The 115,343-nt window shown below is 67.8% G+C and carries 92 protein-coding genes, 14 pseudogenes and 2 CRISPR repeat arrays; of the genes and pseudogenes, 38 read left to right on the top strand and 68 right to left on the bottom strand.

Features of this window, described 5'->3' with window-relative positions:
* The 4 genes and pseudogenes from SALPAC6_RS25475 to SALPAC6_RS0107155 all read left to right on the top strand — a co-directional run.
* Positions 1-632, top strand: a 632-nt coding sequence (locus SALPAC6_RS25475) for a transposase (protein WP_018252740.1), incomplete at its 5' end; no start/stop codon positions are given.
* 25 nt (positions 633-657) lie between these two features.
* Positions 658-899 (top strand): annotated as a pseudogene (locus SALPAC6_RS30945) (hypothetical protein); the annotation flags it as partial.
* The gene (locus SALPAC6_RS0107150) at positions 896-1,210 is read left to right on the top strand and encodes a hypothetical protein (RefSeq protein WP_018252741.1); all 315 of its coding nucleotides are present in this window, start codon (positions 896-898) and stop codon (positions 1,208-1,210) included. The pseudogene SALPAC6_RS30945 and the gene SALPAC6_RS0107150, both read left to right, overlap by 4 nt.
* Positions 1,207-1,608 carry a hypothetical protein gene (locus tag SALPAC6_RS0107155; protein WP_018252742.1) on the top strand — a complete coding sequence of 134 codons (402 nt, stop codon included), beginning with the start codon at positions 1,207-1,209 and terminating at the stop codon, positions 1,606-1,608. Before SALPAC6_RS0107150 ends, SALPAC6_RS0107155 begins: the two co-directional genes overlap by 4 nt.
* Before the next feature lie 133 nt (positions 1,609-1,741).
* On the opposite strand, the gene SALPAC6_RS0107160 is transcribed toward SALPAC6_RS0107155, so the two are convergent.
* From SALPAC6_RS0107160 to SALPAC6_RS0107170, 3 genes are read right to left on the bottom strand one after another with little or no spacing between them, the layout of a single operon-like run.
* Entirely contained in the window at positions 1,742-2,644 is a 903-nt protein-coding gene (locus tag SALPAC6_RS0107160) for a hypothetical protein (protein ID WP_018252743.1), read from the bottom strand.
* A gap of 13 nt (positions 2,645-2,657) precedes the next feature.
* A complete protein-coding gene (locus tag SALPAC6_RS0107165) occupies positions 2,658-4,169 on the bottom strand; it encodes a relaxase/mobilization nuclease domain-containing protein (RefSeq protein WP_018252744.1) in 1,512 nt (503 codons plus the stop codon).
* A complete protein-coding gene (locus SALPAC6_RS0107170; RefSeq protein ID WP_018252745.1) occupies positions 4,169-4,528 on the bottom strand; it encodes a plasmid mobilization protein in 360 nt (119 codons plus the stop codon). Before SALPAC6_RS0107170 ends, SALPAC6_RS0107165 begins: the two co-directional genes overlap by 1 nt.
* Here SALPAC6_RS0107170 and SALPAC6_RS28875 point away from each other — a divergent pair.
* Complete coding sequence (locus SALPAC6_RS28875; RefSeq protein WP_018252746.1) at positions 4,523-4,771, top strand: hypothetical protein; 249 nt, start codon at positions 4,523-4,525, stop codon at positions 4,769-4,771. The genes SALPAC6_RS0107170 and SALPAC6_RS28875 overlap by 6 nt on opposite strands.
* 21 nt (positions 4,772-4,792) lie before the next feature.
* On the opposite strand, the pseudogene SALPAC6_RS31175 reads toward SALPAC6_RS28875, so the two are convergent.
* Together SALPAC6_RS31175 and SALPAC6_RS0107180 are read right to left on the bottom strand one after the other, a co-directional pair.
* Positions 4,793-5,792, bottom strand: a pseudogene (locus SALPAC6_RS31175) (zeta toxin family protein).
* The gene (locus tag SALPAC6_RS0107180; RefSeq protein WP_018223861.1) at positions 5,789-6,082 is read right to left on the bottom strand and encodes a hypothetical protein; all 294 of its coding nucleotides are present in this window, start codon (positions 6,080-6,082) and stop codon (positions 5,789-5,791) included. Before SALPAC6_RS0107180 ends, SALPAC6_RS31175 begins: the two are co-directional and overlap by 4 nt.
* Positions 6,083-6,140: 58 nt before the next feature.
* Here SALPAC6_RS0107180 and SALPAC6_RS0107185 point away from each other — a divergent pair, with 58 nt between their 5' ends.
* The 6 genes and pseudogenes from SALPAC6_RS0107185 to SALPAC6_RS27375 all read left to right on the top strand — a co-directional run.
* Positions 6,141-6,350, top strand: coding sequence for a DUF397 domain-containing protein (locus tag SALPAC6_RS0107185; RefSeq protein ID WP_018252747.1), 210 nt, complete (start codon positions 6,141-6,143; stop codon positions 6,348-6,350).
* 268 nt (positions 6,351-6,618) lie between these two features.
* Complete coding sequence (locus SALPAC6_RS0107190) at positions 6,619-6,945, top strand: hypothetical protein (protein WP_018252748.1); 327 nt, start codon at positions 6,619-6,621, stop codon at positions 6,943-6,945.
* Between the two features lie 341 nt (positions 6,946-7,286).
* The gene (locus tag SALPAC6_RS29340; protein ID WP_162561533.1) at positions 7,287-7,748 is read left to right on the top strand and encodes a hypothetical protein; all 462 of its coding nucleotides are present in this window, start codon (positions 7,287-7,289) and stop codon (positions 7,746-7,748) included.
* A gap of 96 nt (positions 7,749-7,844) precedes the next feature.
* Positions 7,845-8,792 (top strand): bifunctional 5,10-methylenetetrahydrofolate dehydrogenase/5,10-methenyltetrahydrofolate cyclohydrolase, encoded by a 948-nt coding sequence (locus SALPAC6_RS31180; RefSeq protein ID WP_162562059.1) that lies wholly within the window; start codon positions 7,845-7,847, stop codon positions 8,790-8,792.
* Entirely contained in the window at positions 8,789-10,141 is a 1,353-nt protein-coding gene (locus tag SALPAC6_RS27370; protein ID WP_080636016.1) for an amidase, read from the top strand. The genes SALPAC6_RS31180 and SALPAC6_RS27370 overlap by 4 nt, the downstream gene beginning before the upstream one ends.
* Positions 10,142-10,309: 168 nt before the next feature.
* A pseudogene (locus SALPAC6_RS27375) lies at positions 10,310-10,633 on the top strand (metal-dependent hydrolase); the annotation flags it as partial.
* Between the two features lie 94 nt (positions 10,634-10,727).
* Here the strand turns inward: SALPAC6_RS27375 and SALPAC6_RS0107215 are convergent.
* Positions 10,728-12,116 carry an IS701 family transposase gene (locus tag SALPAC6_RS0107215; protein WP_018252752.1) on the bottom strand — a complete coding sequence of 463 codons (1,389 nt, stop codon included), beginning with the start codon at positions 12,114-12,116 and terminating at the stop codon, positions 10,728-10,730.
* 70 nt (positions 12,117-12,186) lie between these two features.
* On the opposite strand from SALPAC6_RS0107215, the pseudogene SALPAC6_RS27380 reads away from it, so the two are divergent.
* Together SALPAC6_RS27380 and SALPAC6_RS0107225 are read left to right on the top strand one after the other, a co-directional pair.
* A pseudogene (locus tag SALPAC6_RS27380) lies at positions 12,187-12,552 on the top strand (hypothetical protein); the annotation flags it as partial.
* A gap of 145 nt (positions 12,553-12,697) precedes the next feature.
* Positions 12,698-13,810: an ISAs1 family transposase gene (locus SALPAC6_RS0107225; protein WP_188115237.1), complete on the top strand. Its 1,113-nt coding sequence runs from the start codon at positions 12,698-12,700 to the stop codon at positions 13,808-13,810.
* On the opposite strand, the gene SALPAC6_RS0107230 is transcribed toward SALPAC6_RS0107225, so the two are convergent.
* Positions 13,793-13,984, bottom strand: a complete 192-nt coding sequence (locus SALPAC6_RS0107230; RefSeq protein WP_018252754.1) for a hypothetical protein — start codon at positions 13,982-13,984, stop codon at positions 13,793-13,795. The two genes, SALPAC6_RS0107225 and SALPAC6_RS0107230, sit on opposite strands and share 18 nt — an antisense overlap.
* A gap of 39 nt (positions 13,985-14,023) precedes the next feature.
* A pseudogene (locus SALPAC6_RS25495) lies at positions 14,024-14,939 on the bottom strand (IS982 family transposase).
* A gap of 372 nt (positions 14,940-15,311) precedes the next feature.
* Between SALPAC6_RS25495 and SALPAC6_RS25500 the strand changes: the two are divergent.
* Entirely contained in the window at positions 15,312-15,878 is a 567-nt protein-coding gene (locus SALPAC6_RS25500) for a hypothetical protein (RefSeq protein ID WP_018252756.1), read from the top strand.
* Between the two features lie 63 nt (positions 15,879-15,941).
* Here the strand turns inward: SALPAC6_RS25500 and SALPAC6_RS30005 are convergent, their stop codons facing one another.
* Entirely contained in the window at positions 15,942-16,922 is a 981-nt protein-coding gene (locus SALPAC6_RS30005) for a helix-turn-helix domain-containing protein (protein WP_033666921.1), read from the bottom strand.
* 365 nt (positions 16,923-17,287) lie between these two features.
* Here SALPAC6_RS30005 and SALPAC6_RS0107250 point away from each other — a divergent pair, with 365 nt between their 5' ends.
* The 3 genes from SALPAC6_RS0107250 (at position 17,288) to SALPAC6_RS0107260 (ending at position 20,056) form a co-directional block, all read left to right on the top strand.
* Positions 17,288-17,527 carry a hypothetical protein gene (locus SALPAC6_RS0107250; protein WP_223874357.1) on the top strand — a complete coding sequence of 80 codons (240 nt, stop codon included), beginning with the start codon at positions 17,288-17,290 and terminating at the stop codon, positions 17,525-17,527.
* 279 nt (positions 17,528-17,806) lie between these two features.
* The gene (locus tag SALPAC6_RS0107255) at positions 17,807-19,204 is read left to right on the top strand and encodes an FG-GAP repeat domain-containing protein (protein ID WP_018252759.1); all 1,398 of its coding nucleotides are present in this window, start codon (positions 17,807-17,809) and stop codon (positions 19,202-19,204) included.
* 291 nt (positions 19,205-19,495) lie between these two features.
* Complete coding sequence (locus tag SALPAC6_RS0107260) at positions 19,496-20,056, top strand: recombinase family protein (protein WP_018252760.1); 561 nt, start codon at positions 19,496-19,498, stop codon at positions 20,054-20,056.
* Here SALPAC6_RS0107260 and SALPAC6_RS29345 read toward each other — a convergent pair.
* Positions 20,026-20,673: a hypothetical protein gene (locus SALPAC6_RS29345; protein WP_162561546.1), complete on the bottom strand. Its 648-nt coding sequence runs from the start codon at positions 20,671-20,673 to the stop codon at positions 20,026-20,028. The genes SALPAC6_RS0107260 and SALPAC6_RS29345 overlap by 31 nt on opposite strands.
* A 345-nt stretch (positions 20,674-21,018) precedes the next feature.
* On the opposite strand from SALPAC6_RS29345, the gene istA (SALPAC6_RS0107270) reads away from it, so the two are divergent.
* Positions 21,019-22,299 carry an IS21 family transposase gene (gene istA / locus SALPAC6_RS0107270; RefSeq protein WP_018252762.1) on the top strand — a complete coding sequence of 427 codons (1,281 nt, stop codon included), beginning with the start codon at positions 21,019-21,021 and terminating at the stop codon, positions 22,297-22,299.
* Positions 22,300-23,094 (top strand): IS21-like element helper ATPase IstB, encoded by a 795-nt coding sequence (gene istB / locus SALPAC6_RS0107275; protein ID WP_018252763.1) that lies wholly within the window; start codon positions 22,300-22,302, stop codon positions 23,092-23,094.
* Between the two features lie 124 nt (positions 23,095-23,218).
* A CRISPR array of direct repeats spans positions 23,219-24,313; the repeat unit is 30 nt; unit sequence GTTGCGATCCCTGGTAGGGGCGATGAGGAC.
* A gap of 112 nt (positions 24,314-24,425) precedes the next feature.
* Here istB and cas2 read toward each other — a convergent pair.
* Genes cas2 through SALPAC6_RS0107315 form a run of 8 tightly spaced genes read right to left on the bottom strand, consistent with a single transcriptional unit; the run spans position 24,426 to position 32,563 of the window.
* A complete protein-coding gene (gene cas2, locus SALPAC6_RS0107280) occupies positions 24,426-24,683 on the bottom strand; it encodes a CRISPR-associated endonuclease Cas2 (RefSeq protein ID WP_223874336.1) in 258 nt (85 codons plus the stop codon).
* Positions 24,684-24,692: 9 nt separating this feature from the next.
* Positions 24,693-25,673, bottom strand: a complete 981-nt coding sequence (gene cas1b, locus SALPAC6_RS0107285) for a type I-B CRISPR-associated endonuclease Cas1b (RefSeq protein WP_018252765.1) — start codon at positions 25,671-25,673, stop codon at positions 24,693-24,695.
* Positions 25,673-26,167, bottom strand: coding sequence for a CRISPR-associated protein Cas4 (locus SALPAC6_RS0107290; RefSeq protein ID WP_018252766.1), 495 nt, complete (start codon positions 26,165-26,167; stop codon positions 25,673-25,675). Before SALPAC6_RS0107290 ends, cas1b begins: the two co-directional genes overlap by 1 nt.
* A complete protein-coding gene (locus SALPAC6_RS0107295; protein ID WP_018252767.1) occupies positions 26,167-28,599 on the bottom strand; it encodes a CRISPR-associated helicase/endonuclease Cas3 in 2,433 nt (810 codons plus the stop codon). Before SALPAC6_RS0107295 ends, SALPAC6_RS0107290 begins: the two co-directional genes overlap by 1 nt.
* A gap of 4 nt (positions 28,600-28,603) precedes the next feature.
* Positions 28,604-29,284: a CRISPR-associated protein Cas5 gene (gene cas5 / locus SALPAC6_RS0107300; RefSeq protein WP_018252768.1), complete on the bottom strand. Its 681-nt coding sequence runs from the start codon at positions 29,282-29,284 to the stop codon at positions 28,604-28,606.
* Positions 29,284-30,315: a type I-B CRISPR-associated protein Cas7/Cst2/DevR gene (gene cas7i / locus SALPAC6_RS0107305; RefSeq protein ID WP_018252769.1), complete on the bottom strand. Its 1,032-nt coding sequence runs from the start codon at positions 30,313-30,315 to the stop codon at positions 29,284-29,286. Before cas7i ends, cas5 begins: the two co-directional genes overlap by 1 nt.
* The gene (locus SALPAC6_RS0107310) at positions 30,312-31,775 is read right to left on the bottom strand and encodes a hypothetical protein (RefSeq protein ID WP_018252770.1); all 1,464 of its coding nucleotides are present in this window, start codon (positions 31,773-31,775) and stop codon (positions 30,312-30,314) included. The genes cas7i and SALPAC6_RS0107310 overlap by 4 nt, the downstream gene beginning before the upstream one ends.
* Positions 31,772-32,563 carry a CRISPR-associated endoribonuclease Cas6 gene (locus tag SALPAC6_RS0107315; protein ID WP_223874426.1) on the bottom strand — a complete coding sequence of 264 codons (792 nt, stop codon included), beginning with the start codon at positions 32,561-32,563 and terminating at the stop codon, positions 31,772-31,774. Before SALPAC6_RS0107315 ends, SALPAC6_RS0107310 begins: the two co-directional genes overlap by 4 nt.
* Before the next feature lie 246 nt (positions 32,564-32,809).
* Positions 32,810-33,577: direct repeats of the CRISPR family, unit length 30 nt; unit sequence GTCCTCATCGCCCCTACCAGGGATCGCAAC.
* 143 nt (positions 33,578-33,720) lie between these two features.
* Here SALPAC6_RS0107315 and SALPAC6_RS0107320 point away from each other — a divergent pair.
* A complete protein-coding gene (locus SALPAC6_RS0107320) occupies positions 33,721-34,893 on the top strand; it encodes an IS30 family transposase (protein ID WP_018252772.1) in 1,173 nt (390 codons plus the stop codon).
* A 72-nt stretch (positions 34,894-34,965) separates the two neighbouring features.
* Here SALPAC6_RS0107320 and SALPAC6_RS0107325 read toward each other — a convergent pair.
* The 3 genes and pseudogenes from SALPAC6_RS0107325 to SALPAC6_RS29350 all read right to left on the bottom strand — a co-directional run.
* Positions 34,966-35,241: pseudogene (locus SALPAC6_RS0107325) on the bottom strand (ATP-binding protein); the annotation flags it as partial.
* A pseudogene (gene istA / locus SALPAC6_RS27390) lies at positions 35,237-36,053 on the bottom strand (IS21 family transposase); the annotation flags it as partial. The pseudogenes istA (SALPAC6_RS27390) and SALPAC6_RS0107325, both read right to left, overlap by 5 nt.
* A gap of 377 nt (positions 36,054-36,430) precedes the next feature.
* Positions 36,431-36,625 (bottom strand): hypothetical protein, encoded by a 195-nt coding sequence (locus SALPAC6_RS29350; RefSeq protein ID WP_162561534.1) that lies wholly within the window; start codon positions 36,623-36,625, stop codon positions 36,431-36,433.
* A 7-nt stretch (positions 36,626-36,632) separates the two neighbouring features.
* Between SALPAC6_RS29350 and SALPAC6_RS27395 the strand changes: the two are divergent.
* Positions 36,633-36,859 (top strand): annotated as a pseudogene (locus SALPAC6_RS27395) (ABC transporter permease); the annotation flags it as partial.
* Positions 36,860-36,958: 99 nt separating this feature from the next.
* Here the strand turns inward: SALPAC6_RS27395 and SALPAC6_RS0107340 are convergent.
* From SALPAC6_RS0107340 to SALPAC6_RS0107410, 16 genes and pseudogenes are all read right to left on the bottom strand, one after another.
* A complete protein-coding gene (locus tag SALPAC6_RS0107340; protein WP_018252777.1) occupies positions 36,959-37,441 on the bottom strand; it encodes an iron chaperone in 483 nt (160 codons plus the stop codon).
* 228 nt (positions 37,442-37,669) lie between these two features.
* Positions 37,670-39,244: a DHA2 family efflux MFS transporter permease subunit gene (locus SALPAC6_RS0107345; protein ID WP_018252778.1), complete on the bottom strand. Its 1,575-nt coding sequence runs from the start codon at positions 39,242-39,244 to the stop codon at positions 37,670-37,672.
* Positions 39,245-39,403: 159 nt separating this feature from the next.
* Positions 39,404-40,906: pseudogene (gadC, locus tag SALPAC6_RS25515) on the bottom strand (putative glutamine/gamma-aminobutyrate antiporter GadC).
* Positions 40,907-41,308: 402 nt separating this feature from the next.
* Complete coding sequence (locus SALPAC6_RS0107355) at positions 41,309-42,421, bottom strand: ISAs1 family transposase (RefSeq protein WP_188115237.1); 1,113 nt, start codon at positions 42,419-42,421, stop codon at positions 41,309-41,311.
* A gap of 582 nt (positions 42,422-43,003) precedes the next feature.
* Positions 43,004-43,759 carry an SAM-dependent methyltransferase gene (locus tag SALPAC6_RS0107360; RefSeq protein WP_026189396.1) on the bottom strand — a complete coding sequence of 252 codons (756 nt, stop codon included), beginning with the start codon at positions 43,757-43,759 and terminating at the stop codon, positions 43,004-43,006.
* Positions 43,760-44,312: 553 nt separating this feature from the next.
* The gene (locus SALPAC6_RS0107365; protein ID WP_026189397.1) at positions 44,313-45,710 is read right to left on the bottom strand and encodes an NDP-hexose 2,3-dehydratase family protein; all 1,398 of its coding nucleotides are present in this window, start codon (positions 45,708-45,710) and stop codon (positions 44,313-44,315) included.
* Positions 45,711-45,780: 70 nt separating this feature from the next.
* Complete coding sequence (locus SALPAC6_RS0107370; RefSeq protein ID WP_026189398.1) at positions 45,781-46,785, bottom strand: NAD-dependent epimerase/dehydratase family protein; 1,005 nt, start codon at positions 46,783-46,785, stop codon at positions 45,781-45,783.
* A complete protein-coding gene (locus SALPAC6_RS0107375; protein WP_018252785.1) occupies positions 46,776-47,432 on the bottom strand; it encodes a dTDP-4-dehydrorhamnose 3,5-epimerase family protein in 657 nt (218 codons plus the stop codon). Before SALPAC6_RS0107375 ends, SALPAC6_RS0107370 begins: the two co-directional genes overlap by 10 nt.
* Positions 47,433-47,497: 65 nt before the next feature.
* Positions 47,498-48,619 (bottom strand): DegT/DnrJ/EryC1/StrS family aminotransferase, encoded by a 1,122-nt coding sequence (locus SALPAC6_RS0107380; RefSeq protein WP_018252786.1) that lies wholly within the window; start codon positions 48,617-48,619, stop codon positions 47,498-47,500.
* 26 nt (positions 48,620-48,645) lie between these two features.
* A pseudogene (locus SALPAC6_RS27400) lies at positions 48,646-48,804 on the bottom strand (NAD-dependent epimerase/dehydratase family protein); the annotation flags it as partial.
* 263 nt (positions 48,805-49,067) lie between these two features.
* A complete protein-coding gene (gene rfbA, locus SALPAC6_RS0107385; protein WP_018252787.1) occupies positions 49,068-49,964 on the bottom strand; it encodes a glucose-1-phosphate thymidylyltransferase RfbA in 897 nt (298 codons plus the stop codon).
* 67 nt (positions 49,965-50,031) lie between these two features.
* Positions 50,032-51,642 (bottom strand): FAD-dependent monooxygenase, encoded by a 1,611-nt coding sequence (locus tag SALPAC6_RS0107390; protein ID WP_018252788.1) that lies wholly within the window; start codon positions 51,640-51,642, stop codon positions 50,032-50,034.
* An 85-nt stretch (positions 51,643-51,727) separates the two neighbouring features.
* Positions 51,728-52,567, bottom strand: coding sequence for an SAM-dependent methyltransferase (locus tag SALPAC6_RS0107395; protein WP_018252789.1), 840 nt, complete (start codon positions 52,565-52,567; stop codon positions 51,728-51,730).
* Positions 52,564-53,820 (bottom strand): cytochrome P450, encoded by a 1,257-nt coding sequence (locus SALPAC6_RS0107400; protein ID WP_018252790.1) that lies wholly within the window; start codon positions 53,818-53,820, stop codon positions 52,564-52,566. Before SALPAC6_RS0107400 ends, SALPAC6_RS0107395 begins: the two co-directional genes overlap by 4 nt.
* 64 nt (positions 53,821-53,884) lie before the next feature.
* Positions 53,885-57,094 (bottom strand): ferritin-like domain-containing protein, encoded by a 3,210-nt coding sequence (locus tag SALPAC6_RS0107405; RefSeq protein WP_018252791.1) that lies wholly within the window; start codon positions 57,092-57,094, stop codon positions 53,885-53,887.
* Positions 57,091-58,605, bottom strand: a complete 1,515-nt coding sequence (locus tag SALPAC6_RS0107410; protein WP_026189400.1) for a flavin monoamine oxidase family protein — start codon at positions 58,603-58,605, stop codon at positions 57,091-57,093. The genes SALPAC6_RS0107405 and SALPAC6_RS0107410 overlap by 4 nt, the downstream gene beginning before the upstream one ends.
* Positions 58,606-58,853: 248 nt before the next feature.
* On the opposite strand from SALPAC6_RS0107410, the gene SALPAC6_RS0107415 reads away from it, so the two are divergent.
* Both SALPAC6_RS0107415 and SALPAC6_RS0107420 read left to right on the top strand, forming a co-directional pair.
* Positions 58,854-60,191 (top strand): glycosyltransferase, encoded by a 1,338-nt coding sequence (locus SALPAC6_RS0107415; protein ID WP_026189401.1) that lies wholly within the window; start codon positions 58,854-58,856, stop codon positions 60,189-60,191.
* Positions 60,188-61,414, top strand: a complete 1,227-nt coding sequence (locus tag SALPAC6_RS0107420) for a cytochrome P450 (protein ID WP_026189402.1) — start codon at positions 60,188-60,190, stop codon at positions 61,412-61,414. Before SALPAC6_RS0107415 ends, SALPAC6_RS0107420 begins: the two co-directional genes overlap by 4 nt.
* Positions 61,415-61,471: 57 nt before the next feature.
* On the opposite strand, the gene SALPAC6_RS0107425 is transcribed toward SALPAC6_RS0107420, so the two are convergent.
* Together SALPAC6_RS0107425 and metH are read right to left on the bottom strand one after the other, a co-directional pair.
* Positions 61,472-64,360: a helix-turn-helix transcriptional regulator gene (locus tag SALPAC6_RS0107425; RefSeq protein WP_026189403.1), complete on the bottom strand. Its 2,889-nt coding sequence runs from the start codon at positions 64,358-64,360 to the stop codon at positions 61,472-61,474.
* A gap of 1,330 nt (positions 64,361-65,690) precedes the next feature.
* A complete protein-coding gene (gene metH / locus SALPAC6_RS0107430; protein ID WP_026189404.1) occupies positions 65,691-69,206 on the bottom strand; it encodes a methionine synthase in 3,516 nt (1,171 codons plus the stop codon).
* Positions 69,207-69,466: 260 nt separating this feature from the next.
* Between metH and SALPAC6_RS0107435 the strand changes: the two genes are divergently transcribed.
* Positions 69,467-70,336: a PAC2 family protein gene (locus tag SALPAC6_RS0107435; protein WP_018252797.1), complete on the top strand. Its 870-nt coding sequence runs from the start codon at positions 69,467-69,469 to the stop codon at positions 70,334-70,336.
* Between the two features lie 203 nt (positions 70,337-70,539).
* Positions 70,540-71,337 (top strand): GntR family transcriptional regulator, encoded by a 798-nt coding sequence (locus SALPAC6_RS0107440; RefSeq protein ID WP_026189405.1) that lies wholly within the window; start codon positions 70,540-70,542, stop codon positions 71,335-71,337.
* A gap of 103 nt (positions 71,338-71,440) precedes the next feature.
* On the opposite strand, the gene mshC is transcribed toward SALPAC6_RS0107440, so the two are convergent.
* The 6 genes from mshC to SALPAC6_RS0107470 form a co-directional block, all read right to left on the bottom strand.
* Positions 71,441-72,679, bottom strand: coding sequence for a cysteine--1-D-myo-inosityl 2-amino-2-deoxy-alpha-D-glucopyranoside ligase (mshC, locus tag SALPAC6_RS0107445; protein ID WP_026189406.1), 1,239 nt, complete (start codon positions 72,677-72,679; stop codon positions 71,441-71,443).
* 67 nt (positions 72,680-72,746) lie between these two features.
* Positions 72,747-73,586 carry an SCO1664 family protein gene (locus SALPAC6_RS0107450; RefSeq protein ID WP_018252800.1) on the bottom strand — a complete coding sequence of 280 codons (840 nt, stop codon included), beginning with the start codon at positions 73,584-73,586 and terminating at the stop codon, positions 72,747-72,749.
* Complete coding sequence (locus SALPAC6_RS0107455; RefSeq protein ID WP_018252801.1) at positions 73,583-74,173, bottom strand: DUF3090 domain-containing protein; 591 nt, start codon at positions 74,171-74,173, stop codon at positions 73,583-73,585. Before SALPAC6_RS0107455 ends, SALPAC6_RS0107450 begins: the two co-directional genes overlap by 4 nt.
* A gap of 148 nt (positions 74,174-74,321) precedes the next feature.
* Complete coding sequence (locus SALPAC6_RS0107460) at positions 74,322-75,029, bottom strand: histidine phosphatase family protein (RefSeq protein WP_018252802.1); 708 nt, start codon at positions 75,027-75,029, stop codon at positions 74,322-74,324.
* Positions 75,030-75,103: 74 nt separating this feature from the next.
* Positions 75,104-75,940: an undecaprenyl-diphosphate phosphatase gene (locus tag SALPAC6_RS0107465; protein ID WP_018252803.1), complete on the bottom strand. Its 837-nt coding sequence runs from the start codon at positions 75,938-75,940 to the stop codon at positions 75,104-75,106.
* A complete protein-coding gene (locus tag SALPAC6_RS0107470; RefSeq protein ID WP_018252804.1) occupies positions 75,937-76,989 on the bottom strand; it encodes an LLM class F420-dependent oxidoreductase in 1,053 nt (350 codons plus the stop codon). Before SALPAC6_RS0107470 ends, SALPAC6_RS0107465 begins: the two co-directional genes overlap by 4 nt.
* Positions 76,990-77,122: 133 nt before the next feature.
* On the opposite strand from SALPAC6_RS0107470, the gene SALPAC6_RS0107475 reads away from it, so the two are divergent.
* Positions 77,123-78,094 carry an aldo/keto reductase gene (locus SALPAC6_RS0107475; RefSeq protein ID WP_018252805.1) on the top strand — a complete coding sequence of 324 codons (972 nt, stop codon included), beginning with the start codon at positions 77,123-77,125 and terminating at the stop codon, positions 78,092-78,094.
* Positions 78,095-78,193: 99 nt separating this feature from the next.
* A complete protein-coding gene (locus SALPAC6_RS0107480) occupies positions 78,194-78,385 on the top strand; it encodes a DUF5703 family protein (RefSeq protein WP_018252806.1) in 192 nt (63 codons plus the stop codon).
* Positions 78,386-78,449: 64 nt separating this feature from the next.
* Here SALPAC6_RS0107480 and SALPAC6_RS0107485 read toward each other — a convergent pair whose 3' ends face one another.
* Both SALPAC6_RS0107485 and SALPAC6_RS0107490 read right to left on the bottom strand, forming a co-directional pair.
* Positions 78,450-79,106 carry a hypothetical protein gene (locus SALPAC6_RS0107485; protein ID WP_018252807.1) on the bottom strand — a complete coding sequence of 219 codons (657 nt, stop codon included), beginning with the start codon at positions 79,104-79,106 and terminating at the stop codon, positions 78,450-78,452.
* Between the two features lie 53 nt (positions 79,107-79,159).
* Positions 79,160-80,488 (bottom strand): M20/M25/M40 family metallo-hydrolase, encoded by a 1,329-nt coding sequence (locus tag SALPAC6_RS0107490; RefSeq protein ID WP_026189407.1) that lies wholly within the window; start codon positions 80,486-80,488, stop codon positions 79,160-79,162.
* Between the two features lie 108 nt (positions 80,489-80,596).
* Here SALPAC6_RS0107490 and SALPAC6_RS0107495 point away from each other — a divergent pair, with 108 nt between their 5' ends.
* The gene (locus tag SALPAC6_RS0107495) at positions 80,597-80,839 is read left to right on the top strand and encodes a hypothetical protein (RefSeq protein ID WP_018252809.1); all 243 of its coding nucleotides are present in this window, start codon (positions 80,597-80,599) and stop codon (positions 80,837-80,839) included.
* 62 nt (positions 80,840-80,901) lie between these two features.
* Here SALPAC6_RS0107495 and SALPAC6_RS0107500 read toward each other — a convergent pair whose 3' ends face one another.
* From SALPAC6_RS0107500 to SALPAC6_RS0107510, 3 genes are read right to left on the bottom strand one after another with little or no spacing between them, the layout of a single operon-like run.
* Positions 80,902-81,252, bottom strand: a complete 351-nt coding sequence (locus SALPAC6_RS0107500; RefSeq protein WP_018252810.1) for a DUF3140 domain-containing protein — start codon at positions 81,250-81,252, stop codon at positions 80,902-80,904.
* Positions 81,252-81,419 (bottom strand): hypothetical protein, encoded by a 168-nt coding sequence (locus SALPAC6_RS29645; RefSeq protein WP_018252811.1) that lies wholly within the window; start codon positions 81,417-81,419, stop codon positions 81,252-81,254. Before SALPAC6_RS29645 ends, SALPAC6_RS0107500 begins: the two co-directional genes overlap by 1 nt.
* Before the next feature lie 14 nt (positions 81,420-81,433).
* Positions 81,434-83,977: an ATP-dependent Clp protease ATP-binding subunit gene (locus tag SALPAC6_RS0107510; protein ID WP_018252812.1), complete on the bottom strand. Its 2,544-nt coding sequence runs from the start codon at positions 83,975-83,977 to the stop codon at positions 81,434-81,436.
* A gap of 127 nt (positions 83,978-84,104) precedes the next feature.
* Here SALPAC6_RS0107510 and SALPAC6_RS0107515 point away from each other — a divergent pair, with 127 nt between their 5' ends.
* From SALPAC6_RS0107515 to SALPAC6_RS30010, 5 genes are all read left to right on the top strand, one after another.
* Positions 84,105-84,485 carry a PIN domain-containing protein gene (locus tag SALPAC6_RS0107515; protein WP_018252813.1) on the top strand — a complete coding sequence of 127 codons (381 nt, stop codon included), beginning with the start codon at positions 84,105-84,107 and terminating at the stop codon, positions 84,483-84,485.
* A 149-nt stretch (positions 84,486-84,634) separates the two neighbouring features.
* Positions 84,635-84,895 (top strand): hypothetical protein, encoded by a 261-nt coding sequence (locus SALPAC6_RS0107520; protein ID WP_018252814.1) that lies wholly within the window; start codon positions 84,635-84,637, stop codon positions 84,893-84,895.
* A gap of 8 nt (positions 84,896-84,903) precedes the next feature.
* Entirely contained in the window at positions 84,904-85,995 is a 1,092-nt protein-coding gene (locus SALPAC6_RS0107525) for a hypothetical protein (protein ID WP_018252815.1), read from the top strand.
* On the top strand, positions 85,988-88,660 hold the full coding sequence (locus SALPAC6_RS0107530; protein WP_018252816.1) for an FtsK/SpoIIIE domain-containing protein: 2,673 nt from the start codon (positions 85,988-85,990) through the stop codon (positions 88,658-88,660). Before SALPAC6_RS0107525 ends, SALPAC6_RS0107530 begins: the two co-directional genes overlap by 8 nt.
* Positions 88,657-89,322, top strand: coding sequence for a hypothetical protein (locus SALPAC6_RS30010; protein ID WP_223874240.1), 666 nt, complete (start codon positions 88,657-88,659; stop codon positions 89,320-89,322). Before SALPAC6_RS0107530 ends, SALPAC6_RS30010 begins: the two co-directional genes overlap by 4 nt.
* A gap of 69 nt (positions 89,323-89,391) precedes the next feature.
* Here SALPAC6_RS30010 and SALPAC6_RS0107540 read toward each other — a convergent pair.
* The 5 genes and pseudogenes from SALPAC6_RS0107540 to SALPAC6_RS0107560 all read right to left on the bottom strand — a co-directional run.
* Positions 89,392-90,678 (bottom strand): annotated as a pseudogene (locus SALPAC6_RS0107540) (cupin domain-containing protein); the annotation flags it as partial.
* An 8-nt stretch (positions 90,679-90,686) separates the two neighbouring features.
* Complete coding sequence (locus SALPAC6_RS0107545) at positions 90,687-90,929, bottom strand: hypothetical protein (protein ID WP_018252819.1); 243 nt, start codon at positions 90,927-90,929, stop codon at positions 90,687-90,689.
* A gap of 168 nt (positions 90,930-91,097) precedes the next feature.
* Positions 91,098-91,526 (bottom strand): DUF2267 domain-containing protein, encoded by a 429-nt coding sequence (locus SALPAC6_RS0107550; protein ID WP_026189408.1) that lies wholly within the window; start codon positions 91,524-91,526, stop codon positions 91,098-91,100.
* Positions 91,527-91,765: 239 nt separating this feature from the next.
* On the bottom strand, positions 91,766-92,164 hold the full coding sequence (locus SALPAC6_RS0107555) for a TraR/DksA family transcriptional regulator (RefSeq protein WP_018252821.1): 399 nt from the start codon (positions 92,162-92,164) through the stop codon (positions 91,766-91,768).
* Positions 92,165-92,333: 169 nt separating this feature from the next.
* The gene (locus SALPAC6_RS0107560; RefSeq protein WP_018252822.1) at positions 92,334-92,828 is read right to left on the bottom strand and encodes a winged helix-turn-helix domain-containing protein; all 495 of its coding nucleotides are present in this window, start codon (positions 92,826-92,828) and stop codon (positions 92,334-92,336) included.
* Positions 92,829-93,233: 405 nt separating this feature from the next.
* Between SALPAC6_RS0107560 and SALPAC6_RS0107565 the strand changes: the two genes are divergently transcribed.
* Positions 93,234-94,184, top strand: coding sequence for a DUF3500 domain-containing protein (locus SALPAC6_RS0107565; protein ID WP_018252823.1), 951 nt, complete (start codon positions 93,234-93,236; stop codon positions 94,182-94,184).
* A 65-nt stretch (positions 94,185-94,249) separates the two neighbouring features.
* Here SALPAC6_RS0107565 and SALPAC6_RS0107570 read toward each other — a convergent pair whose 3' ends face one another.
* The gene (locus tag SALPAC6_RS0107570; protein WP_026189410.1) at positions 94,250-94,990 is read right to left on the bottom strand and encodes a GAF and ANTAR domain-containing protein; all 741 of its coding nucleotides are present in this window, start codon (positions 94,988-94,990) and stop codon (positions 94,250-94,252) included.
* Positions 94,991-95,161: 171 nt separating this feature from the next.
* Positions 95,162-97,453, bottom strand: a complete 2,292-nt coding sequence (secA2, locus tag SALPAC6_RS0107575) for an accessory Sec system translocase SecA2 (RefSeq protein ID WP_026189411.1) — start codon at positions 97,451-97,453, stop codon at positions 95,162-95,164.
* Between the two features lie 244 nt (positions 97,454-97,697).
* On the opposite strand from secA2, the gene ctaD reads away from it, so the two are divergent.
* Complete coding sequence (gene ctaD, locus SALPAC6_RS0107580) at positions 97,698-99,695, top strand: aa3-type cytochrome oxidase subunit I (RefSeq protein ID WP_018252826.1); 1,998 nt, start codon at positions 97,698-97,700, stop codon at positions 99,693-99,695.
* Positions 99,696-99,833: 138 nt separating this feature from the next.
* On the opposite strand, the gene SALPAC6_RS0107585 is transcribed toward ctaD, so the two are convergent.
* From SALPAC6_RS0107585 to SALPAC6_RS0107595, 3 genes are all read right to left on the bottom strand, one after another.
* Positions 99,834-100,688 (bottom strand): SigB/SigF/SigG family RNA polymerase sigma factor, encoded by an 855-nt coding sequence (locus SALPAC6_RS0107585; protein ID WP_018252827.1) that lies wholly within the window; start codon positions 100,686-100,688, stop codon positions 99,834-99,836.
* 207 nt (positions 100,689-100,895) lie between these two features.
* Entirely contained in the window at positions 100,896-102,290 is a 1,395-nt protein-coding gene (locus SALPAC6_RS0107590; protein ID WP_018252828.1) for a hypothetical protein, read from the bottom strand.
* Positions 102,291-102,422: 132 nt separating this feature from the next.
* The gene (locus SALPAC6_RS0107595; RefSeq protein WP_018252829.1) at positions 102,423-103,547 is read right to left on the bottom strand and encodes a baeRF2 domain-containing protein; all 1,125 of its coding nucleotides are present in this window, start codon (positions 103,545-103,547) and stop codon (positions 102,423-102,425) included.
* Between the two features lie 138 nt (positions 103,548-103,685).
* Between SALPAC6_RS0107595 and SALPAC6_RS0107600 the strand changes: the two genes are divergently transcribed.
* From SALPAC6_RS0107600 to SALPAC6_RS25520, 3 genes and pseudogenes are all read left to right on the top strand, one after another.
* Positions 103,686-104,234, top strand: coding sequence for a hypothetical protein (locus SALPAC6_RS0107600; protein ID WP_026189412.1), 549 nt, complete (start codon positions 103,686-103,688; stop codon positions 104,232-104,234).
* A gap of 164 nt (positions 104,235-104,398) precedes the next feature.
* Positions 104,399-105,877, top strand: coding sequence for a glutamate--cysteine ligase family protein (locus tag SALPAC6_RS0107605; protein ID WP_026189413.1), 1,479 nt, complete (start codon positions 104,399-104,401; stop codon positions 105,875-105,877).
* 396 nt (positions 105,878-106,273) lie between these two features.
* A pseudogene (locus tag SALPAC6_RS25520) lies at positions 106,274-107,126 on the top strand (TrmH family RNA methyltransferase).
* A gap of 46 nt (positions 107,127-107,172) precedes the next feature.
* Here the strand turns inward: SALPAC6_RS25520 and SALPAC6_RS27415 are convergent.
* From SALPAC6_RS27415 to SALPAC6_RS0107650, 8 genes and pseudogenes are all read right to left on the bottom strand, one after another.
* Positions 107,173-107,364 (bottom strand): annotated as a pseudogene (locus SALPAC6_RS27415) (hydroxylase); the annotation flags it as partial.
* Positions 107,365-107,473: 109 nt separating this feature from the next.
* Positions 107,474-108,757, bottom strand: a complete 1,284-nt coding sequence (locus SALPAC6_RS0107620) for a citrate synthase (RefSeq protein ID WP_018252835.1) — start codon at positions 108,755-108,757, stop codon at positions 107,474-107,476.
* A gap of 324 nt (positions 108,758-109,081) precedes the next feature.
* Positions 109,082-111,166, bottom strand: coding sequence for a sulfatase-like hydrolase/transferase (locus tag SALPAC6_RS0107625; protein ID WP_018252836.1), 2,085 nt, complete (start codon positions 111,164-111,166; stop codon positions 109,082-109,084).
* Positions 111,159-112,571, bottom strand: coding sequence for a class I SAM-dependent methyltransferase (locus SALPAC6_RS0107630; RefSeq protein WP_018252837.1), 1,413 nt, complete (start codon positions 112,569-112,571; stop codon positions 111,159-111,161). The genes SALPAC6_RS0107625 and SALPAC6_RS0107630 overlap by 8 nt, the downstream gene beginning before the upstream one ends.
* Before the next feature lie 5 nt (positions 112,572-112,576).
* A complete protein-coding gene (locus tag SALPAC6_RS29650; RefSeq protein ID WP_018252838.1) occupies positions 112,577-112,726 on the bottom strand; it encodes a hypothetical protein in 150 nt (49 codons plus the stop codon).
* A 168-nt stretch (positions 112,727-112,894) separates the two neighbouring features.
* Positions 112,895-113,047 (bottom strand): annotated as a pseudogene (locus SALPAC6_RS30725) (glycosyltransferase family 2 protein); the annotation flags it as partial.
* 30 nt (positions 113,048-113,077) lie between these two features.
* Positions 113,078-114,556, bottom strand: coding sequence for a sensor histidine kinase (locus SALPAC6_RS0107645; RefSeq protein WP_050563430.1), 1,479 nt, complete (start codon positions 114,554-114,556; stop codon positions 113,078-113,080).
* Positions 114,534-115,280, bottom strand: a complete 747-nt coding sequence (locus SALPAC6_RS0107650; RefSeq protein WP_018252841.1) for a response regulator transcription factor — start codon at positions 115,278-115,280, stop codon at positions 114,534-114,536. Before SALPAC6_RS0107650 ends, SALPAC6_RS0107645 begins: the two co-directional genes overlap by 23 nt.
* Positions 115,281-115,343: the final 63 nt, after the last annotated feature.

Below are 115,343 nucleotides of genomic sequence, written 5' to 3' on the forward strand. Positions count from 1 at the left end.
CCCACCTGATCCGGGTTCTGGCCCTGGACACCGACCTGTGGCAGCACCCGGTGCGCATCGCCGACTCCACCCCGGTGGAGTGCGGACGCTCCCGCGAGACCGTCAAACGCTCTGATCTGGCCGGGTGGGCCACCTACGGCTACTGCGCCTCGCACTCACGTCGCTTCTGGGGCCTGCGTCTGCACCTGGTCACCACCGTGCACGGACTGCCCGTGGCATTCGCCCTGGCCACCGCCAAGACCGACGAACGCGAAGCACTCATGGACCTGTTCGACCTGGACACCGGCCTGTTGACCCATCCCGACGGGCTGACCCTGGCCGTGGACAAGGGCTACCGCGACGCTGCCACCGAACGACAGCTGACCGAACGCGGCGTCACCATGATCCGCCCCGCCTACCGGACCGAGCAGCCACGCCCCGGACGGACGCTACTACGCGCAGTACGACAAGGCATCGAGTCCGTCAACCAGACCCTCAAAGGTCAACTCGACCTCGAAAGACACGGCGGCCGTACCGCCACCGGCGTACTCGTACGCGTCGCACAACGCATCCTCGCGATGACCGCCGCGATCTGGCACAACTGGACCACCGGCCAACCCGTCATGCGCTCCCTCATCGCGTACGACCACTGATCCCTCGGAATAGATCGTCTAGTGCACCCACTACGAATTCTCCGCGCTCAACGACCTAACCACCTGCCTCGACGACCTGATCCGCCGGCTAACTGCACGCGGGCCCGCCCACCTGCGGCAGGCACGGCTGCTGGCACCGACCGGAAACATTCGTACACATGTTCTATCCACATGCTGTGGATAGGGAGCCGAGGTAGGGGGGCCGTCAACACCCGTTGGCGCGCTTGCCGACATCGCGGGTACTACCGAAGTAAGGTTTCGGTATGACTGAGTTCCGTAAGTTGTCGATCAGCGTGCCTCCGGATGTGGCCGAGACCCTGGAGAGCCAGGGCAAGGGGCGGGCGAGCGCCTATGTGACGGGGGCGGTGCGTGCGCAGCGGGCGTGGGAGCAGTTCCGCGCCGAGCAGGCTCGGCGGGGCGTCGCCATCACTGAGGAAGGGATGGCGGCAGCTCGTGCTCGCCGGTACGCGGTGCAGGCCGAGTGGACGCCCGAGCGGTACGCCGCGCTGCAGCAGCAGGTGCGTGAGCACATGGAGCGCGGGTTGTCCGACGGCGACCAGCAGGCACCGGCCGCGTGAGCGCCGAGGACCAGGGGGCTCCGATCACCCTGGTGTTGGACCGGTCGGCGGTGCTGGCGTACGTGGCCGGGTCGATCCACGCTGTCGAGCCGGTAGCGGAGGTGGTCACCGACCGGCAGCGGGTAGGCGTCACCAGCGTCACCGTCGCCGAGGCCCTGGCGCTGCTGGCCGATCCGAAAGGCCGCGAAGACCTGCACGCGCTGCTGGGTATGGATGCCTGCGTGGTACTGCCGACCTGGGGTGAAGACTGGCTGGAGCTGGCCTACTGGCGCCAGGTCACCAGCCGCGCCGACCTGGCCACGACGGTACGGGCAGCGCTGGAACATCAAGCGTCGATCCTGACCAGCGAGGGGCACCGCTACGGCGACGGCCTACCCGTAATCCACATGCCCGGATAGGTCCTGCGGATGGACAGCGGGGTACAGCGCATCACCCATCCTGCCGCGTGAGGGCAGCGTCGATCAGTTGGATGGATCGGGGCTGGGCGCGCTGGCAGGTGCGGCAGGTAATGGGGGTCGGTGGCGCTCGGCGCTATCGGCCCGGCGCCGCCATGGACACACTCGACGTGGCAGGGCGGACAGTAGGCTGCTGTTCCTCACTGGCTGAGGCGACCTCGGTGACCGCCGAAATCGTTGACTGCGGAAACGCGGACGCGGCCACCGCTGCCGGCTCGGTGCCGTGTCGGCTCTGCATCCGCACTGTGCCGAGATCAACGGTTTCGTCGAGCTGGTCTTGCACCACCCGGCACGCGTAGGCGGCTGGCCGCTGGGCCCGGTCCACGAACCTGGACACGCCGCGTAGAAGCTGCTGCACGTCGTGGCCAGTGTGCTGCGCCTGGTCCAGGGTGTATGCCAGGGCACCCCAGGCCTCGCACCCGATCACCGTGTCGGCTCGCTGCCCAGGCCATGCCTTGTGCACCTCAGCGGCCATCCGCTCGTGCCTGTCGCTCACCGCCTCGGCGGACATCGGCAGCCGCTGAGACTGTTCCGTGTCCTCGGACACCGCACGGTCGACGGCATCAGACAGCGCCTCGATGCCGTCCGGTTCCGCTGCGGGCTTGTGTGTCTCGGGCCCCACCCGGCCCGCCCGTTTGGCGAGTTGGTCGACGACCATCTGCCGCGCCTGCTGCGCCCGGGGGTCGACGTGGTGCCACGTGGATGCGGCACGCCACACCCGGGCGATGTCCTCCGTCCCCGCGGTGCGCCACCACCCCGTCCGCATCGCTGGCCGCCACACCGCCGCGTCGGCCTGCTGCGCGGCACGGGTTTGGGCGCGTATCCGGCGGGCCTGCTCGTCGCTGGCACGCGCCGCGCGCTGCAGCTGCATGATGCGGGCCTCGATGAGTACCTGCGCCACCTCGCCGGCGGCCTGGATCATGGCGGTGACCGCCGCGGTAGCCCGCTGGTGGATCTCGGCCATCTCGTTGTCGGGCACTACCTCGTCCTCCTCATCGCTGCGCTTCCCCGCCCCCGCTCAGATCTCGGGGTCGGACCGGGCCGGGCACGGTGTGGGGCTGCGCCTGCGGCGTGCTGCTCTGGGCCGGCACCTGCACCTGGTCGACGCGCGGGACGCCGGGCTGCAGCAGGGGCATCAGATGCGCCGCGGCGGCGGCAGCTGCGCCGGCGGCGTGGGCCTGCTGCTGGGCGGCCCGCAGCTCGGCCAGCGCCACAACCAGCCGCGCCGCCTGAACCACCACGGCCAGCAGGATGGCTGCCTCCCCGCCGTTGCGGGCGTGCCCAGCGACCAGCAACGCATCCGCCACCCGGCCCAACTCGGCGGCCACCGACGACGCTGCTGGCGCCGGTGCGCGACGCGGTGGTGCCGCCGCACGCGCCAGGGCATCGGCGGCGCGGGTCACCGGACCCCGCCCGGATGGTTCGGCGCCCGCCGCTACCCGGGCCAGCAGCTCGGCGCTGGCCCGGGTAGCGGCCGGCCACTGCGGCGAGTCGGGAGCGATCCGGGTCAGCCGGACGCTGATCGCCTCCAACGCGGTGGCCGAGGATCGCCACACCGCCATCCGGTCCTCACCGCTCAGCCGGATCCGCGGTGATTCCGTGGACCCCGCTGCTTTCCACTGGCTCGTCGTGGGTCGCTCGACATCGGGCCACCGTTTACGGACCTGGGGCAGACTGAGGTCCCCGTCCAAGCTGCCCCCCGCGTACCAGGTCGGTCGGCCAGAACTGGTCGGTTGCACCGCGACCACGTACCCGACCACCTGCTGCGAGTCCGTTGCCGCGGTGCGGGGTGCCACCAGTAGGCCCGCGGCCTTCATCCTCGCCACCCAGTCGGCTTCGCCCTCGGCTCCAGCGAGGGCTGCTCGGACCTGTCGGCGCAGCAACTCCCGCTCCGGTGTCTGGCCGCTGCGCCGGGCCCGGTCGACCTCCGGCCGGGTCAACTCCGGCCGCTTCGTCGTACCGGCCCGGCCGGGTGTCCACTTACCCAGGCCGAACTCGTCCTCCCGCAGGTCGGCGACCTGCTGGCTGCGCCGCTTGTCCTGCCGCAGCCACACCGGTGCCCCGTCCTCGGCAGCGAGGGTGACGACCACATGTATGTGGTCGTTGCCCTTTGCGGACAGGCCGTGGCGCACCGCGATCCATCGGCACCCGGCCCGCTCGGCGTCACCGGCGAAACCCATCCCGGTCACGAACCGGCCCGCGATACGCGACCAGGTGGCGTCGTCGAGCTGGCCCTCCTGCGCGGGCAGGCTCAACGAGCACTGCCACACGTACTGGCGCACTCCGCGCTCACCGGCGGCGATCTGCGGCGCGTCCAGCCGCGCCGCCAACTCCTCCAGCGACCAGCCGCCGTCGTTGTGCGCACGCTGCTGTGGGGCGAGCAGCGCGACGTCGTCGTACCCGGCAACCAAGTGCGGGTTGACATGTTCCTCAGCCTTTCCCGGCCCCCACAGGTACTCCAACAACCCGCGGACCCGACTGCCGTAGGTGACCTTCGGAATCATCAGCGGCGACCCGTCTGCGCGGCGGCGATCGCGGTGACGAGGTCGTCAACGCGCGCCGCGACCCGCGCCAGGTATGCCGCGGTCGCGGTCAGGTCCCCGGCCGGCTCACCGGTCGAGTGCAGCCGCGCCACCGCCTGGTTGAGGTTGTGCGCCGCGCCCCGTACCTGCCGGTGCACACCCATCAGCTCAACCAACAATGGCCCGGTCTCCGCGGCGCCATCCGGGCCGGCGGAAGCGGGCACGAGCGGCGCCGACCCGGCTTCCGCCAGATACGCCGAAGTGGCCAACCGGGCCGCCGCCGCATTCGCCTCGACCGCCGCCGCCTCCGCCTCGGACAACCGCACAGTCACCCGATGCACACGCGGATCATCATCGGTATGGGCACGCCGCCGGCGGTGGCTCGCACCGAACCGGACCACACCGACCTGCGCCGGATCAGCCACATCGACCACCCTTCCGACGAGCATCAACCGCCGCGTTGCGGCCGGCCGCTACGCGGCCCGTCTGACCAAAAGTCAGACTTTTACTCCAACTTCCTCCGTCAGGACGAGCGCGGTGGGCACGCCGAGGCTCCGAACGAAATCGACCTCCACCGGACGTAGTCGGACACCGTGTAGTGCCCATTACCGGGAGGCCGCCCGATCGCCACCTACACCCCTCACCGAGGATGTACCTGTAACGCTGCCCCGGTCACTTGTCGCCTGACTCAGAGTCGCCCTGGTCGGCGAGGGGAACGCCCGGACCGCGGTATCAGTGAACGTACGGTCGGCAGCAGAGTCGAGGTGAGCCACAGCCCTACGGACCGCCTCAGCGAGAGCCGGCTTGAGATGCTCACCAATGCGCTCTGCCGTAGAGCGTGCACGCTGCGAAAAGTCGTCGCGCTCCTCGGCCGTCCATGCCCGTGATCGCTCGCCTTCGATCGCCTCTCGCAAGCGGGCCGGCTCGCTCCAGCTGCCGCTCTCGTCCAGGGCGTTGCGGTAGAGAGTCTCGCCACCGCGGCGCACCACATACGCCGCGTCAACGAGACGCTCATCCTCCAGCCGATCAGCTGTGACAAGCACGGCCGGGTACGCCCTGTCATGGATCTCGGGCGACACGAAGCGGCCAACACCGTGTTCGTTTCTCTCCCGCTGATACCGGTCAAGGACCGCTAACAGACTGCGCGCTTTGCACCGCGACGAAGACATACTCCACCCGGTACCCGGCCTGGTGGAACTCGTCGAACCGAGCCGCTGCCCAGTCCGCCCCGGCCAACGGTGCGCTGATGACGGCATCACACTGTTGCCCCCGAATGTGCTCGGCGAGCATCGTCCACCACCGGCTAGCAGCATCAGCTAGCAGCGCACGCACGGTCTGATCGTTCTCGGCAGCCAGCCTGGCGTAGTCCGGGTGGTACTCAAAAAGGTCGTCCCCGTCAACCGCGACCGCTTCCTCACGCCCTAACTGAACAACAACCTGCGACTCGACGGTGGTCTTAGCCGCACCCGGCTGCCCGGCGATGAACACGACCACCGGGTGTTCCCGCGCGGCGCCGGTATACACCGGTCTGATCTGCTCTTCGAAGATGCGCCGCGACTCCTCCTCGGGAAGCCGGAACATCGACGGATCCGTGTTCGCGGTCATCGCGGCTCCGAGACCTCCCGCGCCAACGCAGGATAGTCACGCATGACTCGCTCGATCTGCTCCCGGTCATCCAGAGTCAACAGGCGTCTCTCCCGCGCATACCGCTGCTGCGCCGCCACCAACGCGGCACGCTCCTCAACATCCACCGTCTGACCCAAGCGACTGCTGTAGGCCGCGATCACCGCACCGATCGCCGCCCTGGCCGACTCGAAATCAGCGGCATCCTGCTCGCTCCACCTACCCAGATCGTTAAGCCGCCCTGCATACCGTCCCCGGTCACCCTCCACCATCCGCTCTCCTCTCAAATACGCTTTGCTCGATCGAGCCGCCCTGTGAAAGGACGACGACATGAACCCTGACTTCCCTGCTGACCATGCTCTGTGGCGCAAGAGCAGCCGCAGCCTGAACGAGAACGCCCAGTGCGTCGAGGTCGCCCTGACCCCGCACGCCATCGGCATCCGCGACTCCAAAGACCCCTCCGGACCAGCCCTACTGATTACCGCCACGGGGTGGAGCACATTCATCGACCTGATCAAGAGCAACAGGCTGCGTACCTGATCTACACGACGGCCCTGACGGCACACACCAGGAGCCCACCCCGTGAGGGCTGCAGACGATAGCCGGCCGCCGTCCAGCGTCAAGGGCGCTACGCGTCGCTGCGCGATGGGCCCATGGCCCACCCTTGACCCTGGCCACCGTCCTTGGCTAACAACCAGGACGCCCCCACGGGCCGGAAGCAAGGGTGGAAAGGCGGTAACACAAGGATCGATCTTGCCCACTATGCTCTGCCTCCACAGCACCCGGCCGTCGTATTGGGGAGGACTCCATGGCCGACCAGACCGCTAAAGCCGTCCGTAGCCAAACCGAGAAAGCCGCGCTCGCGCTGCTGCGGGAGCGCACCAATCTGGTCGGGGAGGCGGCTACGGCGCGGCACGAGCGAGACCAACTCGCCGAGGCCCTGCGCCAGGCAACCGACCACTACAACACCCGGTACGCCGCCGCGGTGGCCGGCGGTTGGACCGCCGACGACCTGGCCCGCCTCGGACTGGGCGCACCAGAGTCCAACTCGCCGCGACGCCGACGCCCACCCCGCCCAGCTACCGAACCGGAATCGGCCGGCGAGCAGGGCGTCCAGGCGGGAGTCGAGCTGTAGCGCGACAGCTCGCGTGGTGGCCTGCCCCGCCGTGGCAGGGCAGGCCACCCGGTTGGCTACCCGCATCACGTTGTAGGTTCTCGTTGATCTTGTCCCTGGTGGTGGCGGGTGACCTGGGCAATGCCGATGGCTTCTCAATGGTTTGTCATTGCTTTCCTCTCGCCGATCTGTCCCTTTCTTGATGACCTTGGTTCCGGTGTCGTGCGGGTGAGGCAGCCGGCGGGTTCCCGCTCGGTGGGGTCTTGTCACAGCACCGTGGTGCGCGGGACATCACCACTGGCGAGCCGCTTACTCTGCCCGTAGTCACGACAACCAGGTTGGCCTAACAGGAGGTGCTAGAAGTGACCAATGACTCGCCAGTCCTCAAATCTGACAGTCACCTGAGCGCAATCGTGCACTGGTCGCACCACCGCAACGGGCGGGCACATTGCCTGGTACGTCTATATCGTCTCAGCGATCAGGTTACCGCAGTAGCGTCTGAGATCCGCTCCAACAGCGACAGCTACGGCATTGCCGATGACATGGCCGGCGTTGCCATGCAGGCGCTAGAACTTGCACAGGAACACCTCAACGTCGAGCCCAGAAACATTACCTGGATCGCCCATCACGGGAATTTCTCCTATTACGACGCTTTTGATCCAGACACATTCACCGCCATCCCTTTAACCTGGGACGGCCACCGCTACCAGGACAAACTTGAGGATCACCGCCTGCTGACCGAGAATCAGGTACACGAATTACTCGGCGGTCGCATTCTGGAGCCGGTGCCCGCCACACTCGCGCACCTCGGCTGGCCCAACTGAACGGTGCCAAATATGGTCACTGGAACCGAAAACCAAATCTCAGGCCGAGAGATCCTACGAAACGTCCATAATCTCTACGTCGGCTACCGCGACTCCATGGCATCTCTCGACAAGAGAGCAACAATCATCCGAGTCGAGGCCGCAACTCACGACCCTGCGGATTGGAAAATACGCTCGGATGCCTCACGGATCTCAGCCGAACAGAAGGTCGCAAACTTTACCAAAATTGGCCTACATACCGACCATCTAGTTCTTCCGTCCCACGTCACCCCAGCGCAGTTCAGCGCCGCCATCGAAAGCGCTAACATCAGCCCCGCTGTAACCGCAATCATCGTGCAACAGCCAGTCCCGGCCCGGCTGCGTCAATTTGTGCAGGGTATCGCACCACACAAGGACATCGACGCCCTCACTGAGGCATCCAGCCGGCAGGTGTGTGCGACTGCCGAAGGGATCTGGCGAGTGGTACGACCCTTCGCCCAGGATGCGCCATCCATCGCTGTCGTGGGAGCCCACGGGTTTGTCGGGCGCGGTGTCGTCAGCCGACTCGCCGAGCACGGTCACAAACCGCGCCAACTCGATCTCGGCGACGACCTGGACGCAGTTCGAGAAGCCGATATCGTCGTCTCGGTAACCGGCAGCCCGGGCATCCTTGGCCCACAGCACATACGTCCACACCACCGGCTTGTGGTCGACTCCGGATTCGTGCCAGCACCCAACGGGAAAGTAGTTGGTGACATCTCCCCCGAGGCCACCAAGATCCCGCAAAACATTACCCCGGTACCTGGTGGTATCGGCCCCGTCGAGATGGCCGTCCTAGTCGAGCGGGCTATCCAAAAGGAGCTGCAACCTGAGCTGGAGTCGTGGCAGTACAAAGGACGTCCATATCAGGAACGCTTGAGTGAAGTCGACGCCTCCCGAGCTGCAGCCCTCGCCTTCCCCACCCCGACTCGCGTACCTCGCCAGGAGGGGCCGAGGACCACAAATCGGCCTCCCTACCAACAGGCTGGCCACGAACAAGGGACCGACCGAGACACACAGCGATGAGTTTGAACCCCGACACTGACCCGGCGCCCCTCAACGCCGTCGAGATCGCAAGGATGGTCAACAGCGGTCAACTCTGCCCCGTGGATGTCGTCGAGGCCGCCTTGAGACGTATCGCGGCCATCGACCACGAACTACGGGCCTTCCGAGAGGTCTGGCCGGACCAGGCACGTAGTGCCGCGTACGAGCTACAGCGCATTGTCAGCACCGGCGTCAACCTGCCTCTCGCCGGAGTCCCGATCGGCATCAAGGCCACCGAAGGCATCGCCTCGCTACACGCCAAACGCCTCATCGCCGCCGGGTGTATCCCGATCGGCACCACGGCCGTGCCTCGCGGCACCGATTGGCAGACCTGGGGGCATACGGACCGCGGGCCCACCACCAACCCATGGCGAGTCGACCGCACCCCCGGTGGGTCATCCGCCGGCTCCGCAGCTGCAGTCGCCGCGGGTCTCGTACCGCTGGCTACTGGCAACGACGGTGCCGGATCTCTCCGGATTCCGGCTGCCTGGTGCGGCGTGCTCGGCGTTAAGACCACCAATGGCCTGCTGTCCTCCGTGAACGCTCTCAACGCACCTGGTCCGCTGGCCCGCACTGTCGCTGACGCCACCAGCTACCTCGACGCCATCCTCGGCACACGACTTGCCGAACACCTCGCCACCCCGCCACGAGGGCGACCAATCCAAGCAGTGTGGTCAGTCGACCTCGGCTACGCCGAGGTCGACCAGCAGATAGCAAGAATCGCCCATGCTGCCGCAAACCGACTCGCCAAGGACGGATTCCTCCAATGGGTCGAACACGATCTAATCCTGAACGACCCTGAACCCGCATGGAAGGAACTCAGAACACAAACATCGACCGATAAAACTCACCCCAAAGAACTGCACATGCACAACACCCACCAACTAGCCAAACTGTTCTCTGCTGCCGATATCCTGGTCACCCCGACAACCCCCTACACCGCTCACGGCCATGCGGGACCAGGCAAGCGCCTGAATGTAGCTCTGACCTGGGCATTTAACGTCAGCGGCCATCCAGCAGCCAGCATCCCTGCCGGCTTCGCCCCTGACAACACGCCTGTGGGCTTCCAAATCGTCGCCCAACACAACCGCGAAGACCTACTTATACGAACGGCTGCAGCCTTACAACACACCCAACCGTGGCCGAGTGCATACGAAGAAGATGCCAAATGGGGCCCCCAAAGCCACCACGGCGGCCGGGCACGGAGGCATCAGGGGCAAGGTGACCCGGACCGCAGCGCCGGCCACGGCGCGAGGACCGGAAGCACCGCGGCAGCACTGCTCTCACCAACCCCGTGCTCGACTGAGACGTGTCGGCCTTCGCTTGAGTAGCTGTCCCAGCCCGCCAAGTATTTGATCTTTATATCGGGGTCGGGAACGTGAAACGGCACCCTCATCCACCGCCCCCGCACTCGACTGCGATACATCGATGCCATTGCTTTCTGCGATGCTTCTCTCGTCTGGTGTGGAGCGTGGGCGGATCGAGGTGGTGCCACGGTGATGGGGCGATCTCACGCGCTGTCCGGGGCGGTGATGTGGCTGTGTGGGTGCGCGGAGGTCGCGGTGTGGGGCGCCCAGCCCGCAGCGGGGACGGTTGTGGTGGGTGCGGCGGTCGCTGCGGGTGCCGCGTTGCTGCCAGATATTGATCATCCAGGATCGGTTGTTGCTCGGTCGTTGGGCCCGGTGACGCGTGTGATCGCTCGAGGGACGGCGGCGGGGGCTGCGGCACTACGGCGCTCATCTTGTGGTTGTTGCACGGGCCGGGGCGGACATCGGGCGGTGACTCACACGCTAGTGTTCGCGGTGGCCGCCGGCCTAGTAGTGCTTTGTTAGGTTGGGACGAGTTGGTGGCAGAGGGGGCAGAACCCGAGCCAGGTCGCGAGTAGGTATTGCAGTTCGCGCAGGACGGCGTAGAGGCTCAGGTCTGCCCCGCTGCTTTTGGGCGTGTCAGCCTCAGTTGGGTGAGGAACAGGTGGGCGGCTGCGGTGAGGGTGACGTGGCGGTGCCAGCCGGTCCAGGAGCGGCCCTCGAAGTGGTCGAGGCCGAGGGCGGTTTTGAGCTCGCGGTAGTCGTGTTCGATGCGCCAGCGGCTTTTGGCCAGGCGGACCAGTTCGGCAAGCGGTGTGCCGGCGGGGAGGTCGGACAGCCAGTAGTCGCTGGGTTCGTCCTGGCCGGGGGGCCATTGCACGAGTAGCCAGCATTCGGGCAGGACCCCGTCGTCGCCGCGGTGGGGTCCGCGTCGGACGGCCCGGCCGGCGGGACGCACCCGCAGGGCGAAGAAGTGCCCGGATAGTTCACCGGCGGGCTGGTCCGGGTCGCGGTCGGGTGTGGGTAGCCGGGCGCGCCAGCGCACCAGCGTCGTGGCGTCGGCGCCGTGGGTGAGGGCGAGGTGTTTCAGGCTGCGGGCCGGCTGGGGGTAGCGCGGTGTGGGGTGTGGGCCGACACCGGCGTAAGGCACCTCGACCGGTTGGGCGTCGCCGGGTTGCGCGGTGGTCGACGACGTGGTCGCGACAATGTAGCCGATGCCGCGTTCGGTCAATCCCTGACGGAACTCGGCGACCTGCCCGTAGCCGGCGTCGGCGGTCAGCAGCGGCGGACGTAGTCCCCACTGGGCCAGCTCGTCGAGCATGTCCAGGGCCATCAGCCGCTTCGGCCGGTACCGCTCGGCGTCCGGGACCTTCGACGCGGTGCGGCGCCGGCGGATCTGCGCGATCTGCTCAGCGGGCGGCAGCCGCACCCGGGTGTGTGGCTTCTTCGCCCCGGCCGCATCGAGGGTGACCGGCTGCTGACGCAGTCTGCGGGCGTGCACGTTGGCGGGCTTGCCGTCCGGGCCGGGCACGCAGCCCTCATCCCAGGACTCCGGCAGGAACAACCGCCAGTTCAGCACCGCCGACGCCGTGTCAGTCGCCGCGTGAACCGTGACGGCGATCTGGCAGTTGGCGACCTTTCCGAGAGTGCCGGAGTACTGCCGGGCCACACACGCCGAGGCCTTGCCGTCCTTCGGGAATCCAGTGTCGTCGACCACCCACACCTCAGGCGCCACCACCTCGACCGCGGCCGTGGCCAGCCGCCGCCGCACACCGCCGACATCCCAGGTGGACGAGGTCAGGAACTGCTGCAACTGCTGATGATCCACCCCGAGCCGCTGCGCCATCGGCTGCATCGACTTCCGCCGGCCATCCAGCATCAACCCCCGCAGATACCGCAGACCCGTCGCCCGCTGATCCGACCGCCGCAACCCCGCGAAGATCCCCGCCGCGAAGTCCTCCAACCGCCCCCGCACCCGGGCGAGTTCCCGCTCATCCACGCACCGCAGCCAACACCGCCACCATGCTCACACAAGCGACACGCCACAACGACCTAACAAAGCACTACTAGTGGTGTCGCTGGTCTGCTGGCTGGAGGGCGATGTGGCCGCAGCGGTGGTCGCCGGGTTGGCGGCGGCGTTGGCAGCGCGTGGATTGCTGCGCCGCCGTACGCGGGGGATGTTCGGTGCGGCGGGAGTGGGGCTGCTTGTCGGGGTGATGGCGGCGGCGCTGCCGGGTCCCGGGGGTGGTTGGTGGTGGCTGGGTGTGCCGTTGGGGCTGGGTTGCCTGACTCATTCCCTCGGCGACGCGTTGACGCACTCGCGGGTTCCGCTGTTGTGGCCGATCCGGGTACGGGGCTGCCGGTGGGCGGCGTTGGGTATGTGGGCAGGGCCCCGGCAAAGTCGTGGACGTGTCCGGGATGAGGCATTCGGCTGAGAAGCGCCGGAGTTGCGGGCAGTAAGGCGGGCATGGCCGGTTCAGATGATCATCAGGGTGTCGAAGCCTTGATCGTCCGAAGTGAGCCATGCCCTCGCTGCCATCATCGCTGATCTCGTCTGTGTCCTGCGCACCGGCTGTTACGGTGCCCGAAACCGCTGCTGGGCTGGCCGCAGCGCTGGCCGGCCTGCCGGATCCTCGCGCCCGTCGGGGCGTGCGGCACCGGTTGGCAGTCGTGGTGACTGCGGCGGTGTGCGCCGTGGTGGCCGGCTATCGCTCGTACACCTCGATCGCGGAGTGGGTCGCCGACGTCCCGGCCGCGACCGCGCTGGCGTTGGGTATCGCCCCGGACCGGCGTCCGTCGGAGGCAATGATCCGCAGACTCCTTCAGGCCCTAGACCCGGACCAGCTCACCAGGGCGATCGGTGTCTGGCTCACCGCACGGTCGGCGACTGCGCCGTCAACGGCGTGGCGGGCGATCGCCGTGGATGGCAAGACCCTGCGCGGCTCCCGCACCACCGATACCGCAGCCCGGCATGTTCTCGCGGCCTGCGACCAGGCCACCGGTGTGGTCCTGGCCAGCACCGATGTGGACGGCAAGACCAATGAGGTCACCCGGTTCGCACCGCTGCTCGACCAGATCGGCGACCTGCGCGACACCGTGATCACCGCCGACGCGTTGCACTGCCAACGCGATCACGTCGCCTACCTCGCCGAGCGCGGCGCGCACTGGATCCTGACCGTCAAGGCCAACCAGCCCAGCCTGCACGCCCAACTCGCCGGCCTGCCCTGGCAAGCGGTCCCGGACGCCGCACGCGACACCGACCGCGGACACGGCCGCCGCGAGATCCGCACCTGCAAGATCCTCACCGTCTCCACCGGCATCGACTTCCCACACGCCGCCCAGGCTCTACAGGTCCGCCGCCGCAGACGCCGCCTCGACCAGCCGAAACGCTTCACCACCGAGACCGTCTACGCCATCACCGACATCCGCGTCCACCAGGCCAAACCCACCCAACTAGCCGGCTGGATCCGCGACCACTGGTCGATCGAGAACAAGGTCCACTGGGTCCGCGATGTCACCTACGACGAAGACCGATCCCAGATCCGCACCGGCACCGGCCCCGAAGTCATGGCCGCCCTACGCAACGCCGCGATCGGCGCCCTACGCCTGGCCGGCGTCACCAACATCGCCGCCGCCAACCGACATCACGCCCGCGACAGCACCCGCCCACTGGCCCTACTCGGCATCACCTAACGACTTTGCCGGGGCCCTGGGGGGCTTGGCGGCTATGACGGTGAACTCGAGTTCGAGGGTGCCGGCGGCCGCCGCGGCGGCGAGCATGGCGGTGTACCCGGGGTCCGGGGAGTAGAGCGTCCATCGGCGGCCGCGGGCGTCGAGGACGAACAGCAGCCCCTGTGAGAGCTCCAAGCCCTCCGCCTAATCGCCTAGACGATCTATTCCGAGGGATCAGTGGTCGTACGCGATGAGGGAGCGCATGACGGGTTGGCCGGTGGTCCAGTTGTGCCAGATCGCGGCGGTCATCGCGAGGATGCGTTGTGCGACGCGTACGAGTACGCCGGTGGCGGTACGGCCGCCGTGTCTTTCGAGGTCGAGTTGACCTTTGAGGGTCTGGTTGACGGACTCGATGCCTTGTCGTACTGCGCGTAGTAGCGTCCGTCCGGGGCGTGGCTGCTCGGTCCGGTAGGCGGGGCGGATCATGGTGACGCCGCGTTCGGTCAGCTGTCGTTCGGTGGCAGCGTCGCGGTAGCCCTTGTCCACGGCCAGGGTCAGCCCGTCGGGATGGGTCAACAGGCCGGTGTCCAGGTCGAACAGGTCCATGAGTGCTTCGCGTTCGTCGGTCTTGGCGGTGGCCAGGGCGAATGCCACGGGCAGTCCGTGCACGGTGGTGACCAGGTGCAGACGCAGGCCCCAGAAGCGACGTGAGTGCGAGGCGCAGTAGCCGTAGGTGGCCCACCCCGGCCAGATCAGAGCGTTTGACGGTCTCGCGGGAGCGTCCGCACTCCACCGGGGTGGAGTCGGCGATGCGCACCGGGTGCTGCCACAGGTCGGTGTCCAGGGCCAGAACCCGGATCAGGTGGGTGATCTGCGTGCCGAGTGTCCGCAGCCGCTTGTTGTACCCGGGCTGTTTCGGGATGTAGGGGAACAGGTGGGTCAGGTTCATGCGGGCGTGACGGATCCAGCGGGCTTCCTTGTGGTAGCCGAGCAGGGCTTGCAACACCGACAGGGTGATCAGTTCGGCGTCGGTGATCTTCGGGGCGATCCCGATTGCGGGTCGCCAGCGGGTGAGCTGGGGCGACGACTTCAACACGTCGTCGATCTTCACGTACAGTGCGGTGGCGAGGGTGTCCCGATCGACGTGCACGTGGCCTCCATGGTCATCGTTGCTCAGCAACGTCGATCATGGACGCCCTCGCCTCTCTTCGCTGTCCCCGTACCCCTTGGAATAGATCGTCTAGTCGTAGCTTCCAGCCCGGAATCAACGGCAACGCTGGTCAAGCGGCGGCACGAGCGACACCCGTTGCCCTGCGGTAACGGGGCTCTGACCAGCGTTGCCGTTGGTTTTCGGCCGTTTACTACGGCTAGGCCATGGTGGCACCATGACCCACGCTCATCGGCAAAGCGCGTCGGGTCAGCACGTCAGCCCGGTCCAGCGGAGCCGTGATCCACTTCACCGCGACGGCGGAAAGCCCGAAATAGACGTGACGTTGACCGCCAGGTCGTAGATCTTGATGGCGTGAAGGCAGACGACATGAACGACGGCGAGAACTGGACCGGCGGTTTCTACGAGCTGTACCTGATTCTCGGTCCCGCCAATGATGACAACCTCGACCGAGCCGTACGGACGCTCTGGCGTGCCGCAGGCGTCGACGGCTGTCGTGTTGCCGGAGTCGACGTTTCTGGACTCGTGGACGTCGCCGCGTTGCTCGAGCACGGTCACCTACGAGGGACGCTGACGCTGCCGTCCGGCGACCGCGTCGTCTGCGGCGGGTATTCTTCTCGATACGAGGACATCGACAGCTTGGGCCTCTATCTGCCACTCGGCGCTCTGGTCCGAGTTGATCGCGGAATCGGCGGCTACCCCTTCGACGAGCACAGCGGTGTGGGGTCGCTCTCTTGGCGTTCCCCGCTCGACCGTTGGCTCGCCGACGTGGCAGCCGTCGTGCACGGTGGCGTGCCTTTGCAGCGTGCTCTGATCGGCTTCGAGGTAGACGAGGATGCCGACATAACCGCCGACCGGCGATATGCCGCCGTCCTCGTGCCGTCTCCCGAAGGCTTGGACTACCGTCCCGCTACCGCCTGACATGGGCGTGGGCGAGAAGTGAGTTGGTTGGGTCGGCTGGTGGTCATGGTGGTCCTTCTCTACCTATAGGTCGTTCCAGCCGCGTTGTGTGGCGCGTACGCCGGCTTGGAAGCGGCTACGGGCGTCGAGCCGTTCCATTAGGCTGGCGGTCATTCTTCGTATGGTGCGTAGAGAGAGGTTGAGTTTGCGGGCGGCGGCCTCGTCGGTGTGGCCGTCGGCGAGGATGCGCAGTAGTTCGCGTTCGGATGGTTCGATGCTGTGAATGTCGATGGGCTGTGCGAGGCCGATCGGCCGGGCGGTGCGCCAGATCTGCTCGAAGAGGGCGTAGATGACAGCAACTATGCTGGGGTCATCGACCTCAACGGCGCCCTTGCGGGTGTCGGTTGCATCGAGTGGCAGCAACGCCACTCGTCGGTCGATTACGACTGTCAGCATTGGCAGGGTGGGGCTGGTGCGGATCTGCCCACCGAGATCGGTGAGCCAGCGTGCGTAGCCGACGACTCCACGGTCGTTGCGGTAGCTGTCCTGGTACACGCATCGGATGATGACGCCTCGTTCGAGGGCGAGTTGGTTTAACGGCTTGCTCGACTCCCTACCATCTGGGGCCTGGGCGCCACCGGGGTTAAGCGAGACGCACTCGACCTCAGCGCTGGCCGCCAGTTCCTCTAGTCGGAAGCGGACGGCGTCCACACTTTCGTGTCGATGTACGCCCTCCTGGTCGCGGGAGGCAAGATGACTTGTTGCCATGGATTTGATGGCTGCGCGAGTGGCTTCGACCTGACGCTGACGATGTAGTACCTCCGCCTCGGCCTGAACTAGGAGCGCTGCCAGACCCGTTTGTGGAGATACTGGTCGCAGGTCGCCTGATTTGTCCGAGGACGGCCGGACAAGGGCTAAATCGGCAAGTTCATCGAGCGCCGTGCGGACGGTCGTCTCGTCGAGTCCCATATGGGTGGCGAGGCCAAGGACGCCCACGTTGGGTAGCGCCAGCATGGCTCGGTAGACCTGTTCGGCCTGGCTTGACACTCCCAGTGATTCCAGCATGGACAGCCCTCACCCTCCCCCATGGTGGGTTAATTATGCGTGCATGATCGGCGGCCTGCAAGCTCGAATCTTCTGTCGTAGACCGTGGGCAGCAAAGTGCCAGACACCTTGCTGCCAGTTTGGAAGTAGTGACATCGCAAGCCGCAGACGGAAGGCTTCCAGTCAACGGAACATCGATCCGTAGGGAAGAAGTTCAGCGAACCGTCGGAAGTAAGTTGCTTCCAATTCTTGCCACAAGAGGAGTATGTCATGAACGTATCGATTCAGGGCTACGGTTCCCCCGTTCCCACAGTTCTTTTCCTCGAGTTGACGGTCGCGAGTTCTGCGTCGGCTGGCGGCGGTTTTGAGTGGTCTTAACCATGCGGATGGTGACCTTCGAACTCGACCGCCCGGCGCCCCTGCGGCATATCGGCGACGAGGTGCTACGGGACCTGGTTTGGGCGCATGTTCGACGTGAGGAGCAAGTTGAACACATTCGGGTACGAGCCGGGCCCGACCACGTCTCGGTTGCGTTGCTCGTGCTGGCTGCTGACCACGCTTCCGCCGAGAAGGTGGCCCGGGATATCAGCAGCCGCGTACGCGCTCTACCCATATTCACGAATTGAAGGCAACGGCCTCCGGTCATTTCAGTAGCAGAGCGAGGGAATGGAATGGAGCTTCTAACAGGTTGTGGATTGACTAAATTGACGACGCGAACGGGTCCGAGGCACGGTAATCGCCGGGACGGACTAGAGAGCGCGCCCGCCAGTCCGTAGCGCTTGAACTCATCGCAGCGCCGAGCCTGAGCGCACAGTAGCCGACCTGCGCCCGTCAGCCGCGTTCCTCGACACCGCGGCCGGCGCAACATATCCCGAATCAAGAATGACGAAAAGAGCATGACTGCCATGTTGTTTCGACGGCTAACCAGCCTGACCCTCGGCGCCGCTCTGGCCGCCGGCATCGGCCTGACCGCCGGCGTTGCCACCACCGTCACCAGCGCCCCGCAGGCAGCCCACGCTGCCTCCAGCGTGGGTGGCCAGATCACCCGTGACGAGATCCTGAACCGCGCCAAGTACTGGTACGACAACCGGGCAAGCATCGGGTACAGCCAGACCGGGTGGTACCCGGACCAGAATGGTAGAAAATATCGGACGGACTGCTCGGGGTTCATCTCCATGGCCTGGCACCTCTCCGCTTCGGCATGGACCGGCAACCTCGACACCGTCGCAACCCAGATCAACAAGAACGACCTGCAACCGGGCGACGCCCTCAACTACAAGACCAAGCACGCCATCCTCTTCAAGCGCTGGATCAATCAGTCGACCGGCACCTTCGAGTACTACTCCTTCGGGAGCTATCCGGTGAAGATCGGGACGGAAACGCTTACGGGCGGCTCCGACGGCCGGATCGACTCGCACCTGGCGAGCAGTTACGTGGCGCTTCGCTATCGAAACGTCGTCGGCAACACCGAGCCGCCCGTACACAACCCTTTCCCAGCCGATGTGACGGGTGATGGTTTCCACGACCTGATCGGGAGGAAGTCCGACGGAACGCTGCTGATGTACGCCAACAACTTCGTCCGGGACGACGGCGTCCCCTACAACGCCTCCCAGCAGATCGGCAGCGGCTGGAGCAGTGCCGACCGGATCGTCCACGCCGATGCCACCGGTGATGGTTACGCTGACCTGCTTCTGGTGAAGGCCGACGGGAAGATGATCCTGTACCCGAACAACATCGAACGTGACAACGGAGTCCCGTTCAGCTCCCCGGACTCCCGCGAGATCGGCCACGGCTGGGACGGCTTCGACATGATCGTCGGTGCAGACGTGACCGGCGACGGGTTCACCGACCTCGTGGCCCGCAAGACGGACGGAACCCTGTGGTTGTACCCGAACAACTTCGTCCGGGACGACGGCATTCCGTACAGCACCCCCCAGCAGATCGGCCACGGCTGGGACGGCTTCGACATGATCGTCGGAGCGGACGTGACCGGCGACGGCTACACGGACCTCGTCGGCCGCAAGACGGACGGAACGCTGCTGCTGTACGCGAACAACATCGAACGTGACAACGGAGTCCCGTTCAGCGCCTCCCAGCAGATCGGCCACGGCTGGGACGGCTTCGACATGATCGTCGGAGCGGACGTGACCGGCGACGGCTACACCGACCTCGTCGGCCGCAAGACGGACGGAACCCTGTGGCTCTACCCGAACAACATCGAACGTGACAACGGAGTCCCGTTCAGCTCCCCGGACTCCCGCGAGATCGGCCACGGCTGGGACGGCTTCAACAGCATCATCTAGCAGCGCCACCTGACGGCGCGCCCGGCCTCGGTCGGGCGCGCCGCCGCAGCCCGAGGCCGGGGACAAGACCCTGCAAGGGATCGTCTTGGCGACCAAGCCCGCGGCATCGGTTGCGCAGTCACAGTCCGATGCCCACTGACAGTGGGTGTGGTGTTGGGGTGTACCCCAACACCACACCCATGGCCGGCACCGGAATACGTCAGACTAGGGTCCAGTGTGGCGTTTCTTGACGCTTGTCTGGTCGGCCCATAGAGTCCAACCTGACAGAACCGGGTCGGAGAGGGCGAAACGATGCGCGTCGGGTACGTCAGAGTGAGTACCGTCGACCAGAACACGGTCCGGCAGCTCGATGGGATCGAGGTGGAGCGGGTCTTCACCGACAGGGCGTCCGGCAAGGACACCGCCCGGCCGAAGCTCGACGAGCTGATCGCGTTCGTCCGCGACGGAGACACGGTCATCGTGCACTCGATGGACCGCCTCGCCCGCAACCTCGACGACCTGCGCCGGCTCGTACGCACCCTGACCGGCAAAGGCGTGCGGGTCGAGTTCGTCAAGGAGAGCCTCACGTTCACCGGCGAGGACTCACCGATGGCCACCCTGCTGCTGTCGGTGATGGGCGCCTTCGCCGAGTTCGAGCGCGCACTGATTCTGGAACGCCAACGCGAGGGCATCGCCGCGGCCAAGCAGCGCGGCGTGTACACCGGCCGCAAGCCCGCCCTCACCGCCGAGCAGGCGCAGCAGTTGCGTGAGCGCGTCGCCGCCGGTGAGCGCAAGTCCGCGCTGGCCAAGGAGTTCGGGATCAGTCGCGAGACGGTCTACAGCTACCTGCGCGCGGCGGCCGTCGCTGGCTGACTGGCGGGGAACTGCAGGTCCAACTCGGCGCCATCCGGCAGGAAGCCGGCCGCGACGCCGACGTCTTTCAGGAAGGTGATCTGCCGTTCCCATGTCTCCTGGCGGTGGCTGCACATCGTGAGTAGCCCCAGGAGTTGCCGGGCACCGTTGGATTCGGCGCGGGCCTGATCGAGCGCGGTTTCCGCCGCGGCGGTGAGGTCCGGCCAAGCGGTACCGAATGGCGAGGGCCGGTCACCGTCGTACACCCGAAACGGCGTGGTCGGCTGGATAGCGGCGCCGAGAACGCCGCGAGCGGTGATCCGACCGTCGGCGGCCAACTGCAACGCGACCGCCGCGGCGTGCAGCATCGTCTCCTGGGTGGGCCAGTCCATGTGCTCGTACGGCTTCCAGGTGCCCATGCCAGCTCGGACCGGTTGCCCAACGGTCTCCCAGATCAGCGTCAACACACGGCCTCCGATCTTGCCGGCGGCGCTCGGTGACAGGCCCACCTCGTGCAGCAACGTGCGCAGCAGCCGGAACCACACGCCGGCGGGCACGTCCCGGCCGAGCAGGCTGACCCGGCCGGTCATCAGCGCCTGGTGGGTGTAGCGGTCCAGGTCGGCAAGCGGCGCGGCCACCGGCACTGGATCCGACGGCCGGCCGTGCCGCCATCTCGATGTCGACGGTGGTGGCATCCTCCAGCCGGCAGCCGTGCTCGCCGCAACTGACCATCAGCGGTAGCCGACCCAACAGCGCGCGGCCCCTGCCCGGCAGGCCGGCGCTGACCGGGCACGTCCGGTTATGCCACTGCCGGGGCAGCCACGGTCCGCGCCACCGCCGGTATCGGGCGAGCCCGTTGCCGATGCCGGCGCGGGGTGCGTCTTTGATCCACGACCAGTTCGATCCCTGGTAGGGGTGTCGACGACGCGCTGAGACTGACCCTCTAGCGGCGGATTGGGACTGACCCCTCCGAGGCTGGAGGGGTGATCGCATTGGAAGACTGGGCTGAGGTCCGTCGGTTGCATCGGGCTGAGGGTGTTCCGATCAAGGAGATTGCGCGTCGGTTGGGTTTGGCGCGTAACACGGTCCGTTCGGCGCTTCGGGCCGAGGCGCCGCCGTCGCGTGAGCGCGGCCCTCGCGGTTCGTGTGTGGATGGGGTCGAGCCGCAGGTCCGGGCGTTGCTCGCGGAGTTCCCGCGGATGCCGGCGACGGTGATCGCTGAGCGGATCGGGTGGACGAAGTCGCTGACGATCCTCAAGGACCGGGTTCGGGAGCTGCGTCCGTTGTTCGTTCCGCCGGACCCGACCGACCGAGTGGAGTACGACCCGGGTGAGGTCGCCCAGTGTGATCTGTGGTTCCCACCTCAGCCGATCCCGGTTGGTGGCGGGGCTGAGCGGATCCTGCCGGTGCTCGCGATGACCTGCGGGTACTCGCGGGTCACGGACGCGGTCATGATTCCCAGTCGCAAGGCCGGAGACATCCTGGCGGGGATGTGGGAGATCGTGGCCGGGTGGGGTGCCTGTCCACGGACCTTGGTCTGGGATCGGGAGGCCGCGATCGGTGGCACCGGGAAGCTCACGACGGAGGCGGCGGCGTTCGCCGGGACGATCGGGGTGCGTATTCGCCTGGCCCCGCCCAGGGATCCGGAGTTCAAGGGGTTGGTCGAGCGGCGCAACGGGTTCTTCGAGACCTCGTTCCTGCCTGGGCGTGTGTTCACCTCGCCGTTCGACTTCAACGTCCAGATCAGCGACTGGCTCGTGCAACGCGCGAACACGCGCGTCCTGCGCGCGATCGGCTTGACGACGCCCACGGCTAGGTGGGCGGCGGACCGGGCCGCGATGGTGGCTCTGCCGCCGGTGGCGCCGGCGATCGGGCTCACGCATCGGGTGCGGCTGGGGCGGGACTACTACGTGCGTATCGACGGCAACGACTACTCCGTGGACCCTCGGTGCATCGGCAGGTTCATCGACGTGCTCGCCACCCCCGCCCGGATGGTCGCCTCGTGCGCCGGGCAGGTCGTGGCTGATCACGACCGTGACTGGGGCCATGCCCGCACGATCACCGATCCCGAACATCAGGCCACCGCCCGGCTGCTGCGCCAGGACTTGGCTGCCCGCCGGCGGCAGGCCTCGACTCGTTCGCACGCTGATGGACACGTCGTGGCGATCCGTGCCCTGCCGGACTACGACGCCCTGTTCGGCGTGGACTTCGACCCCCGCCCCGACGTCGAGGCGGTCCAGAAAAGCGCAGCTGAGGGGAAGTAGATGACCACGATAACGAAGACCAGACCGGCGCCGGACGGGCTGGGATCCAAGCTCGCCTACCTCACCAGAGTCCTCAAGACGCCCACGATCGGGCGGACCTGGGAGACCTTGGCCGACCAGGCCAGACAGGCGAACTGGTCGCACGAGGAGTACCTCGCCGCCGTGTTGGAACGGCAAGTCGCCGACCGCGAGTCCGCCGGCACGACGATGCGGATCCGCACCGCGCACTTCCCGGCGATCAAGACCCTGGAAGACTTCAACCTCGACCACCTGCCGAGCCTCCGCAAGGACGTGCTCGCGCACCTGGCCACGGCGACGTTCATCCCGAAGGCGGAGAACGTGATCCTGCTCGGCCCGCCCGGCCTGGGCAAGACCCACCTGGCCATCGGGCTCGGGATCAAGGCCACCCAGTCCGGCTACTCGGTCCTGTTCGACACCGCGACGAACTGGATCGACCGCCTCGCCCGCGCCCACCACCGCGGCGCCCTGGAAGCCGAGCTGAAGAAGATCCGCCGCTACAAGCTCATCATCGTCGACGAAGTCGGCTACATCCCCTTCGACACCGACGCAGCGAACCTGTTCTTCCAACTCGTCGCATCTCGCTACGAGGCCGGCTCCATCCTCGTCACCTCGAACCTGCCGTTCGGGCGGTGGGGCGAGGTCTTCGGCGACGAAGTCGTCGCCGCCGCGATGATCGACCGCCTCGTGCACCACGCCGAGGTCCTCACCCTCGCAGGCGAGTCCTACCGCACCAGAGCCCGCCGAGAACTCCTCGCGAAGGACCGCAACAAGTAGCACGAAACGACCTCCGGGGGGTCAATCCCAAAACGTCGATAGGGGGTCAGTTCCAATCCGCCGTTGACAGGTAGGGGCGATGAGGACGTGGTGCCCATCTCGGTACGCCCGGCCCGCTGGCTGGGTTGCGATCCCTGGTAGGGGCGATGAGGACCGCACATCCGCCGGGGTCCGCCGGCTGTCCTCCACGTATTGCGATCCCTGGTAGGGGCGATGAGGACCGCGCTGACGCCCCGTTTTTCCGGCCGATCACCTCAGGTTGCGATCCCTGGTAGGGGCGATGAGGACTGGCTGACACGTACCCCGTGCCGTACGTGGTGTCATGTTGCGATCCCTGGTAGGGGCGATGAGGACCGCACCATCCAGCACGTCAGCGAGCAGGTCCCGGTGGGGTTGCGATCCCTGGTAGGGGCGATGAGGACACGACGCGCAGCTGCTCCCGCACCTCCGCCGCCGTGGTTGCGATCCCTGGTAGGGGCGATGAGGACCGGATAAGGTGAGGTTCGCCGCTGTCCGGCAGGCTTTGTTGCGATCCCTGGTAGGGGCGATGAGGACACCCTCGGACGACGCAAAGTCGGAGCCGACCCCGTACCGTTGCGATCCCTGGTAGGGGCGATGAGGACGTCCGTTGCCGGCACTGCAGCACTCCTCGGCATGTCGTTGCGATCCCTGGTAGGGGCGATGAGGACACGGCGCGGCGTTGAACGAGGTCCGGATCCGGTTACAGTTGCGATCCCTGGTAGGGGCGATGAGGACCGCCGGCCCCGCCGACCGGCATCCGGTATGGCCGCAAGTTGCGATCCCTGGTAGGGGCGATGAGGACTACCTCAACCGGGCGGTGACGGTCAAGGACTACTCGTTGCGATCCCTGGTAGGGGCGATGAGGACGCGGTCCCGGCCACAGCAGGGGTCGTCTGCTCACGCAGTTGCGATCCCTGGTAGGGGCGATGAGGACCGCCCAGTCCGACCCCACCATCGCCGCCCATCTCAAGTTGCGATCCCTGGTAGGGGCGATGAGGACGAGGTCAGAGGTCACTCCGGCCAGTCCGGCGGAGGTTGTTGCGATCCCTGGTAGGGGCGATGAGGACATGAACTCCGCGCCGCCTACGAACGGTGGTGCCAGTTGCGATCCCTGGTAGGGGCGATGAGGACCGCCGAACCAGTCCAGGGCGAACCGCTGCGCCGACAAGTTGCGATCCCTGGTAGGGGCGATGAGGACCCCAACGTTAAGTCCCTGGTGATGGGCCCTCTGACTGGCCAGTTGCGTGCTCAATTTGCAGCGAACCTCCGGTAGTGCAATCTACCTCGGCATGTCGCTGAACCGGCCAAGATCACAAGATATCTGAAGGGCTGGGTTGAGACCGCCCCCACTCCTGCCGCTGACCCGTCGTGCCGGGAGGGAACGTATAGACGAGCACACTGTCGTACGACGCGTCGATCGCCCTGTCGACAGCGCTCCGAAACCGGCGCAGTTGAGCCTCGCTGAGCTCACCTTCGAACACGCTGCGTTGGACGTGATGCAGGTACTGGCGACAGGTACGCAGAATCTTAGGATTGCGGGTCGCGGCGGTGTCGTAGACGACGATCACGTACACGGGTCACCACCAGATCCGGAACGGCTTGTACGGCTCGCGTTCCAGGCAGTAGCGGGCCAGCCGCAGCGCCTCCAGGTACAGCAGTTCGTCGTAGGCGACCTTCCGGCCGAGGCTGCGGTGCTGGACCGTCTTCGCCAACTCATCGCGTACGGTCTGCACGACCAGCTTCCGGCCGTTTTCGCTGAGCATGGCTTGGTTGACGTCAGAGTCGAAGTGGTGAGGTTTGAGCTGGTCCCGGCCGGCCAGTCGCAGGAGCAGTCGTTCGGCGAACAGAGGTTTGAACACCTCGGCCAGGTCGAGGACTAGCGAGTGTCGCTGCCGCTCCATGGTGCTGTGCAGGAAGGCGATGCCGGTATGCAGTGGGGTCAGACGCAGCGCGGTCAGCACTCGGGCGTAGACGATGCCGTTGACGTATGAGATGAAGGCGTTGCCAGCGTTGCGCGGCGGTCTGCGGTGCCGGCCGCTGAGTTGCAGCCATCCGGGCAGGCGAGTGTCGAGCACCTGCCACGCGGAGCGGCGGAAGGTGCCTTCGGCGCCCATGAGTTGGCTGCTCGACTCCGCCACTCGCACCGATGTCTTCAGCGTGTCGTAGGGCTTGTCGAGCAGGTCACGGTCAACGACGCGGCGGACGTTGAACGCGGTGGCGATCACCAGGTCCCGGGCGATGGGGAGGCTGGCGTGCGGGTCGGTGGCGAGCTTGGCCTGGGCGATAACTGTCTCGCCGGAGGTGCTGGTGTCGCTGGTGAGCAGGGAGCCGGCGTAGTCGCCGTAGTGGCTGAGAAAGTGAAGGTTGACGCGATGCCGGTTGAACAGGGAGACGACGGCCGTGTTGATGTCAACGGTGGAGCAGGCAACGATGTCGCGCACGTCGGTGATGGGGATGTGAACCTTGTCGCCGGTTTCACGTTCGATGACGAGGGACTGGTCCTGCCGTCGAATGCGACAGGCGGTGGTGAGCCAGTAGGTGCGGCTCGCGGCTGGCATCAGTCACTCCAGCAGTAGTCGAGGAAGCTACATCCGCGGCAGGCGCTGCGGGTCAGTCGGGGCGGCGGGGTGTCGGCGGAGACGACGGCGAGGGCTCTGTGGATGTCGGCCCGAGCCTGTTCGACCTCGCTGGCGCCATAGACAATCTTCTTCGTACGCCGGGTCTTGGGGTAGTGCAGGACCGCCCCTTGTGCCGGGACGTCGACTTCGTGCAGCTGGTGGCAGTAGTGGATGGCCTGTGCCTCATCGGCTGGGGTGGGCCGGGTCGAGGACTTCACCTCGTGAACCCAGTGCTGGCCGTCCATGTGATCGAGTCGGGCTGCACCGAGGTCGACCGGTGCGTTGCGCTGGTAGGAGGTGTCGTGCACGGCTTCGCCCAACTGCACGGCGATGTTGAGGTGTTCGGGGCGGATGCCTCGGGCGTAGAGCCAAAGCTGCCGTTGGCAGTGGTAGAGGTACTTGATGTGCACGCCACCGATGTCTGCTTCGCGCATCAGATCACCTCGCCGGGCTGATACCGGTTAGCCCCGACGGTCCCCCGGATCGCGGTAAGGCCCCGGTCAGGGCGGTAGTCGCCATCGATGATTTCGACGCCGAGGGATCGATCCAGGCGGCTCAGGCCGACTGCCCAGCCGGGCAGCGGGATAAGCCAGTCTGCAGCGAGCAGGCGGCCTTCGGCGCGGCGGGTGGTCGAGGTCAGCGCGGCCTCATATTCGGGCAGGTCTTCGAGCAGGACCGCTTCCGTGCCGTCGAACATGCTGTCGAAGGCATCGGCGAGGTGGCTGCGATCGTCGTACGGTCGCTTGAAGGTGAGGAAAGCCTGTTGGAAGTCGACACGGGCGGTGTCGACCTGGTGCCGCCACTCCTGTCCCCAGGTGCTGGCGTAGATCTCGTCGAGCCACTTCGTGGCGTGTTCCTCGTCCACGGCGAGGTCGGCGTGCTGGTGGAGGATCCGCATCGCCGCGTGGGTGGGTTCGCTGTCGTAGACACCGTCGGCGTAGTCGACCTGCCGGCCCTCGCCGCGGCGGGGGCCGAAGGACGGCTCGTGCACGACGACGTCGGCGGGTTCCCGGGCACCGGCCCGGTTGACCCGCCCGAACCGTTGCAGCAACGCTTCCAGCGGCGCTCCGGAGGTGAACAGCAGGTCGAAGTCGACGTCGAGGGAGACCTCCACCACCTGTGTCGCCACGACGAGGCCGGGGAACCGACGCCCGGAATGGGTTCGGTGAGCGCCGTACCGGTCGATGATTTTCCGCTCGACGCGGGTGCGGTCCATTCGCCGGAACCGGGAGTGCAGCAGGATGGCACCGTCCGGGCCGTGGGCGGCGATGGCGTCGTCGGCTAGGGCGTCGAACGCTGTCTGGGCGTCGGCGACATTGTTCGCCACCATGAGTACGGAGCGGCCTGCGGTCAGGTGAGCTCGGGCTTCCCGCAGGGCCTCGTCGTCGGTGAGGTGGTGCGGGCGTAGCCGGAGCCGGTGGCGGGGCAGGGTCAGCCCAGCCGGAGCAGTGACCAACTCGACCGGATCTCCGATGGCGTCACGGACCAGGTCCGCCAGCACGGCCGGCAGGGTCGCCGACATCACCGCGACGCGACCACCGAGCCGCACCCAGATTCCCGCGCCGGCCAGGATGAAGCCCAACCGCTTTGGGTCGTACGCGTGCAGCTCGTCGAAGACGAACACCGAGTTGGCCGAATCGAGCAGGATCCCAGCGTGCGCCGGCCCCGCCAGTGCCGCGCGCAGCAGCTGGTACGGCGTACCGACCCGGACGGTTTCGCGGAAGAGTTCGGTGGCGGCGCGCCGAGCTACCGCCTTGCGGGCGGCGTACAGCGGCAGCGCTCCATCCGGGCCGGGGGTGTCCACGCTGGCGGCCTCGTCGATCGCGGTGGCGAGGTGGTACGACGCGGCGCGGGAATGCGCCACGCCGACGAGTTCCCGGTCGCCGAGTACACCGACGAGGCGGTCTGCCATCGCGTTGATCGACGCCAGGTAGGGCAGCACGAGAAAGACCCTCGGTGCTCCTGCACCGGCGGCGATGAGGTCAGTGACCTGCCGGGCTGCCCAGAACAGGCCGGCCTCAGTCTTGCCGCTGCCGGTCGGCGCCCGCAGCAACAGGTGCCCCCGCAACGCGCCGGACTGCTCTTGGTGCGGGTACGGCCGCCGGCCGTTCTCACTGAACCGCTGGCGTAGCCGTTTGGAAAAGCCCGGGCCGATGGGTTGCGTGACATGCAGAGTGCTGGGTGCCGACGACAGATGATCGGCAAGGGTGACGGCGCCCTGCAGCAGGATGGCGGTCAAGCCCTCATCGGCGGTTGCCCGGCGGCGACGCCACCGTCCCAGTACGTCGGTCAGCACCTGATGTGCTCGAGCCACGACGTCAGGGCCGGTCACCGTGTCGTCGGCACGGTCGGCGGCGAGGAGATGTCCCCCGGCGTGGATCAGCCAACGCTCGAGTGCCGCAGCCACTGCCGGGTCCACTGGGCCGAAACGCTCGCGGAAGTCGGTGAGGGTACAGCCGCCGTACAGGGTCATGATCGACCGGAGGCCGGCCCCGGTCGGGCTGGTCAGCGGGCGGTGGTGAGTGACAACCGCCTCCGCCACCCACAGCAGCAGCCCACCATCCGGCACCAACGGTGGCAGGAAGCCCAGAGACAGCACTTCGTGCCGCTCGCCCCACGGCCCGCCGCCGGTCACCATGGCCTGAAACCCGGCAGGGACCTTACCCGCGTCGTGAGTCAGCGCGGCAAGCAAGGACACCGGCCAGAACCGTTCACCCAAAATGGGTTCGATGACGGCGATCGGCCCGATCCGGCGCCGCAAGTCGACGGCCGCGCCCAGCGTGGCATCCAAGTGCTCGATGAGCAGCTCGGCCGGGCGTCCCAACCGGGCACTCTTGGCCAGGACACGGTCGAGAACCTGGTCCACCCCGCTACGCCTCCGCCAATCGCCCGGACGCTGCCGGCTCGGCGTGCGCGGGGTGAGTTGGCGGTAGCAGAACCACCACCTGACCGCCGGCGGCAGACCAGCCGGACGGCACCCGCTCGGCGGAGCCCGCCTCGTGGTAGCGGTAGTCGTCCCACCGGGTACGGGCCCGGTCGAGCGACACGGCGGTGGGCAGGCGCATCCGCGTGCCCGAACGCGTCGCCTCCCCCGGCAGCAGCGCATGGCCCTGCCGGCCGCCGCCCGGTTGCAGCTCCACCTCGCGGACCGCGACGGCGACCAGGTCCTGGCTGCGCCCCAACCGCAGCGGCCACACCGGCCGGCGTAGCCGACGCCGCCAATCGTCAAGGTCACCGACGAGCCAGACAGTGAGTTGCACCCCGGCAAGGAATTGCCGCCCCCGAGGGGTCGGATCCGGCTTACCGCCGGCCGCCGCCAGCGGATGGTACGTCTCCAGATCTTCTCCCCGCCCCCGCGCACGGAAGGCCATGGCGAAACGGGTGCCGGGGTCGACGCGCCCCCATCCGCCGGCGGCCGCCGCCAACAGTCCACCGACGGTGGCCGGTGGTGGACACGCGAGAGTCAGCTGAACGGTGGCATAGAGCGGGTTGCGGAACGAGGCGACCGGCGCGGTGACGGTCACCTCCAACGCGCTGACCGGCCCCGCCATCAGCGCTTTGGCTCCTCGAACCAGTCGTCGTGCCCACCCTGCTCGATCCGGTCGGCCAGGGCCTGCAGCATCGTCCGAGGGTGCCCGATCGTCACCTTCCCATCGGCGACCAGATCCGCCAGGTCGTTGCTCGCCTTGGCCCGCTGGTCACTCAGGAAGCCCGGGGCCCAGCCGAGGATCACCGGCGCTTCCAGCTCGTCTTCCCACGCGTGCAACTCATCCCGCAGGACGTCCGCGCGGAAGACAGTGCGCCCGTCCTGGGCGGCCAGAATGCGGGTGAACGGGTTGATCCCGCCCTTCATCGGGGCCAGCAGCAGCATTGCCGGGGTCCGGTCGCCGTAGTGCAGCGACTGCTTGGCGCCGCCCCGCAAGGCGGCAAGCGTACGCAGCAGCACCGCTGTCCGTCTGCGCCGCTCCGCGATTCCCAACCGTAGGCAGGCGGTGTCCCGGAACTGCACTTCGTCGGCTCCGGCTGCCTTGGCTTGCGCGGCTGCCGCAGCTGTCAACGCCACCTTGAGCCCGGAACCGCCGGTCTCGAACACCCCGACCCGTGGCAGATCAAGCAGCAGGTCCCCGGCCAACTCGGCGCTGTAAAACTCGTGCCAATGCAGCACCGGGTTCTCGCCCGCCGCGAGCCCCCGGCTCATCGTGCCGAAGTCTTCCTTCGGCTGCCGGGGCGTGACCGCGACCATCGTGCCGGTCGCCAGCACGGTGTCCCGCTGGCAGGTGCCCTTACCACCCTTGATCGCCACCATGTACCCGAACAGGTCATCGTCGAGATACCGATCCGGGCGGCCTTCCGTGTACGCCTGCTGCTTCTTACCGGAACCCAACCGGGTCACCGGCGACCGCTTCTCCTCCGCCGGCATCGAGTCCCGCAACCACCGCCGGAACGCCTGCGCCGACACGTACGGATAGACATCACGCCCGATCCGCATCGACTTTGCCTTGCCGACGTTGTCCTCGCTCTGACCATTGTTCGGCGCACCCGCGACGACCTCGACTAACACCTTGCCCGCCAGGAAGGTCATCGTGTCTCCCTACCCTCGACCAGGTCCTCGTCCTCCACCGCGTCCTCCTCGTCCTCGGCCAGTTCCTTGGCCGCCTGGTCCGCGTCCTGCGGCCGCCAGTCGAGCTGATGCAGCTTCTCCAGCACCGCGAACAGGAACAACTCCCGGTGGAACCACGCCTGGCTGTCCAACCCGGGATCGAACAACAACTCGTACGCACGCGTGCTCACCAACGACTGTCCCGGCACCGAGGCGCCCACGCCGGCCGTCCGCGGACCATGCAACGCCCAGTCCGCCGCCTGCCGACGCAACCATCCGCGCAGCAGAGCCGGCTTACGGAAGGCGGCGTAGAACTTGTTGAACTGCCCAGCGGTACCCTCGCCGAGCAGCTGACCGACCCGATCGGCCGTCGCCCGGATCTCCGCAAGATTCTCCTGGTCCATCCCCATGACCTCATCGACGTAGGACATACACAACGTCACCAGCTCAGACGTACCAGCCGGCAACCGGCCAGCGCACGCTCGCCGACTCAGCCAGCCACCGGCCGTAGCCACGATCCGGCCCGGATCCCGGAAAGCGTTCCGCGCCAGCGCGACCACCCCGGGCCGATCCGCAGTCTTGTGCGCCCGCAGCAGAGCGGAGTAGCCGGCCCGAGCCGCCGGCGCCTGACTAGTCCGACGAAGCCATTCCGCCAACGGTTGATCCATCACGTGCACGTCGAGCACCTGGCCGCGGTTGTTGTTGCTGTAGACCAACAACTCGACCCCGGCGTTCAGCTCATCGCGGTACTCCCGCAGAGCCCGCAGTGCGAGCACCTCCCGGGACGGCGGCTGCCGCGGTACGCCTCGCCCAACGAGAATCTCCCGTCGGTTGCGATCCACCTGCTCCGCAACGGTCCACGCCAGGAATTCCTCGTCCCAGCTGTGCAACGCCATCCCCGGACCGCCGCTCAGCTGGCTGCCGTACGGCAACGCGTAGAAACAGCACAGACAGGGCCAGCAGAGCGCCATCCCCTGATGACCACGGGGTGTGTTGTTCCGGTAGGCGTCGCTCTCCGCCAACGCCACGTCCAACTTGCCGTAGAACCCCACCCCCGGCCGACCGCACAGCACGCACGGGGCTAACGGATCCCGGGCGGAGGACGGGCGGCCCCGCCACTTCCGGACCGCGTCCGCCACTACCGATGGGGCCTTCTTGCCGTTACTCGGGTGGTTCATCGGCGAGTTCGGAAAGAACGACAGACTGCACTTCAGCCAGAACCCCTCCGGTGCCTTGCTGTCGGGGCCCGTCGCCGCAGCGACAGCATGATCAGCCATCAAGGCTGCTACCGACTCGAGGCGCCCACCCGACACCGCCGCCACGGAATCCACCTCGGCCAGCGCCGCCAACGCGTACGCACCGATGCGTTGCAGCGGATGGGCCGTAAGCTCCACGCAGTCCACCAGCGGCGCGTCGCCCTGCTCAGCCGCTATAGTGGTCACGCCTGAATCCAGCCGAAGCCCGCCGCGTTTGCCTGCCCCAACCCCCAACTCCAGATGGCCTGCAACGCCTCAACATCGCCGCTCAACCCCACTTCGATCGGTGCGCCCGGCTTGGCACCGCCGCCCACACCGAATGACCGCTTCGGCCCGACCCACGTGATCGATTCCAGCGTCACCGTGCCCTGCAGACCCAACGTCTCCACCTTGCGACGCAGGTTGCCCTGCACGTACGCCGGGAACTCCGGATCGGTCGGCAGCAGCCACACCCGCTCCCCCGACGCACCGACCTGCGATCTGGCGCGGTCTGCCGGTGCCTCGACAACGCCAGCGTTACGCCGCGCCGCTACCGTCGCGGGAACCACACCGCCGCGCTTCATGACGACCGGTGTGGCAGTCCGCAGCCTCGCTCGCCCCCCAGCGAACTCCGGTGGCGAGACCACCTCCACGTTGGCGATCCGCATCGCCACCCCGCCCCAGTCGAGCATCTCCCGCTGCCGAAGCGCTCTCGCCCACGCCTCCACCACCTCCGGCAACGGGCTACCAAACTCCACCACACCCCGACCACCGGCCGCATACCGGCCGCGCTGACGTCGCGCACCAGGAAACACCGGAGCACCGTGCGCGATCGGAGTCATGCCATAGGGCCCTGCACCCTTTTCATGTAGCCGCTCTCCGAGATCAGGATGCGCCACCGCAAGCAACTGGTACGCGATCCCCCGCCCGGGAGCCAGCACCATCGGCCACGGAATCTCCGACGCCCGCGTCACCACGTGCACCCGCAACCGCACCAGCACCTCCCTGCTCTCGTCAACGACGCGGTCACCCTAGACAGACCCACCGACAAAAGAAGTGATCTGTCACATGAACGACGCTCTGCGCCAACGCCAGATCCAGCACCCGACGGGACCGAGACCTTGATCATCTAAGCCGATTGCAGCGATACTCCGGGGTAAGCTGCAGCACCGGAGGTTCACTGCAAAATGAGCCAGCAACTCACCCAACACGAGCCCCCTGACCAGGGACTTAAGTTTCGGGTCCTCATCGCCCCTACCAGGGATCGCAACGGTTTCACGGACTGTACCGACCATCAATGTTATCCAGTCCTCATCGCCCCTACCAGGGATCGCAACGTGTTGGAGCACCGGCCCTTTCCGCTGTTTAGGGACGTCCTCATCGCCCCTACCAGGGATCGCAACAGACGTTCACGCCGCCACCCCCGGAAAGATCGACGTGGTCCTCATCGCCCCTACCAGGGATCGCAACGGCATCTGTCGGTGAGCACGCAGGCGGACAACCTGCAGGTCCTCATCGCCCCTACCAGGGATCGCAACATGCGCGGTGCCGGCCTGTCCGGGCGGGGCGGAGGTCCTCATCGCCCCTACCAGGGATCGCAACATACGCACCAGCGCCGTGTCGTGCATCTGGTGGCCGGTCCTCATCGCCCCTACCAGGGATCGCAACGTGACACCGACGAACGCCGAGCCGACAGAAGGCAGGAGTCCTCATCGCCCCTACCAGGGATCGCAACACCAGGCCGCCGCGGCAGCCACCGCCCGCAACGCCACGTCCTCATCGCCCCTACCAGGGATCGCAACAATGAGGAGGGGGCCGGTCGCTGACGGTGCATCGCGGGTCCTCATCGCCCCTACCAGTGATCGCAACATCAAGTACGGCGCGCAGAGAATGGCGATGCAGCTCTCGGGTCCTCATCACCCCTACCAGGGATCGCAACGCGTTCGCGGCAAGGCCGGTCAACGCGTGCATGTCAACGGGTCCTCATCGCCCCTACCAGGGGTAGCAACGGTTGGGGTGATGCCGGCGGCATCACGGTGTGGTCCGCGGGTCCTCATCGCCCCTACTGTCAACGCCGCCCCAATCCTGACCACCGTGGTCCGGGCGGGTTCCAGTACTTGTCGCAACACACCTGATCATGTGAGGCGTGTTGATGGGACGACGAGGACGGAAGCGCCGGCTCGAGCTGGAGACGGAGTACTGGCGGCTGCTGCAGTCAGGCATGGGTACGTTCGAGGCTTGCCGCATTGTGGGGATCGGTCGCAAGACCGGCTATCGGTGGCGCGCGGAGAGTGGTGGTGTGCCGCCGGCCCGATTGGCTGAGGGCGTCTGGTCCGGCAGGTACCTGTCGCTGTTGGAACGGCAACGGATCGCCACCCTGCGCAGGCAGGGCCTGACGATCAGGGCGATCGCTGAGCAGTTGGGCCGGGCGCCGTCGACAGTGAGTCGGGAGTTGCGCCGCAACACCCGTCCGCATGACCAGGGCGTCTATGACGGCGATCTGGCGCACGCGCGGGCCCGGCAGCGGGCTCAGCGCCCGCGGGGAGGCCGGCTACTCGCCGACATCGGTCTGCGGGCCGTTGTTCAGACCAAGCTGGAGGAGGATTGGAGCCCGCAGCAGATCGCCGCGTGGCTTCGGCAGGCATATCCCGACCAGCCCTCGTGGCACGTCTGCCACGAGACGATCTACCAGGCGCTCTACCGCGGCGGCAGAGGTGGACTCAGCCGCCAGCTCACTCGCCGACTTCGCACTGGCCGGCCGCTGAGGAAGCGGCGTCGTCGGGCCGATCAGCGCCGCTGCCGCTTCGTGGCTCCCGCACTGTTGATCGAGCATCGGCCGGCTGCGGCCATGCACCGCACCCGGATCGGTGACTGGGAGGGAGACCTCATCGTCGGTCGGCAGAGCCAGTCCGCCATCGCTACCCTGGTCGACCGCACCAGTCGATACCTGCGGCTGGTGCACCTGCCCGTCGACCGCACCGCCGAATCCGTCCGCGACGCACTCCTGACCGTACTGGCGGGACTTCCCGAGGCCGCGCGCCTCACTCTGACCTGGGATCAGGGCGCGGAGATGGCCCACCACCAGCAGATTGCACCGCTGCTGCGGGACGGGGTGTTCTTCGCCCATCCCGGCCGCCCATGGCAGCGTGGCACGAACGAGAACACCAATGGCCTACTGCGCCAGTACTTCCCCAAGCGCACGGACCTATCGCAGCACACCGCGGCCGACCTCCGCGCCGTTGAGCAACGCCTCAACAACCGGCCCCGCAAGACCCTCAACTGGCGCACCCCGGCCGACGTCTTCCATACCGCTCTGGCACCCTGACGATCGTCACCGTTGCGACGACTGCTCGAATCCGCCCCGGCTGAAAGTGGACCACCTCGGTTTGGTTGGTCTTTAGTTGTTGGTCTTGGTGGCTGCGGGGACGCGGCCGAGGTCGCGGTCTTTGAGTCGGTAGCTGTAGCCTTTGAGGGAGATGACTTCGGCGTGGTGAACGAGGCGGTCGATCATGGCTGCGGCGACGATGTCGGCGCCGAACACTTCGCCCCAGCGGCCGAAGGGTTTGTTGCTGGTGACGATCAGCGAGGCTCGTTCGTAGCGGCTGGAGACCAGTTGGAAGAACAGATTCGCGGCTTCGGCTTCGAAGGGGATGTAGCCGACCTCGTCGACGATCGGCGTCAGCGGTGATATCGACACGACGCCCGACGACCGAGGGATGCACCGAATAGTCGTTGCCGTCCAGACGCACGTAGTGATCTCGGGGCAGCCGCGTGGTCTGTCGCCAGCCGACCACCGGCGCCACCGGAGGCAGCGACAGCATCGCGGCCCGATCGGCGTCCCACCGCTGCACCGGGCGGCAGCCCAACGCCCGGTGTTGGCGGTTGTTCGCCCGCACCAGCCACTCGGTGAGCTGTGCGTTGAAGTCCTCCGGCGAGCCGAACCGACGCCCAGGCAGAAACGACGTCTCCAGATAGCCGTTGGCCCGCTCGACCAGGCCCTTGGCCTCCGGGTCCGCCGGCCGGCACTGAATCACCTTAATGCCGAGAGTGCCGCGGAAGGCGTTCATCGCCTCAGTCAGCTGCGGCCTGCCGGCCCGCCACTGCCCGACCGCGGACTCGTTATCCCACACCAGAGCCTTCGGCGTCCGCCCCCAGCCGGAGATCAACGTCCAGTGCCCGGCCAGCAGGTCCGGCGACTGCCGCGACGGGATCATCACCGCCGACAGCCACCGCGAATACCCCGACACCATCACCAACACCGGCGGCCGACCGACCTGCCCGAAACCCAACGCCACATCCACCGGCGGGAACCACAGATCACACTGCGCCAACCTCACCCGGCAGGTACTCCGTGCGCTGAGCCGGATCCGGGCGCCGGAACAACGGCCGCAACTGCTGCACCCGATCACAGAACACCGTCTTACCCCGGGTCCACCCGACCCGCTCCATGATCACCGTCGAGGGCATGTCCGGGAGCTCCGCAATAGCGCTCGTCGCTGGTGGACGGGTTTCGTCGTCGCGGCTGGCGGTGTCCGTTGAGGGGTTCGGCTAACGGACACCGCGGCGACCAGCATCACTCAAGATCAAATATTTGGCGGGCTGGGACAGCTACCCAAGCGCTGGGCCGTCAAGGGCGGGGCTATCTACGTCACGGTGATCGGTCCGCTTGCCGCGCCCGTGATCGACCGAATGAAAACCGACGTCTGATCACGGCCGTCACGCTGGCGCAGGGCGCCTTCGTGGCGGTGATCGCATTCACCGATCACGTCGGCGTCGCGCTGGTGCTCGTGGTGGATGCGGTGACATTTCATGCTGATGGCTACTGGCCACGGCCATCTCCGCGTTGGCGGCGACGGTCGTCTTCACCGCGACGACGAACGTTGCCCGGGATCTTCTTCGCCCGCGAGGACATCGGCACCACGAACATCGGCCATGGGCTGGTGGTGACCGCCCATGCCGTCGGCATGGGCGCGGCGTCGCTCCTTCTCGCCCCACACGTGCCAGTCGCCGCGCAGCCCCGCGTCCTGGCCGGGGCTGGGCTGGGCTGGGCTGCTCATGGGTATCGTGTTGACGGCGGTGCTCGTGCTCGCTCCCCTGGTGCAGCTACTGCCCGGCAAGCTCGGCGAATACGCCCATGCCTACCTGCCGACCGAGGCCGGAATCGGGATTGGCCAGGCCCTTCAGCATGGGGGAGATCTCCTCAGGCCCTGACCGGGCTTCGGGTGGCTACCCTGTGGACCGCTGCGTTGCTGGCACTTGTGGCCTTCCTCCTGAGCCGCCGCGACGCCTGATCCACTCGCGTCGCCTTGGGCGCTCCCTGCTGCCGGGGAGCGCCCAGGGTCGGACGGCTGGCCGGTAGTGCCAGCGGTCCGACCGCAGCATCGGCCCCCTCAGCCCAGGGCAGCCCGCAGTAGCCTCTTGATCGTCGCCTCGGCTCTGTCGGTCAACTCGGCCAGGGCGAACGATGTCGCCCACAGACCGTGCTCCTCGTCGAGATTCGCCTCTGGCGTGAAACCGAACGTCGAGTAGCGCTGCTTGTCTCCCTGCCCGCTGCGGAAGAAGCAGACCACCTTTCCACTCCGGGCATAGGCAGGCTGGCCGTACCACAGCTTCGGCGCCAGCTCGGGCGCGGTCTCGGTAACGATGGCGTGCAGGCGTTCGGCTATGGCACGGTCTGGCTGCTCCATGTTGCTGATCTTCGCGAGGGCATCTCTCTCGTCAGCTGCCGCCTTGTTCGCGCTCTTGCTGCGGCGAGCCTCCGACTTCAGCTCCGCCGCCCGGTCCCGGATGGCGGCGCGCTCGACGTCGGAAAGCCCCGCCTTCTGGGAATTGGCCTGCTTACTTTCCTTGCTGGCTTTTGACGTAACGCTCACGTACGCACTTCTCCTCTGGTCCGTCCAGTGGTGAACATGCTTCTCAGGCTAACCATCTAGTACGGGTACAGCCTTCTCGATTCCGAACCAATCCATCATCCGCGTGGTACCCAACGTGGTCCGCCGGCACTACCTCCTCCCGGTGAGGCGGAGACATTTCACATCGCAAACAACCCCGGCGGCGATGGCCCGAGGAGCAGGACGAACCATGATGTAGACCACCACAACCTACCGATCTTGGGAGTCACGAAAGCTCCGGATGAGGACCACCAGGACGATCAGGGCGACCAGGGCGGCGAACCCCAGGCTGAGCTGCATACCCCGGACAAAGGTGTGGTCGGCGACCTCACGAATCATCGGCACCTGGTCCGAGTCGGGATGGTCGACTGGTCGACCTGGCCCGACTATCGCCTCGAAAGCGTTCGGGTTGGTGTCGTCAACGATTTGCTCGACAACAGCAGCCCGCTCGTCACGGTCGGGAATTGTCCTGGAGAGGTCGCCGTCCAAGGAGATACCGACCCACACCGAAACGATCGTTCCCAGCACCGCGTAGCCGGCGGTGGATCCAAGACCTCGTTGGGTGGCCACGATGCCCGAGGCCATCCCGGCTCGCTCCACCGGCACCGAGTTCAACGCCAGCCCCTGCACCGGCGGGATGATCAGGGAGAGACCGGCGCCCAGAAGCAGGAAGCCCAGTACGACGGCGACGACACTCTGCGCCACCCCGACCACCATGATGGCCAGTCCGACAACGAGTAGAACCTGGCCGGCGAGGGCCGGCAGTCGGGCACCACGGCGGGCAGCGATGAAGCCGGCCACCGGAGAGAACGCCACCGATGCGAGGGAGGACGGCAAGATAAGCAGACCCGCCTCGACCGGGGAGTAGAGCTGGACGTTCTGAAAATACTGGGTGACGATCAACAACGCACCATACACAGTAAACATACCAAAAAATATGGCCATGTTCCCGAGCCGGTAGGCGCGGCTGGTGAAAAGCCGCAGATCCATCATCGGCGACTGGGTGCGGAGCTCCCGGAAAATGAAGGCTACGAGACCAACGGCGAAGACAACGAATGTCACAAGAATTATCGGCGATCCCCAGCCCAGATCATGGCCATCGATAACGGCAAAAGTAAACGCTCCGACTGTGATCACAAAAAGCAGCTGCCCAGGCAGGTCGACAACACGACGGGCTGACTCACGTGACTCGGCCACGAACCGAAGAGTGAGCCCGACCGCCAGCACGGCAACCGGAACATTGACGAAGAAGACGAGCCGCCAGCTCGCGACCTCGGTCAGTATCCCGCCGAGCGGCGGGCCGAGTGCCAGCCCGATGTCCGCGACCGCCGCAAAGAGCCCGAGGGCAAAGAAGCGCTGCCGCTTCTGCGGGAAGGTCGCCGAGACCAGGGCCAGCGCGGAGACGGTGATGACGGCCGAAGCCACCCCTTGCATCCCCCGCGCCACCAGCATGACGGTGAAGTTGGAGGTTAGTCCGGCGGTCACCGAGGCCACGATGAAGACCAACACCGCGGTCAGGTACAGTCGCCGCCGCCCGAACCGGTCAGCCACGGTGGCCGCGGGCATGATGGCGACAGCCATTCCCATGCTGTAGATGGCGACGATCCACTGCAGCCCGGACTCCCCCAAATCATAGAAGGCCTGAATTCGGGGCAGCGCCACATTCGCTACCAGCACGTCGTGCAGGGTGATGAAGACACCAAGACCAGCGGCGACGATTGTCCACTTCTGGGCTCGCGTCCATGAGCGGGCCTCGCCCGTCGCGGTGTCAGCCCCAGTATCCACAAAATCACGGTAGGCGGATCATCGATGATCCGTGGGTGAATGGACGCTTCCGTGCGGCCACCATTCCCGCGAGGCACACTGCGCGGTGGGCACCCCGACCCCACGTGCGGGGCCGGCCTTCCACCGCGTCGTGGTCACTGACTGCCGTCGGGTCGGCCATCACCCCGGAGCATCGGCGCCATCAGCACGGTCGCGGCGCGCCTCCCAGGTGAAGGGTGCGACATCACTGGCTGGATCACGCCAGTGCGGCTTCCGCAGTGTGTACATGACAAGCGGAACCGCGATGATCATAATGGCCAGCCCCACTAGCAGACCAATGTAGAGAGCAGGATTTCCGACACCGATCTGATCCGGCGGGGTGAGGCTGGAGGCGAGTGCGAGCGCTGAGGCGACGAAGCCAATCCCACCGATAACCCACATGCCCACAATCCCACCGGGTACACGGTATGGCCGTCGTCGGTCGGACTGGCTGTAGCGTAGATAGATTGCGGAGGCGAACATTCCCAGATAGACGACCAGATAGAGGAGCCCGGCGAGTTGACTGAGGACCTGGAAGGCCGCCTCCACGGACGGCATGACAACGAATAGAACAGCCAGGACGCTCACCGAAACTGCCTGGATAAACAGAATCTTGCTCGGCATTCCGTATTTGTTCGTGGAATGGAAGAACGGCGGCAGATAGCCTGCCTTCGCCACTGCCAGCATCGCGGTTGACGGGCCGACCACCCAGGTCACAATGCCAGCCAGCACACCGATCACCAGCGCGACGGCAACCATCGGCGCAGCCCAGGCGACACCAAGCCAGGAGAAGATATCAATAAATGTTATCTACAATGACTGCGTCAAGTCTATCTCGGACTGCGGTATGACGAAGGCAATCGCCAGCGTGCCAAGCACCAGGATGCCCATCGCCCCCACAGCTGCGACCAGCACCGCTAGCGGATAGTGCCGCGATGGATTCGCTACATCTCGGACATGGATTGCATTCATTTCCATCCCGGCATAGAAGAGGAATATGCTCGCCGCCAGCACAAGGTTGCTCAACCGGGTGAGATCTGGGATTAATTCACCCCAACCCAGCGGGGTCTGCGACTGCCCACCGGAGCGCAGGTAGGCAAGGCCGAGGGCCACGAGGAGGAAGGCTGGGACGATGGTGCCGACGATGCCGCCCCACTTCGCGAGACGGGTAAACGCGGCGACTCCGTGGGCGCCGATCGCGGTGGCGATCCAAAAGACGGCAAGGACGGTAAGCAGGATGTATATTCGGTTACCGGACAACTTCTCGTCCAGAGTCGCCTCCGGGCCAGTGTAAGCGAGGGAAATGGCGCCAAAGGTAAGGACCGCCGGAAACCAGATAGTCACCTGAGCCATGAGCACAAACATGGCCACAAATCCCCAACGACCCCCGAACGCCTCGCCAACCCATCGGAAGGCGCCCCCCTTCTCCGGCCATGCCGTCGCCAGCTCGGCGGCGACCAGCGAGACCGGCACGAGAAAGAAGGCGGCGGCGAAGACGTAGTAGAAGGCGGCACTCAACCCATACTCGGCCTCGGCGGGCAGACCACTCAGGCTGACGACCGCGACAATGTTGAGCATCGCCAGCCCGAGTACGCTGATCTTCGTCGAGTTCTTGGTCGACGTCCTGCCGCCGGAAGGAGCCATGGCGTTCCCCTAGCGATCAATGGTGGAAGCCAGCTTGCTGGCCAACGCCGACGCTGGAGCATCCTGTATCAGATTCGGTTCTCGTCGTGCACGGTCTGGTACGCGACATCCGACCAGCCAATATCTTCGATTGAAGTTCGGGATAAGCTCGGTCAAGACACCCAGGCTCCCGAACATCAAATTCGACCCAACTGAATTCGAATTACACGAATCAACATCTTGGCCCAGGTTCGGCATTAAAACTCCCAGAGTTCGCCAACGATGAAGACCCAGATGTATACACATCGATGGATTTCCGACAGCACTGGCTCCGTCGGCCACACCCTACGCCGCTGTCGTGCCCAGCGCCGGCAATCGCAACAACTGCCACCGAGGTCTCACCACAGGGCCCCGGCAAAGTCGTTAGGTGATGCCGAGTAGGGCCAGTGGGCGGGTGCTGTCGCGGGCGTGATGTCGGTTGGCGGCGGCGATGTTGGTGACGCCGGCCAGGCGTAGGGCGCCGATCGCGGCGTTGCGTAGGGCGGCCATGACTTCGGGGCCGGTGCCGGTGCGGATCTGGGATCGGTCTTCGTCGTAGGTGACATCGCGGACCCAGTGGACCTTGTTCTCGATCGACCAGTGGTCGCGGATCCAGCCGGCTAGTTGGGTGGGTTTGGCCTGGTGGACGCGGATGTCGGTGATGGCGTAGACGGTCTCGGTGGTGAAGCGTTTCGGCTGGTCGAGGCGGCGTCTGCGGCGGCGGACCTGTAGAGCCTGGGCGGCGTGTGGGAAGTCGATGCCGGTGGAGACGGTGAGGATCTTGCAGGTGCGGATCTCGCGGCGGCCGTGTCCGCGGTCGGTGTCGCGTGCGGCGTCCGGGACCGCTTGCCAGGGCAGGCCGGCGAGTTGGGCGTGCAGGCTGGGCTGGTTGGCCTTGACGGTCAGGATCCAGTGCGCGCCGCGCTCGGCGAGGTAGGCGACGTGATCGCGTTGGCAGTGCAACGCGTCGGCGGTGATCACGGTGTCGCGCAGGTCGCCGATCTGGTCGAGCAGCGGTGCGAACCGGGTGACCTCATTGGTCTTGCCGTCCACATCGGTGCTGGCCAGGACCACACCGGTGGCCTGGTCGCAGGCCGCGAGAACATGCCGGGCTGCGGTATCGGTGGTGCGGGAGCCGCGCAGGGTCTTGCCATCCACGGCGATCGCCCGCCACGCCGTTGACGGCGCAGTCGCCGACCGTGCGGTGAGCCAGACACCGATCGCCCTGGTGAGCTGGTCCGGGTCTAGGGCCTGAAGGAGTCTGCGGATCATTGCCTCCGACGGACGCCGGTCCGGGGCGATACCCAACGCCAGCGCGGTCGCGGCCGGGACGTCGGCGACCCACTCCGCGATCGAGGTGTACGAGCGATAGCCGGCCACCACGGCGCACACCGCCGCAGTCACCACGACTGCCAACCGGTGCCGCACGCCCCGACGGGCGCGAGGATCCGGCAGGCCGGCCAGCGCTGCGGCCAGCCCAGCAGCGGTTTCGGGCACCGTAACAGCCGGTGCGCAGGACACAGACGAGATCAGCGATGATGGCAGCGAGGGCATGGCTCACTTCGGACGATCAAGGCTTCGACACCCTGATGATCATCTGAACCGGCCATGCCCGCCTTACTGCCCGCAACTCCGGCGCTTCTCAGCCGAATGCCTCATCCCGGACACGTCCACGACTTTGCCGGGGCCCTGGGTCTCACCACGTCGACATCATCCTGGTCAACAGGCATACCCGGCCGGCCGGTCAGCGCCCCGCCCTACCACTTCGCCGCTACTATTCCCACCGGGCTGTCACCGCAGCCGGGTCATCAGATCTTCGACGCTCTCGCCCCGAACGGCGCCGGCAAGACCACCGCCGTCCAGTGCGTGCAGGGTCTGCGCCGGTCTGAGGTGGGTGCCCGGTCTCGACCCCGCCGAGAACCGACGCGCGCCGTGCGAGCAGGTCGGCGTCCAACTCCAGGACACACAGCTACCGGACAACCGCAAGCGCCGATCGGGCCGGTACCTGCTGACGGGCCCGCCCGACTGTGGGATGAGCAGACAGCAGAATCACGAGACACCCGGTACGCACCGGTTCAGTTAGCTCATTTCATAGGACTTGCGCAATACACAGCCGTACTCGAACACGTGTTCAGGCTGCGGTTTCGGACTGCGCCAGACGTCGACCGCGCAGATGCCGTCGTCGGTAAGTTGCCAGCTCCCAAGTATCGGTCGGATTCGTTCCACGTCCCGTAGATACAACGGCTGGCCGGCCTGATCGAGGATCTTCGTCAGAATCGTCGGAAATGAGGCCAGGGCTTCACCGTCAAAATCCGCCACCAGGAAGCTACCAGGAGGTGCCCAGTCGAAGAGAGCGGATAGCGTATTCTGGAGCGTCCGGTCGTCCAGGGATATCGAGAGTCCGACTAGCACCACGCCGAGCCGTGCGGTGGGATCGAGGATGCGCTCCGCTGCTTCCTGATCAAGGGTGTCAGGGTTCGCGGCGTCACAGTAGGCGTAGTCCACGTCCGGCACGGCACTAAGGAACTCACGCCCAAGTGCGATGTTCGTGGGGTCGATGTCGGTATAGAGAACACGAGCCCTCGGCACGATCTCGTGCACGTTGCCCTGGGTTGGGATTCCCGCCCCGAGCACCAGGAACTGGTCGACTCCTTCGTCCGCCACGGCTCTGACGGCCCGCCCGACGAACTCCCGCAGGGTTCGGTACACCTGGGGGAACCCCGGGTACAGATCGGCGAATTCAGTCGCCGCCGCCGCGTCTACCGGGAAGTGATGTGTGCCGCCAAGCCAGTGATCGATAATACGCCCACTGTTAGGGATCTGTGGTTCTGACATGTGAGCACCCAATAGCTAGATAGCCATCTTACCCTTATTGGTTTGGGCTCGTCGTCGAGGCTATCTGCGAGTGTAGCGCAGCCTGGCAAAAGATTGCTCGGCGTCAGGCCGGTATGCACCCAAGGCGTACTCGGCCATTTGTGTTGAGGTGACCCTTATCGCCCAAGCACCCCTATTGATCGTCCGACAGGGATGGCTGATCCGGCATACAATGAGATCATCCCTGACGGGGAGTTTGACGATTTCGCCCCGCCTCCCGCTCGGTGTTGACCAACGATTTCGACGCCTTGGGATCACGTATCGTACACGTCGGTGATTTCGCAAAGATCAATTCATCAGGGCTGTCCGCAGGGGTGATTCACGACGCGGCGGGCGAGGGGGCGGGCGGTGCACTGCCGGCACCCCGCACACCGCACACACCCCAACGCCCCACGCCACCTGCCCACAGACGACCGCGCCCGGACCCGCTCGTGCGACACCGCGTCACGCTTGACTGGCTCGCCCACAGTCAGCACCGGGTGTGCGCCGATGTCGAAGTCCACTACGTAGCCCCTCACCTGGGAGGATCCAGACACACAGTGCCGGCGTTGAGGCAGGCGAGCAAGGTGCGGGCCTGGACGTTGAGGTAGTGGCCGTGCTGGGCGAGATTGTTGAGCTGCCCCGGGGTCGCCCAGCGAAAGCCAGCGGGCGGTTCGACCGGCGCCTGCGCTTCGTCGGCCTCAACGAACAGATAGCTGTTCTCGGCGTTGAGAAACCTGCCGCCCTCCTCGGAGTGCACTGCCGCGTAGCGGACCCGTTCGGGGCCTGCCTCGCGGACGACCCCGAGGAGGTGCGGGCGCATCGGCTCCGGCAGGTGCGCCCAGTTGGCCGGCGTGCACTGCACCGTCGGTGCCAGCTCGACGGTAGCCAGCAGCCCAGCCTCCACCTTTGCCTGCACCAACAGGTGCGGCACTCCTGCGAAATGGCGAAACAGAAAGGCGCTCACACCGGTACCCGTCGGCTCGAACAGCGGCTGCGACCAGCGGGCAACCTCACGGTTGCCCGCCTCGACCGCCACGGCGACCAGGCGGAAGTATCGGCCGTCGTCTCGACCGAGCGTAAGGTCACCACGCTTCCACTCTTCGATACCGGCGAGCGGAACCCGCTCGACGGCCAGGGTGTGTCGGGACCGTTCGGCGGTGAACCAGGACCGCAACTCCGTGTCGGTGTACAGGGCACCCGGCTCGGTTGGCGTCACCGGGCAACTGGCCAGAACTGTCCGGGCATCCATGTTGATGACATTGTCGTGACGCAGCAACTCACCGATCTGCCCGAGGGTCAGCCAGCAGAAGTCGTCGTCCACCCGCACCTCGCCCAACGCTTCCAGCACGATGTTGCGGTTGGACTTCCGATAGAACCAGGAGCCGTGCTCCGACTGGAGGACATCGGTCAGAACACTTCCACGCCGGGGGTCGGTGAAGTATTCCAGGTACTTCACCGGCGCTCCCCGGTGTGCGCCGGTGTAGTTACTGTGGGTGGCCTGCACCGTCGGTGACAACTGTAGAAGATTGCGGTTACCGGGTTCCATCTTCGCCTGAAGGAGGAAGTGCAGCACACCGTCGATCTCCTTGGCCAGGATTCCGAGGATTCCCACCTCGGGCTGCCGAATTATCGGCTGCTGCCACCGCCTGATTGCTCCGTTGCTATGCCTGACATCGAGTCCCTCAACCGAGAAGAACCGGCCGGTGTGGTGGTGCAGATTACCGGTGTCCGCCGCGAAGAACCAACCATCCAGGTCATTCAGCGCGATCCGCTCGACGCGGAAGTGATGAGCCCGCGCCCGCTCCGCGAGCCATCCGGCAACCTCGGTCGTACGCAGCCCGGAGCCCTCGGCCCGCTGGGCCGCCGAGCGGGCAAGCCGTTGAGCCAGAGTGTCGTCGGTACGGCGGCGCAACACCGTCGGCGCGGTCACCGAATGGCCTGGATACGAGGTTGCCGGACGGGCTGCCGGGCCGGCCGTGGGCGAACGGTGTATCGCCGGGTCATGACAGCTCCGCCTCGACACCACTGACGCAGAAGTTGACCGTGTGACGCAGGGCCTCGGTCAACGACATCTGCGGGCGCCAGCCGCTGACGGCCCGGAACGGGGTCGCATCGATCGTGATGTGGTGAAAGTCGCCTGGTTCCGCGTGTGGGGGTGGGGGAACCGAGACGACCGGCACGGGCGGCCTACCGGTGCGCTCAGCGACCAGATCCGCCACTGCGGTGAATACCTCACCCAGGGGCAGCCCGCGCCCGGACCCGAGTAGCCACGGCCGCCCGGCCAGGGCATCGACGTGATCAACCGCTGCGACGAGCGCCCGTGCCGCGTCCTCGACGTAGAGTAGGTCTCGGCGCACGGTGCCGTCGTGCCACATGGTGATCGATTCGCCGGCCACGGCCCGTCGCACCATGGTGGACACCACGCCTTTGTCCCGGGCGGTGGAATGTGGGCTGTATCCGAACACTGTGGGCAGCCGAATCGACACCGCCTGCAGGGTCCCTTCGGCGTGTGCGTTCAGCAGCACCTGTTCAGCGGCGAGCTTCTGCCGATCGTACTCGCCCTGGGGCCGGTCGGGCTCGCTGCCGTCCAGCACTTCCTTGTCGATGGGCCCGACCTGCGAGACGGCGCCCGCGAAGACCACGGGCAGGGGTGGGCGGTTCCGGTCGCCGTCACGCAGCACCGCGACGAGGTCACGGACCAGCCCGACATTGACGCGCTCCGCAGCCGAGTTACCTTCGCTGATACGCCATGTCGTCGAGCCGGCGATGTAGGCGATGGTGTGGATGACGGCGTCCGCTCCGGCCACGGCTTGGGCCAGCCGGCCGGGCTCCGTGAGGTCGACGGTGTGCACCTCGATCTCGGCGCGGACACCTGCGGGGATCGACGCCGCGCCGCGCGAGACCGCCCGCACCCGAACATCACGTACGGCGAGCTCGCGTAGCACAGCGGAACCGACGAAGCCGGTCGCACCGAGCAGCACGATGAGGGGACGTTCTACTGCCACAGCTTTGCCTCCACGTCGCGGCACATTCCGTAGTCGCTGAGCAGGCCGCGCTCCAGCGCTTCGGCGAGCGTGGGGGCGGCCCGGTCCCGGTCGGACTGCACCGGACTCATCCCGGCGGGCAGCGGCAGGCCCAGTGCCGGGTCTAGCGACGAGATGGCCAGTTCGTCCTCCGCCACGTAGCCCTTGGACATGGCGTAGACGATCATGGAGTCATCGGCCAATGACAGGAAGGCGTGGCCGACTCCCACCGGAACGTAGATCGCTCGGCAGGTATCGCCGCCGAGTTCGGTGCTGTCCCAACGGCCGAAGGTGGGTGAACCGACCCTCAGATCAATGAGAAAGTCCTGCACCTTCCCGTACGGGCAGTAGACGTACTTCGCTCGCCCAGGTGGCGTCGAGGTGTAGTGGATGCCACGCAGCACGCCACGAGCCGACACGTTGTGGCTGAGATCGCGTACCGGGAACAGCGGCCACCCGAACGTCGCGGTGAAGGCCGCCTCCTGATAGGGCGACGCGAACAACCCTCGCTCGTCCCGGTAGACGGAGGGTGTGAATTCGACGGCGCCGTCGATGGCGAGTCGGCGCACCGTCACTCCGGGAACGTCATCGTGCCGATGCCCACTGTTCGTGGAATTGTCCTCCGGCATCAGGAGATCTCCTTCCGGGAACGGTTGTCGCTGCCGGTCCTTGGTTCCGGGATTCTGGTGCGGGCTCACAGTCCGGCCAACACCTCGCGCAGGGCCACGGCCACCCGCTCCTGCTCCGACTCCGGCAGGGACGGGTACATGGGCAGTGAGAAGATCTCCTTCGCCAGCCGCTCGGTCACCGGCAGCGCGCCCTCGGCGTAGCCAAGGTGCGCGAAGCCGTCCATGGTGTGCACCGGCCACGGGTAGCTGATGTTGAGCGAGATGTCATACGCCTGCAGCGCCTGGATGATCGCATCTCGTTGCGGATGCCGGACCACGTAGACGTAGTGAACGTGGGTGTTGCCCGGGTTGGTGGCCGGCAGCCGCAGTCCACCGGGGCCGGAGAGGTCGCCGAGCAGTTGCTCCCACCGCCGGGCGACCGCATTGCGCCCGGCGACATACTCGTCCAACCGGCCAAGCTTGCGCCGCAGAATCTCGGCCTGCACCTCGTCGAGACGCGAGTTGTGCCCCGGCGTACGGACAACGTAGTAGACCTTGTCCATGCCGTAGTACCGCAGCTGCCGGAGATGACGGTCGACCGACTCATCCGCGGTGATCACCGCTCCACCATCGCCGTAGGCGCCAAGAACCTTGGTGGGATAGAACGAGAATGCGGCCGCATCGCCCATGGTGCCCGCGAGACGTCCGTGGTGACGTGCACCGTGCGACTGCGCGCAGTCCTCCAGGACTCTCAGGCCGTGCTCCTCGGCGAGCCGGGTGAGTGGCGCCATGTCAACGCACTGACCGTAGAGGTGCACCGGCAGAATCGCGCGAGTCCGGGGCGTGATGGCGGCGGCGACCTGGTCTGTGTCCATGAGGAAGTCGTCCTCGCGGACGTCAACGAAGACCGGTGTCGCTCCGGCCCCCACGATAGCGACCACGGTGGGAGCCGCCGTGTTGGAGACCGTGATGACCTCGTCACCGGGTCCGACGCCGAGCGCCTCCAGGCCCAACTTCACCGCGTTGGTACCGTTGTCGACCCCGGTGGCGTACGGCAGCGAGTGGTAGGCGGCGAACTCCTGCTCGAAACCGCGGACGCTCGCACCGAGCACCAACTGCCCCGAGGCGAACACTGTGTGCACCGCGTCGAGGATGTCGTCCTTTTCCTTTGTGTATTCCGGTAGGTAGTCCCAAACCCGGGTTGTCATTTCAGTGACTCCTGGTTTCGATACGGATCCCGCACGTTCGCCCCGGTGCCGTACCCGGGCACCGGCAGACCCTCGAGCAGGTTGGTGATGAATCGCGGAATGAGTCTTTCGGGGCGCTGGTAGGGCCCGTAGTTGTTAGCGCATCGGGTGGTTGAGACGTACAGGCCATGGGTACGCCAGCGAGAAGGGATTGGACGTAGTGTGCGCCGATATGGCCGGCGCCGCCGGTGACCAGAATCCTCACTGTCGTCTCCCAGCTACTGCGACAAACCGGCTGGCGAGGGCATTCGGTCCGGAACTATCGACAGCAAGGCCACTGTTCCGCAGATTCGGGGACCGGCCGTCACCGGATCCCACTTCGTTCCACATGAAGGCGCTCAGGTGACGGCAACTACCTGGAATCAGCGGCATGGGTATCACCAGTCTCGGCGGCACGCGATCGGGGCAGTTACGGGGTGGCACCGGCGGTCCGACACCGGGCGGCTGCGGTCACCTCCATCACGTACTGTCCATAGGGTGACTTCGCGAGTTGGCGACCAAGACGATGACAGTCATCTTGATCGATAAATCCCATGCGCCAGGCGATCTCCTCCAGACAGGCAACCCGAACGCCTTGGCGGTGCTCCATGATCTGCATATACTGGCTCGCCTCGGTCAGCGCGTCGTGAGTTCCGGTGTCCAGCCAGACGAAGCCGCGCCCCAGTGAGATCAGCTCGGCCTTTCCGCGCTCGAGGTACACGCGGTTGACATCTGTGATCTCCAGCTCACCGCGGTCGGAGGGCTGGAGATCGCGGGCGATCTCGACCACCTCGTTGTCATAGAGGTAGAGCCCCGTGATAGCCAGGTTGGAACGGGGTCGAGACGGCTTTTCCACAAGGTTGACGAGCCGTCCGTGCGCGTCCACCTCACCCACTCCGTAGCGCTCCGGGTCGCGTACGGGGTAGCCGAACAACACGCAGCCGTCCATGTCCACCACGGTGCGCTGCAACAGGTCACTGAAGCCTGGGCCGTGGAAGATGTTGTCACCTAACACAAGGGCAACGGAGTCGGCACCAATGTGGTCGGCGCCGATGCGAAAGGCATCGGCCAGACCCCGAGGCTTGTCCTGTTCTGCGTAGCTCAGCGACAGCCCAAACTGGGAACCATCCCGCAACAGCCGCTGAAAAAGAGGAAGATCGTCTGGCGACGAGACGATCTTTATGTCTGTGATGCCAGCGAGCATGAGAACGGATAGCGGGTAGTAGATCAATGGCTTGTCATAGACTGGCAGAAGATGCTTCGACACACCCAGAGTGATCGGATGCAGCCGGGTCCCGAACCCACCGGCCAGGACTATTCCTTTCATACCACTGCCTCCATGTGTGTTTCGACCTCCCCGGTCAGAGCTGCGTCCGGAAGTGAGGCTGGGAAGCTCAGGACTCACCCCGAACCGTGTCGACGAAGGTCACGAGATCGGTTGGCAGGTCGTCGCCCCGCCATGCGACATGGCCATCTGGGCGGACCAGCACGAAGGGACGCTCGTAGAGCTTGGCGATCTCCGGGTCGGTTCCGCGCCGTACGGTCAGTGGTACGTGCCGTTCGGCGAAAGCACGTTCCAGGGCGAACAATCTCGTGCTCTCGGCAAAGGACATCAGAACGAAGTCATGACCAAAAAGGTCGAGCGTGGATGTGGTGGCGTCCCACCAGGCGTGTGCGGCGCGAGAACCGGGGTCACTGCCCGGACGCCAGTGGGGGTCCGGCTTGCCAGGACGTGGCGCAACCAGGGGATCAGCGATAATGGCCGCGGACTGGTAGGACAGCCCGAAGTGAATCTCTGGCGCGTCGAACTCACTGTGCGCTCCGCCACGCACCAGTTTGCTGGCCATTTCTGCGCGAGCCGACTCGCCGATGGGATCATCGGCGTGGAGCTCGGGCGGAACCTGCCGATGCATGGTGCGTTGCAGGTTGAGATTCGCCTCCTGCAGGCTCTCCAGCGCGATCGGCCTGCGCTCGGTCTCGTACGTGTCCAGCAGGCGGCGCCCGGCCCAGCCGTTCAGTGCGGCGGCAAGCTTCCAGCCCAGGTCGGCGACATCACCAAAACCGGTGTTGAGGCCGAATCCACCGGAGGGTGAGAGCGTGTGGGCGGCGTCGCCGGCGAGGAATACCCGCTCCGCTCGGTAGCTGTCGGCCACGCGATGGGTGAGATGCCACTCACTGTCGCTGAGCAGCTGCACCGGGGTCTCGAAGGCGATGGCATCAGTAATCAACGACGTGCCATCAACCTGGGCCGCGGCGTCCACACCAACAACCAGGTTGTAGAGGTCACTGCCGTTCAGCGAGCGCATGGGGAAGCGCAACGTGGATGACAGCATGAGGAAGTAGACGAGGGCGACCCGATCGCCGAGTTGCCGTTTGAGCTCAGGGGCTCGGAAGAGAATATTCCGAAAGATTTGGGTCCGGTGACGAGGCGGAGCGCCGATACCGCACGCCTGCCGGATGGGAGAGGCAGCACCATCACAGGCAACCAGGAACTGTGCACGGACAGTGCTGGTCCTTCCGGACTCCCCCGCGATGAGGGTCGCCTCGACGTGGTCGGCCGCCTGGCGTACGCCCTCCACGGTCGTCTTGAGTCGCAGCGGACCGGTGGGGTGCACTCCGACGGCGCGTTGCAGCAGCGGGTTCAGCCAGTGCGCCGGACAAATCTGGTCCGGCTCTGGGGTGTGCGCGAAAGGTCCACGGCTCGCCGTCGTGCCCCGGCTGTAGCGGTGCACCTCGTGTCCGCCGACCCTGGTGACCCAGGCGATATCCAGCGGATGATCGGCTGGCCAGCCCGCACCACGGATGGTGGCTGCGAGGCCCCAACGGCGAAACAGCTCCATCGAACGGGGACCGATCGTACTCACCTTGGGATGCCGGACTTCGCCGTCACCCGATTCGACCACCATGCAGTCGATTCCGCGGTATCTCAGATCCAGAGCCAACGCCATTCCGACCGGTCCTCCGCCCACGATCAGCACGTCGGTCCACTCTCCGGAGTTAGACATGTTGTCCCGCTTTCCTCGCGCCAAAATCGGATAGCCCTTCAGGTGCCGGGAGGCATTGGACACCGCCCCCCGGCACCGAATTGCGCTACGGGCGTTCCGCCGTTGCCAGGAGGCAGCCGAAGTCGTCAACGCCTTCCAGGTCGGACGGTTTGAAAGCATCGCCGGAAAATTCGAAGTTTCCTTCGTTCAGAGCAGCGGGGCGTTCCCGGAGTACGGACAACTTGGCCAGCTCGTCCGCCAGGCGCAGCGTGGTCTTTTCGGTAACGTCGAGGAGCTCACGCATCCGCAGACCGGAACGGTGCAGCAGGGCGACGTAGTCGTCGATGTCTGCCGTGGTCGACATGAGGTCGTTGCAAAACTTGTCAATTCCCTGATGCCGAACCGCCTTACGCGGGAAGCGCTCGAACACATCGGTCAGGACGAGCCGGCCACCCGGGACAAGTACCCTGCACACCTCGCTGAGCACCTGCTGGCGATCCGGCATGTGGCACATCGACTCGAGCGCCATCACGGCATCGAACGACTGGTCCGGGAATGGCAGTCGCATCGCGTCCCCATGCTGGAACACGGCGCGGTCGGCGACTCCCGCCTCGGCCGAGAGCCGGTTAGCGCTCTTCACCTGTTCCTTACTGATGCTGATGCCGGTGACACGCGCGCCGGTCTGCGCCACCAGTCGCAGTGCGGGCCCACCGACCCCGCAGCCCAGATCGAGCACATGATCCGAAGCACTGACCCGCAAGCGCTCGATAAACACATCGGTCAGCCGGTCCATCGCCTCGTCTACCGAGGCACCCGACTCCGGCGAGTCCCAGAATCCGATGTGTACGTTGGGGTTGAACGTCCCGTCACTCATGGCGCTCAGGGTGAGACGGTCGTAGAGTTCGCCGACCGCCTGCGGCACGGGCTGGGAAGACACGGTGGTCATGAGCAGAACCTCTCTCCTGGGTTGACGAGTAGCAGCCGGCTCGGTCCGTGGAAGACCATGTCGTCGGCGTAGTCGACGTACTGGACCGAGTAGTCCAGGGCGGGAAGACCGTCCAGCAACGTCTGGAGCCCGATCTCGAGCTCGGCACGGGCCAACGTCGCACCGAGGCAGTAGTGGATGCCCAGGCCGAACCCAAGATGCCGGTCGGCAGTGCGACGCACGTCCAGGGCATCAGGCAGCGGAAAGCGTGCCGGATCCCGATTCGCCGAGCCCAGCAGCGCCACCACTCGGCTACCACGGGGTACCTCCCAGTCGCCGAGGGTGGTGTCCTGGTGCGTCCACCGGGTCACGGCCTGCACGGGCGGGTCATAGCGCAGGAACTCCGCAATCGAGTCGGCCGTCAGGCCGTCAGCGCTCCGCAGCTCCTCGAGTACCGCTGGGTGTGCCCGAAGGGCAAGCACCGCCTTCGCCAGCGAGTTGGTGGTGGTCTCGTGTCCGGCGGTCAGTAGGTGAACACAGGTCCCCACGACCGCTTCCAGACCTACTGGTGCACCGCGTAGCTGCGCGTTGGCGAGGATCGTCATCAGGTCATCACCGGTGCTGCCTCGCCGTAGGTACACCTGCTCCCGAAAGTATTCGGTGAACTCCTGTGCGGCCGATTCGGCCCGTGCGTAGCCATCCACATCCCGGCGTGCACGGGAGGAGCTGGCTTCCTGTAGCGCCATCGCGTTCGCACGCAGCCACCCGTGACGCTCCGCCGGAATCCCGAGCAACTCGGCGATGACAAGGATCGGTAGCGGCGCGGCGAAGCCCGCGACGAGGTCGGTTTCCACCTGCTGGCCCAGTCGTGTCAGGAGCTCCTGCGCGATCCGCGCGATCCGGGGCCGCAGTCCGGTGACGATCCGGGGCGAGAAGCTTCTGTTGAGTAGCGCGCGTAGTTCGGTGTGCCGTGGCGGGTCCATGAACACCAGCCAGTTTTCGACTATTGCTCGGAGGGCCTTCTGGTCGGTCGGCACCGGGACAGCTGCCGCTGCGGCGTCGAGGGACCTCCCCCTACCGAAGCAATTACTCGACAGCACCTGGGCGACCTCGTCGTAGGAGAACACGTAGAACGTTTCCGGGGCATCGCCGCTCGCTTCGCCCCGGTGTACTGCAGCGGCCTCCCGGTAGCGCTGGTACACCGGGTAGGGATTGATGATGTCCTCCCTGGCCCAGCCGGTCAGGGTGAATCGCGGCAAGGTCGCGGACGGCATGCGTTCTCCCTCCAGAAAGTCGGCCCGGGTTGCTGCTCAGGCACCGCGGGAAGCCAGGTCACCATCACCGCCGGAAGTGGTCGGCCCAGAACGCGCTCATCTCGCCCACCCGCTTCGGCACCAGGGAAGATGTGCGGCACTCTGCCGCGAGGGCGTCGAGACGCCGGGCGATACCGCGTCGGGCCGCTTCTGGGCGGGACACCGGTGCGGGGTGTTCCACCAGTTCGAACGACGGTCCGGCAGTCCTACCGCGGCGTCCCGACGGGAGCGTCACCAGCAGTTCGGCGAGGGGGCGCATCAGGCCTGTCATCATGTCGATCGCCGCGTTCATCAGGTCGGACCGCCGCAGGCTCCCGTCCGGACGTTCGCCGAAGTGTTGCGCCATGAGCTGCAGTGCCATGTGGTACGCGCGATTGAACAGTGCCATAACCGTTCGGGCATCCGGGTCAGTGACCGTCTCCATGGCCCGTTCTCCACACCGAAGCGTCGGATTCCGCAGCACGGGATAGGCCGGGTGCCACGAGTCGCCCCCTGGGGTCACCGCACCACGGAGAAGTTCGCCGATCCGCAGGAACGAGGTGTAGTGCGACTCCTCGCCCGTTCCTGCGGTGAGTACTCCACCCTCGCCCTGCTCGGTGATGATATCGATTGCGAACAGCGCACTCGACAGGTTGTCGACCTCAAGCTGGTAGTCGGGATAGCGGCGGTTTACCGATTCGCGTAGGAAAAGGTGATGTTCCCCACCACCCCGACCCTGGTCGACCAGAAAGAGATCGGGGATGTCTTCCAGGCCCTCCCGGATCGCGGAGTAAAGGTCACTCAGCGAGGCATAGGTGTCGCCGCACTCCGGAGCCGCTGCGCCATCCTCACGTCGCACATCGGGTACAAGATTTTCGGGCTGTTCGATCAAGGTGAAGCGCTCGACACTACCGATTCCTATGCCTTCGAGGCAGAAGTCCAACGGTACGGGAAGCTCACCGTTGATGGTGGCGAAGTCAATCCGCGGCACGTGGAAGGGCTCGCCCATCGCCACGAGGATGTTGTTGACCAACAGGAAGTGGATCATTTCTTCGCGGGCGATGTTCAGCAGCATGCTACGGACACCCTCGTCAAGAGTTTCGCCGCCGTCACCACAGGCCAGCAGCAGCTGCGCGGGCGTCCACACACCTCGCCGTACGTACTCCCGCCCAGCGCCGTAGGTGGGCACGGAGTAGGCTGCGTAGAGGTACTGAAGCATGACGGCTAATTCGATCGCCGCCGCCTCGCGCAGCACACGCACAAGTTGATCACGTGTGGCGATCCGGCGGCTACGGCGACTCGTCGCCGGTGCGGTGCGGAGGAGCACATCCGGCACCTGCTGCGCACGTAGATATTTCAGCAGGAGCCGGGCCTTCGGCTCAGACAAATCCCGGGTCGGCGGCATGTAGTAGGTCTTCGCCTTGTTCCGGGGGTCGCACATCTGCCAGATCAACTTGGCGTACGTTTCCACCTTGCACTGGTCCGCCAGGCTGAAAACCTCTGCTTTCATGAAGGAGAACAGGTGCTCGTAAAAGGCGAAGACCTCCCGGTAGACCAGCTCGAACGTCACGTCCTTTTGCGCGAGCCCGGCCAACCGCCAGTCGTCGGGTAGGACGCGTATCGACAGGTAGCCGGCGCCCGGCCAATAGTCGAGGACGTCGTCATGGTCGTAGGCCAGCGCCGCGGAGCCGGGAGCATCCACCTCACAGGGCAGGTCGTCGGTGTCGGTGGAGAGCAGCACCAAGGTCGTACCGGCCGTCGCACCCCGTATAGTGAACCATCCATACCCATCCTGGTCAGTGCCGAGAACGCAGGCGCTCGACCAACTCCCGGGCTGGTTCAGCCGTCCCGGACGCAGCCGGACCACGTCGATGTCGGCACAGCGAGCCTTGGGGGAACAAGCTGCCGCCGCACCGGGCAGAGCCCGGGGGTTGAAGAACTGCCGGACCCCGATCTCGTGGACGGCGCTCGGCCGGCCCCGCACGAAGGCCCGCACGGGAACTTCACTGTCGTGGTGCGCATCCTCGGCGTCTCGTGGGTGCTCAAGGATGCGGGCCGACTCGTCGACCTGTACGTTGACCTCCCGCTCGCGCAGCTGTCGCACCGCGCCGCCGGGCCCGCTGGTGACCAGGCTCAGTGGCTCCTCGGACGCGGCCCCGGCGGAAGTCTCGATGGGAACAGTCACCAGGCCACAGGCCAGGATGTACTCCTGGCCGAGATACGCCTCCCGGGGTAGGCGGGCCACCAGTCGATCACTGCCGGCGGTACGCAACTCGAGATCCCCGAGGTCAACCGGTCCGTTGCCGTCGACGGGCACCGCCGTAATCATATTGAGGAGGGCGTGGGTATCGGTCAGTTCGACTGACAGGTTGTGCAGCCGGCCGTCGGCGCGGCTCGGACCTCGGTGGTCCGGGACGAGCAGGCGACCCGCCGGGTAGGTGCGCAGTTCGGGCGGGTACCAGGGGGCTATTGTCCCGTTCAGCTGCCACCGGCTCGGCTGGTCAGGCGCGGTCGGGACCGCCATCTGGCTGAGCGAGAACTGCACCACCAGGCCGCTTGCGTCGGTGTCTCTGAGTAGACGCACGGCCGGGAAGGCTGTTGCCTCATCGAGCCAGGTTAGTTCGTCCTTTTCCACAACAAACTGGTGTACGACGGACCGACGCAGGTCCTTGGCCTGCCAGTGGTCGTCGATGTCGATCGCGTGGTCCGCGTTGTGCCACCTCGGCGGCACGAAGCCGTGGACGGATCCGGTGGCGAGGTAGCCGACGTCATGGGACCGTCCGTCGCGCCCGAAGCCAAACTGCCCCACCATCAGCGTCGTGGTCCGCTCAGAGGCCGGGTCAATATCGAAAACCCGGGCCCGGTTGACCGTCGTGCCAAGGTAGTCGTTGTAGTGCCCCCACATGTCGACGGTCCGCCCGATCAACGGGTCCGTAGTATTGATCTCGCCCGTGCGAACCTCGACGCTGACGATCCGCGCGTCCACCGAAACGTGCCCGTTGCCGGCGAAGTCCCTGCCCTTGACCGCGCTGAAGGGTCCGTCGGCGCAGGGGCTGCCGGTGCGGTCAAAGCGCGGCCCCAACTGGTCGAGATAGTCGTGGTAGGCGTGCGCCGGACGCGCCACGGGAAATGCCCTGCCGTCCTCGGTGAGCGCCGTGTTCGTGGCAAGATCCACCAGGCCGCTACGTGGGCCGGTGGGCAGGTGTGTCGTCGCGGCTCCCCGGAAGTGCAGCCGCGGCAGATCGAAAACACTCATGCCGTTTTCCCCAAACGGCTCGACCTGGTGGTGGCGAACTCACGGTCGGCCCGGAGCTCATGCCACTCGATTTCGTGTGCGGCATCAATGGCCGACTCGATGGCACCCTCGATCCAGGCGGGCTTTGACGAACAGTGTTCACCCGCGAAAAACAGTCGTCTCTGCGGCCGTGCCGCCTCTCGTCGCTCCGCTTCGCGGAGTGCGGCCTCCTGCCCCCACCGCACGGTGGCTGCCCCAAGTGACCACGGGTGCCGGCCCCAGGCGCGACTTGCCACGTTGCGAATCATGCCCGGTTCACGCAGCTCAGGGTGCATTTCACTCAGCTCCCTGATAATCAGCGCGTTACGTTCCGCCTCGTTCAGCCGACCGAGTGCGTCAGCATCAGGCCCGATGCTGTAGCTGGCAAGCAGCACGGCCCCGAGTGCCGGATCACCATCGACAGGAGGATAGTAGGTCTGCCGTACATGCCGACCGGTGAAGGAGGCACCGCCGCTGATTCCGTCCTTCTTCCAGAACGCTTCGCGGCAATGGAGGGCGACTTTCGTGGCTGACCAGTACTTCGTCTGGTGGACGATGTCGAGCTTGTCGTCGTCGAATCCGACCAGCCGCATTCCCCGGAGCACCGTGAACGGAATGGTGCAGACCACATAGTCACAGCTCGTCGTGACGGTCTTCGCACCCTGCCGAACATGGAGCAGCACCGTGTCGTTCTGGACCTCGATTCCCACCACCTCGTGACCCGTCGAGATCGGTCCACGGATCTGGGCCGCGAGCCGTTGGGGCAACATGTCCATTCCAGACCGCAGCCGAATGATGTTGGAGCCGGTCTCGTCGAGCACGTCGTCCAGGAAGCGCTCCAGATGCGGCGGACAGAGGGACCGGATCAACGGATGGTCAGCGTAGAATGCATGCAGGTCAATCCGGTTTCCCGAGCTACCACATCGGTACGGCGTCAGATCGATGTCATCGATGAGGTCGAGTAGTTCCGCACCGATCTCGTTGTGCATGCCGTCGTAGAACTGGCGGGGCGCGACAGCTCTGATGGTGGCGTCCAGCCAAGCACCAAAGAGTAGGGTGTTTTCGCGGTAGCGCCGGTTCGGCAGCCCAGCAACAAACTCTTTGACCAACGTTTCGTGCGCATCGGCGACACGGACATAGCCCATGGAACTGGGCAGATAGGCAGCGTCATCGGAAAAGAGCGTCTCGAACCGATGAACCTGATCCTGGAGACCGAGCTCGGCGATGTAGTGCCTGGTCAGCCTATGCCCTGCGGGAATCCGCATCGCTCCTAGTTCAACAAAAGGCCCGACTCGACCATCGACGGCAAACCGGTGTGTGTCGATTCGGCCACCGACCTTACGGCTCGCTTCGAGCGTCTCGACACGGTGTCCGAGGCGCTCCAGTTCATAGGTCGTCACCAGCCCGGCAATGCCCGCGCCTATCACAGTGACCCGCTTCTGCCCATTAATGGCGATATCCGGCCCGCCACTGTCTCGCAAGGCTGCCACCACAGGTGTCCTCTCAACACGACGCGCATAGACAGGAAACTGCTCGAAGGGCGATGACGAGATCGACCTCGCGATAATCATTCCGCCCAGGCCATCGTCCGCACATCACGCGATGAGCGCGGCCACCGATGGTTTGCCCAGCGAACCGGTCGGTCTCACTCCGCCGTGGCGTGCCGTCATCCTACGTGGATACGTGGGATTCACCCCGAGGTGATGCTCACGACCCCGACGCTCGGTGACACTGGCGGACGGTGAAGCGAGGCCCGACGGAGGCGATGACGATGCGAGTATTGATCGCTACCACGCCGGCACCCGGACATATCGTCAGCATGCTGGATGTCGCGGGCGAACTAGCTCGACGTGGGCATGAAGTGCGGTGGTACACCGGCCGCGCCTTCCAGGACCAGGTCGAGCAGGCCGGGGCGCAATTCGAGCCCATGAGTGCGGCACTCGACTTCGGCGGCAGGAGTCGGGAGGAGGCGTTTCCACGCCACGCTGGCCTGACCGGACTCGCCAGCTTCAAGATCGGCGTGCGTGACATCTTCTACCACACCGCGCCCGGCCAGCTCACTGACCTGCTCCACGTACTTGAACGCTTTCCCGCCGACTGCATCCTCGGCGACGACATGTGCTACGGCGCGTGCTTCGCAAGCGAACGAACCGGTCTGCCGCTGGCCTGGCTGAGCAACTCGATCTACATCCTGGGCAGTCGGGATACCGCACCGCTCGGGTTGGGACTGCAACCGAGTCCGTCCCCACTCGGACGAGCACGGAACGCTCTGCTGCGGTTCGTCGGGGATCACGTGTCCATGCGGGACCTACGCCGGGAGGCCGATCGCGTACGAGCCTCGGTGAATCTGCCACCCCTGGGGACGCGAGCCATGGAGAACATCGCACGTCCCCCACACCTGTATCTGGTGACCACCGTGCCGTCCTTTGAGTTTTCCCGCACCGACCTCCTACCGGGGACGCACTTCATTGGCGGCCTCTTCGGAATGCCCCCAGAGAGGTTCGACCCGCCCGCTTGGTGGCACGAGCTGGAAGCCGACCGACCGGTGGTGCTCATCACCCAGGGCACGACCGCGAACGATGTCGACCGGTTGCTTGTTCCCGCAGTCCGTGCGCTGGCACGCGAGGACTTCCTGGTTGTGGTGACCACGGGGAGCGATCTGGATGTCGAGCTGCTACGGCCACTACCCGCCAACGTCCGGCTGGAGCGGTTCGTTTCCTACCATCACCTACTGCCACACGTGGACGTGATGCTGACAAACGGAGGTTACAACGGCGTCAACGCCGCCCTCGCCCACGGAGTGCCCCTGGTCGCCGCGCCGGCGACCGAGGAGAATCCCGACGTCGCGGCACGGATCGCATGGTCCGGAGCGGGTGTCGTACTCCCCCGCCGTGCGGTATCGGAGGGGGCTCTGCGTAATGCCGTGGTCACCGTACTGCGCGACGGTCGCTACCGGCAGCGGGCACGCGTGCTGTCCCGCGAACACCAACGCTACGACGCCGCGCAACGAGCGGCCGAGCTGATCGAGGACATGGCTGAAACCCAGGGTCGAGTCCCTACCGGAGGTCCCACACCATGAGTGTTACCACGAACGCTGAATTGGGCGAAGCTCCCGAGACAAACATGCCGGTCGACCCGGGGCTGTTTGACTGCTTGCCAGATCTGATCGCGGCCGCCCGGATAGCACCGGTCGTGCGCATTCCATACCTCGGTCGGCACGCCTGGGTCGTGTGCGACCGCGAGCTGGTACGACAGGCTCTCACGCACCCCAAGATGGGGAAGGACATCACCCTTGTCCCAGAGTGGATGCGTCAACCGGGACTGATGGTGACAGCCCAGCCGCCGCCGGAGTACGCACGAGCGATGATCATGAGCGATGGTGAGAACCACGCACGGATCCGACGGATCCACGCCCCGGTGCTCAGCCCTCGGAACACCGAACGATGGGGCGAGCAGGTCGCTGACAAGGTCGAGGGGTTCCTGGACGAGCTCGGTCAGGCCGCTTCTGGAGGCAACGCCGAGGTCGATGTGGTCACCAACTACACCCACAAGATCCCGCTGGCGTTCATCTCCGAGATGCTCGGCCTCCCCCCAGAGGCCGAGCACCGACTACGCAGCATCACTGACATCATGCTGTACTCCTCTGACTACGCCGCCCGCCGAGAGGCGATCGGAGGTCTCTTCGGGGCGGTCGAGGAGTGGGTACGCGACCCGGCTGGGCTACGCGACGGTGTGATTACCGGGCTGCTGGCCGCCTCCGACGGACCGGGTGCCGCGGTCACCGAGGGCGAGGTCATCGTCTGGACCCTGGGCATGATCATTACTGGGTACGAAACCACGGGGAGCCTGATCTCCACTTCGCTGTACGAGGCCCTACGCCGACCACCACACGAGCGACCGAAGACTGACGAGGACATCGCAGCCTGGATCGAGGAGACCCTGCGGGTGCACCCACCCTTCCCGCACCCGACCTGGCGGTTCCCCCTGGAGGATATTGAGCTTGGCGGCTACCTCATCCCCAAGGGTGCCCCCGTGCAGGTCAGCATCGCGGCCGCGAACCGGAAGCCAGACGAGGGAGCCGACAGCTTCGACGCGGAGCGCCGGGGGCACGGGCATCTCTCCTTCGGCCTCGGCATGCACTACTGCATCGGCGCCCCGCTGGTCCGGCTCGAGGCGAAGATCGCGGTGCGTGGGTTCCTGCGACGCTTCCCACGGGCGCGCCTCAGCGCCGACACCGCCGTCCAGTGGGAGTCAGAGTGGATGATCCGGCGGATGAGCCTCCTGCCCGCCGTGCTCTCCTGAGGTGGTGCGCGTCCTGGCCGTCCGACACACCCGACCATCCACCTCCCACAACACGCCCTAGGCGATGATGCTACGGGGCTGGGATACGCGTGACGCATCAGTTCGGATCAGCGCGGAGCGGGATCGAATACCAAGCTTTCGGTAGATCTGCCGCAGATGGAATCCGACGGTGTGCGGTGAGATGAACAAACGGTTGGCGGCCTGCTGGTTCGTAAGGCCGCCGGCCACTAGTTCGGCTACTTTTCGTTCGGTCTCGGTGAGACTTTCCCAGCCGGATTCTGGACGCTTCGCATGCTTCCAGTGCCGACGCCACACTCCGAGTCCCCGCAGCTGGGCGCGTACGCGGGCGGCCTCTCGCTCGGCACCAAACCGGACGTAGGCGTTCATGGCACGGTCAAGTTCGACAACGGCGGACTCGTGGTTCCCCTGGAAGAGAAAGAGCCGGGCACGGTCCTCGGCTGTTGCGGCCTGGGCCCAGGGGTTTCGGTGTAGTCGACCGGCCTCCGCGAGGGCGTCGGTGTCCGCCTCAGCAAGCGCCCGGGCGTGTGTGGCCGCGGCGAGTAGCGCGGGAGTCTCCGGATTGAGCCTGCTGAGGTGGTCGATTGTGTCGACGATTGCTCCTGCGGTGTGGGGCTGGCCTGCCGTCAGTGCGCACCGTACCCACCAGGCGGCGACCGCCGGATCCTCCAGAACGATCTCACGAGGTGTGATGGGCTGCGCCCCGGTCTCGGTCAACACCTCCAGTGCTGCTGCGGGGCCGTCGTTCACCTCTGCCAACTGCGCCTGTAGCAGGAGATACTCGGCCTGCCAAGGGCTGGAAGAGTGCTGTGGGCCCTCCCCTTCCAGGGCCGTGAGATGGGTTGCGGCCAGCGCTGGATTTCCACGACGTAGGGCTACGTGGGCCAGGACCAGCAACGCCTGTGGGGCGAATATCGGCATGTACGCGCCGTCCTGCCGCAAGGCGGCCCGGGCAACCGTTTCGGCGTCGTTCAGCTGCCCCTGGGCGAGATGCAGGGGCGCGCGAAGCGCGGCCTGCACCGCGGTCGCCGGGGTATTCGCCGTCGAGGCGGCTGTGTGGGCGAACCCTCGAAAGACCCCCTCCGCTTCGCCGTACTCATCGATCCGGATGAGCGCGAAGGTGAGGAACCAGCACGGGTCGAGGACCTGGACGGTGTCGCCAACGTAGTTGAGCGCCACAGCCTCCCGCAGGGTCCCCACCGCATCCGCCACCCGACCATCTCGCCACTGGTCCAATGCACGGACAGTCATTGCGCTAACCCTCATCGCCAGATCACGTCGGTTCGGTCTGCTGAGGATCTTGCGGGCTTGCTCGACCGCCGTACCGTCACCAATCAGGTAGGAAGCGGCGAGGTGGGTGACAACGGCTTCGGCACGCGGAAGTCCCCCCGCCTGCCTGGCCAGCACGTCGTCGGTGGCTTGGCGGGCGGCCGGCACGTCGCCTCGTAACAACAGGGCGGTCGACATCGATGCCTGCAGGGCAGCGATGTCGCGGGCAGGCGGTACCGACGCGGGCGCCATGCTCAAGGCCACGTCAATCTCGTCCCTGGCCAGGGTGACCGCCTCGTCCAAGCGCCCCGACTTGGTGAGCGCCTTGGCCGCGGTGTTCGCAAGACGCACGCGTTGGTCCTGTCCCGGGGCTAGCAGTTCCATCCCACGAATCGCCAGGGAGGCTGCGGTTGTGGGATCGGTGGCGACTAGACGTCGGGCTCCTGCCACGATGATCTCGATGTCCCTGGCGTTACCGGGCTCAGCTACGTGCGCCAGCTGAAGGGCAGCGCGTTCAGCCCCGTCAGGGCGTTGCAGCAGGACCTCCGCCGCCTGCCGATGCAACAACGCGCGTACCGGCGGCGGCACAGAGTCAAGGACGACCCGCCAGATGGGGTCGGTGCGGAAGGCCAGTTTCGGCCCACGACAGACCAGCATCCTGCGTTCCATCGCCTCGTGCACCGCCGTCAGTAGGCCTGCCGGCGATTCGCCGAGCATCGCGGACAGTTCCTCCGGTGCGAACGGCGATCCGAGCACGGCCGCCAGCCGAAGGGACTTGACAGTCGACTCGGAGAGCTGCAGGAGATTTTCCTCGATCATGGAGGACAGCCGCCTCGGCACTGGTGCGGGTAGGTGAACAGCGTTGGCGTCACGCGAACCGCCCGACCCACCTGGAGTCAGCCCCAGGGTGCCCTCGACCGTACGGATGGCGCCATCTTCCATGAGCCCGCGTAACAGTTCGATCACTGCGGAGGGGGTATCGTTGATGCTTTCCACCATGGCGAGCAGCGTTGAGTCGGGGACGGATCCGGTATGGTCGGCGACCAGTTGCTCCAGTGCCCTGGTCGAGAGCGGACTCAACCCTCGGATCGGTTCGACGGCCACTCGGCCCCGAAGTCTGCTCACGCACATCAACACCTGCTCGGAAGGCTCGGAACTGATCAACGAGGTGAAGGCCAGTAGCCACAGGACCGGTCGGCCCTTGAGCGCCAGAATTTGGTCACACAATGCTGTCAGGGTGGGGAAGTCAGCCAGGTGCAGGTCATCGAGCGTCACCACCGTGGGGACGTCCTCCGCGACCTGACGCAGCCGCATTCCGGTCGCCTCAACCTGGGAGGTAGCTCGTGGACGGTAGACCCGGTCCGTGTCACTGCCAGCCACCTGGAGCGGGGTAGCGGCAGGAAACTGCCGCATTTCAGGTGCCACATCAGGAGGACCAGCCAGGACATCCCCGATGGTGGTGAAACCCATGCCGTCGGCGATTTCGGCTACCTCGGCCAACAGCAGGGTCTTGCCGCCGCCGGGCGCGGCCTGCACGATAAGCACCCGGCACCGCCGTTCCACCACTACCCGGTGCAGATCAGTACTGATCTGTTCCAGATGCTCCTCCCAGCCACGCACCTTCCGCAGCGGGTGGGCGTGGAATTGCACTGACGGCACTGACTTACCCAAGACATCCTCCCCACACATCGTGCAGTTTCCTCGCATGCTGATGCCAATACCTGGCGTCAGCGATCGGGCACCCGACCTACTCACCTGCACATCGATGACAAACTAGTCCTCGTACACGGCCGGCGGCCGCTTCTGCAAAGCCCGTTTCGCACGACTCGCCCCGCGAACCAGGGCCGGTGCCGCGGCGCTCCGCGAAAGGTGGCGCCCGCGGCCGAGCTGGCACCCCGACTCTATGGTCGACAGTCGTTTGATCAAAATTTGTGGCCACCATGCTGATCACTGGGATACGCGCCTAATACCAGAACCGACCGACGATGACAAGTACCTCAATCTCGAACAGGACATTGGAGTGTGATTCTTCCCCACCAACGGCATAGCCGCTACCATCCCACGGGAATTATTGATGCCAATACCCGACAGGATTACTCCAAGGGCGGCAGTATTTCTTACTGGCTGTAGCTGCGCCACCCGTCAGACTCGCACCAGGGCGGGGATCCGGCCATGACGCACAGTAGGACACACCCGGCACAGGGTTGCACTATGTAAGCACCTAAACAAAGGCAGTGCAGCGTGATTCGCGGCAATCCTTTGGCCACCTGCTGAACGCCACCGCTTCGGGCTCGATGCAGCCCAGCGTGGGCCCTACGTCGGGGTGGCCCAGCCGGGCCGGGATAGCAGCACTCAATCGACCACCTAAAGATGCCGATAGATTCGCTAATGTAGATAGAATGCCAGCTTCCGCCAGCAACCGGCGGAATTATCCTGATTTATAGCGGAAGCAGTCGCACCGACAGTAGCGAGTAGCCCACCATCCGGCATGGCCGCGACGCCACCACTCCACGGCTGACACACCCAAAAGAGATGCGCTATGCCCAGTCGGGCATACTGCCAGCAGTACACGGGAAGCGGCCCAGGTGAATCAGCGGTGACGTCAATATTTCCACCTGCCGAAGCTTTGGAATTCAATAGACAACGGCAGCCTCAATCGATGTTTCGGCACAATGTTTCGACAGCATGGGACGGGGCCGTGGACGATTCCCAAATCCCGTTCTGCCACGCGTGCGGGCTCGGGTAGGCCGGTCAGCGCTGGTCCCACGCGGGTGACCAAGGCTTCGCGAATGTACCCCTGGACGGGTGTTCGATCCTTCATCGAACACCGCCGGCGGTGCGTCTGCGGTCTACCTCAGCTCCTGGATTGAGCTGCTCTCCCGTGTGCCGCCGCCTGGTATCCATCGTGATCCCGCCCAGTCCCATCAGGGCATCGGGCGCTACCAGCAGGCGGATCACCGCACTGGGACCTGGCCGGACGGACCTGGTGTCACTTGGCGTTGAAGTAACTCGCCTCCGGGTGGTGCACGACGATTGCGTCAGTGGCCTGCTCCGGAACGAGCTGGAACTCCTCCGACAGCTGCACGCCGATCCGTTCCGCCCCCAGTAGGTCCACGAGCTTCGCCCGGTCCTCGAGGTCGGGGCAGGCCGGGTAGCCGAAGGCATACCGGCAGCCCCGATAGTCGTTGCGCAGCAGCCCGGCCAGGTCAGCCGGGTCGGCGCTGGCGACCGTACGGTCGTCGGGCAGCCTCAGCTCGGCGCGGACCCGCTGGTGCCAGTACTCGGCAAGGGCCTCGGTGAGCTGCACCGACAGCCCGTGAACCTCCAGATAGTCGCGGTACTCGTTGCGGGCGAACAACTTCGCCGTATATTCGCTGATCGGTTGGCCAACCGTGACCAGTTGCAGCGCCACCACGTCAAGCTCGCCGCCACGAGGGCGGAAGAAGTCGGCCAAGCAGAGTCGCCGGTCCTGGCGCTGCCGGGGGAAGGTGAACCGGGCCCGCTCAGCGTGCCCGTTCTCGTCGAGCACGACCAGGTCGTTGCCGTCGGAGTAGGCTGGGAAGTAGCCGTAGACGACAGCGGCCTCAAGCACCTGGTCGGCGATGAGCCGGTCCAGCCAGTAGCGCAGCCGCGGCCGGCCCTCGGTCTCCACCAACTCCTCGTAGGTGGGGCCCTTGCCGCCGCGGGTACCGCGCAGTCCCCACTGCCCGAGGAACGTCGCCCGTTCGTCGAGCAGGGCCGCGTAGTCGGCGAGGGGCAGCCCCTTGACCACCCGGGTGCCGAAGAACGGCGGGGTGGGCACCTCCACATCGGTGGCCACGTCGGAGCGGACCGAGGCATCGCTCAGCTCCGGCAACGACTCGCTGACGATCGCCCGCTGCCGCGCCCGCCGCTCCCGCCGTGCGGCCAGGGCGGCCTCCCGTTCCGGGTCCACCACCTGTGCGCCACCGCGCTTGGTGGCCATCACCCGGTCCATCAGGGAGAGCCCTTCGAAGGCATCCCGGGCGTAGTGCACCTGACCGGGGAACATCGATCGCAGGTCGTCCTCGACATACGCGCGGGTCAGCGCCGCTCCCCCAAGCAAGACCGGCCAGCGCTCCGCCACGCCCCGCGTGGCCATCTCGACCAGGTTCTCCTTCATGATGACGGTGCTCTTCACCAACAGCCCCGACATGCCGATCGCGTCCGCGCGGTTCTGCTCGGCGGCGTCGAGGATGGCGTTTATCGGCTGCTTGATCCCGATGTTCACCACCTCATAGCCGTTGTTCGACAAGATGATGTCGACCAGGTTCTTGCCGATGTCGTGCACGTCGCCCTTCACGGTGGCGAGCACGATCCGTCCCTTACCGCCGTCGTCGGCCTTCTCCAGGTGCGGCTCCAGGTGCGCCACCGCGGTCTTCATCACCTCGGCGGACTGGAGTACGAACGGCAGCTGCATCTGGCCGGCCCCGAACAACTCGCCGACCACCTTCATCCCGTCCAGCAGAATGTCGTTGATAACGACCAACGCCGCCATCCCGGTGGCGAGGGCCGCGTCCAGATCGGCCTCGAGACCGTTGCGTTCGCCGTCGATGATCCGCCGCTTGAGCCGCTCCTCGAGCGGCAGCGCGGCCAGTTCCTCCGCTCGGCTGGCCCGGGCCGAGGCGGCGTCCACCCCCTCGAAGGCCTCAATGAAGCGCTGGACCGGGTCGTACCCTTCGCGGCGTCGGTCGTAGACCAGATCGAGTGCGATCTCCCGCTGCTCATCGGGAATTTTCGACATCGGCAGGATCTTGCTGGCGTGCACGATCGCCGAGGTCAGCCCGGCCTGGACGCACTCGTGCAGGAACACCGAGTTGAGCACCTGACGGGCCGCTGGGTTGAGGCCGAACGAGACGTTGGAGACCCCCAGGGTGAAGTTGACCCCCGGGTAACGAGCAGCAATGTCTCGGATCGCCTCGATGGTCTCGATCCCGTCCCGCCGGGTCTCCTCCTGCCCGGTGGCGATCGGGAAGGTCAGGGCGTCAATCAGGATGTCCGACCGGGCCATCCCCCAACGGCCGGTCAGATCGTCGATCAGCCGGGTGGCCACGCGTACCTTCCAGTCCTTGGTGCGCGCCTGCCCTTCCTCGTCGATGAGCAGTGCCACCACCGCCGCTCCGTGTTCCTTGACCACGGGCATCAGGCGGGCATACCGGGAGTCGGGGCCGTCGCCGTCCTCGAAGTTGACCGAGTTGACCACGCATCGCCCACCAAGCGTCTCCAGCCCCGCCTCGATCACGCCCGGCTCGGTCGAGTCCAGCATGATCGGCAACGTGGAGGCGGTGGCGAACCGGCTGGCCAACTCCCGCATGTCCTGGGTGCCATCGCGTCCCACATAGTCCACGCAGAGGTCCAGCAGGTGCGAACCGTCCCGCGCCTGGCCACGGGCGATCTCCACGCAGGCCTGCCAGTCCTCGGCGAGCATGGCCTCACGGAACGCCTTGGATCCGTTGGCGTTGGTCCGCTCCCCCACCATCAGCACACTCGCGTCCTGCGCGAAGGGGACATGGTGGTAGATCGACGAGGCGCCGGGCTCGGGCCGTGGCTCGCGCACCACCGGCGGCCGGCCACGCGTCCGTTCGGCCAGCACCCGGATGTGCTCCGGTGTGCTTCCGCAGCAGCCGCCGACCAGCGCCACACCGTAGTCGGTGACGAACTGCTCCAGGGCGTCGCCCATCTCATCCGGTGTCAGCGGGAAGTACGCACCGTCGGAGGTGAGCACCGGCAGGCCGGCGTTCGGCATCACCGACACCGGAATCTGGGAGTGCTGCGACAGGTAGCGCAGGTGCTCACCCATCTCTGCCGGGCCGGTGGAGCAGTTCAGCCCGATCAGGTCGATGCCGAGTGGCTCAATCGCGGTGAGCGCGGCGCCGATCTCGCTGCCCAGCAGCATCGTGCCGGTGGTCTCCACCGCCATGTGGCAGATGATCGGAACCGGTCGGCCCACCTCGGCCATCGCCCGCTTCGAGCCGATCACCGCCGCCTTCACCTGAAGCAGATCCTGGCAGGTCTCGATGATCAACGCATCCGAACCGCCGGCGATCAGGCCGATGGCGTTCTCCTGGTACGCGTCCCGCAGCGCGGCGTACGTGGCGTGCCCAAGGGTGGGCAGTTTCGTGCCCGGCCCGATCGAGCCCAGGACGAAGCGCGGCTGTTCTGGTGTCGCGTACGCGTCGGCGGCGGTACGGGCCAGCCGGGCGCCGGCCTCGGACAGCTCCCGGATGCGCCCCTCAATGCCATACTCGGCCAGGTTGGCCAGGTTGGCGCCGAAGGTATTGGTCTCCACGCAGTCTGCGCCCACGGCCAGGTATGCCTCGTGCACGCCACGGACAGCGTCCGGCCGGGTCACGTTGAGGATTTCGTTGCAGCCCTCCAGTCCATCGAAGTCGTCGAGAGTCAGGTCTGCCGCATGCAACATGGTCCCCATCGCCCCGTCGGCGACGAGGATCCGATCGGTCAGCGCGTCGAGCACAGAGATCACCACAGCTTCAGGTTACTGCGACGACACGGGGTGTGGTCTACCCCCGGCTGCCGGCCCCGCATGGTGTAACTAGCACACGCTGCCCTCTCACCACCAGAATAACTGTTTGTCGATTGGTAGATCGGCGCGGCCGACGGTCCGGTTCCCGCCCCTGGCACGTAGGCTGACGGACGTGAGGGACTACAGCGACGCCACGATGCATGGTGGCCAGCCGATCGGGCATCCACCCGGCACCGCCCCGACGGGCGGGACGAGGTGACCGCGTGACCGAGTTCGACGGACTGCCGGTTCTGCGGTCCCCCGTGGCCATCGCCGCCTTCGAAGGCTGGAACGACGCCGCCGACGCCTCGACGGCCGCCGTCGAGCACCTGGAACAGGTGTGGCAGGCCCGACCGGTGACCGAGCTGGATCCGGAAGACTTCTACGACTTCCAGGTCAGCCGCCCCACTATCGCGATGTCGGCCGGCGAGACCCGACGGGTGGAGTGGCCCACCACCCGGTTCATGGCCGCCAGCCCGGCCGGTACCGAGCGGGATGTCGTGCTGATCCGCGGCATCGAGCCGAGTATGCGCTGGCGCACCTTCTGCGAGCAGGTACTGGAGATTTGCCACAGCCTGGAGGTCGAGCGGGTGGTGCTGCTCGGCGCGCTCTTGGCCGACGTGCCGTACACCCGACCGCTACCAATCAGCGGAAGCGCCTCCGACAAGGGCGCGGCGCAGCGCTTCCAGCTCACCCCCACCCGCTACGACGGGCCCACCGGCATCGTCGGGGTCCTGCACGACGCCTGCTCGCGGGCCGAGGTGGACGCGGTCTCGTTCTGGGTGCATGTGCCGCACTACGCCAACAACCCACCCTGTCCCAAGGCGACCCTGGCCCTGCTGCACCGGGTCGAGGAGGTGCTGGACCTGCCGGTGCCGATGGCGGACCTCGCCGAGGAGGCCGCCGAGTGGGAGCAGCGGGTCCGGGGCGCCGCAGAGCAGGACGCCGAGCTCGGTGAGTACGTCCGCGAGTTGGAGGAGCGGGTCGGTGACGCCGGCATCACCCCGCTGACCGGGGACGAGATCGCCCAGGAGTTTGAGAAGTACCTGCGCCGACGCGGCGGCTCCGCCGGACCTACCGCAGGCTCCTGGTAACCCGTAGCGCGCTGATCCTCGTGGCCCACCACCGGTGACGGTGGCGGGCCACGGCCTTCTCTCCGCGACGACGTGACGCACCGGTGCATCCCTCACTCGTGTGCCTGCACTGCTTTTCGGGTGAGGGTGAGGGTGAGGGTGGTGTGGACGGGACACACCCGCTACGGCATCCTAGGAACCTAGTGATGACCGAGGAGGCGGGTATGCAGATCAACCCGGGTGCGGCCGAATTCCCGCACCGGCAGATCGCCGCGCAGATCAAGGCACAGGTGCGCCGCGGTGACTGGGGCCCCGGCGAGCGGCTACCCTCCATCCCCGCCATCGCCGAGATGTTCGGCGTCGCCAAGCAGACCGTGCAGCGCGCCGTGGACCAGCTACGGGTCGAGGGCGTCCTGATCACCAAGCCCGGCTCCGGCACGTACGTCCGCGGCACCCGACGCCGCCTCAACCGGCTCTCCCGGGGCCGGTACGGCGGCTTTCGTGGCTACCACGCCGACCTCGCCGCCCGGTATCGGCAACAGCTCGTCTCCGTCGGGCCCGCCCCCGCACCGCCCGAGGTCGCCGACGCATTCGGCGTATCCGACGGCACCGAGCTGCTCTGTCGCCGGCACCTGGTCCGCACCGAGGACTCCCCGGTAGAGGTGGGCGCCGCCTGGTTCCTACCGACCGACACCGCCGGCACCGCACTGGAGCGGGCCGAGGCGTTCGGCCGCCCCCTCTACCAGGAAGCCGAGGAGGCCACCGGCCGGCGGTACGTCACCGCGACCGACACGATCAGTGCCCGGCAGCCCAGCCGAGACGAGGCGGAGACCCTCCAGATCCGACCCGACACCCCGGTGCTACACCTGCTGCACGTCGCCTACGACGAGCGCCGTAAGCCGATCGAGGTTGCCCAGGCCACCTGGCCCGGCCCGGTCACCACCCTGACCGAGGCGTACCGGATCCCCGCCCCGGCGAGCGACCCGGGTCCGGATCCGGGACCGGGGCTCGTCCTCGGGTAGTCCGGCTCCGACCAGCCAGCTCTGGCGGCGAGCCGCCGACGCGGCGAAGGTCGCCCAGGCGCCCCGAGCGAAGCCGCCCCGGCCGACCGGACTGCCCAGAAGGTCACAACCGGACGCCGAGCAGGGCGTCCAGGGCCCGGGTGAAGAGCGCGGGAGCCGCCGGGTCGTCGCCGGCACCGGCGAGCGCCGCCTCCGCCCAGGAATCCGCCAGAGCAAGCGCCCCCGGGGCGTCGAGGTCATCGGCGAGGCGCGCACGGAGCGAGGCCAGAAACACCTCCGCGGACGGCCCGCAGGGCTGCGCGCCGGCCCGGCGCCATCTGCCCAGCCGATCCTGCGCGGTCGCCAACAGCCCGTCGCTCCACGAACGGTTGCTGCGGTAGTGCCCGCTCATCAGGGCCAGCCGGACCGCCATCGGATCCACCTGGTCGGCTCGCAACCGGGAGACGAAGACCAGGTTCCCGCGGGACTTGGACATCTTCTCCCCGTCCAGGCCGATCATGCCGGCATGCACGTAGTGCCCGGCGAACGGGGTCTGCCCGGTCAGCAGCTCGGCGTGCGCGGCCGAGCACTCGTGGTGCGGAAAGATCAGATCATTACCGCCGCCCTGCACGTCGACCTGCTCACCGAGCAGGTTCAGCGCGATCACGGCGCACTCGATATGCCAGCCGGGGCGGCCCGGGCCGAGATCGCCGCCGGGCCACGACGGCTCATCCGGGCGGACACCCCGCCACAGCAGTGGATCAAGCGGGTCGCGTTTACCGGCTCGGTCTGGGTCGCCACCGCGCTCGGGGAAGATCTCCAGCATCTGTTCCCGGCTCAGGTGCGACTCGTACCCGAATCGGGGCGCGGCCGAGATGTCGAAGTAGACATCGCCGGTGCCGTCCTCCAGCCGGTAGGCAGCACCCTCCTTCACCAGGGTCAGGACCCGCTCGGCAATGTCGGGAATCGACTCCACCGCACCGACGTAGTGCTCCGGCGGGATGATCCGCAGTGCCGCCATGTCCTCCCGGAACAGGGCGGTCTCCCGCATCGCCAGGACCTTCCAGTCCTCGCCGTCTCGAGCGGCCCGCTCCAGCAGTGGGTCGTCGATGTCCGTGACGTTCTGCACGTACGTCACGTCCAGTCCCGCGTCCCGCCACACCCGCTGGATCAGGTCGAAGGTGATCATCGTGGCGGCGTGCCCGAGGTGGGTGGCGTCATACGGGGTGATGCCACAGACATACATCGTGCCGGTGTCGGTCGGCGCGCTGGCGGCGGTGCCTCGCCGGGCCGAGTCAAACAACATCAGCGGCCCGCCCCGGCCCGGTAGCCGTGGCACCTCGTGTCCCGCCCAAGAGTCCATGACCGCCAGCCTAACCAGCCGTCAGCGGACTCCGGGGCACCCAAGAGGTGACTAAGGTGACAACGGCTCACATGGGCGGCCACGGGATCGCCGGCCACCGCGGCGACGGCAGCGGAAAGTGACCGGCAGCCCGCAGCCGCCCGATCCGGGCAGCCACCTCGGCGATCTCCCCGCGGGTGAGGTACGTGGCGAGTTCCCCGCCCAGATCTCCGGCGACCGCGTCGGCGAGCGCCGCGAGCACCTCCGCCACCTCCGCCGGCAGCTCGCGGCCCGCCCAACCCCACAGAACCGTGCGTAGCTTCTCCTCGACATGGAAGCTGACCCCGTGGTCCACGCCGTGAACTCGGCCGTTCTGGCCGACCAGCACATGTCCGCCCTTACGGTCGGCGTTGTTGATAACCACATCGAGCACCGCCAGCCGGGCCAGCCGCGGGTCGTCGGCATGTGCCAGGGCGTACGGGATGCCCTCGTCGTCCCGGGCCGCCGCGACCGCGAACCATTGGGACGGCAGCGCGTCGGCGGGAACGAACCCGACCAGTGGTTCCCACTCGTCCGGCCCGTCGATCCACAGCTGACAGGAGCCGGGGCCGAGTGGCCCGTCGCGCAGCACCGTCGGCGGCACCAGGTCCCAGCCCGTGGCGGCGGACACCAGGTACGCAGCGACCTCGCGCCCGGCGAGATTGCCGTCTGGGAAATCCCAGAGGGGCCGCTCACCCCGTATTGGCTTGTAGACACAATGCGCGGTCGTCCCGCCCAGGGTCAGCATCGCGCGCAGTGTCGTGTTCGAGGCGTCCACCAGCCGCCCCTCCAGCTCCAGCGCCCCCTCCCGGAGCAGCAGAAGCGACCGATCATCGTCCTGGCGGGGCCACTCCCGGTCCCGGCTACGGCGCAGGTCGGATGAGGTCACCGGTGGTAGCCGTTGTGGCGCGGACAGAGGTGACCGACGGGGTCGAGGGGCTGACCGCAGAGCGCACACGGCGGCCGGCCCGCGTTTACCACCCGCCGGGCCCGTCCGATGAACTCGCGGGTCGCCTCCGGGGTCAACCGCACCCGCAGCCGGTCCAGGTCGTCGTCGGAATCGTCGGCGGGCTCATCGTCATCCGACTCGTCCACCTCAACCTCAGCCGCAGCCTCGGCCCCCACCTCGGCCTCGCCGACCGCGATCGCCTCGATCACGACCGTCTCGGTGTCCACGTCAAAGGCCAGCCCCAGGGTACCGACCCGGAACTCCTCATCGACGGGCGTGTCCAGCGGGTCGTTGTCACCACCGACCGGGCCGGTCTCCGGCAGCTTCACCCCGAACCGCCGTTGCGCCTCGGAGAGCAGCTCCTCCAGCTTCTCCGCCAGCAGTGAGACCTGGACCTTCTCCAGCGCGACGCTGACCAGCCGGCCACCGCCGCGGGCCTGGAGAAAGAACGTGCGATCCCCCGGCGGCCCGACGGTTCCGGCGACGAACCGCTCCGGCGGCTCGAAGGCGTGCACCTGGTGGGTCATACCTCGACCCTATCCGGCGCACCCGCACGACGCGCACCCCACCGACCGGAATCGCCGCGCGGCGCATCCGCGCCGCGCCGACCCTCGGTCCCGCCGTGGCCGCCCGGGCCGCGTTGCCCCTCCCCGACGCCGACCGATCCGGCGACCGTCAGGCGCCTGCCCCGGCGCCGCCACCGATCGCGGCGTCCGAGTCGGCGGTGCTCCCCCCACCTCGCTGCGGCGAGGGTGGCACCAGCGCCGTCAGATCGCCGCCGGTGTCGTTGAGCCGCACCAGGAACGGACGCAGCGGGGTGTAGCGGATCGCCGTGACCGAGGCCGGATCCACGACGAGACGCTGGAAGAGGTCCAGGTGCAGGCCGAGTGCGTCCGCCACGATGGCTTTGATCACGTCGCCATGGGTGCAGGCCAGCCAGACCGCGTCCGGCCCGTGCTCCGCGCTCACCCGAGCGTCCCAGCGCCGCACCGCGGCCACCGCCCGGGCCGCCATGCTCGCCATCGCCTCCCCACCCGGGAAGACCGCCGCGCTGGGATGCTGCTGCACGACCGGCCAGAGCGGGTCCTTCGCGAGCTGCTTCAGCGGCTGCCCCTCCCAGCTGCCGTACCCGCACTCGGTCAGCCCCTCCTCCACCACCGGTGCGGCCTCGGGCAATGCCCGGTCCAGGGTCTGCCGGCAACGGACCAACGGGCTGGTCACCACGGTCGCGCAGGAGAGCAGCCGGAGTCGCTCGCCGACCGCGGTGGCCTGGGTACGGCCGGTCTCGTCCAGCTCGACCGGCTGCCGACCGGCCAGCCCGCCGGCCGCGTTCGCGGTCGTCCGGCCGTGTCGCAAGAGCAGTAGGGTCGCCACGGTGACCACCCTAGGGCCTACCCCACCTCCGGCCCGCCGACGCGCTCCGGGCCGGTGCCGCACCCGGGCGCGTCGGCGCGAGGTCAGGTGGCGCTGATCGTACCGGTCAGCAAGAGGGCGAGCACCAGCGTTCCCAACGCCACCCGGTACAGAACAAAGATGTACAGGGTGTGGCGCGCCACGTAACGCAGCAGCCAGGCGATGGCCGCGTATCCCACGGCGAAGGCGACCGCCGTGGCCACGATCATCTGTGCCCCGCTCGGCACCGAGGTGCCCGGCGCGGCCGGCGCGAAGACGTCCTCGAGACTGAGCACGCCCGACATCACCACCGCGGGAATGGCCAGCAGGAACGAGTATCGGGCCGCGGTCTCCCGGGTCAGGTTGAGGAACAGGCCGGCGGTGAGCGTCCCCCCCGAGCGGGACACGCCGGGAATCAGCGCCATCGCCTGCGCGAAACCCATCACCACACCGTCGCGCATCCGGAAGTTCTCCAGCGTACGCGTCTGCCGGCCCCAGTACTCGGCGAACGCCAGCACGAAGGCGAACAGGATCAGGGTGCTGGCGACCAACCACAGGTTCCGCGCGGTCTCCCGAATCTGGTCCTTGAACAGGAAGCCGAAGACGCCGATGGGAATCGAGCCGACGATGACGTACCAGCCCATCCGGTAGTCAAGGCTGCTGCGCACCGACCGATCCCAGATTCCGACGACCCAGGTACGGGTGATTCGCCAGATGTCCTTGGCGAAGTAGAGGAGTACCGCCGCCTCGGTGCCGAGCTGGGTGACGGCGGTAAACGACGCCCCGGCGTCCTGGTCGAAGAAGATCGCTGAGGTGATCCGTAGATGGCCCGACGAGCTGATCGGCAGGAATTCGGTCAGGCCCTGCACGATGCCCAGGACAATGGCCTCGACCCAGCTCACTCCCCGACTCCCGCGAGATCCAGCGCCTCAGCGACGGTCCGTAGGGTGTGTACGCCGCTGTCCCGGTCGGCCACGAAGAGGGTCACCGACAGGGTGGTGACGCCGGCGGCGGCGAACTCCCGCATCCGCTCGGCGATGCGCTCCTTCGGACCGAGCAGTGAGGTACGGTCGATCAACTCCAGCGGCACCGCGGCGGCCGCGTCACGGTGCCGCCTGGCCAGGTACAGATCCTGCACCTCGCGCGCGGCGTCGCCGTATCCCATCCGGGTGGCGAGCTGATTGTAGAAGTTCTGCTGCCGGCTGCCCATGCCACCGATGTAGAGCGCGGCGTACCAGCGGACCAGTTCGGCGCAGCTGGCGACATCGTCGCCGATCACCACCGGCACCGAGGGAACCACATCGAAGCCGGATAGCTCCTTGCCGGCGCGGGTCCGACCGGCGCGGATCGCAGCGAGCTGCTCCGCGGCGAACTCCGGCGCGTAGAAGACGGCGAGCCAGCCGTCGGCGATCTCTCCGGCGAGTTCCAGGTTCTTCGGACCGACGGCGGCCAGGTAGGTCGGGATGTACTCTCGGGGCGGGTGGAAGCCCAGGCGCAGCGCCTTGCCCGGGCCGTCGGGCAGCGGCAGGGTGTAGAAGTCGCCGGTGTAGGCGACCTCCTTGCGGGCCACCGCCAGCCGAACGATGTCGACGAACTCACGGGTCCGGGCGAGCGGCCGACCGAACCGTACGCCGTGCCAGCCCTCGGAGACCTGCGGACCAGACACCCCCAAGCCGAGCCGGAACCGGCCACCAGAGAGGGCATCGATGGTCGCGGCGGTCATCGCGGTCATCGCCGGCGTGCGGCCGGGAATCTGCATCACCGCGCTACCCAGCTCGATCCGTTTGGTCTGGCCGGCCATCCAGGCGAGCATGCTCGGCGAGTCGGAGCCGTACGCCTCCGCCGCCCACACCACCGTGTAGCCGAGCCGGTCCGCCTCCTGAGCCAGAGCCAGATGATCGGCGGGTGTGCTCCACGCCGTCTGATAGCCGAGACTGAGCCCGAGTCGCACTAGTCCTCCCCCATTCACACCACAGGTCGCATCAGGCTACGCAACACCACCGCCACCCTCGATCACCGGCTCACGCCAACAGCATGGGCAGCGAGGATATCGGTGCGACCCTCGATGGAAATAAGATTCAGCCATGCAACAGCGACCGCTCGGCCGAAGCGGGCTGGCGGTTTCGCGGCTCGCGCTCGGCACCATGACCTGGGGCCGAGACACCGACGCCGACGATGCGGCGGCCCAGCTTAAAGGCTATCTCGACGCCGGCGGCAACCTGGTCGACACCGCCGACGTCTACGGTGACGGTGACGCCGAGGCGGTCATCGGCTCGCTGCTCGGCACCCTGGTCCCCCGCGAGGAGCTGCTGATCGCGACCAAGGCGGGGCTACGCCCGGGCAACGGCCGGCGCCGCGACGGCTCTCGTGGGCACCTACTACGCACCCTGGACGCGTCACTGCGTCGACTCGGCACCGACCATGTCGACCTGTTCCAGGTGCACGGGTATGACCCGGACACCCCGCTGGAGGAGACCCTGGCGGCCCTGGACCACGCGGTCGCCAGCGGGCGGGTCCGGTACGTCGGCGTCTCCAACTTCTCCGGCTGGCAAACCGCCCGGGCCGCGGCCTGGCAGACGGCCTGGCCTGGCCGCTCCCCGGTGGTCGCGGCCCAGGTGGAGTACTCGTTACTGGAACGCGGCATCGAGCGGGAGGTGCTACCGGCCTGCGCGGCCCTCGGGCTGGGGGTGCTGCCCTGGTCGCCGCTGGGGCGGGGAGTCCTGACCGGCAAGTACCGAAACGGTCGACCAGCGGACTCTCGGGCGGCCTCGGCGCACTTCGAACGGTTCGTCGCGACCTACCTGGAACCGCGCTGCTCCAGCATCGTGGAGGCGGTTGCCACCGCCGCCGGCGGTCTCGGCGTCTCCCCGCTGGAGGTTGCGCTGGCCTGGATCCGCGACCGCCCCGGGGTCGTCGCGCCAATCCTCGGCGCGCGCACGGTGGGGCAGTTACTCGGCGCGCTCCAGGTCGAGCAGATGGCCCTGCCCGAGGAGATCAGAACCGCCCTCGACGACGTCTCCGCCGTCCCGGTCGGCTACCCGGAGCGCGACGGCTGACTCCGGGCCCGAAGCCACCCCGCCTGGCCTGGGGGAACCGGGCCGGGCGGGGTCGCTGCGAGGGTGGCGCTGGGCTAGGCGGATAGGCAGCATAGGGCCATGGACTACGAATATGCGCCGCTACGGTTACCCCCGAACGTTGACCGGCTGACCGCGGCGGCGCAGCTCGCCATCCAGGCGGAGTTCTCCGGCTGGGAGCTTGCCCGGGTCCGGCTGTTCCGGGATGGGACCCGGCAGGTTGTGCTGCGCCGTCGCCGAATCAGCCCGCCACAGCCCGGCCTCTCCTACTAGCCGCCGTGGCCCGCGCGTCGGCCCCACTCGCCTCGCCCCGCAGGGCGAGGCCGCCGAAGGGTGGCTAGTGGGAGTGGTCGTACTCCTCGTCGTCCAATTCGAGGAAGGGGTGCTCGTCGAGCCGCCCGACCAGCCGGTCCCCGGCGGCGGGCTGGAACGGACCCACCGGGTCGTCATCGTCGAAGGCCTCGAGATCGACGGCGGCGTCAACCTCGCTGACCATGACGACACCATCCATCGGCTCCAGCTCCGGCACATCCAGTGCGGCGAGCGATCCGTCGCCGCTCTGCAACAGTTCCAGGACTGCCTCACCGACCCCCTCGACGGGTGCCGGCTCCTCCTCATCCGGGGTCTCCGCCCGACGGGCCGACGCGGCGGCCCGGATCAACGCCGAGACGCTCGGCACCCGGTAGTCTCGACGCTGCCGTACCGAGATGACCCGGGGGTAGCTGTCAGTGGCCGGCGATCCGTCGGGACTGGCGAAGCGCTCGTCGGCCTCCTCCGGGTCGATCGCCTGCACATCCCAGGGCGTGACCTCGCCGAAGGCCTCCATCAGCCGCTCGTCATAGGCGTACGAGGCGTTGTTCAACGCGACGTACGCCTGCCAGACGGCATCGTCGTCAATTCGGCCCTGCGCAGCGCGCACAGCCGCCAGGTGGTGGCGGGCCGCCTCGATGACGCGTTCGAGGGCAGTATCCAGCTCACCATGCTGGTCGATCATGTAAGGCGTCCCTTCGGTGTTCGGAAGGCGCCGCGCCGAAGTACGGAAGCGGCTCAGCAGTTGCGGAGGAACCGGTCGAGAACCCGCACGCCGAACTGTAGTCCGTCCACTGGGACCCGCTCGTCGATGCCGTGGAACAGCGCCGAGAAGTTCAGGTCGGCGGGGAGGCGCAGCGGCGCGAAGCCAAAGCAACGGACACCCAACCGGGCGAAGGCCTTCGCGTCGGTGCCACCGGAAAGCATGTACGGCACCGGCCGGGCCCCCGGATCCTCGGCGCGCAGCGCGGCGGAGATCGCCTCGACCAGGGCCCCGTCGAAGGTGGTCTCCAGCGCGGGCTGGCGCTGGAGATACTCGATCTCGATGTCCGGGCCGACCAACTCGCGCAGTTGCCGCTCCAGCAGTTGCGACTGGCCAGGCAGGCTACGGCAGTCGATGGTGGCGGTGGCCCGCCCGGGAATGACGTTGTCCTTGTAGCCCGCGGCGAGTCGGGTGGGATTGGCCGTGTTGCGGATGGTCGCCCCGATGAGGTTGGCGATCGGGCCGAGCTTGCCGATGGCCGCCTCCGGATCGTCCGGGTCCAGCTCGATGCCGAGCGCCTCGGACACCTCGAGGAGGAACGCGCGTACGGTGTCGGTAACGACGACCGGGAAGCGGTGCTGGCCGATCCGGGCGACCGCCTCGGTGAGGGCGGTGACGGCGTTGTCGTCGTGCACCATCGAGCCGTGCCCAGGACGCCCCCGGGCGTGCAGCCGCAGCCAGTCAATGCCCTTCTGGGCGGTCTCGATCAGATACAGCCGCTGCTTCTCGTTCACCGAGTACGAGAAACCCCCGACCTCGCCGATGCCTTCGGTGCAGCCCGCGAAGAGGTCGGGGTGGTTTTCCACCAGGAAGTGCGCGCCGTACTCACTGCCGGCCTCCTCATCGGCGGTGAAGGCGAGCACCACATCCCGGGGCGGCCGAAATCCGCTGCGTTGCCAGTGCCGAACCACCGCGAGCATCATCGCGTCGAAGTCCTTCATATCGATCGCGCCCCGACCCCAGAGGTAGCCGTCCCGCAGCTCACCCGAGAGCGGATGCACCGACCACTCGTCGGCGTCGGCCGGCACCACGTCCAGGTGGCCGTGGACGAGCAGGCCGGGTCGGGTCCGGTCGGTGCCGGGAATGCGGGCGACCAGGTTGGCCCGGCGGGGCGCGGACTCGTAGAGCACCGAGTCGATGCCGACCTCGGCGAGCTTCTCCGCCACGTACTCGGCCGCTCGGCGTTCCCCGACGCTGGTGTCGTTGTCACCAGTGTTGGTGGTGTCGATGCGCAGCAGATCCTGACAAAGGCCGACAACCTCGTCGGTGGGCACGGGTTGGGCACAGGCGACGTCGCTCCTCATCGCTCCTTGATACCAGAGGACATCCGGGGTGGGGTCGACGCCAGATCCGACAGCTGTCGAACGAGTCCACGGGGGTGCGAACGCCGTGCCGCCGGGTAACAGACGGGCATGACCGACCTGTACTCCGCCGCCGACAACCGCGAGACACTGCGGCAGGCGGCCACCGCGCACACCGCCGCCACCCGAGACGTGGAGCTCTTCCTGCGCCGCCTACCGGCGGTTCCCGCTCCGGCAGACGTCACCGAATACGCCAACCTGCTCACCCGGGAACGACAGACCCGCGCCGACCGGGAGGCCGCCGCCGACACGGCGGGCCTGACGATCGCCAGCCTGGAACCCGGCGCGGAATGATCGGTCGGTGCGGGTGCCGGTGGACCTGAAGCCGGCGCCCCACCCGACCGAATCGACAGCGGTCAGCCTTCCACCAGGACGTCGTGGCCCAGATCCAGCAGGGCGTGCCGCCACCGGTCATCGGCGTTGCCGCGCGGCGGCTTCGCCGCCAGCAGGTTCTCGACCTCGTCAATCGTGTCCCGCATCGTCTCGATGTCGTCCCGGGTCAGGTCCACCTTGCGTTTGGTGAGCACCCGCAGGATGTGTCGGCCCGGCTCGGGCAGGCCGAGGTCAGGGTCAGGGCCGAACGTCTCCTCGCCGGAGCCCCGGGTGAGCAGCCACTGCCGCAGCTTCTCGGACGGCACGTTGACCCGCTCGTGGAAACTCTCCCAGAGCTCCTCCACCTGTGGATCGAGCCGCTGCTCGCGTACCATCAGCCCTCCTCTCGCCGTCCGTCGGTCGCCACCGGGTCCGACTCGCCGGTCCCCTCCAGCCCCGGACCCTCCGGTGGCACCTGCACCCGGGCGGGGTTCGCGGTCGGTGCGGCGACGATCGGCTCGGTCCGTTCAGTGCTCTCCTGGGTCTCCTCGGGCTCGGTCATCTCCGCCTCCCGGCTCAACGCGGATGCGTGGTGGTAGCTGCGGTGTAGCCGCCGTCCTCGGCGACATCGATGGTGAGCTGGCCGTCGCGGACGTCTACGACCACCCGTTGGCCCGGCGACACCGCGGACTCCAGCAGCATCCGGGACAACTGATTGTCCACCTCGCGCTGAATGACCCGACGCAGCGGGCGGGCCCCGAACTCGGGCTGGTAACCGTGCTCGGCGAGCCAGTCGATGCCGGCGGTGGTGATCTCGACATCGACATCCTGCGCGTGCAACCGACGGCGGGTCTCCGCCAACAGCAGCTCAGTGATCTGCCGCAGTTGCTCCGCCTCCAGGCGGCGGAAGATGATGATCTCGTCGATGCGGTTGAGGAACTCGGGACGGAAGTTCTCCTGGAGCCGGCGCAGCAAGCGGTCGCGAAGTTCGTCGTTCTCCCCACCCGCCGCCCCGGCGCCGAAGCCGACCGCCCGCTGGGTGCCGGTGATCAGCTCCGAGCCGAGGTTACTCGTCATGATCAGAACGGTGTTCTTGAAATTCACCGTCCGACCCTGGCTGTCGGTGAGCCGGCCGTCGTCGAGTACCTGGAGCAGAATGTTGAACACGTCCGGGTGCGCCTTCTCGATCTCGTCCAGCAGCACCACCGCATACGGGCGGCGCCGCACCGCCTCGGTGAGTTGCCCGGCCTCCTCGTACCCGACGTAGCCGGGCGGCGCGCCGACCAACCGGCTGACCGTGTGCCGCTCCTGGAACTCGCTCATGTCGACCCGCACCATCCGGTCGGCCTCGCCGAAGAGCGCCTCGGCAAGCGCCCGGGCCAACTCGGTCTTGCCGACGCCGGTGGGGCCGAGGAAGAGGAAGCTACCCATCGGCCGGTCCGGATCCGCCAACCCGGCCCGCGAACGGCGCACCGCCTCGGCGACCGCGCTGACCGCGTCGTCCTGACCCACGACCTTCTCGTGCAGGTGCCCCTCCAGCCGCAGTAGCCGATCCCGCTCCTCCTCGGTGAGCTGCGCCACGGGGATACCGGTGGCCCGGGAGACCACCTCGGCGATCTCGTGCGGCCCCACCTGCGGCACGTGGTTGGCGGTGCCCTCGTCGCCACGAACGCGACGGATCTGGGCCTCCAGTTCGGCGATCTGGTCGCGCAAGGAGGAGGCCTTCTCATACTGCTCGTCGGCGACCGCCTGCTCCTTGTCGCGGCGTACCTCGTCGAGCTGGGTCTCCAGCTCGCGTACGTCCGAGGCCGGGGTACGGGTGCGTAGCCGCACCCGCGCGCCGGCCTGGTCCATCAGATCGATCGCCTTGTCCGGCAGGTAGCGGTCGGTGACGTAGCGATCGGAGAGCTCCGCGGCAACGACCAGCGCCTCGTCGGTGAAGCGGACCTGGTGGTGGGCCTCGTAACGGTCGCGAAGGCCACGCAGGATGGCCACCGTGTCGTCAACCCCCGGCTCGGGCACGAAGACCGGCTGGAAACGGCGGGCCAGCGCGGCGTCCTTCTCGATGGTCCGGCGGTACTCGTCCAGCGTGGTTGCGCCGATCACGCGCAGCTCACCGCGGGCCAGCGCCGGCTTGAGCATGTTGGACGCGTCCATTCCGCCCTCGCTGCCGGCCCCGCCCGCCCCGACCAGGGTGTGAATCTCGTCGAGGAAGACGATCAACTTTTCGCGATGGGTCCGGATCTCGTCAATGACCTTCTTCAGGCGCTCCTCGAAGTCACCCCGGTAGCGGGTACCGGCGACCAGGCCGGCCAGGTCGAGTTGGATGACCCGCTTACCGAGCAGGGTCTGCGGCACGTCGCCGTCACAGATCCGCTCCGCGAGGCCCTCCACAATGGCGGTCTTGCCGACACCGGCCTCACCGATCAGCACCGGGTTGTTCTTGGTCCGCCGGGACAGGATCTCGACTGCCTGCTCGATCTCGTCGGCCCGGCCGATGACCGGGTCGATCTGATCGTTCTGGGCGAGCTCGGTGAGATCCTGCCCGTACTGGTCAAGAGTGGGGGTGCCCCGATCTGGCCGCGGCCCACTGGTCGGGGCCCGCTCGGTGCTCGCCGCCTGCAACGACTCCGGCTGGATACGGCCGGCGGCGAGCATCCGGCCGGCGGGCGACTCCGGGTTCAGCGGCAACGCCATCAGGATGTGCTCCGGCCCGATGTAGTTGGCGCTCATGGCTCGGGACAGCTGGTGGGCATCGAGCAGCGCCCGCTTGGCCGCGGGGGTGAGGGACAGGTTCGGCGGGACCTCACCCCCCGGCGCCCCCTCACCCCGCCCGCCGAGTGCGTTGAGCAGGGTCTCGGGTTCGGCACCGGCTCGTTTGACCAGCTCGCGCAGGGACTGCCGTTGCAGCGCGGCCCAGAGCAGGTGGTCGGTGTCCAGGTCGGTGCTGTGCCGTTCAGCCGCCCGGCGTGCGGCGTCGGCGAGCATCTCTCGGGCATCGGCGGTCATCAGCCGGGTAATGTCGACCCGGTGCGCGGGTCGGCGCCCACCCTCGCTCCGGCCGAAGTACCGGGCCAGGAACTCGTCCCATGGGTCGGAGCCGAAGTCGCCGGGTCCCATATCTGTCTCCTCCGCTGCTCGGCGCGGCACGGTCGCCAGGGGCTACCCGGCAGTCGTCCGGACAAACTCCGCCGACTGGCCACCGGGGTTGCCCGGGTGTGGGCGGATCGGGTGGCAGGCTGGCGGCATGAATGGGACACCGCTGCTGATCGTGGACGCCGCCAACGTGGTGGGATCCCGGCCCGACGGGTGGTGGCGGGACCGGGTCGGGGCGACCACCCGACTGCGGGACAGCCTCACTGGCCTGCCCGATTCCGGGGTGCCACCGGAGCTGCCGCCGCCGGTCGAGGTGGTGCTGGTGGTCGAGGGTGCGGCGCGCGGGGTACCGCCGGTGTCGGGGGTACGGGTGGTCGCGGCCCAGCAGTCCGGCGACGACGCGGTGGTGGACCTGGTCGCCGCCGACCCACAGCGCCGCCGGGTCGTCATCACCGCCGACCGTGAGCTGCGAGAACGCGTGACCCAGCGGGGGGCCGAGGTGCATGGGCCGCGCTGGTTGACCGGCCACTGAGCTCATCCCCACGCGGCTGGGGCAATCGACGTCCCCGCGCCTGCGGATGACAACCACACAGTAGGGTTTAATACTGCCGGGGAGGATGTTCTCTCCCTGGTGCCGATAGGCTCTAATGGAGGCCTCCCCTTGCCCCAGGAGGTTCCGTCGTGGCGAGCGTCGCCGAGCTCAAGGCAGCCATCGATGTCGCGCTCCAACAGATCGGTGACGGCCAGAGCGCTGTGCACGCCGCCAGTGAGAAGCTGGCCGAGGCGCAACAGACGCTGGCCGGCGCGTTGGAGGGCAGCGGACACGAGACGGTGGATGCGGCCCAGGCCTCGCTGACCCAGGCGGGGCAGGAGTTGGAGGAGTGCTTGGCGGCCACACTCGTCGCGGTCGAGCAGGCCCAGCTCTACGTCGCGACCCTCTGAGCGCCGCCATGTCCATCGTCGAAGATCTCGGCGCCCAGGTGCGCGCCGCCAGCGATGACCTGCCGCTCGGCCAACTCGCCGAGGCGCTCGAACGGTTCGGGCTGGCCGCCGAGCGGCTGCGCTGGGTACGCCAGGAATCCGCCAACCCGATGGGGGTGCCGGAGCTGTCCAGCGCCGTCGAGCACGCCGAGTCCGCCGGCTACGCGCTGCGTGTCGCCCAGGAGCAGCTGACGGCGTACCTGGCCGTGATCGGGCTGGCCGCCGATGACGCATCCGCCCCACGTACCCCTCCCGAACAGCAACCGGCACACGACGCTCCCCGTAGTGCCACGACACCGGCGACGGTCACTGTCCCGCCAGGCCCGGCCGCCGCACCCCGTTGGTGGGCAGTCCGGGTCGTCGAGTTGACCGGTGGCGGGAGCGGGTCGGAGCAACCGGATGAGGCGATCGCTGACTCCAGCGAGCTGTTGCGCCGAGTCGTCCACGAGGTCCGCGCCGGCGACCGGGAACGACTCCGCGGCGAGCTGGGCCGCGCCCACGCCGACGTGGGGTTGGGGTTGGCCGCGCTGGCCCCACCCCTGCTGCGGGAACTGGCCGGGGAGTTCCTTGGGCACCCGCCCCGGGCCGAGGACCTGCCGCGGCTCCGCCAGGCCCTGGACAGCCGGACCCGCGACCTGCTGCCGGGCCTGCCCGCGCCGGTGGTGGAAACACTGCTGGCCCGGGTCTGCCGGATGCCACCGCCCCGCCGGGACGACGCCGACCAGCCGCACGCCGCCGACTCGGCGGTCACCGCCGGAGTGCTGACCGGCGTCCTGCTCGACCGGCTCGGCCGCGAGCTACCGACCCCGGCGGAGCACGAGCGCCGCACCGACGACACGCGGACCCGGCAGGCAGCGGACGACCAGCGGCGAGCCGCCGCGCACCGCGGCCGGCGGGCCGACGCCGAATGGGAGCGGCGCGCCGCCAGCATCGGGCAACAGGCGCCCACCCGCCCGCGGCAGGCTGCCGCCGGACGCCACGGTAGCCCACTGGCGGCCGAGAGCCGGAGCGGAGCGATGGCCCCGGGGCGTCCCTCGTCTCGACGGGACGCCGATGGCTGACCGGCGGGCGCAGCTCGCCGCCCAGGTCCGGCAAACCCTCGGCGAGGCCCTCGGCGCGACGCGGACCCGGCTGGCCGCGGCGCAGACCGAACTCGCCGCCGAGCGGGGCCGACTCGACCGGGTCCGCCGGGCCGCCGCCGCGGTGCCCGCACGGGTCGGCGCGGAGCGAGACCGGCGGCTCGCCGAGATCGACGCCCGACACTCGGCCCGGATCGCCGAGCTGTCCCGGCAGGCGGCTGAAGCGGCCCGCCGGGAGGCCCCGGGCGCGGCCACCGCTGACTGGCCACAGTGGCATCCCACCCCCGCCCGCCGGGCGGAGCCGCCCGGCCCACTACGGATTGGCACGCTCGCCGTCCCGGGCGGGGAACCAGTGCCCGCGCTGGTGCCGCTGCTCGACGCCGGGCACGTCGAGCTGTCCGGTAGCGACCGGGTGGCGGGCGAGGCGGTGATAGCCGCGCTGCTGCTACGGGCGGTTGGCCGAGCCGACGCGGGCGCGGTCCGGTTGGCCGGTTACGACCCGGAGCACCTTGGGGCCGGCCTGGCCGGTTTCGCGCCGCTGGGCACCGCCGGGCTGCTGACCTTCGTCGGCCCCGGCGGGCTGGGCCGGCTCCTCGACGACCTCGTCGAGGAGATCCACCGGATCAACTCCACCGTCCTGGCCGGCGAGCATCGCTCCCTGCGTGAGCTAGCCACAGCCACCGGTCGCCGCCCCGAGCCGTGGCGGGTGGCGGTCCTGCTCGGCGGGGAGGAGCCGTCCCGGCACGAACGCAGCCAACTCGATCGGGTGGCCCGCACCGGCGCGGCGTGCGGCGTGCACCTGGTGGTACGCGGCCTGGCGCTGCCGGAGGACGCCACCGTAGCCCGGATCCACGTCGAACCGGGCCGGGCCGAACTTGCCGGCGCACCGCCGGTCACGCTCGACCCGGCGCCCCCGGCGCCCCTGATCACCGAGACCTGCCGGGCCGTCGCCGCCCGGGTCAACGCCGGCCCGGAACCGATGCCCTTCACCGACCTGCTGCCACCGCCGGACCAGATGTGGCGGGAGGACTCGGCGGCCGGCCTGATCGCGCCGATCGGCGAAGGAACGGACGGCCAGCCGACGCTGGTCACTCTCGGCGACTATCCGCCGCACGCGTTGATCGGCGGCCCATCCGGCACCGGCAAGACAAATCTGATCTTCGCCTGGATCGGTGCGCTCGCCGCCCGTTACTCCCCGGCGGAGTTGGAGTTCTACCTGCTCGATTTCAAGGAGGGCGTCTCCTTCGCCCGGTTCGCGCAGGGTCGCCGCGACCCGAGTTGGCTGCCGCACATGCGGCTGGTCGGAATCAACGTCAACACGGACCGGGAGTTCGGTCTCGCCCTACTTCGCTTCCTCGCCGAAGAGCTGCGTCGGCGCGCCGACGCGGCGAAGGAGCACGAAGTCACGAAGCTCGCCGAACTGCGCGGGGTGGACCCAGCCGGACGCTGGCCGCGGATCGTCGCCGTGGTCGACGAGTTCCAGATGCTGCTCGCCGGCCGGGACGCGGTCGCCCGGGAGGCCGCCGACCTCCTCGAGGACCTGGCCCGACGCGGTCGCTCGCAGGGCATCCACCTGGTCCTAGCGTCGCAGGACGTCCGGGGAATCGAGGCGCTGTGGGGGCGGCCGGCCCTGGTCGCCCAGTTCACCCTCCGTATCGCCCTCCCCAAGGCGCTGCGGATCCTCGCCGAGCGCAACGACGCCGCGCAGTCATTACCCCGCCACCACGCCGTGGTCAACGCCGAGTCGGGACTGGCCGAGGGGAACGAGATCGCCCGGATACCGTCGGCGAGCGACTGGGAGACGTGGAGTGGGCTGCAGCACCGACTCTGGCGGATGCGCCCGCCGGACGCCGCCCCGGCGCGGCTCTTCGACGGGGACGCGATCCCCCGGTTGACCGACGCCCCGGACTACCAGGCGCTCTCCGCACCGGAGAGCGGGACGCCCCGAGCCCCGACGGCGTTACTCGGCGAGATCATCGACGTGCAGGCCCGTTCGGCAACACTTCGACTGCCGCGCGCGCCCGGGCGTAACCTCGCCGTGCTGGGCACCCGCGTTGACGAGGCCTGCGCTGTACTCGCCGCTGCCGGACGGTCGCTCGCCCGGCAGCATCGCCCCGGAACGGCGCGGTTCTCCATCGCCTGTCTGGACCCGGACGCCGACTCCGCCGCCCGGTCCCTCTACGCCGACCTCGCCGACGATGCCGCCTGGTATGACGAGGAGACCGTGACCGAACTAATGGCCGAGACCACCGCCGGGCTGGGCGCCCCGGGCGTCGGTGTCCCCCACTACCTGCTGCTGTTCGCAGTTGACGCGGCGGCCGGCGCGCTCTCCGCCCGGGTCGGCGGCCAGACCGGGCTGGAGCGGCTGCGTCGCGTCCTCCACGACGGGCCAGAGCGGCGGACGCATGTCCTGGCCTGGTGGCGGGGGGTCGCGCGGATGCGGGCCGACCTCGGCGGACCAGCCGCCCGTACCGACCAGGTCGGCGCCTGGGTAGCGCTCGACACGCACGGCGGGGAACTGGGCACCTCGCTCTACCCCGGCACCGGCGGGCCGGACTGGTACCCCCGCCCGTGGCGGGGCCTCTTCTTCGACCGGGCGGTGCACCGCACCGGACAGACGATCATCCCGTACGGGAACCAGCGGTGAACCAACCAGTGCCGAGCGAGTCATACCTGGCGCAGGTACGACGACTGGCCGACCTGACCGAGCAGGTGTCGGCACAACGGGCCGAGGCACACACCTGGTACGAGCAGCAGTGTACGGCCGCGCGGCGCGCCGTGGCGCACGCCGAGGATCAGGTCCGTCACGCCGAACGGGAGGTGACGGCAGCACGCGGACTGCAGGAGCGGGTCGAGGCTGAGGTCCGGCTGTTGTGGCAGGAGCTGCGCGGGCGGCTTCGGTCGGCGGGCCGCCGGATGGAGGGCCCCCCCGGTCCAGTCAGCGGCGCCGCCGGGAATCCCCTGCCGATGCTGGCCGCGGTGCGGGACCTTCTGGCCCGTACCGGTCAACCCGGTGAGCTGCCCGGATCCGCCAATCCGCTACTTGCCGTCTGTGGGTTCGGCGGTGCGCTGGTCACGTATGCCCTGGGCGCCGTCGCCCGGACTATCGGCGACCGGTACGGCGGGGACCTGGCGGTCGGGCTGCCGGTGCTGGCGCTGGTAGTGACCTTGCTCGGCCCGCTGGTCGGCCTGATCCCGGCGAAGATTCTCGCCGACCGGCGCCACGCGGTGCTCGGCCCACGCCCGATGGCCGTGGTGGTGGTCGCCGGGCTGCTGACGACGGGACTCCTCCTCGCAGTGGCCCGCTGAACCGGTCAGTGGCGGCAGCCTCGGATCATCTGCCGCGCCCTTGTTGGGCCGGTTCAGACCGCTGCCCTGGGCCGGTACGACGACCGCCTCCCGGAGCAGGCGGCGCACGAGGGTGACCCGGTCGGTCTCGTCGGCCAGGCCGGGCAGGTCCCCGACCCGGCTGACCTCCCCGATGAGCAACGCGCGCAGGGCCGGGGCACACATCTGCGGCAGGGTGATCGTACGGTCGAAGACACGCAGCGTCACCCGCTCTCCCGCCGGGGTGAGCTGCCACCGCAGGCCCGGGCGGGGAGTGACGCGGCTGTCCGGGCCGAGCGCGCCCAACGCGGCCGTCTGGGCAAGGGGATACAGCGGAGCCGGCCGGGCCGCCGGCCATGCCCGCTGCCGCAGCCGGGCGGCGAGCACTGCTGGATCGACGCAGCGCAGCCAGTCCCGCAGTACCTCTACGGTCTCCGTCAACTCGGGCTGCACCGCCTCCGGATCGGCGACGTCAATCCCGAATGGCAGGGTGGCCCGCAGCCGCGGCTCCTCGGCGGCGAGCGCGAGCAGTTCCTCGACCAGCGTGTATCGAGTCAGTGCCCGAACGCCGACGGTCAGGTGAAGGGAGCTGCTCTCCTGGGCCTTGGCACTGTGCAACCAGCCGCGGGGTAGGTACAGCGCGTCGCCGGGGGCGAGCAGCACGTCCAGGCTGGCTGGGCCCGTCGCGGTCGCGGAGACCTCATCGGCTCGACCGCCCCACGGCTGCCGCTCCAGCGGATCGGGGAGCACGGGCGGATGGATTCGCCAGTGCTTCCGACCGTCAACCTGGAGGACGAAGACATCGTGCGTGTCGTAGTGGGTGGCGAATCCCTGGCTGCCGGCCGGAGTCAGGTAGGCATTGACCTGCAACGGCTGCCCGACAGCCAGGCCGAGTTCCCGGGTGAAGTCGATGAGCGCCGGCCAGGTGCGGTGCAGGCCCTGCAACACCAGGGTGGCACCGCCGGCGTACAGGTCGAGAATCCTCTCGTCGAGGACCTGGTCGGCGATCTCGGCGCCCGCGCCCCCGCCACCGGTGTACCGGGCCGCCGGCACCAACACGCCGTCCTGCGCCACCCGCAGGAACGGGGTGCGCAAGCCACGCCGACTCAGCAGTTCGTCCGCGTCAGCCGGGCTGAGCAGGTCGCAAAAGCCACTCTGGTTGGGCAGCTCATGGGCCCGAGACAGCAGCGGTGTCTGTCCCCAGTGCACGGCGACGAACCTCGCCGGCTCGACCGAGACGCACCGGGCCAGCGCCGACGGTGACCCCACGGGCCGCTCCGACCCCTCGATGGCGAACGCGGTGCGACCGGGGCTGCCCGGCGAGTCGACGTACGGCACAGCCTGGTTCAGCCCGCACTGCCGTCGGCACCACCATCACGCTGCCCTGGAGTCGCCCCACCATCAGCCGGACCCTCCGCACTGCCGTCGGCACCACCATCGTGCTGACCCGGGGTCGCCCCACCATCGGCCGGACCCTCCGCACTGCCGTCGGCACCACCATCATGCTGACCCGGGGTCGCCCCACCATCAGCCGGGCCCTCAGGGCCGGTGCCGCCGGAGGTTGTCATGTCGTCGTCGTTGAGTGCCATGGGTGCTCCTCGGCTGCGCCCCGTCCAAACGCCGGGGTTCGTCGTACGGCGGGTGTACCCCACCTCCGGCCCTCCCCACCACAGGGTAGCCGGGCCAGCACTCCGACGCTGGTGGTTCACTGGTCAACGGCCCGTCCGAACCCTGCGCGCGGGCGAGCGCCGAAACGGTCAGGGCATCATCCTGGCCAGGTCCTTCGGCATGTTGTCCTTCACGTCGCCCCACTGCCCCGAGCTGACATGCCGGTGTAGGACGTCGAGGACCACCTGTACCAGGTGCTCCGCATCGCCCTGGAGGTCATAGGTGAACTGCCTCCGGAACTCAAGGAGGAAATCATCTCGGTTCAGCTTGACCGGAACATCCGTCGGTTGCCAACCGTCGAAGTAGATTCCGCGGATCACCAGCGGCAACTGCGCGGCGAACTCCACGCTCTCCTGCACCGGCAATCGATCACGTAGCAGGTGCAGCATCGTCCGTAGGGCACAGTAGGACTGGTTTCGCTGTCCCCTCGGCCAGCCGAAGGCCTCCTCAATGTCCTGAAGCATCAGATTCGTCTTCTGCGTGGACGCGTCAATCGCGGACTGTAGCTGCTCAGCCATCTCTCCACCCCCGAACGTCGGCGCCACACCGACCATCGTCGTCTCGTCGCGGGGGCCCCAGCGGGCCGCGGCGCGGTCGCACCGGGCTGACTCCGCCGGGCCGGTTCACCCGTCGCCGGCCGTCGGGCGCCCCCACGACGTGGACAACGACGCCCCGATGGCGGTCCGGTCTCGTCTGCACCGTCACCTTCCAGCCACCTCCGTCTACTCCACCCCCCCGCCCCGGCGGCGACGGCGGGTCAAGCCGCGCGACGCTCCCGGGTTTGTTTGCAGGTCACGCAGGTCGTTGCCGACGGGAAGATTTCCAGCCGCTCCACCGGAATCGACGCACCACAGCCCTCGCAGAAGCCGTAGGTGCCCTCTTCCAGCCGGGTCAGGGCGTGCTCGAACTGTGCCCGGCGGTCAAGGATTGTGCGCAACAGGGACTGCGCGGTGTCCCGCTCTGCGGTCTTCGTGCCGCTGTCGGCCTGGTCATCACCCGCGGTGTCCCCGACCTCGACCAGGCGCAGCACCTGACTCTGCAACACCGCCTGCTCGTACTCGGCGGCGAGTTCGTCGTAACGGGCCTGCAGGGACTGCCGAATCTGATTGGCTTCCGCCGGGGGTCGGGGGGTGTCGACCGGGTCGTGGACGAGCATCGCTGCCTGCCTTCCTGAGGGCCTCCCGGTCCACCGGACCGGTGCTGATCGTCTGCACGGGTGGTGACCCGTGTGGTGAGCCGACCGAATACCCCGCACCGCCACGGACCAAACCGCCGCCGGATCGGCTACCCGGACCCACCGGCACCAGGGCGGGCTATGGCCTCCGTCAACCGCTGCGGTCGATGGTCACCCGGGCGTCGTCGGCGAGCCGGTAGCCGACCCCGTAGACGGTGGTGACCAGGGGGACGTCCACACCGACCTTGCCCCGCAGCCGACGGACGTGCACGTCCACCGTGCGCACCCCGGCGTGCTCGTAGCCCCAGACCGCATTGAGCAGTTGTAGCCGCGTGAAGACCCGCCGGGGGTGGGCGACCAGGTGCAGCAACAGATCAAACTCCAGCCGGGTCAGCGTCAACGGCTCGCCGTCGCGCAGCACGGACCGGGAGGAGGCGAGGATGTGCAGGGTGGGGATGGTGGGGGCGAGCGACCGGCTCGGGGGGCGGCCGGTCGGGACTGGCTCCACCCGCCGGTCCGAAAGCCCGTTGCCGGTCATGGTGACCGTGCTGTCTCCACATTCCATCAGTTCGCGGGCCGCGTCCAGCAGCCGTCGGGCCGCCGGGTTCAGTGCCTCGTCGCTGGCCAACGGAATCGACAGGGTCACGGTAAGGACCGGGGGAACCGTGTTGGTGGGACGGCGCTGGCCACCCGGAGGGCGGCCGGGAACAGCGGGTTGGGACGAATGCCATCCGGCGCGCGACGAGGCGGGGCTGACCGACATGGTCCTCCTTGGCTGGTCCGGGTATCTCCCCAACGGCCCGGGACGCCGCTTCACCGATGCTTCCCGGCACCCGTTCGGGGGTCAAGGGGCAGCTGCGTTGCATGAATGTGACAATTGACTAACACATAGGAGCGATACGCTCGCTCTGCGTACGAGGTCAACTGATTACAGCAGAGCCGCTGCGAGGACCCGATCCGGGGGTCCCCACCGCGTTCACATTTGCCGTTCCCTCGCCCACCCCGGTGTCGCCCACTGCCCGTGTCGCCGTGCCCGGCAGGGTATACAGGGATGGTGGAGGACTCGCTGTCCCAGCAGCAACGCACCGCCGCCGCGGCGCTGCTCACCGCCCTGGACGAGCCGGAACGTGCCCGGGTAGCCCACCGGTTCGACGACCGGCGGGCACGGCGCTGGATCGAGTACCGGCCCCGGCCCCGGCCCGGCGTCTGCCTGGCCGACCTGCGCCGCGTTGCTCGGAAGGCCGCCCACCGACTCCTGGCGAGCGCCCTGAGCACCTCGGCCTACGCCCAAGCGGTGGCGATCATCGGTCTGGAGGAGGTGCTGGACCGAGCCGAGGGGGGACGCCGCGGCCGACACAGCGACGACTACTGGGTGGCGGTTTTCGGTGACCCGATCCAGGACGAGGCGTGGGGGTGGCGGGTCGAGGGGCACCACCTGTCGATCAGCATGACCATCGTCGCCGACCAGGTCTCCCCCGCTCCGGTCTTCTTCGGGGCGAACCCGGCCGCCATCCGTTGGGCCGACCGGCCGGTCACCCGCCCGCTCGGCCCAGAGGAGGACCTGGGTCGGGCGTTGCTGGATTCCCTCAGCCCGCAACTACGGACGACAGCGATCATCGCCGAAGCGGCTCCCACCGACATCATCAGCGCGACCCGACCGCGCGTGGATACCCCGATGGTTCCCCTCGGCGTCTCCGCTGACCAGATGGGCCCCACCGGCCGAGCCCTGGTGGACCAACTCGTCGCTCTCTACCTGGAGCGGTTCCCGCCGGAGTTGGCAGACCGGGAGGCCCGTCGGCTCGCCGGGTCCTCAATGCACTTCGCCTGGGCTGGACCGAGCTGGCCAGGGCAGCGTCACTACTACCGCCTGCAGGGCGACGACCTGCTGATCGAGTACGACAACACCGCGGATGACGGCAACCACGCCCACACCGTGCTGCGCCGCCCGAGCAGTGACTTCGGTGCCGACCTCCTGGCTGCCCACCACCGGGTCGCCCACTGAAGCCCACGGCGAGTCCGCCGGAGGAGCCCCGCCCCACGGCGCTGCTCGCCACGGGGTACGGCTAGCTAGTTGTCGCGAGGCCGCGAGACCGTGGTGACCAACCGCTCGGCCACCTCCCGCAGGGGGATCCCGAGCGAGGACGCCGCGCTGCGCAGCACCGTCATGGCCTCCTCCGCCCGGCACCCCCGCTGGGTCATGACGACACCGATCGCCTGCCCGACAACGCTCTCGCCGAGCAGCGCCAGGTCGACCTGACCGGCCTCGGCCACGGTCCGCGCCCGGTCCCGCACCGCGGCGAGCAGAAGACCGGCGTGCTCGGCCACCAGCATCGCGGTCAGCTGGTGGCGGGGGGTGAGCACCTCCCGAGCCCCCGCGTAGAGGTTGAGCGCGCCGATCACCTGTTCGTCGATGTCGATCGGCGCGGAGATCACAGCCGACACCCCGAGCTCACGGGCGCGCCACGTCCAGTCCGGCCACCGCGCCTCAGCGCTCAGTAGCTCCGCGATCACCAGCTCCCGCCGCCCGATCGCCGCCATCGCCGGCGAGTCCGGGCCGTGCCGCAGGTCGTCGAGCTCGGCGAGTCGGGCGTCGGAGGCCACCGCTCCGGCCGGCTCTCCCGCACGCAGGGAGGTGAACCCACACCAGCCGACCCCCGCGATGCCGTCCCGGGCGATCCGGACGAGGACGGTCAGCGCGGCGTCGAGGTCTGTCGCGCCGATCAGCCCGGCGGTCAGCTCCCGGAGCAGTCCCGCGGTCTCCAGGACACCGAGCGTCTCCCCGACCGACTCCCGCATCTCCAGGTTCACCCGACCCACCTCCATCACGCCGTACGCCGCACGTTCTACCACCGGACCACCGGAGTTTCGGGCCTGTCCCCACTCCGCAGCCTCGGCCTACTACCCCGAGGAGAGGGGTCGAAACTGTCCCAAAAAGGGGCGCCTTCCGGAGCCGGACGCTACCGGAACACTCCGGGCCGGTCAGCGGGATTCGGAGCTCAGCCGCCGCCCCACCGAGGCGATCAGCCGGTCGAGCTCCGAACCGAACGGGTTGTCGTGCACGAGGTACGTCCACGTGGCGCTCGGCCGGACCAGCTTGGCCTCGTCCGGCTCCCAGTCCTCGTCGAATTCCGTCTCGGTGAAGGTCTCGATGGTGCGCCGCTCAATCTCCGGCACCAACTCGTTGAAGGAGGGCACCGCGGCACGGTGGAACTCGTCCAGCGGGTCCAACCGGCCCAACGCCCGAAGGTGCACGCCCTCACGGACCTCGGAGAGCTCAGCGAGGTGCTCGGCCCAAAGCCGATCCAGATGGAACAACGCAATCGACTGGGCGGCTCGGGCGAGGAGATCCTCGTCCATCTCGCCGGCCTTCTCCGAGACCTTGTCGAGCAGCATCAGGGCGGCGACATCGCTGGTCAGCAGCCGCTCCCGGCGCTCCGCCAACGCCTTGCGCTGCTGCTCCACCACCACGCTGTAGCGCCAGGTGTTGCGGTGGATCTCATGGTTGACCCCCTCCGCGACCCGCTGGGCGTGCTCCACGGCGTAATCCACCTGCGGGTCGGTGACCAGTCCGTCGGCGTTCATCCGCGGCGACCGTGGCACCGTGTCACCGGCGTGCCGGACCACGAGATCGTCCTGCAGACTGACGAAGAAGACCGACCCACCCGGGTCGCCCTGCCGACCGGCCCGCCCACGTAGCTGGTCGTCCACCCGGCGGCTGTCGTGCCGGCCACTGCCGATCACGTAGAGGCCACCCAGCTCGGCCACCCGGTCCTGGTCCGCCTGATCACTGCCGCCGAGCCGGATGTCGACACCTCGGCCGGCCATCTGGGTCGAGACCGTGACCGCGCCGTAGGCGCCGGCCTCGGCGATGATCGCCGCCTCCTCGTCGTCGTTCTTGGCGTTCAGCACGATGCAGGGGACGTCAGCGGCCTCGAGACCGACCGCCAGGCTTTCGGACTCCTTCACGTCGAGGGTGCCGACCAGGACCGGCCGCCCCCGCTCGTGGTGGCGCCGAATCTCGTCGATCAGCGCCTCCTCCTTCTCCGCCTGGGTCGCGTAGATCCGGTCCGGCTCGTCCTCGCGGACACATGGCGTGTTCGGCGGGACCACCGCGACCTCGAGCCCAAAGAACTCGCGCAGCTGCTCGCCGACCAGTACCGCGGTCGCCGTCATCCCACACACGGTCGGGTACAGCCCGATGTAGGCCTGCACCGCGATCGTGCCGAGCACCTCCCCCTCGGCGGTGGCGTCGAGCCCCTCCTTGGCCTCGACCGCCGCCTGCAGTCCGTCCGGCCAACGGCGACGCTGCGCCACCCGTCCGCGCATCTCGTCGATCAACTCGACCGTGCCGTCCCGCACGATGTAGTCCACATCGCGGTGCAGCAGGGCGTGCGCGTGCAGTGCCACGTTCACCGCGGAGAGCTGGGCGACCTGCTCCTCGTCGTACAGGTCAATGCCGAGCTTGGCCTCGACGGTGCTGAGGCCGTTGGTGGTGAAGGCGACGCTGCGACCGTCCTCGGCCACTGTGTAGTGCCGGCCCTCGCGCAACCCACGCATCAACGCCGCGGCGGTGTGCACCGGATCATGGTCACCGGGAACCGCTCCGGCGAGGACCATCGGTACCCGAGCCTCGTCGATCAGGATCGAGTCGGCCTCGTCCACGATCGCGGTACACAGCGCCGGCTGAACCCGGTCCGCAATGTCGGTGACGAGTTGGTCGCGCAGGTAGTCGAAGCCCGCCTCGCTGACCGACACGTACGTGACATCGCAGGCGTAGGCCGCGCGCCGTTGTTCCGGGGTGGAGGACTCATTGACCCAGCCGACGGTCAGGCCGAGCAGGTCGTACACCGGCTTCATCCACTGGGCGTCCCGGCGGGCCAGATAGTCGTTGACGGTCAGTACGTGCACCGGACCGTTGCCAAGGCGAACATGCCCGTAGGCGGCGACCGTCGCGGTCAGGGTCTTGCCCTCACCGGTGGCCATCTCGGCGACCTTGCCGGAGAGGAGCGCCATCGCGCCGAGTAGCTGCACATCGTAGGGCCGCTGGTCCAGTCCGCGGTGGGCGGCCTCGCGGCCCACCGCGCAGATCTCCGCGTAGCCCTCAGCCCGGCCGGCGGCTTCGGTCAGCTCGACATCGTCGAGAGCCTGTAGTTCCTCAGCCCGGGCCTCGATCGCGGGCAGCAGTTTCTCCAGCGGTGCGAGGTCGACTGTCGTCCCGGGGCGCTGGAGGAACCGGCGGAACCTGCTCTTCAACCGTTGCGACACACCCATGAGCGGCAACGGTACGCGACCGGACCGATCTTCAGCGGCCCACCCGGTCCGCCGGGCGGCGTCGAGGAACGCCACCGGTGGTTGGCCCGCAGGCGACCGGGTCGACTCAGGGCGGGAACGCGACACCGCAGGTCCGGGGCAACAAAAATGCCGCTCTAGCCTGAATAATCCCTCCCGCCTGGTTTCATGGTCAGAGGGGCGGGTAGCCCTGCCCGTCCCATCTGTCGTAGCGGGGTGAGGGTCCATGCCCAAGCGGGTCACCACGGAACCACGCGACCGGGGTCCGGCGATCCTGGCACCGGCGCGCTTTGGCGGCTACCCGGGCCCGCGGCGGCCCGCGCTACCCGGCAGCACGCTGGCCCGGTGGCTGTCCACCACCGACCACAAGCAGATCGGCCTGCTCTACCTGATCACGGCCTTCGGCTTCTTCGTGCTGGCCGGAATCGAGGCGATGCTGATCCGGGGGGAACTGGCCCGGCCCGGGCTCCAGTTCCTCTCCCCCGAGCAGTACAACCAGCTGTTCACCACCCACGGCCTCGCGATGCTGCTGCTCTTCGCCACCCCGGCCGCGCTGGGGATGGCCAACTACATCGTCCCGATCCAGGTCGGAGCGCCGGACGTCGCGTTCCCCCGACTGAACGCCTTCGGCTACTGGATCTTCCTCTTCGGCGGTCTACTGCTCTTCGGCAGCTTCCTCACCCCGGGCGGATCCGCCGACTTCGGCTGGTTCGCCTACACCCCGCTGAGCCAGGCCGAGCACTCCCCGGGAATCGGCCCCGACATGGTCCTGGTCGGCCTCGCCCTCGGCGGTGTCGGCACGATCCTCACCGCGGTCAACCTGATCACCACCATCGTCACGCTCCGGGCCCCCGGCATGACCATGTTCCGAATGCCGATCTTCACCTGGAACATGCTCTTCACCAGTATCCTGATCCTGCTGGTCTTCCCCCTGCTGGCCGCCGCGCTCTTCGCCCTGCTCGCCGACCGGCTCCTGGGGGCGCACGTATTCGGTCCGGCCACCGGCGGACCACTGCTCTGGCAGCACCTGTTCTGGTTCTGGGGCCATCCCGAGGTCTACATCATCGCGGTGCCCTTCTTCGGGATCATCACCGAGATCATCCCGGTGTTCGCCCGCAAGCCCGTCTTTGGCTACACCGGACTGGTGTTCGCCACCGGCGCCATCACCGTGCTGTCCATGGCGGTCTGGGCACACCACATGTTCGGCACCGGTCAGGTGCTACTGCCGTTCTTCAGCATCCTGAGCTACCTGATCGCCGTACCGACCGGGGTGAAGTTCTTCAACTGGATCGGCTCCATGTGGAAGGGGCAACTCACCTTCGAGACACCGATGCTCTTCGCCATCGGCTTCCTGGTCACCTTCCTCTTCGGCGGTCTCACCGGGGTGCTGCTGGCCAGCCCACCGGTGGACTTCCACGTGACCGACAGCTACTTCGTGGTGGGGCACTTCCACTACGTGCTCTTCGGTACGGTGGTCTTCGCCTTCTTCGGCGGCATCTACTTCTGGTTTCCGAAGATGACCGGCCGGCTACTCGACGAACGACTCGGCAAGGTGCACTTCTGGACGATGTTCCTCGGCTTCCACGGCACCTTCCTGGTCCAACACTGGCTGGGCAACGAGGGGATGCCCCGGCGGTACGTCGACTACCTGCCCGGCGACGGGTTCACCACCCTGAACATGATCTCCACCGTCTCGTCGTTCGTACTCGGCGCATCCACCCTGTTCTTTATCTGGAACGCCTGGAAGTCCTGGCGGTACGGCACCGTGGTCAACGTGGACGATCCATGGGGCTTCGGTAACTCCCTGGAGTGGGCGACGACCTGTCCGCCGCCGCTGCGCAACTTCGATCGGATACCCCGAATCCGCTCGGAGCGCCCGGCCTTCGACGCCAAGTACGGTCCCCTCGTCGCCGACCTCGGCCGGGATCTGCCGCAGCGCACCACCCGACCGCCGCAGCAGCTCCGCGACGAGCTGCACCGAGAGCCGCACCTGCCCGAGCCACCCAGCGCCGAGGGCGCGATCGGCGCACGCGAGGCGGTGGCCTACCACCCTGCCCCGCAGTCCGGGGCACGGCCAGTTGAGGTGCCGGAGCCGGAGGACGTGCGCCGACCCGGCTTCGAGGAGACCGACGAGCCCGAGGAGACCGACGAGCCCGAGGCCCCGCAGGAGCCGAACGACCGGTGGCGCCATCCTCGTGGACCCGGCGACAGCACCGAGAACTGAAGCGGCTCGGTGCCCGCGGACGCCCGGTCCTGCGCCCGGGATCCGTCGGGCGCAGCGGTCGGCGGGTCAGACACGATCAGCGAAGGTGCGTGAACGAGCGACGCGGCGCCGGCCGCACCCGGAATAGCCGTACGGCTCTCACCGAGTTCTGGGGCGGCCGGTCTCCGCCTCGGCGACGCCGTTCTGCCACGGCGGCGGCGCGTCGGCGAGCATCGCCTGCCGCAGCCAGGTCAGCGCCCGAGACAGCAGTCGGGACACGTGCATCTGGGAGATGCCGAAGCGAGCGGCGATCTCCGCCTGGGTTTGGTTGCCGTAGAAACGCATGGCGAGGATCCGCCGTTCCCGCCAGGGCAACCGATGCAGCAGGCCGCTCACGGTAACCCGATCATCCACCGACTCCAGCGCGTTGTCGGACTCACCCACCAGATCGCCGAACTCGGCCGAGCTCTCGCCGCCGACCGGGGCGTTGAGCGACGCCGGACTGTAGCCGGCAGCCGACTCCAGCGCCGCCAGGATCTCCTCCTCCGGCGTCTCCAACCGCGCCGCCAGCTCCGCCACCGTCGGCGCCCGCGACAGCTCGCTGGTCAGCGCCGCGGTGGCCTGGCCAACCTCGAGAATGAGGTCACGCAGCCGGCGGGGCACGTGCACGCCCCAGGTACGGTCCCGGAAGTGGCGCTTGATCTCACCGACGATAGTGATCGCCGCGTATGCGGTAAAGGAGCCCCGCTCCGGGTCGTAACGATCCACCGCGTTCACCAAACCGAGCCGCGCGACCTGTTCCAGGTCCTCCAGCGGCTCGCCCCGCCCACGGTACCGACGGGCCAGTCGTCCGGCGAACGGCAGAGCGAAGCGGACCAGGTCGTCACGGGCCTCCTGGCACCGCTGGGGCGGCAACCCCTCGATCCGCGCCGCGTACGCCAGGGCCGCTGCGTCGAGGTCCTCCAGGCCTCGGTCGGTCGGTGACGGAGTACTTGTGGTGGTCTGTCCGAACATCCGCGCCTCCCTCAGGAAGGTCCCGCCCGGATTTGGCAAACCGGTCGTGCGCGTGGTGACACCACGCACCGGGTCGGAAGTGGGTTTCGTGGCTGGGACGCCAGCGGGCGCCGGCAGGATCCGGCCGCCGCGGCCAGCGGTGTTCCCGCTCCGTAGGTACTCAATCACGGGACCCGGGGTTCGCGAGGATGTTTCGGCGCGTCCGGGTCAGGAGACGAGCAGGCCCTGCTGGGAGCCGCCGTCACGGAGCGCCGCAAGGGCTGCCGCAACGGTCATCGGCGGCGGTGTCGGCAGGTCGTACGACTGCGCCCGCAGCACCTCGGTGGCCCGACGGGTGGGCACTGACGTGACCGGGTAGCCCCGGGCTGCCGACCGATCCAGAACCCGCCGACGACGGCCGAAGCCGGCCACGGCCAGCCACTGGGGAAGCCCGGCGACCGCCGGTGACCGCACCCCCGGCGGCTCCGGCAACACGTCCACCGAGCTGAACGGCTCACTGCCGGCGAGCCACCACTCCGCCCCCTGCACGCTGCGCCGGGTGGCGTTCTCACACCAGTAGGGCACCATGCCGGCCCGAAGCACCTGCCACGGGTCGAGCAGCCGGCCGCACTCGACGACCAGACGGTTGCCGGTCTTTCCGGCCGTGCGCAACCAGTGCCGGTACAGGTCCGCAGTCACCGCGCTCAACACCGCCGGCTCTGGCACGAGTACCCGATGCGACGGATGCCGGTGCACCGAACCCCATTCCCGAACGGACTGCTCGAACCCGGGCTCCACCCCGTGTTCGGCCAGACGGGGCACCCCCGCCACTGCCGGCGGGCACCACCGTGCGCCGTCGCTTCCGGCCGCGTGGAGCACCTGACGCAACGCCGGACTGTCCGGGTGGAAATCCACCGGATCAAACCCACTGCCCGGAGAGCCGACCTGGAAGCTGTGCCCGGGGGCGGAGTCAACCACCGGCCAGGTACGGGCGTCGCAGAGCAGCAGCACCGGCGCTGCAGGCTCCAGGCACTCGGCCAGCAACCGGAGGTAGGCCGCGGGCAGCCAGCGCCAGCGAGCGGCCAGCGCGACCGTCACCCCCGCCAGCGCGCCGCGGCTGGCCGGGCAGTGCACCTGCCGTACGTGGAGTTCGGGGTTGCCCACCAACAACCGTGCGGCCAGCGCGGCACCGTGATCGAGCGCGGCCTGCGGCCCGTCCACCGCCCCCTGCGGCCAGTGCACGCTCAACTCGAAGGCGGTGGGCAACCACGGGATGCCGAGCGCGACCGCGAGGTGCGCCGCCGCGCCGTGCGGGGAGCCGAGGAGCAACCCGGGATAGCGGCGGCGGGGGTACTGGTCGGCGAACCAACGGGCCACCTGGTCTGCGTCCACCTCGGCGGCCTGCCCCACGGTCAGGGCGACCCGGCCGGCGGCCCGGGCAGCCGCTGCCCGCCGCACCGGTTCGGGTGCCCCGCTGAGACGAGACATCCCTTTGGGGTGTCCCAGGTCGGCGCAGTCGGTGCCACGCAGGGCCCGGGCGGTGGCCGCGACCAAGGTCCGGGCTGCGCTGCCGGCTGCCACGACGCGGTCGCCGGCCAGCCCGTCGGCGTGCCCGGCGCGCACCCGGCGCGCCGGCCCGACCTTTCCTCGTTCGCTAACCACGCAGCCCGGCTTCCCGCCCCGATGGGGTTCAAACTGGGCATCCCTTACTCCTCGGGATTTACCCGGTAATCCAGACGGATGGGTGGCGGGACCTCAGGCGCGGTCCCGCCCCGGGGTGGCGGCATCGACGTACCGCAGGACCGCGCCCACCCCGTCGGTCAGCTCCGGCGCCTCGTCCGGGCCGAGGACGGTCAACTCCGCGTCAGTCCCCACCAAGGCCCGCACCAAGGCGGCATCCACGCGTACCTGCTCCGGATCCCGGACCGACATCGCGGACAGCTGCTCGGGATCAGTGGCGATCTGGGTGGGATCAGCCCCCACCCACAGCTCTCCCGTCGCCGCCGGGTCATCCACGATGAGCAGGTTCTCAACCTGGTCTCGCTGCAACGCGGAGACCACCGCATCCAGCCCGGACCCGATCTCCTCCTGCTGGCCGAAGCGGTCCAGGGCGGTGCTGACCCGCTGGTCGGCCACCTCGGCGATGGTCTGCACGGTCAGGTCGTCCAGCTGGGTGTGGTCGGCGCCATCGGCCCGCTTGCCGGCATCGGTACGGACCAGCACCTCCTGCCAGCGTTCCGGCAGCTGCGCGGCGATCACACCGGTCGCCCGTACATCTCCAGACACCACCACCACGTCGGCGCGCACCCGCTCGGCCAGCTCCGCGGCGGCGGCGGCGATGTCACCCGCGTTGCGGTGCCAGGCCTCCACCGCAGCCCGCTGATAGCGGGACTGGGACCAACCGCCGGGCTGCACACGACGCAGCTGGTAGTCCTGTCGGCCCTGCACATGGGCGTGTCGGGGCACGCCCCCCGCGCTGACCGCCATCGCGTCCGCTCCGGTCCGGTCGGCGATCACACGCACCCAGGCCACCTGCTCGCCCCGCTGGGCCAGCAGCGGCATTACGTGTGGCAGCGACGCAACCGCGGCGATATCCCGCAGCGGGGGGGCGGACAGGTACTCCGACAGGGCCACCCGACCATGACTGGCGAAGACGGCGATGCCGTAGTCGCCCGGCATCGGGTTGTGCCCCCGAACCACCCGATCGATCGCCTCGATCGACGCCGGGTCGGCCCGTTGCTCCTGAAGTCGGTCCCGGAGCGCGCGCCAGCGCAGGTCCAGCGCGGCGTGGGCGTCCTCGGTGTCGGCGGAGGCATCCAGGTACACCGAACACCACGGGCCCGGTCGATCATAGAGCGGGCGTAGGAAGGACAGCTGCATGCGCGACCCCTTTCCAGCTCGACCCTGCGTGTACCCGTGCCGGCTGACTTGTCACCTGACCCACGCCACGTGACCGACGTTCATTCCCACCATTCACCCACGCCGGCCGATACCATCGGGGAACAGATCAACCCCTGGGTGGTGGCGATGGACAGCGACCTACATACCCCACGGATCACTCATCCGACGGCGCGCATCGTCACCGGACGAATCATCCGGTTACTCGAGGGCTACCCGCGTGAGGTGCGGGTGGGCCAGCCGGTGCTGGTGGCGGTGCTCGTGGCAGCCGGCGTGGTCAGAATGCTGATGGCCCTGCTCCAGCAGCTCGCGGCAGCCGGTTCCGGCCGCGGTCGGCGCACGTTCAAGGAGCTCCGGAACGGGCCGGAATTCCTGGTTACCCCTGTCCGCCTGCGCGACTCCGCCGGACGGCTGTACGAGGTCGAGCTACACGGGCACCTGCCGCAGAGCGCCCTTCACCCGGCAGACCACGTGCAACTCACCCTACGCCGCCAACGCGACTCCGAGCTTCCGCCGAAGATCGAGCGGATCGTCAACCTCACCACCGGACAGTCACTCACCCCGCGTACGGCGACACTCTGGTCGCATCTCGGGCCGCCGCTCCTGCTCCAGGCCAGCCTGGGGCTGCTGCTGCTGGCTACAGTGGCCGCCTGTGCCAGCCTGCTGTGAGCCGGTTCCGGTAGCCGCTCGGTCCACATGGCTGCGGGGGGCGCTCGCCGCCGGATCGACGGACCGCTACCGCGTACCGGGTGGGTGGGAGAAGTCAACAGGTCTACCGCCATCGGACGCACTGTGCGAATGTCATGGGGGCCAGCGGTGACAGGGCGGTGACCATGGGCGAGCACAGTGACGTACAGACCTTCGACCGTGCGGATCGAGCCCGGCATCGGGAAAAGCTCCACCATTGCCTCCGGGCCTTCGCCGAGTTGCTGCCGGACTCCCGGTTCGACGTGGATCGGCCAACGACCGGGCTGGAGATCGAGCTCAACCTGATCGACGACGAGTCGCGGCCCGCGATGCGCAACGCCGCCGTGCTGGCCGCGGTGGCCGACCCCGACTTCCAGACTGAGCTGGGTCAGTTCAACCTGGAGATCAACGTAACTCCGCTGCGACTCGCCGGCACGGGGGCGTGGCAGTTCGAAAAGACGCTCCGTGAGCGCCTCGACGCCGCCGATGTCCGGGCCCGCACCGTCGGTGCCCGCCTCGTCCTGATCGGAATCTTGCCGACGCTACGGCCAGAACACTTCACCTCGGCCGCGCTCTCTGCGAATCCCCGCTTCGAACTGCTCAACGAGCAGATCTTCGCCGCACGCGGCGAAGATCTGCGGATCGTCATCAACGGCGTGGAGCGACTAGCGATCACCGCGGACACCATCACTCCAGAGGCGGCCTGCACCAGCGCTCAGTTCCACCTCCAGGTCAGCCCCGCCCAGTTCGCCGACTACTGGAACGCGGCGCAGGCGATCGCCGGCGTTCAGGTCGCGCTGGGCGCCAACGCACCGCTGTTCTTCGGCCGGGAGCTCTGGCGGGAGACGCGGATACCGCTGTTCGAACAGGCGACCGACACCCGCGCAGAGGAGATCAAGGCACAGGGCGTCCGCCCCCGGGTGTGGTTCGGGGAACGCTGGATCACCACCGTCTTCGACCTCTTCGACGAAAACGTCCGCTACTTCCCCGCACTGCTGCCGGTCTGCGACCCGGAGGACCCAACCGACGCGATCGCGGCTGGTAACGTGCCGAAGCTGGCCGAGCTACGCCTGCACAACGGCACCATCTACCGGTGGAACCGGCCGAGGTACGACGTCCAGGCGGGCCGGCCGCGGCTACGGCTGGAGAACCGCGTGCTACCGGCCGGGCCCACCGTGGTCGACACCGTCGCCAACGGAGCGTTCTTCTTCGGCCTTGTCCGCGCGCTGGCCGAGAGTGACCGCCCGCTGTGGTCGCAGATGTCATTCAACGCCGCCGAGGAGAACTTCGCCACCTGCGCTCGGCACGGCATCGACGCGCAGGTCTTCTGGCCGGGCCTCGGCTACCTACCCGTCACCGAGTTGGTGCTCCGCCGACTACTGCCGCTGGCCCACCACGGGCTGGATCGCTGGGGAATGGACCCCACCGAGCGGGATCGGCTGCTCGGCATCATCGAGCAGCGCTGCCTCACCGGCCGCAACGGGGCGAGCTGGCAGGTCGCCACCCTGAACAGACTTGAGTCCGCTGATCGTCTGCGCCGGCCCGAGGCGCTGCGCGAGGTGGTCCGCCACTATGTGGACCTGATGCACAGCAACCGACCGGCCCACGAGTGGCCCATCCCCTGACCCACCCGGTCGAATTCGGATAGTAAGGTGTGGAAGTGTCAGCGACCGAACTGACACCTCGGCCGGCAGTCGAGGATCCCGACCCGGTTCTGGTCGCCATCGAACGGGCAATGATCAAAATTCGTCGCCGGTAGACCCACCGAGTACTGGGCCACATCGCCAAAGGACGAGCCGCACACCGACCTGAACCAGATCGCCGACCTGGCCCGGCTGCTGACCAGGTTCACCGCCTCGATCACAGCGGACGAATCCGGCTCCGAGGCGCCGCCCGCCAACCACACCTGAGCGGCCCGACGCGCTTCAGCTCCGGCCAGCAGAGAGATCACGACCGCTTGCACTGTCGGCAGCACCCCGCCACACCGCCTGCGGTAGGCGCAGCGAGGAGGCACTGAGGACGTGGCGAGAACAATCAGGGTCAGCACCCGGAGCGCGACCTTCCAGCAGTGGCAGGCCCTGCTGACCAATCGCACCAAACGCCAGCGCGCGGGGGAGTTCCTGGTCCAGGGGGTCCGGCCCATCACCCTCGCCGTCGAGCACGGTTGGCAGGTCCGTGCACTGCTGTATCCCGACGGGCAGAACCTCTCCCGATGGAGTCGAGACCTGCTGGACCGGGTCGGCGGGGCCAGTCGGGTGGCGGTGTCGCCGGAGCTTTTGGGTGAGCTCGGAGGCAAGGACGAGGAGCCACCAGAGTTACTCGCGGTGGTCGGGCTCCCCGAGGACCGACTGCAGCGGATACCCCGCTCGGCCGACATGTTGGTGATGGTCTTCGACCGACCGACCGCTCCCGGCAACATTGGTTCGCTGGTTCGGTCCGCGGACGCCTTCGGAGCCGCCGGCGTGGTCATCACCGGGCACGCAGCCGACCCCTACGACCCCAAGTCCGTGCGCGAGTACCGGTTCGATGTTCACTGTGCCCGTGGTGCGCGTGCCGAGCCATCGGGCGGTACTGGACTGGGCCGACTCGCTGCGCGCTGCGCACATCCCCATCGAGATCGTCGGCACCGACGAGAACGGCGAGGTCGAGATCGCCGGACACGACCTCACTGGCCCCAAGCTCATCGCGGTGGGGAACGAGACGCGCGGACTCAGCACGGCATGGCGGCAGTCCTGCGACCAGATGGTACGGATCCCGATAACCGGCGCCGCCAGTTCCCTGAACGCCGCCGCCGCGGCGACCGTCGTGTTGTACGAGGCCGCACGGCAACGAAGAGTGTCGACATCCGACGATGCGACTCACGTACGCCCGTAGCGGCGGCGTTCAGGTAGGTGGCGGCGCCGGGACTCCGCCACCGCCCTTCCAGGTAGAGGCGCGGAGCGACGACCGCCGTCGGGACGCCACTCGCCTCGATGTCGTGGATGAGCTGGGCGACCGGAGTCTCCGGCGCGGCTTGCAGCGGCGTCCCCGGCTGGTCAACGATCTGATCGCTGGTGGAGATGACACCCCGGTCAGGTCGGGCCGTTGCGACTGCCGCGGCGACCGCTTTGGCAAGGCGAGTGTGGGGCAGTCCCGACACCCGCAAACGGCCGGCAGTCACTGACACCCACCATGGTGTCAACGGCTACCGGCCGATTGAGTTGGGCGATTGTCGCTCCGGGTCAGCGCTGCTCGAGGTTGACGTAGTCGCGCTGCACGGCACCGGTGTAGACCTGCCGCGGACGGCCGATCTTCGTCTCCGGATCCTTGATCATCTCACGCCACTGGGCGATCCAGCCGGGGAGCCGCCCCAGCGCGAACAGGACCGTGAACATCTTCGTCGGGAAGCCCATGGCCTTGTAGATCAGGCCCGTGTAGAAGTCCACGTTCGGGTAGAGCCGGCGGGAGACGAAGAAGTCGTCGGCGAGGGCGATCTCCTCCAGCTCCATCGCGAGGTCCAGCATCGGATCCGAGTTGGACATCCGACCGAGCACATCCTGGGCGGCCTTCTTCACGATGGCGGCCCGGGGGTCGTAGTTCTTGTAGACCCGGTGGCCGAAGCCCATCAGCTTCGCACCGGCCTGCCGGTCCTTGACCCGCCGCACGAAGGAACGGACATCGCCGCCGTCGGCCTGGATTGTCTCCAGCATCTCCAACACGGCCTGGTTCGCACCGCCGTGCAGCGGACCGAAGAGGGCGTTCACACCGGCGGAGACCGAGGCGAAGAGGTTGGCGTTGCTGGAACCCACCAGCCGTACGGTCGAGGTGGAGCAGTTCTGTTCGTGGTCGGCGTGCAGGATGAACAGCATGTCCAGCACCCGAGCCATCACCGGATCGACCTCGTACGGCTCGGCCGGCACACCGAAGGTCATCCGGAGAAAGTTCTCCACGTACCCGAGGGAGTTCTCCGGGTACAGCAGCGGCTGGCCGATCGACTTCTTGTAGGCGTACGAGGCGATGGTCGGCACCTTCGCCATCAGCCGGACCGTCGACATCTCCACATGCTCGTCGTCGAACGGGTCGAGACTGTCCTGGTAGAAGGTGGAGATGGCGCTGACCGCCGAGGAGAGCACCGCCATCGGGTGCGCTTCCCGGGGGAAGCCGTCGAAGAACCGACGCATCTCCTCGTGCAGCAGCGAGTGCCGCCGGATCCGCTCGGTGAACTCGGTCAGCTGCTGCTGGGTGGGCAGCTCACCGTAGGTCAACAGGTACGAGACCTCCAGGAAGGAGGACTTCTCCGCCAGCTGCTCGATCGGGTAGCCACGGTAGCGCAGAATTCCCGCGTCGCCGTCAATATAGGTGATCGCGGACGAACAGGCGGCCGTGTTCACGAAACCAGGATCGTAGGTCGTCATCCCGGTCTGCTTGAGCATCTGGCTCACCCCGATGCCGGCGGGACCCTCGATCGCCGCTTTCACCGGCATCGACAGCTGCCCACCGGGGTGATCGAGCTTGACTTCCGTCATGTGCGTCCTCGCTTCGCCGACAGATCTTCTTCGTTGAATTTCCTTCGCTTTTACCGTATTCGTGCTTCCCAGGACACCGTCCGCGGTGGTTCACCGGTGAGGTATGCGTCACCCATTTCCCGGCCGAGCGGCCCAGGAAACACCGACCGGTCGACCGCCCCAGGACCGAAAGTCAGGCCGAGGCAGGACAGGGCAGAACGAAACCACTGGACGGCAACAAATCAGTCGAAATCACATCAGCGCACTACAAACTGCCGGGCAGAGGCCGGGATGGACGGGCCGGGGCCGAATAACGGGCAACCGCGGGCCGACCGGGGACCGGGGTCAGGAGAGCGCGAGTCGGGTCAGCGTGCCATCTGGAGCGACGAGGAAGAGAGCAAGCTGGTTGGCTCCCGGCCGAAAGATCTGGTCATCGCCGATCAGGGCGGCGAACCGGCGCCCGCCCTCGTCCCGGCCAACCACCGGAACCACGACGGCAACCCGGCCGTTGATGGCCACCGCCAGCGGGGTGCCATCAGGGATCTCGTCGGGCAGGTCGCCCCAGACCAACGCGGGCAGCATGCCCTGGTCCGGGTCCACCTCCCGGAAGGCAGCCAGGTTCTCGACCCGGGCCACCCCTGCCGCCGGCTGATCCGGCACCGTGCTGCCGACCAGCGGGTGCGGCGCGACGGGCGGCACCGCGGTGGGTACGCCACCGCCGATCGGGGTCGGCTGGGCGGGCCGGTCATAGAACACCTTGCTCGCCTGCGCCCGGGGCGCCTCCCGCGCCGACCGGCCATCAACCGCCCAGGGCAACCGGATCGCCGCCTCATCGGCGATGGTGGGCAGCAGGTCAACGTGCTGCCAGTTCCGGTCGTCGAGCCGGCCGGTGCGCTGCCCGGGATACTTGACAAACAGCGGCACCCAGGCCACCTCATCGGCGGCGACCTCGATCGCGCCCATCCCCCGCCCCTGTGCCCCCTTGGTGAAGCTCACCCCGTGGTCGGCGGTGACCACCAGCAGGGCGTCGTCGTAGAGTCCGGTGGCGCGCAGCGTACGCAGGGTCTCGCCGATCAGCCGGTCGGTGTAGCCGAGCTGGGCCAGATGCCGCTGACGGGCCAGTTCCACCCAGCCCTCCCCCTCGTTCGGGAAGTCCTCTGGCGCCGCATAGCGCACCCCCGAGGGCAGGTACGCCCACGGCGAATGCGGCATCAGCAGGTGTAGGAAGTGCAGGGTGGGCCGGGCGGATGGCTGGAGTCCGGCGAGGAAGCTACTGAACCGGGCCGGCTGGTTGTCGTTCAGCCGGTCCCAGCGAAACTTCGGATCCGCCGGGATCGGCTCGGCCGCGTCGATGCCAGCCTCAGCGGCGGTCTGCTCCCGGTAGGAGTCCGCCGGGTCAACCCGGCTCTCCGTCAGCGCGGATATTCGGGCCAGCAACTTCGCGCTCTCCCGAGCCAGTACACCCATCCCCTGCTCCCGACCCGGCGGCGTCTCACAGCGGCTGGGCGGGCAGAGCCGGGTGATGCTCTCCTCGGCACGGATGTCGTACAGGCCGCCGAAGGCGGTGAACAGGTTGTCCGGATGCTGTGAATAGTGTGGAGCCGCCCCCGTGGCCGGGTAGCGGCCGGTCAGCATCGCCGGCAACGCGTACGGCGTCCAACCGCTGACCCCCGTCGCGTTGCGGTACCAGGTCGAGCCAGTGGCCAGCTCCGCGAAGTGCGGGAACCGGTCCGCGTCGATCTGCCCGTCCGGGCCGAGCAGGGAGACGAGAGGCAGCTCGTCGAGGATCAACAGCACCACCGGCGGGTGGCCACCAGCGCGGGCCAGCCCGACGGCGCCGCCATCCCCGCGCGGCAACACCACCGTCGAGGTGGGCGACACGAGCAGGAACAGCGCAACGAAGACTGCTGGCCCGAGCGCCGCGACCCGCAGCACGCGGGCCGGGGCACGCCACCGCCGGTAGGCCACCGTCGCCGCCACCGCGACAACCAGCGCCAGCACCAACAGTGGTACGCCCCGCAACGGTGTCAGATGCCGTCCAATCTGTACGGCCAGCGCGGTAAGCAGTAGCCCCACCAGCAGCGTGTGGGTCAGCTCCCGGACGGTACGGCCGGCCAGCCGCGACATCGCCGCGATCGTGCCGACCACGACGGTCGGCACGATCGCGACCAGCACGACCAGCTGCACGATCTCGCCCCGACTGGCCCGATGGAAGAGGAAGAAGTCCGGACTCCGGCCGAGTACATCCAACAACGGCTGAGTGACCACGAGCCCGAGCAGAGCGGCGAGCTCCAGCAGCCGGCAGCCCTCCGCTCTCCAGCCACGCCGCGCTGCGCCGTCCGGGCCCCCCGCTGCACCGGCTCGTCGATCAGTGGTGCCGGCCACTCCGACGGGTTGATCCGGTGTGGGCGCGCCGCCCACGTCAGCCACTCAGGACCACCCGGTACAGGGTCCGACTACCCGACGGCAGGTGAAGGCGCTCCTCGAGGTGACCGCGGGCGGCGAGCAGCCGCTCGAACTCGTCCCGCCGGTAGTGGGGGAAGGTGTTCTCCAGCTTGTTGGCAAGCAGCCGGCGGGCCATCGGATCTTCCGGGTGCACGAACTCCACCACCAGGCGGGTGCCCGGCCGACCGAAACCGGCCAGCCACGCGACCACCTCCGGTAATGGGACGTTACGCCCCACCGCGAGGTGGTGGACCACCGCCAGGGCAAGGACGACATCAGCCCGCGCCCGATCCCCGAAGGAGGCCCGCTCGACCCCCCGCCAGCCGCCGCCGGGGGACGGGTCGGCCAGATCCATCACCAGTGGCAGGATCCGCTGCTCCCCCGCAGCCCGCAGCTCCCGGTACAGCCGGTCGACCACCCCCGGGTCCTGTTCGACGGCGACAACGTGCTCGGCATGGCGCGCGGCCAGGCGGGCGTACCGACCGTCGTTGGCCCCGAGGTCGAGCGCCAGCCGGGTCGGGGTCCCAGCGGTCAGCGAAGCGGCGACGAAGCGCTCCTTGGCGGCCCGGTCCTCGGCGGTGTAGCCGCAGGTGCGCTGGTAGTCGATCCAGTGGCTGGCGGGCGGCGGGCGGTCCAGCCGGCCGACAAGGCGTTGCAGGCCGCGTACCGTGGCGACGGCGAGGTCACGGGAGTAGCCGGCGTCGCGTAGCTGGTTGCGGACCTCGGCCGTGCTGGATCGAGCGTTGCGTCGCTGCATCGCGTCGTGTAGGTGGACGTGGGTAAGTACGCCGGGACGAAACCGACGACGGCCGGTGAAGAGACGACGAATCTGGTCCGCCTCGATGCCGTCCACCTGGGCCCGCAGCAGCGGCTGAAAGTCCAGCCCCAGGTGGGCACCGAGGAGCAGCGGGTAGAGCAGGGTCTGACAGAACTGGCGGTAGCCGGCCCAGGGTTCACCATCCCGGACCGGGGTGAACGAGCCGATGTCGATGAAGACCGGCTCCGCGCCACGCCACTGCAGGTTGTAGGCCGAACCGTCCTTGGTGGTGAACCCGCCCGGCAGCGCCGCCTGGAGGATCTCCAGGTGCAGCAGGGCGGCGTCTCGCAACATGCCGTGGGACCATTCGTACGGGTGGGAGACGAATGGGATGCGTTCGTGCCGGAGCACCGCGGCCCAGCCCGGTGGCGCCGGGCTGGTCTCGACGGTGTCGCAGACCTTGCCCTCGGCAAGCAGCGCCGTGAAGAAGTCGCTGCCGACGAGGGCCCGCCAGTCGGCGGCGGCTCGCCCGTCCAACCCACGCAGCACGTCGTCGCCGCGGTGGAAGACGCGGTTCGCGGGGTCCCGGAAGGACGCCGGCTCGGCCCGCAGGTCGGGATACGCAGATGTCATGCCGGTCAGTGCCGGTCGGTGGGCTGCTTGCGGAACCGGTCCACCAGGCGTCGCCAGTAGAGCTTGCCGGCCACCGCGACACCAGCTATCCCGCCAACCACCGCCTGCACGATCAGGCTGCCCGATCCCGCGTCCAGGTAGGCCAGAAGATCCACCGGCCACTCCTTCCGATCTCGACCCTCGGCACACCGAAACGGCCCACCAGGGAGGGTTTGCCCAATACGCTGGGGATGTATTCGGACACAGTACGCGCATGTCGGAGCGATGCGGGTGATAACCACGCGATTTTCCGATCTGATAGCGAAGCGACCTCCTGATCACCCACCCCGCCGGTGGTGCATGGTGATCCCGAAGGTCAGTCGCCGGTTCGCCGCCGTGTTGGCGACCGCGGTCATCAGCAGCGACAGTAGCGCCGCCGGATCCGTCAACAGGTCGACTTCCATGTACACGAGCACCGAAGCGGTGCGGCCGACCAGGCGGACCACAGTACCCGCCCACGCCCCTTGCTAATTCTCCGCTGTGGAATTCGGCAGCCGTACGGTGAACACGGTGCGGCCGGGTCGGCTGCGCACCGACAGCACTCCGTGGTGGGCGTCCACCACGGCCGCGACGATGGCGAGCCCCAGCCCGGTGCTGCCGTGCGACCGCGACCGTGAACTGTCGCCACGCGCGAAGCGTTCGAAGACCTCCGGTTGAAGGTCCGCCGGGATACCCGGTCCGTCGTCGGCGACCCGGAGCACCGCGGCGTCTGGCTCGACAGCGAGGCTGGTGGTGACCGTGGTGCCGGCCGGGGTGTGTACCCGGGCATTCGTCAGCAGGTTGGCCACCACCTGGTGCAGCCGGGCCGCGTCACCGGGCACACCGATCTGCTGCTCCGGCAGGTCAAGTTGCCAACGGTGCTCGGGCCCGGCCACGTGCGCGTCGCTGACCGCGTCCACGACCAGCGCGGAGAGGTCCACCGGCGCGACGGCGAGGGGACGACCCGAGTCGAGCCGGGCGAGCAGCAACAGGTCCTCCACCAGACCAGTCATCCTGGTGCTCTCGGACTCGACGCGGCGCAGGGCGTGTGCCACGTCGGGCGGCACCTGGTCCCGACCACGCCGAGCCACCTCCGCATAGCCACGGATGGCGGCCAGCGGCGTCCGCAGTTCGTGACTCGCGTCAGCGACGAACTGACGTACCCGCGTCTCGCTGGCCTGCCGCGCGGCGAGCGCGGCGGCGACGTGCCCGAGCATCCGATTGAGCGCGGCACCGACCTGGCCCACCTCGGTACGGGGGTCGGTGTCGGGTTCTGGCACCCGGACCGGCAGCGTCACCTCGCCCCGGTCCAACGGGAGTTCACTGACGCTGCGTGCGGTGGCGGCGACCCGCCGCAGCGGACGCAGGGTACGCCGAACCATGAGCGCGCCCGTGGTGCCGGCGACGACCAACCCGGCGCCGGCGACACCGGCCTGCGCGACGACCATTCGCATCACCGTCTCCTGCACCTCGGCGAGGGGCAGTGCGAACGCGGTCACCTCGCCGTCACGCCACTGCCGGGCGATGGCGCGGTACTCCCCCAGATCGCCCAGGTCCACGGTGCGCGGTCCGGTTTCGGGCACCAGTGCGCCCAGCCCCGCCACCTTCTCGGGTGCGATCTTCTCCCCGCCCTCCCGGACCTCGGTCTGGATTCGGGCCTTGACCACCCGGTCGTCGCGCAGTTGCGCGACGACTGAGCCCACGTCCATGCCACGCGAGACCTGCAGGTCATCCTGGGTGGGGCGAGGAACAGGCGGAACGAAGCCGCGGGGTCCCGCGTCGAGTCTGAGCTGCCGGTCGATCCGGTCGGTCAGGAAGTCCCGCAGGGCGACGGTGGTGATGGTGCCGATGCCGACGCTGACCACGGCCAGCAGGGCAACCAGGATAACCACCAACCGCGTCCACAGTGACCAACCGGCAAGCCATCGTCGCCGGCCAGCCCGTTCACTCGGCGGGCTTGAGGACATAGCCCGCCCCGCGCAGAGTGTGGATCATCGGCGCGCGGCCGGCGTCGATCTTTTTACGCAGGTACGAGATATAGAGCTCAACCACGTTGGCCTGACCCCCGAAGTCATAGTTCCACACCCGGTCCAGAATCTGCGCCTTGCTGAGCACTCGGCGCGGATTACGCATGAGATAGCGCAGTAACTCGAACTCGGTGGCGGTCAATGTGATCAACTGCCCGCCCCGACTCACCTCGTGGCTGTCCTCGTCGAGGGAGAGGTCACCCACGGTGAGCACCGCCTCCTGCTGGGCGGCGATCGCGAAGCCGGAACGGCGCAGCAGCGCCCGCAGGCGGGCGATCACCTCTTCCAGGCTGAACGGCTTGGTCACATAGTCGTCACCGCCGACGGTCAGCCCGGCGACCCGATCCTCGACCGCGTCCCGTGCGGTCAGAAAGAGCACCGGCACCGTCGGGGCCACCCCGCGCAGGCGACGCAGCACCGCGAAGCCGTCCAGGTCGGGCAGCATCACGTCGAGAACCACGGCGTCCGGCTGAAACTGGCGGACTGCGCTCAACGCCGCCATCCCGTTGCCAGCCGTCCGCACCTGCCAACCCTCGTAGCGCAGCGCCATCGACAGCAGGTCAGCCAGGGTGGACTCGTCGTCAACGACCAGGACACGCACGGGCTGGCCATCGGGGCGGCGGAGGTCAACCCGGGCTGGTTCCACCTGCTCGTTGGTCATCATGGCCCTCATCCTGGATGCCCCCGCTGTAGGGCGGTTGTGCGGTTCCTGTGCCCCCGCTGTGCA

The organism is Salinispora mooreana, assembly GCF_000379065.1.
Taxonomy (GTDB): Bacteria; Actinomycetota; Actinomycetes; order Mycobacteriales; family Micromonosporaceae; genus Micromonospora; species Micromonospora mooreana.

Bases quoted from the DNA above. Each gene is read 5' to 3' on its own strand.
- SALPAC6_RS28875 (WP_018252746.1), top strand. From the start codon at position 4,523: ATGCACACGCGGATCATCATCGGTATGGGCACGCCGCCGGCGGTGGCT.
- rfbA (WP_018252787.1), bottom strand. From the start codon at position 49,964: ATGAAAGGAATAGTCCTGGCCGGTGGGTTCGGGACCCGGCTGCATCCG.
- SALPAC6_RS0107420 (WP_026189402.1), top strand. From the start codon at position 60,188: ATGAGTGTTACCACGAACGCTGAATTGGGCGAAGCTCCCGAGACAAAC.
- SALPAC6_RS0107480 (WP_018252806.1), top strand. From the start codon at position 78,194: ATGGACTACGAATATGCGCCGCTACGGTTACCCCCGAACGTTGACCGG.
- SALPAC6_RS0107180 (WP_018223861.1), bottom strand. From the start codon at position 6,082: ATGGTGGAGGGTGACCGGGGACGGTATGCAGGGCGGCTTAACGATCTG.
- SALPAC6_RS0107490 (WP_026189407.1), bottom strand. From the start codon at position 80,488: ATGAGGAGCGACGTCGCCTGTGCCCAACCCGTGCCCACCGACGAGGTT.
- SALPAC6_RS0107630 (WP_018252837.1), bottom strand. From the start codon at position 112,571: ATGACATCTGCGTATCCCGACCTGCGGGCCGAGCCGGCGTCCTTCCGG.
- SALPAC6_RS0107500 (WP_018252810.1), bottom strand. From the start codon at position 81,252: ATGGTACGCGAGCAGCGGCTCGATCCACAGGTGGAGGAGCTCTGGGAG.
- SALPAC6_RS0107250 (WP_223874357.1), top strand. From the start codon at position 17,288: ATGGTGACCTTCGAACTCGACCGCCCGGCGCCCCTGCGGCATATCGGC.
- SALPAC6_RS0107400 (WP_018252790.1), bottom strand. From the start codon at position 53,820: ATGCCGTCCGCGACCTTGCCGCGATTCACCCTGACCGGCTGGGCCAGG.
- SALPAC6_RS29645 (WP_018252811.1), bottom strand. From the start codon at position 81,419: ATGACCGAGCCCGAGGAGACCCAGGAGAGCACTGAACGGACCGAGCCG.
- SALPAC6_RS0107510 (WP_018252812.1), bottom strand. From the start codon at position 83,977: ATGGGACCCGGCGACTTCGGCTCCGACCCATGGGACGAGTTCCTGGCC.
- SALPAC6_RS0107515 (WP_018252813.1), top strand. From the start codon at position 84,105: ATGAATGGGACACCGCTGCTGATCGTGGACGCCGCCAACGTGGTGGGA.
- SALPAC6_RS0107255 (WP_018252759.1), top strand. From the start codon at position 17,807: ATGTTGTTTCGACGGCTAACCAGCCTGACCCTCGGCGCCGCTCTGGCC.
- SALPAC6_RS0107605 (WP_026189413.1), top strand. From the start codon at position 104,399: ATGGGCGAGCACAGTGACGTACAGACCTTCGACCGTGCGGATCGAGCC.
- SALPAC6_RS0107495 (WP_018252809.1), top strand. From the start codon at position 80,597: ATGACCGACCTGTACTCCGCCGCCGACAACCGCGAGACACTGCGGCAG.
- SALPAC6_RS0107165 (WP_018252744.1), bottom strand. From the start codon at position 4,169: ATGATTCCGAAGGTCACCTACGGCAGTCGGGTCCGCGGGTTGTTGGAG.
- SALPAC6_RS0107545 (WP_018252819.1), bottom strand. From the start codon at position 90,929: ATGGCACTCAACGACGACGACATGACAACCTCCGGCGGCACCGGCCCT.
- SALPAC6_RS0107190 (WP_018252748.1), top strand. From the start codon at position 6,619: ATGGCCGACCAGACCGCTAAAGCCGTCCGTAGCCAAACCGAGAAAGCC.
- SALPAC6_RS0107485 (WP_018252807.1), bottom strand. From the start codon at position 79,106: ATGATCGACCAGCATGGTGAGCTGGATACTGCCCTCGAACGCGTCATC.
- SALPAC6_RS0107650 (WP_018252841.1), bottom strand. From the start codon at position 115,280: ATGATGACCAACGAGCAGGTGGAACCAGCCCGGGTTGACCTCCGCCGC.
- secA2 (WP_026189411.1), bottom strand. From the start codon at position 97,453: ATGGGTGTGTCGCAACGGTTGAAGAGCAGGTTCCGCCGGTTCCTCCAG.
- mshC (WP_026189406.1), bottom strand. From the start codon at position 72,679: ATGGACTCTTGGGCGGGACACGAGGTGCCACGGCTACCGGGCCGGGGC.
- SALPAC6_RS0107395 (WP_018252789.1), bottom strand. From the start codon at position 52,567: ATGACCACCGTGTCTTCCCAGCCCGTGCCGCAGGCGGTCGGCGAACTC.
- SALPAC6_RS0107390 (WP_018252788.1), bottom strand. From the start codon at position 51,642: ATGTCTAACTCCGGAGAGTGGACCGACGTGCTGATCGTGGGCGGAGGA.
- cas5 (WP_018252768.1), bottom strand. From the start codon at position 29,284: ATGGCGGGGCCGGTCAGCGCGTTGGAGGTGACCGTCACCGCGCCGGTC.
- SALPAC6_RS0107475 (WP_018252805.1), top strand. From the start codon at position 77,123: ATGCAACAGCGACCGCTCGGCCGAAGCGGGCTGGCGGTTTCGCGGCTC.
- SALPAC6_RS0107185 (WP_018252747.1), top strand. From the start codon at position 6,141: ATGAACCCTGACTTCCCTGCTGACCATGCTCTGTGGCGCAAGAGCAGC.
- SALPAC6_RS0107565 (WP_018252823.1), top strand. From the start codon at position 93,234: ATGGTGGAGGACTCGCTGTCCCAGCAGCAACGCACCGCCGCCGCGGCG.
- SALPAC6_RS0107595 (WP_018252829.1), bottom strand. From the start codon at position 103,547: ATGCAGCTGTCCTTCCTACGCCCGCTCTATGATCGACCGGGCCCGTGG.
- SALPAC6_RS0107380 (WP_018252786.1), bottom strand. From the start codon at position 48,619: ATGACAACCCGGGTTTGGGACTACCTACCGGAATACACAAAGGAAAAG.
- istB (WP_018252763.1), top strand. From the start codon at position 22,300: ATGACCACGATAACGAAGACCAGACCGGCGCCGGACGGGCTGGGATCC.
- SALPAC6_RS0107585 (WP_018252827.1), bottom strand. From the start codon at position 100,688: ATGTTCGGACAGACCACCACAAGTACTCCGTCACCGACCGACCGAGGC.
- SALPAC6_RS0107455 (WP_018252801.1), bottom strand. From the start codon at position 74,173: ATGACCCACCAGGTGCACGCCTTCGAGCCGCCGGAGCGGTTCGTCGCC.
- SALPAC6_RS0107440 (WP_026189405.1), top strand. From the start codon at position 70,540: ATGCAGATCAACCCGGGTGCGGCCGAATTCCCGCACCGGCAGATCGCC.
- SALPAC6_RS0107150 (WP_018252741.1), top strand. From the start codon at position 896: ATGACTGAGTTCCGTAAGTTGTCGATCAGCGTGCCTCCGGATGTGGCC.
- SALPAC6_RS0107375 (WP_018252785.1), bottom strand. From the start codon at position 47,432: ATGCCGGAGGACAATTCCACGAACAGTGGGCATCGGCACGATGACGTT.
- SALPAC6_RS0107555 (WP_018252821.1), bottom strand. From the start codon at position 92,164: ATGCTCGTCCACGACCCGGTCGACACCCCCCGACCCCCGGCGGAAGCC.
- SALPAC6_RS0107530 (WP_018252816.1), top strand. From the start codon at position 85,988: ATGGCTGACCGGCGGGCGCAGCTCGCCGCCCAGGTCCGGCAAACCCTC.
- cas1b (WP_018252765.1), bottom strand. From the start codon at position 25,673: ATGCCAGCCGCGAGCCGCACCTACTGGCTCACCACCGCCTGTCGCATT.
- SALPAC6_RS0107260 (WP_018252760.1), top strand. From the start codon at position 19,496: ATGCGCGTCGGGTACGTCAGAGTGAGTACCGTCGACCAGAACACGGTC.
- SALPAC6_RS0107620 (WP_018252835.1), bottom strand. From the start codon at position 108,757: ATGACGGAAGTCAAGCTCGATCACCCCGGTGGGCAGCTGTCGATGCCG.
- SALPAC6_RS0107405 (WP_018252791.1), bottom strand. From the start codon at position 57,094: ATGAGTGTTTTCGATCTGCCGCGGCTGCACTTCCGGGGAGCCGCGACG.
- SALPAC6_RS0107550 (WP_026189408.1), bottom strand. From the start codon at position 91,526: ATGGCTGAGCAGCTACAGTCCGCGATTGACGCGTCCACGCAGAAGACG.
- SALPAC6_RS0107360 (WP_026189396.1), bottom strand. From the start codon at position 43,759: ATGTCAGAACCACAGATCCCTAACAGTGGGCGTATTATCGATCACTGG.
- SALPAC6_RS31180 (WP_162562059.1), top strand. From the start codon at position 7,845: ATGGCATCTCTCGACAAGAGAGCAACAATCATCCGAGTCGAGGCCGCA.
- ctaD (WP_018252826.1), top strand. From the start codon at position 97,698: ATGCCCAAGCGGGTCACCACGGAACCACGCGACCGGGGTCCGGCGATC.
- SALPAC6_RS0107290 (WP_018252766.1), bottom strand. From the start codon at position 26,167: ATGCGCGAAGCAGACATCGGTGGCGTGCACATCAAGTACCTCTACCAC.
- SALPAC6_RS27370 (WP_080636016.1), top strand. From the start codon at position 8,789: ATGAGTTTGAACCCCGACACTGACCCGGCGCCCCTCAACGCCGTCGAG.
- cas7i (WP_018252769.1), bottom strand. From the start codon at position 30,315: ATGACCTTCCTGGCGGGCAAGGTGTTAGTCGAGGTCGTCGCGGGTGCG.
- SALPAC6_RS0107320 (WP_018252772.1), top strand. From the start codon at position 33,721: ATGGGACGACGAGGACGGAAGCGCCGGCTCGAGCTGGAGACGGAGTAC.
- SALPAC6_RS29350 (WP_162561534.1), bottom strand. From the start codon at position 36,625: ATGAGCAGCCCAGCCCAGCCCAGCCCCGGCCAGGACGCGGGGCTGCGC.
- SALPAC6_RS0107645 (WP_050563430.1), bottom strand. From the start codon at position 114,556: ATGTCCTCAAGCCCGCCGAGTGAACGGGCTGGCCGGCGACGATGGCTT.
- SALPAC6_RS0107525 (WP_018252815.1), top strand. From the start codon at position 84,904: ATGTCCATCGTCGAAGATCTCGGCGCCCAGGTGCGCGCCGCCAGCGAT.
- SALPAC6_RS30005 (WP_033666921.1), bottom strand. From the start codon at position 16,922: ATGCTGGAATCACTGGGAGTGTCAAGCCAGGCCGAACAGGTCTACCGA.